Here is a 94,417-nt window from a genome sequence, read left to right as displayed (position 1 = left end):
GCGCTCGACGTACTTTTTGGCTACTACCATTGAGTTTCTTAATCACTGCCTGTAGCTGATGACGCTCTTCTGCTGTCAGGCGCACAATGTATTTTTTCTGCATGGGACTCCGGCTCGCTCCCTACAGATTACCTCAATACTCCCGTTAACCCTAATTCTTAGAGTTGACGCTGCACTAGGTTTCAAGAAGTCTTCACCACATCCCCCCTTAGCCCCCTATCCCCCCTTCGCCCCCTATCCCCCCTTCGCCCCCCTTTGAAAGGGGTGTTGGGGGGATGGTTGGGGGGATAGAGAGGGACTTGTCAGATTAGGCAAAACCAGTATTTGAGTCCTCGACTCCGCTCGGACTCAACGCTGAGCGGAGTCGAAGCGTTGAGATTCGGATTCCGTATGAAACTTTCCTCGTGACTCCCAAAACCTTATCGATTGTCAATTATCAATTATCAAACCTCTTCGTTGACTGGGAAGCGATCGAGCCGCTGGCTGGCATCTCGAGCTGTCATTCGCAGGACATCGCTGATGTGGGGAACGTGAGGGATCTGAGATAAGAAGTCGAGAGTTCGGCGCAAAATCCGGACGATATCTCCTTCATCTAAACTCGTGTTGTTACAGAGTTCCGTCCACTCCACCCCGTTAGCCCACTGCTCGACGAGGGCGATCGCGTCCCGTTCCAACCACACCGGATGCGCCACTTGATAGCGACGCTGTACTTGGAACAGTTGGCGGCGCACCCCGCGCAACTCTGCCAGCACCTCATTTACGTCGGCCGAAACGTCGTAATTCGTCCAAGTATCGGGGCGGGAAATCTCCGTCACCAACGCCGCGCAAGCTGTGGCGAACTGTTCGGGACTCAAGCCTTCAAACTCGCCACTCGAGAGGGCTAACCCCAACCATAGCTCGTTATCTCCGCGAATGGCAGCGGTCGATTCGCCCAATTTCGTCGGTTTGAGGGAATCTTCCTCCAAACAGCCGAATTCCAACAGAATATCGATTAAATCCAAAAACTCTTCCCAGTGACGGGCGAGATTGTAGCGAACTTTGTCCGTGCGATCGCTCAGTTTCCGTTGTAGCTTTTCGACGCGTTTAGCACGTTTGAGCAGCGTTCCCGGATTCCCAAACGCCTTTAACGGATGCTGTTGTACCTCCGCTTCGATTTCGGCCACGCGTTCTTCCCATTCCACGACCTCCGGGGTGATTTCTAGCGGCGGTAGAACCGGAACGCGATCGACGATCGCCCGAGTTTCCGCGTCGCCCTGGCGCGTCTGACCGGGTTTCAGCGGCATATCCGGCGGGGGATTGAGGCGATCGACCGCATCGATACGGGGAAACTCTCCGTGCAAACTCACCACATCTTTCGTCGTCACCACGTACCAGCGATCGTTTTGCCCCAAACAAATCAAATAGGGCGCTTTCCCCGGACTCGGGGCTTTCGTCACCAACACCGCCGGAAGCGGATCGGAAACCGGCACGTTTTTTCCCTTCAATTGCAGGATGCTACCGGCGACTGCAAACTGCAACGCCAACACCAGCGACTTATCTTGTACGTCGCTGGCTTGCTGTCGGAGGGTTTTGAGGATGCGCCGTTCCTCCCGCAACCGTTCTTGTAACTTTTCGTACTCTCGCAACAATTGCGGATCGATGTTTTGTAACTTCGTTTGAGCCGCAGCCAGTTCCGCTTCCAAATCCGCGATCGCCTGTTGTTGCGGCCGCAACGTCAACGACGCTAAATATTGTCCGAAACTCCGCTCGACCAATTCCTTCGCTTCGTCGATGGTGTGGGTTTGCAGCAGGTTCAACACCATGCCGTAAGTGGGCGTAAACTGACTCACGAGCGGGTCTGCCCCAGATGTTGCCAAATGCGCCGCTTCCACCGACCCCTCAAACGGCGTATCCAGGGTGACGACATAACCCTGTTCGTCCATCCCTCGCCGTCCGGCCCGTCCCGCCATTTGCAAAAATTCCGAAGCTGTCAGCAGACGGTGGCCGCGATCGGTGCGTTTGGACAAACTCGAAATCACCGTCGTTCGGGCGGGCATATTAATTCCCGCCGCCAAGGTTTCCGTGGCGAACACCACTTTAATCAATCCCCGTTGAAACAGTCCTTCGACTAACCCTTTCCAGGCCGGAAGAATACCGGCGTGGTGGGCGGCGATGCCCCGATAGAGAGGTTCGACTTGTCCGTCTCGGGCGGCTTCGGGATTGTGTCCGAGAAATTCATCGACGGTTAACTTGAGTTGTCGGGCTTCTTCGTCGTTGACGAGGTTGAGGCTGCCCATATCCGCCACCGCGCGATCGCACCCCCGACGGCTGAAAATAAAGTAAATTGCTGGCAACATATCCCGTTTTCGCAGTTGCGAGACCACGTAACTGATGGCCAAGCCGTTTTTACGGTTGCTGCGTCGCTGGTTGGGGTTGTTGCGTCGGGGTTTCAGTCGCGGGTTGAGACGTTTTCCCGCTTTATCGAGGAGGGGAAAGACCCCTTTGCGGTTACAAAAGAGAAACTGTAGCGGAACCGGCCGCGATTCCGAATAAATCAGTTCCGTCGGCCCGTGAACCGTGGAAATCCAATCGGTCAGTTGGTCGCTATTGGCGACGGTGGCGGACAACCCTACCAGTTGGATGTCCGGGGGACAGTAAATAATCGATTCTTCCCAAACTGTCCCCCGCTGGCGATCGTTCATATAGTGGCATTCGTCGAGAACCACCGTTTCGACGCCCTGGACTGACGTTCCCACTTCGCCGATAGGCGTCCCGTACAGCATATTTCGGAAAATTTCCGTCGTCATCACCAGTACTGGAGCGTCGCGGTTGAAGGATACGTCTCCCGTGAGAAGACCGACGTTTTCGACCCCGAACAGTTCTTGAAAGTCGCGCAGTTTCTGGTTTGACAGGGCTTTGAGGGGCGTGGTGTAGAAAACCCGACGCTCGCTAGCGAGGGCGCGATAGATGGCGTATTCACCGATGAGGGTTTTTCCCGACCCAGTCGGCGCACAGACGATCGCCGATTTCCCCGCATTTAAGGCATCGATGGCTTGGTGTTGGAAATCGTCGAGGGCGAAGGGAAACAGTGCGCTGAGGTCGAGTTCGGACATAGTTAAAGTTGAAGTTGGACGAACTGGGGGTGCAGGACAGTTGCGATACGGTCTTCATCTCATCTTAATTGACATATCGCCGTCCCAAGGAACAACACCATTTTTTCTTCTCGAGTGGCGCGATCGCCAAACAAAACCGTAGGGACGTTTTTGGCAACGTTCCTACGGTTTGTCAGAATAATGGCTGGTTGACGTGAAGTCCCTTTATCTCATCATCCATCCCTTCATCACCCCATCACCTCTCAAGAGGTTCCTTCGACACGATAGATGTTTTGCGTTGCCAAACGAGAGCAAATCGTCGAGGGTAACTCTCCAGGGGCGAGAACCCGGCGGGCTAACTTTCCTTTCAGGTTCGTCATCGGATCTCGACCGGAGGAAATCAAGAATTCGATATATTTAACGCGCTCCCAAGTGGCCAAGCGATCTAAAATCTCGGCTGTGGCTTTGACATAGGGATGGCTACAATCTTCGTACCAATCAGCTTTGGCAAGGTTGGGTTGGTCGAAGCCGATGTGAAACGTAATTGTCGGTTGTCCGAACAAGGCCACGGTCACGGGGCGGGTTTCTTCTTGCACGAGTAAGTGTTGGTCTCGGGCGAGTTCTCGCAGGTTTTCTAACAACTGCGATCGCCCATCGGCGGTTAAAGGATCTTCCTCGTTCAAGTGCATCGCCACAGTCGCCAGATACGTCTGCAACAGCATATGACCGAGTTTTTTCGCCTTCGTGGCCAAATAGACGGAGTTGTAATCGGTGGCTTCGATCAGTAAGGGAACGCGATCGACGACTTCGATACCGTAACCCCGCAACCCAGCAATTTTACGCGGATTGTTTGTCAGTAAGCGAATTTTACGCACGCCCAAATCGTTGAGCATTTGCGCCCCCACACCGTAGTTGCGTAAGTCGGGGGGAAATCCCAGTCGTTCGTTGGCTTCGACGGTGTCTAAGCCCATATCTTGCAGCGAATAGGCTTTGAGCTTGTTCAGCAAGCCGATCCCGCGACCCTCTTGACGCAGGTATAACACCACCCCTTCACCGTGTTGTTCGATGGTCTTCAGCGCCGCTTGTAACTGCATCCGACAATCGCACCGCAGCGATCCTAGGGCATCCCCGGTCAAGCATTCGGAGTGAACGCGCACCAATACCGGGCGATCGCCGAACGTCCCCGGATCGCCTTTGACGATCGCCACGTGTTCGGTATCGTCCATCGCGTTACGATAGGCGTAAATCTGAAAGTTCCCGAACTGAGAGGGTAACGCCGCAACGGTTTCTCGGGTCACGAACCGTTCGTTTTGCAGGCGATAGCTAATTAAATCAGCAATGCTAATCAGTTTGAGATCGTGTTTGTCCGCGTACTCGATGAGTTCGGGCAACCTCGCCATCGTCCCGTCGGGGTTTTGGATTTCGCAAATGACCCCGGCCGGATATAGCCCCGCCAAACGCGATAGATCGACGCCAGCTTCAGTATGTCCCGCCCGCTTGAGAACGCCACCTTTTTTCGCCCGTAGGGGAAAAATATGACCGGGACGGCGCAAATCTTCGGGTTTGGTATTCGGGTCGGTCGTCGCTAAAATCGTTCGCGCCCGATCTTCGGCAGAAATGCCCGTCGTGACGCCGAGGTGGGGGGAAGCGTCGATGCTGACGGTAAAGGCGGTTTGGTCGGCAGCGGTGTTGCGCGTCACCATCAACGGAAGATCGAGTTCGTCGAGACGCTCTCCCGTCATGGCCAGGCAGATTAACCCTCGGGCTTCGACTGCCATGAAGTTGATAGTCTCTGCGGTGACGAACTGCGCCGCACAGATGACGTCTCCTTCGTTTTCGCGATTTTCATCGTCCACGACGACGATGCATTTTCCCGCCCGTAAGTCGGCCAGGGCGGCTTCGATCGAGTCGAACTGAAACGAGCTGGATGCGTTGGGTTGAGACGATTCCACGGATGTATCGACTGTCCTACTTTGAAAACTGTAAACTTTTTTTAAGTCTCCTATAATTGTATCTTGTTTAGCGGACTTCTTCGGGGCGCAGGGAGCAGCGGAGCAAGGGAGAGGGGGAGAAACAGTCAACTCTCAACTGTCAGCCAATGGTGACAGGTTAAGGCTGTAAGTCAGTTTTGAAGGGGGTTTGAGAGTCAGGCTTAAAGAAAAACTCTTCGGGAGAACGTTGGCAGGACGGGAAAGCAGAGACATAATTACAGCAACCCTAAATCAGTTGTGTAACAAAGCTGAGACAAAAAGGGAATCGGGAATGGGGAACGGGGAATCAGATTTTTTCTGGTGTTTTAATTTTTGACGACCCATTTGGAACTGCTATAGGTTTCAAGAAGTCTTCACCACATCCTCTCTTAGCCCCCCTTGATACGGAATCCGAATTTCAAACACTGTTTTTTTCCAACCTGACAAACCCCTCTCTGTGTCCTCTGTGTCTCTGTGGTGAAGACTTCGGGTGCATCTCAAAAATGTCAATTTATCAGATCGGAGTCTCTATAGTGAATTGAGCTGTTGTTGGGTTTCACTATCGCTTCACCCCTAGACGGCAGCGTTGCCGAAGTCTAACCTACTCCAGACTTATATTTTGACAAAAGTGAGATGCACCCGAAGTCTTGGGAGCATCTCACTTTTCTTTAAACAAAACTGGCGTTTTTAAGACGTTTTTAAGACGTTTTTAAGACGTTTTTAAGACATTTTTAAAACAAGAAATACCGCTGCGCCATCGGTAAAATCTCAGCAGGTTCACAGGTGAGCAATTCTCCATCTGCCCGAACTTCGTAGGTTTCGGGATCGACTTCAACTTTCGGTAAGGCGTTGTTGAGTTTCAAATCCGCTTTTGTGATGTTGCGCGTGTTCGACACCGCCACCGCCGTTTTCTGCAATCCTAACTGTTGGGGAACTCCCGCATCGATCGCCCCCTGAGAGACAAAGGTGAGGGATGTCGCCGCGATCGCACCGCCGTAACTGGCGAACATCGGACGCATATGAATCGGTTGTGGGGTGGGAATGCTGGCGTTGGCGTCTCCCATTTGCGCCCAGGCGATCGCGCCTCCCTTCAACACTAACTCGGGTTTGACGCCGAAAAACGCCGGTTTCCACAAACACAAATCCGCCAGTTTCCCTTCTTCGACAGAACCGACAACGTGAGAAACCCCGTGAACGATCGCCGGATTGATGGTGTACTTGGCGACGTAGCGTTTCGCCCGTAAGTTGTCGTTGCGATCGCTGTCTCCCGACAACGCCCCACGCTGCACCTTCATTTTATGGGCAGTTTGCCAAGTGCGGAGGATCGTTTCTCCCACGCGCCCCATCGCTTGGGAATCCGAGGCGATGATGCTGAACGCCCCGAGATCGTGCAGAATATCCTCGGCGGCGATGGTTTCGCGACGGATGCGAGATTCCGCAAAGGCGACATCTTCGGGAATACTGCGATCGAGATGGTGACACACCATCAACATATCGAGGTGTTCTTCTAAGGTATTCGTCGTGTAGGGGCGAGTCGGGTTCGTGGAAGAGGGGAGAACGTTCGGATAACTGCACACTTTAATAATGTCTGGGGCGTGTCCGCCTCCCGCCCCTTCTGTGTGGTAGGTATGGATGGCGCGGTTTTTAAACGCTGCGATGGTATGTTCGACGAAACCGGCTTCGTTGAGGGTGTCGGTGTGAATCGCCACCTGTACGTCGTAGTCGTCGGCGACACTCAAACAAGTATCGATCGCGGCGGGTGTCGTTCCCCAGTCTTCATGAAGTTTCAAGCCGATCGCCCCGGCGAGAACCTGTTCGACTAAACCTTGGGGTTGCGAACTGTTTCCTTTCCCCAAAAAGCCCAAGTTCATGGGAAAGGCTTCCGCTGCTTGTAACATCCGATGAAGGTTCCACGCCCCAGGGGTGCAGGTGGTGGCGTTGGTTCCCGTTGCAGGCCCCGTTCCGCCTCCTATCATGGTGGTAATTCCCGATGCGATCGCCGTTTCGATTTGTTGGGGACAAATAAAGTGAATGTGGCTGTCGATTCCCCCTGCGGTGACGATCGATCCTTCGGCGGCGATCGCTTCGGTGGCAGGGCCGATAATAATATCGACGTTATCTTGAATGTAGGGATTTCCGGCTTTGCCAATTTTGCAAATTTTGCCGTCTTTAATGCCGATATCGGCTTTGACGATACCCCACCAATCGAGAATTAAAGCGTTGGTAATTACTACGTCCACCGCCCCGTCTTCTCGCGAAATTGGCGATTGTCCCATTCCGTCGCGAATCACCTTTCCACCACCGAATTTCACTTCGTCGCCGTAAGTCGTGAAATCACGTTCGACTTCGATGAGTAATTCGGTATCTGCCAACCGAACGCGATCGCCTACAGTCGGTCCGAAGGTTTCGGCATACGCCCGTCGATCCATTTGATAGCTCATATTTTTAAAGGTCAAAAATGCTGTGATGTTCGATTTGGGGTTGAGACGGCAAAATCCCCTATTGGTCAATGGCTGTGTGAGATCCCCGGCATCTTGGAGATGCCGGGGATCTGGAGAATTTGGAGTTCCTCCATATATCCTCATCTCCTCATCTCATCATCTCCCGCTGGGGGCGGTGCGTGACAATTTATAGGTCTCACGATCGACACCCTATATTTTAAGTCACGCACCCTACGGATCGACCTCCAATTTATCGATCGAATTTCTATTTTTTCTTCTTTTTGTCTTTGCCTTTTTTTGTCTTGTCTTTCTTTTTCGATTTCTCTTTTTTCTCCTCCTCTTCCACCTCCGGTTCTCCATCTAAGGAACCGTTCACCAAACCGTTAAACCCATAAATCTGACGACTTCCCACCACCGCCACCAGTTCCACGGTTTTCTCATCTCCCGGTTCGAAGCGAACCGCAGTTCCGGCGGGAATGTTCAATCGCATTCCTTTCGCCGCCTCGCGATCGAATTGTAAGGCTTCGTTCACTTCAAAAAAGTGAAAGTGCGACCCCACTTGAATCGGGCGATCGCCCGAATTTGCGACGGAAACTGTACTTTTTGGACGATCGGCGTTGAGTTCGATCGCACCTTCGGCGGGGAAAAGTTCTCCAGGTATCATAAATCTCAAAAATTCTCCATGTACCTAAGTTTGAAATTGCCAACATCCCAATCGACGATTATTCGATCGGATCGTGAACGGTGACGAGTTTCGTTCCATCGGGAAACGTGGCTTCGACTTGGACTTCTTTCACCATTTCTGAAATTCCATCCATCACGTCATCTCGCGATAATAGCGTTTTTCCATAACTCATCAACTCCGCTACCGAACGCCCTTCTCGAGCGCCTTCTAAAATGCCAGCCGTAATATAAGCTACCGCTTCGGGATAGTTAAGTTTTAAACCTTTTTCCTTGCGGCGTTCGGCTAAAAGTGCCGCCGTAAAAATTAAAAGTTTGTCTTTTTCTTGGGGAGATAGTTGCATAAAAAACCTCTAATTTGCTATAATAAAGTAGCCCATTTTAAATTTGCCAAAATCGAGATTTGACAGCGGAAGTTTGGCGATCGATCCCTCGAAACAGTTGCCAAAGTTCGAGGAAACCGTCGAGAACCGCTTGAGTCGATCGCCCGCAATAGCGACACACCAACCCACTCTCGAGACGAGTTAACCCTACATCTCCCTGAGTGTCTCGCGTTTGCCAGAGCGATCGCCCTTTTTTCAAAATCTCTTCAGAAACGGGTTTTCCGATAATGGCGAACGTCGCCACGACGGGAGACCCGTTTAAGCCGTTGGGAGAGTCTAGTAACGTCGAACCCCCTTCGAGACAAGATCGATCGATCCAAAGCGGCGTTCCGTTGCGCCAAATTTCCGTCTGAGATCGCCAACTTCCCGACTCGAACCGTTCCCCTCTGGCGGTTCTCCCAAACCGCAGGATTTCCCATCCCAGCCAAACCGCATTTTCCCCCAATTCTACGCGAGTCTCCTGACGAAACACCGCCCCATCGAACAGAATCGTTTCTCGCGGAAAATATTCTAGATAGGCGTTGTCTTCTAATTGGAAGTTCGCCGTTTGCGTCGCCGGGAGTCCGTTACTGCGATAGACTTTGCTGGCGGCGACAGTGGTTAAGTTGGCTTCCGCGTGGGGATGAAGGCGCACGTCTTGACTGAGAATATCGCCCCCGACGAGTCCCCCAGCAGTGTGGAGAATTACGCTGTGACAGATGGTGTCTCCCTCCGGGTGAAACGATCGCTGCACCTTATACGGGGCTTGACTGTAGGCGTCTTTAACGCGAGTGGTGCGATCGCGTTTAGCGTAAGTCAATTTGATTTTTCCATACCAAGAGTTCATAGGAGAGGGGGAGAAGGGGAGAGGGGGAGAAGGGGAGAGGGGGAGAAGGGGAGAAGGGGAGAGGGGGAGAAGGGGAGAGGGGGAGAAGGGGAGAGGGGGAAAACTATTAACTGTTCCCCGTTCCCTGTTCCCTGTTCCCTGTCTTCACTGATGACTGAAACACTGTTCACTGTAAGATGTGCGATCGCACGAATTCTTCGATGTCGTCGAGTCCCTGTTGAGTTTTGAGATTGGTAAAGACAAACGGGCGATCGCCGCGCATTTTTTTCGCATCTCGTTCCATCACCGACAAATCTGCACCGACAAATGGGGCGAGATCGATTTTATTAATGACCAATAAATCGGATTTCGTAATTCCCGGGCCGCCTTTGCGGGGGATTTTGTCTCCAGCGGAAACATCGATGACGTAAATCGTTAAATCCACCAATTCCGGACTGAACGTCGCGGCGAGATTGTCACCTCCGCTTTCGAGAAATACGAGATCGAGGGTTTTAAAGTGCTGTTCGAGTTGTTCGATCGCCGCTAAATTAATCGACGCATCTTCACGAATCGCCGTGTGAGGACAACCGCCAGTTTCTACGCCGAGAATGCGATCGCTCGTCAACGCCGCCGCCTTAACCAGAAATTGCGCGTCTTCCTGGGTGTAAATATCGTTGGTGACAACCGCCAGTTGCAGGGAATCCCGCATCCGCTTGCATAACGCTTCGACGAGAGCGGTTTTTCCCGAACCCACGGGTCCGGCGATTCCAACGCGAAAAGGTGACATAAGAGGGAACGGGGAACGGGGGAATAGGGAACGGGGAATAAGGAAGAGTTAAGAGGTCGTTTTCACAGGTTAGAATCTCATGAAATCCGAGATTGTATTGAATTTTGCAGAATTTCGATGGATTTTGTGGGGTTTAACTGCGAAACAGGCGACTGTAAAGGGTTTCGTGTTGCATACTGGCGAGGGTGAGTCCCCAGCTACAACTGGTGAGATCGTCGTCGTCGAGGGCGAGGATGCGATCGCTCTCCTCCGTTAGCGTCGGTTGCAGTTGGCGAGTTAACTGCTGTCCCGCCGTTTGTCCGAGAGGAACCAGTTTCACCGCCGCACCGATGAGGTTCGTCGCCCAACTATATAAGTATCCTAAAGCGGCGTCGTGAAGGGAAATTTCCCAGGCGGCGGCGGCGATACCGTAGGCGATCGCGAGGTTGCAGGGGCGATCGACTGCAACGGAATAAGGATGGAAATCTAGTGCGTTTGGGTCGTCTAAGTCGCACAACAGTCGCATGAGGGAATTTCCCATTTGCCAGCTTTGCTGTTGTAATTCGGCGGTTTCTCGCGTTGCACTCAGCCAACGGTTCCAATAGGCTAAATCCGCGAGACTTTCTTCTCGAACACTGCGATAGGCGCGAACCATGACGGCGGTTTCAATGCGAATCGTGCCGTGACGCAGTTCGGTTTCGAGCCATTGTCGCACGTCGTCAGCGCAAGTGAGAGTTTGCGTTTCGACGAGGGTTTCTAAGCCTTCTGAGTAGCTGTACGCTCCCAGGGGAAGCGTCGGACTGACCAGTTGCAGTAAGTTTAAGAGAGAAAACACTTGTTACAGCGAGCAGCGAACAGACAAGAGTGCGTCACGCACCATCGACTCATCATCTTCTCACCTCATCCCCTCATCTTGCTGTTGGTGGGCTTTGTAGAAGGTTTCGAGGCTGTGGCGATCGCCCACAAAACGCCAGTGCCAGGGTTCGTAAGCGATGTTTTGAGGGTTATCTTTGGGAAACGATAACTCGAAACTGTAATGTGCGGCGTTGTTTTGCAGCCACTCGAAGGCTTTGGTATTCTCGAATTCTGGCGAGACGTGGGTTGCCGGAACGTCACCGTCGCCGATGTCGATCGCATAGCCGGTGTGGTGTTCGCTATAGCCGGGGGGGGCGCTCACTTCAGCTCGTTCGCTGGCGATCTGTCCCCGTTGGGCTTTCACCTCGAAAAAGAGGTATTGTTGGTCTTCGACGGAACGAAAAGCGGAAATCGGTACGAGACGCACGCCGTCGGTTCTGGCGTCGGCTTCCATGTTTAAATAGGCTTCTGCCGCCGCGCGGCGGAGTTTGAGGCTCCCGTCGGCGAGAATGGGTTCGAGGTCGTCTGTGGGCGCTTCCTCGTAGGGGAGATGTCCGAGGAGGTTATCGTCTTCTGGAGTGGGTTCGGTGGTATCTGAGAATTGGGATTCGGCGGTTTCTTCGGATTGGGCGTTGGAGCGGGCAAAAAACGCTCGCTCGGATTGCCAGACAAACCAGAGTACTGTTCCGAGGGTGAGAACGCCAACGCCAGATAGTGCCATGAGACTTCCCATCGCCCAACCCATGCCTCCTTTTTTTGCTAATGGAGGGGCTGTGGCAGGGTTCGGGGCGTCTCGTAAGGCTTCTGGAATATCGTCGATCGCTGCCCTGGAGGTCGTCTGTAGGGATTTGCCAGACCGACTTGATTTCTTCAAAACCCCTCTCCTACATTCAGCAAGGACTCGGTTCCGCGTCAGGGAACTGGACTCTAGAGTAATGCAAATGAGGGTGAAATGACAGGTGTATTTCTGGGGCGGCTCTCGGTATCGACGACGCTGTTCTTGGCTTCTGTGGGACTTTCGAGCGATCCGCCGTTGAAGTTTAAGGGGTTGCAACAGCCCGAAGGGGTCAGGTTGTACGGAAATGGGGTGGATGTGGTTCAGGAAATCGACCTCAGTGCGGGCGTCTCGCTACAACTGTTCGACGATCGCGCGATCGCGCCTGGGGAAGCTAGCCAAGCTGACGATTACGGCAATTTCCCTCAGTACGATACGGGGGTTAGCGTTCGGGTACGGGCGCAACCGCTACGACAACACTGGCACAATTTAGTCGAAGATTGGGGCGATCGCGCGTTTTCGGTCTTCAACGGTCAGTTTTTTGGCTCCTCTCCGCTACAGTTGGCGTTTCCAGTCAAAGCCAACGGGACGATTTACAGTGGTGGCTATGCGGGTGAGGGAGAATATGCGGGGGAAAAGGTTCTATTGGCGATTTCTGGGGACGAAGCCCAGATTCTCCCGTTTCCAGAGGTTGGGTTTCCTGAAAATCCGCTGTTTTCGCCGGTTCCCGATTTGATTGTGGGATTGAACGAGTGGGCGGATAAGGGGATTAAACGCAACGTCGGGCGCACGTTTGTCGGGGTGGGCGATCGTGATGGAAATGGAACGAACGAAACGCTGTGGGTGTTGACTTCGCCGCGTTCGACTCAACTGCGGGCGTCGCGGGTGTTACAGGCGTTTGGGGCGTCGGCGGTGATGATGCTCGATGGTGGCGGTTCGACGCAGTTAATGGTTCGCGGGGTGGAATTCGTGCGATCGAGCGATAAGTCTCGGCGTGAGATTCCTCATGCGATCGGGGTGATTTTACCGGAACGTCAATCGGATTAAGCGACGAGTTATTGTTTTTAGACCTCGGTAGTGCAGAAAATTTTTCAAAATTAGGGATTGACAAAACAGACACAATATGAGCCTAGATTTGAGCCGGATCCCCGACATCTCATTGAGAAAGCCAGTCGGATTAAGCAACGAGTTGCGATTTTCCCAAGTTTCGAGCGTATTTAATTTTATTCTTCTTCAGAAGATAAGTTCGCTTCGGGAAAGGGGAATTCGTCAGCCAATCCGCGTTGGTGCAGTTGGTGAAGTGCTGCATCGATCGATTTCGTCATCCATTCAACAAATTCGGCGGAGATTTCGCCAGTTTCGGCGTGCGATCGCTTTAGAATTTTGCTGTCTGTCGATCGGGCATTTTCCAGTTGCACTAAACTATACTCTCCTCGAGATTCAATTGCAACGGTTGGCAGTTCTCGAACGAGACGAACGGCTCCAATTTGTCCGGTTATAATTTTTTTAAGCTGACGGTTGTTTTCTTCGAGAACCCATTGACTCTCCCATTGTGAAATGGGGACGCTTCCATATTTTTCGGGTAAGCCGATTCCATGAAAGGCGTAGGCTTTAAATCCGTCGGAAAATTCTAAAGCGGGTTCGCCGTCGCCGTGAAGTAACTGTTCTTCATCGAGGCGAACGGTGGTGGGGCGATCGCAAATGAGACAAGTGCGATCGATCGTAATTGTCCAGCCACATTGTTCGAGAAAATTTTGTAATGCGGCTTGTTTTTTAACGTCGCTGGGATAGTTTAATACGGAAGTTGCAAAGTCAAGCCAGATCGCTTGCTGACAGAGTTGCCATCCTATAAATACAGTCTTCTCACGATCGGCTTTTGACAACATGACTTGAAGTGAGGGACTCGATTGTAAGATTGCATCTCTCATGTTAGGGAATTGAAAACCAATTACTTGATATACAATCTTATCTCTCATCGCTTTCTTAATAGACCACAGCCAAAATAATTTATATATATTTAGCCTGTTTTTAGGGAGATGGCTATAGTCGAGCTGGTGATTTTTAAAATTGTCTATTGGGAAGTCTTCTGGATGTCCAATTTTCTGAGCTTTGCTCTCAAAAGTTTTCACCAAGAGAGAGTTATCTCCTAGGAAAACTTGCTTTGTGGCTTCTTCTAGAGTGACTGGATGTTCTTTAAAACTTTTTTTGACCGCTCGATCGAACGACTTGGCTGTTGCTTTAGACAGTTGCAACAATACTTTTTCAATAGGTTTTGGTTTGGTTCGGATTTTTTTATATAAAGCTCCAATTAATGCCTTAAACAATAAAATTAAAAAATTGGGTCTTCGATCTGAATCGATCGATTGTGAGGTCGATTCAGATCGTCCTTCAGTGCTTAAAGTAATTTCTAAATAATTTAAAATTTCTCGAGGACTCTGACAAAATACAATTTCCGGATCGGGCTGTTTCATTAACCGATATAATTCTTTAATCGAAGCTTCCGCTCGATCGCGATCGAGCGGTTCGGTGGATAAGTAAATGTTCTTCCACTTCTCTTGAAATTCGGGAATGCGAGCCGCTTGTTCGGAGGTTAACACTTCCATGATGCGTTTTGAAACTATTTTTTAGAGCTATTTTAACCGACTTCAAAAAATAGAGTAATATTCGTCATGTTTCGTAATATCTAGCAGGTCGTTTTTCCGTAAATTTACAGACGCGCCGAGTCCATCGTGTCGGGCAAATTCCACATCCGTCTCGCCGCTGCATTTCCGTAAAGATAGCGTTGTCCGAGAGACATTAACGGTTCTCCAGCATTTTGGGGTAAATTGCGATTTAACGGATCGGTGATGTCGTCGGGATTTCTCAGAAAATCGGTGACGAACACCACGGGGCGATCGCGATTCCAAAGTTCCTGTAACGCTGCGCGATCGATCTGATAGTCTGGCGGTTTCCCCGGAAACGCTGGCGGGATGCGATTGTCGCCGCCATCGGTGAGAACGAAGACGATGGGATAGGCTACACCCGGTTTTCCACGAACCCAACCGAGAGGAAGTTCTTGGGAATTCAAACTCTCTTGAAATCCCTCGGGAAACAGTTCGGAAATCGAGATTCCGTCGCGATCGCGGTAATAACTCATCGCCCCCGCCGCCCCCAATTCTCGAGACCCTTCAAACGTCCAAACGGTGGTCGAATCGAGTTGAGTCGTCGCCGTTTCGATGAGGGTTTTTGAAGAACGTTCGTCGGCGAATTTCACGAATCCCTGCGTTACCGCCCCGTAGGTAATTACCATTCCCAAGGCGATCGCCACAAAGCTACGATAGGGACGACGGTTTAACAGCAACCCACCGCCGAGAAGACAACCGCTTCCCATCGCCAGGGCGATAACCACGGCTTCGGAGACGATTTCGGGAAAATGCGGAGACAGCCATTTCGGAATTCCGACAGCGGCGACGCACAGCAACCCTCCCAACGCCGCGTAGGAAATTCCAGCAAATTTTTGACCCCATAAATCGCCCCGACGACGACTCTGCGTCCACCACAAAGCACAGAGTAACATCAACGGCGGAACGCTCGGTAAGCCGTAATACACCAATCGCGACGAAATTGGTAAAAACAAGACAATGGGCGCGGCGGCACCCATCGCTAAAATGGTTAGTGCGGTACTGTGCGATCGCCGAACTCGGGTGTTTTCCTGTTGCGTTTCTTGCCACAACATCGCGATCGCTTGGGGAATCGTCAACGCCCAGGGAATCCCCCACACCCAAGTCATGCCGATATATTCCAATCCTCCCACTTTCGAGACATCGTAATCGGGGGGATAGCGAGTGTCGGCGAGGCGTTGCAGGTTTTCGTTGAACGCAAAGTATTGTAGAAATCCCGGATTTGCCCGTTCGACTGCCAAACTCCAAGGCAAGACGACTAAGATTAAAATGAGGACGCCCCAAGGCAAGCCTAACGCCGAAAATACGCGAGTTGGCGATCGCGTGGCGACGACACCCAAAACAGCTAAGGCAGGAAACACCAGCATCGAGGGGCCTTTTGTTAAAACGATCGCCCCTAGCAACAGCCAAAAGGCAATGCGGTATTTTCGAGAGTCCGTCTCTCCCGTCAGTCGCCAGAGACAATAGTAAGACGCCAACAGCAGCGAACCGAGAAAAACGTCAATTAACAGTTGATGAACGAAGATAAACCAACCGCAGGCGGTGGCTAACATTAAAGCGGCAATCCGCCCCGTGGCAGGAGTTCCCAAGTCTCGCCCCCACTTCCAGGCGACGACAACCCCCAACCAACCGGCGATCGCTAACGGTAATCTGGCGGCAAATTCGTGGATTCCGAAGAGGCTGTAACTGGCTGCGATCGCCCAATACAAAAGCGGCGGTTTGTTTAAATAGGGTGAGCCGTTGAGTGTCGGAGTAATCCAATCCCCCCGTAACACCATTTCTCGGGCAACTCCGGCAAAATGTCCTTCGTGGGGTTCGTACAGTCCGTAACTCCCCAAGCCGATCGCGAGAATTGCCAAGGCTGCAATTAATATAACGCCGTCTCCCCAGGCTGCCAGTTGCTTTCGGAACACGTTTTCCCCAATGTATGCTGACGGATCGATTATCGACGATCAATGGCGAACTAGGCGATCGAGTGTTGCTGCCATGACATCGTGGGTTTGCCCGGAAACACTGAAAACAAGGGCTTCGCGATAGACGCGTTGGGCGGGGTGGTGGCTGGCATTGGATGCCCCGCTGGAGGCGGAAACGGCGGCGGTGGCACATCGAACGGCTAAATCGATCGCCCAGGCTCGCAGTTTGAGGCGATCGTCGTAAGATTTAATGGATTCGAGTTCGGCGTCGAAGATGGCGTGGCGACAGTCGCTGAGTTCGCGATCGAGGTTTTCCCAAGCTTGGCGGATAAAGGGTAAGGATTTCTTGGCGGCGACGTCAGCGAGGACATCTAAACCACCTCGGGCGCATCCGAGGGCGAAGAAGCTATGATGGAGTACGTTGGTTTTGCTGTTGGACTCCATCCAGTTGGGGGGTTTGACGAACAAAACCTCGTCTTGGCTGAGAAACCAGTTTTCCACGTTGGCGGTGACGGTATTCGTGGAAGTTAAGGCAGCCATCGCCATCGGTTCGCTAAATGCGATCGCCCCACCGTCGGGTTGTTGGCTGTTGGTTAAGGGCATCATCCCAAATAGGGAACTTCCATCGGGAAGCATCGCCCCCACGACGAAGGCTTCAAAGAAATTCCATCCTGTCACCCAGGGAACGAATCCGTTGAGACGATAGCCCCCTTCGACGGAAACTGCTGTTAGGGGAGGGTTTCTGCGACGACGCAGTTGGGAAAAGCCGACGCCTAGCAAGCGTTTTCCGCTGGCTAAGTTGGGAAGATAGGTTTGTTTTAGCGTCTCGTTGCGACTTTTGGCGAGCATGGCGGCGGCACTTTGATGTTGGGTTTGTAAAAATGCCAACGCCCCGGAATAGCGAGTGATGGTTTCTTGGAAACGGCGGAACGCTTCGGGATTGTCTGCACGTAACGAGAGTAAAGAGCGATCGCCTAAGCCTTGTAAGGCGTGACGCAAGGCGTCGGGATTGCGATCGATCTCGTTGGCGTTGGCTGCGACGTTCTCTCGTAAATAGGTTTCGGCGAGATCGAGGGGGGTTTGAATGGCGGTCATGTTATAAAGATTTATCGCAGTACGTTGAAGATTGCCGTTTATGGTAGCTTGTTCGCTTTAATGCAGCCACCGAAAATTTTTTATTTTTGTTTTAGTCACGATCGCCCGACGGGGGGAAATAAAAAGATATACCATCACGTCGATATTCTCAATCGGGCAGGTTTTGAAGCCTATGTCGTCCATTTTACAGACAAGTTTCGGATAACCTGGTTCAAAAACGAAACTCTCGTGGTGAATCGATCGCAGTTTCAACGGATTTACCAAGGCGATCGCGATATTTTGGTGTTACCGGAGGATTTAGGGAACAAGATTTTATCGTTTCCGGGGAAGAAGGTTATTTTCAATCAAAATATTTTCCACGGGTTTCGGGTTTTATCTCGTTCTAAAACGGCTCGAATTCCCTATTTGGATGAGAGTGTCATCGGTGCGATCGCCGTCTCGTCGCACAATCGAGAAATCTTGAGGTTGAGTTATCCGAACCTTCCGATATTTCGCGTTTACTGTGGAATCGATCGCGATACTTTTCAATTTTCTAAACTCTCGCAAAAACGCAAACAAATTGCAGCGAATCCCCATAAGAACGATCCCGAGATTTTGTCAGCGTATCAAATGCTGCGATCGCGCAGTCTACAAGGGTTGAATTCGCTTCAAAATTGGGATTGGGTTTGGATTGAGGAAAAATCCGAGATAGATGTGGCAAAGATTTTACGAGAGTCGGCGATTTTCGTATCTTTGAGTTTACAGGAAGGCTTTGGAATTTTACCGTTAGAGGCGATGGCGAGTGGCTGTCTCGTGGTGGCGTATGGCGTCGAACCGATGACGGAGTATTTACCGCCAGAGGTGCAACTTCCACCGGGAGATTTGAAGGGGATTGTCGATCGCATCGAAGCTTGGGGGGCGAGTTTTTCGGAAGATTCTCGAGATTTACAAAAATTGTGCGATCGCAGTTTGGAAATTGCGAAAACCTATTCACTTCAGCGAGAAGCTGACAGTGTGGTTTCGGCGTGGAAGTCACTTTTAAATCAAAAAGTTTGGTTTTGAGATAGTTTTTGCCTGTCCTATCTAAAATTTATTCGATCGCAGCTTGTGCCGTTTTGTAAATCGCTTGCATCATGTCCCAAAACGATCGATAGCGATAAGCACCTGGATATTTATTGCCAAAATCCCAAGCTTCCCATTCTCCTCGTTCGTCAATAACTTCAGGATTGAGGAGATAAACATAACCATCACAATCTGTACTAATTTGTAAGGCAGTTTTTAGATATTGACTGCGAAACTGGCAGCAATCTTGATGTTCCCCATACTGAAAGTAATCTTCATCACTCATTTCGTCATCGGCAGAATCTGTCCAAATGTCAACCCATTCGGCGTTTAGGTTATAAAACCAATCGATTTCTTCCGTATTCAAAAACTCGATAGGGATATCGGCGAGTATAGTTCGTCCATTACAAGATAATAGAAAATTTCGGTAACTGGGAGGTAAGGATTTTCCGAGACGACGTTCTAATCCTCGAATTTCTTCTTCCGTTGCACCTCGGCGACTGCGATTTTTATGGACGAGTTCTTCAGGAGACAAACCGAAAAAAACAGCGTACTCTTCCAATTGAAGTTTGGAAAGTAGCATATCTTGCCAAGTTTCTATTAGTTCTGTCCAATTAGATACTGAGGGAACGAATTGAGACATTGAATTCTCCGGTGTATCAGAGTAATTTCTGAAAACTTCTAAGAAATCTGAAACTTTTTTGTCTGAAATTCCAAGTTTATCTCGAAGCGCACCATCGAGAAAGGCTCTCATAACCGTCCGATAACTGATGAGTGTAAAAAATCCAAGACTAGAGGTTTCTCCATCGCTCTCCCACCACAAAGATAGCCAGTCGATGGCTTTAGCATTTTCTTCAAGCTGGAAATAAGTGTCGATCGCTATAATTTGAATGTCTTTAGATATGTAATCAGTGGGTGCTATGTTATGGATTTCACAAATTGTTTTATATTTTTCGATTAAGTCGATCGCTTCGTCAAAGTGATGTATCTTGCATAAAACCTGAATGGTTCGGTAAATATTTTTGAGAAGTTCGAGAATTTCAAATTGTTGAAATTTTCGTTCTCTAGGAGATAATACCTCTTGTAAATACTCAGGTGCGATCGCTTCAATTTTTCGTTGGAGTAAATCCCTGGGGATTAAAGGCAAAATATTTTGCGGCACTTGAATATCTACTCTGTATCGGTCGAGGAGAATTATTTGACGGCATTTTCCTTCTCGATCTCGAACGAACTCATCTAAACATTGCCGATCTAATCCCAGAGGTAGACAATCAACATCTAAGACGTAACATAGATTGGGAAATATAATATCTTTCAAGGAGGGCATGAGCAAACTCGACGGACTCAAACGCGGTTGTCCTTCTAGAAGACACGAAAACACTTCATACGCTGCTTTTCCGTATCCTGATGCGATAAAAATTAATCCGACATCGTAAGCGATCGCACTCGCTCGATCGGGAGGTGATGACTCTAACTCTTGAGTTAACTCAGACAAATATTTGCGGTATTCTTTTGAAGAAGACTTCATAAAGGTACTCAAAAATATATAAACTCTACGGTATTAAGTATACAGAAGTAAGATTTTTTTGCGTTTAGATTTTATTCAAGTGAAGATTTGAGATAAAATTTATACTTCAGTTTCAGTCATTCGATCGCTTTTACTAACTTCACTCTCGCCACAACGGATAACGGCTGTAAATTTAAAGCATTTTCTGCTTGTTTCGTCGCTCAATCCTCTCTTATACGGAATCCGAATCTCAACGCTTCGACTCCGCTCAGCGTTGAGTCCGAGCGGAGTCGAGGACTCAAACACTGGTTTTGTCTAACCTGACAAGTCCCTCTATCCCCCCAACTTCCCTTTCAAAGGGGGGCTAAGGGGAGATGTGGTGAAGACTTCTTGAAACCTAGCTTATCGGAAAAGGATGGAGTATGAGTCGCGATCGCGTAAATAATAACGTCATAAGCAAAGGTGCATCTCAATGGATGTAAAAACACGAAGCTCTGGGTAGATTGTGCGAACCTCCGTGGAACCCAACAGCCGCTCGATCCAATACGGAAGCACGTATCCGATGAATTTACGTCTTTGAGATGCACCCTCTTAATTTTGGCTTTGTAACGACTCTCTACGAAATCGCTTTTTCCAAACGGGCTTTATCCAAACCGCGAGCGTTCAACACCAGCCAAGACTGAATCAAATCCGGTCCTTGAACCGAACCCGTCAATCCCGCACGGAGAGACTTCATCACTAAGCCTTTTTTGACCTTCAGTTCCTTTGTGACTTGCTTGATAATGTCTTTCGCTGCATCTTCAGTCAGTTCCGAAGTTTCGGCGAGTTTGTCGCGAACCGCCGTCAAGACTTCCGGAACCTGTTCGATCGCCAGTTGCTGCTGCGCTTTTTCATCGTACTCCACAGACTGGACAAATAAGGCGCGGCTCATCTCCACAGCGTCCGGTAACACTGTTAAACTGGGGCCGATAACTTGGGCGATTTGCACCAACCAGGCGCGATCGCGCTCCGCGTCGAACTCAAATCCCGCCGCTTTCCAGTAGGGAATCAACTTTTCGAGGAGTTCGTCAACGGGGAGATCGTGCAGCACTTGACCGTTGAGCCAGTTTAACTTATCCCAGTCGAATCGCGCTCCGGCTTTATTGACGCGATCGAACCCGAATTTTTGCGCCGCCTCTCCTAAAGTAAAGCGTTCTTCATTGTCCGGGGGCGACCACCCCAACAAAGCCATATAGTTGGCTAACGCTTCGGCAGTATAACCCAGGTTGCGGAACTCTGAAACGGAGGTCGCACCGTCGCGTTTGGAGAGTTTTTGACCCTTTTGATTCAAAATTAGCGGCGTGTGGGCAAATTCCGGCGCAGTTTTCCCGAGAGCTTCGTACAGCAAAATCTGTTTGGCGGTGTTGGCGATGTGGTCTTCACCACGAATCACGTGGCTGATGTTCATGTCGATATCGTCCACCACCACGGCCAGGTTATATAACGGTTGACCGATTTCGCCGGGTTTGGCTGCGCGAGCGATCGCCATGTCACCGCCGAGGTCGCTTCCTTTCCAGGTTAGCGTTCCCCGAACCAGGTCGTTCCAAACAATTTGGCGATCGTCGTCGATTTTAAAACGAACGACCGCCGTGCGCCCTTCATCTTCAAAAGCTTTTTGCTGTTCTGGGGTCAGGCTGCGGTGTCGGTTGTCGTAGCGGGGGGCTTGTTTGGCCGCTTTCTGCGCTTCCCGCATGGCCTTGAGTTCTTCCGGAGTGCAGTAGCAGCGATAGGCCAAGCCGTTGTCGAGGAGGGTTTGGACGGCGTTTTTATACAAGTCCATCCGTTGGGATTGATACAGCGGCCCTTCGTCCCAATCTAAACCCAGCCAGCGCAAGCCGTCGAGGATGTTTTCAGTAAACTCGGGTTTCGATCGCTCCAAATCCGTGTCTTCGATTCGCAACACGAACTGACCCCCGTGATGCTTCGCAAAGAGCCAGTTGAAGACCGCCGTGCGTGCGGTGCCGATGTGTAGGTTCCCCGTCGGCGAGGGGGCGAGACGAACTCGAACAGACACAGTTAGTTATCTCCGAACTTCGCTATAACCTTTCGATCTTACGGGAATCTTTGTGTTTTGGGGAATCTCGATCGCGCGGAATTCTCGCTGTCGTGCGTTCCCAAACCAGAGAAAAGAGTTGACACTCCCACGAATTCTATTCGTGGGATTCTTGGCTCAACGATCTGGCTTACACATTTGCCTCGGAAGTCAAATGCCCAGAGGCCAATATCTCCCCAAGCGTTCGCCCCCATTTCAGAGAGCCTGTTTCGGTATGCCCTACCGTACAGTGGAGTGCCAAAAAATTGAGTCTCCGTGCTTGACGCTTGAAGTTTTTACCCACACGAGCTATTTTCCGCGCGGAACCGCCAAACTTCAGTTTTCAAGGTTCTCACCTTTCGATGCCAGGTTTTTTGTGAGGTTAGCTACCTGTACCTCAATCCGGATTTTAGCATCGAAGCTTAAAAGCTTCAACGCTACATCCCACGCTTAAAAGACGTGGGCTTTGCTCCCTCTTCTGTAAGATTTCAACCTTACCCCTGTTTCGCTTTTGAGATGTTAAAACGGGACTGACGGGGCTCGAACCCGCAACTTCCGCCGTGACAGGGCGGTGCTCTGACCAATTGAACTACAGTCCCCTATATCGGGAGCCTTGTGCAGAGAGGCGAGTTTGTTGCCCCCTGACTTCAGGCGCAATATCTATTATGCCTAGAGGATCGGGGTTTGTCAAACATTTTTTCAATTTTTTTTTTCGACACTGCAAAAAATTCTTCAAACCCTTACCTAAAAAGAGTTTTAAGGTTTCGGACTATAGGCGATCGCGAGCCTCTCGTCGTCGGCCATAATGAATGTAACGTTCCGAAACCCGTCATATCCGCAAGTTCCTTGGACGATCTGGCCTCTTTCGACCTCCCTACCCTCAAGCGATCGCTGCGACGTTTTTTTCGTCACCCTTGGGTCAACGCCGCAGCGATCGTACTGATTGTCGTCTCTGTCTCCCTCGTCCTGACAGAATTTTCGCTTTCTGAAGGCGCTCCTGAAATCGAATCCCTCTCTCGCATCAACCGCACCATCTCCATTATCTTCACCCTCGAACTGACGCTGCGGGCGTTTTGCGCTCACGCCAAACGTCAGTTTTTACGAGAATACTGGCTCGACGTTCTTGCGATCGTGCCGATTTTGCGGCCGTTTCGCATCGTGCGCGTGATGCGTCTGTTAGGGACGTTTCAAACCTCTCGCTGGTTCAACCCAGTGTATCGGTACGCTCAAGCCCTACCCGCGTTCCTCCGTCGGGGTGCGACGGAATATTTCCTCGTCTTCGGACTGCTGATGACCACAATTGTCTTTAGCAGTGCGGCGATGTTAGTCTTCGAGCGCGGTCGAAATCCCCAGATCGACAACCTCACCGATGCGTTTTGGTTTAGTCTGTATTCGGTATTTGCTGGGGAACCGATTCCTGGCCTCCCGATTTCTGTTGGGGGACGGTTCGTGTCGCTGTTCGTCCTGTTGATGGGAATGGTGACGTTTGCGATTTTGACGGGAACGGTATCGGCGTTTGTGATCGAACAGTTGAGGACGAAGCCGATGGCGATCGAATGGGAAGAATTCAGCGACCATATTATTATTTGCGGTTGGAATAAAAAAGCCGAAATTATCGTTCGAGAGTACCGCGCCGCCCGCCGCAACAAACGGTTGCCCATCGTGGCGATCGCCCAACTCGATAGAGATCCGCCGTTTTCCGATCCGACACTCAAAAACTGCGTTTATTTTATTTGCGATGATTTCACGAAAGTTTCGGTCTTAGAAAAAGCGGGAATCCGACGGGCGAAAACCTGTATTATTTTGTCAGATAAAACCTTGGGACGAACCGATCGCGACGCGGACGCTCGCACGATTTTAGCGGCGTTGACGGCTGAAAAGCTCAATCGTGCTGTTTACACCTGCGCCGAACTCATCAATCGAGAATACGGCTCCCATCTCGATATGGGCCACGTGAACGATTACGTCGTCAGCGAAGAACAAAGTGGCTTTTTACTCGCACAAGCTGCCCTCAGCCCCGGACTGTTGCGGTTGTTTTCTGAGTTGATGACTTACGAGCGCGGCAATCAGTTTTATGTATTTAATATTCCTGAAGAATGGGTCGGACAAACGTTTTTCGATCTGTTCGTGTACTTAAAGAAAACGCAAAACGCTATTTTAGTCGGCGTTCACGATCTCGATGGGGGATTTTTCGTCAATCCCGATCGCTATGTATTTAAAGAAAGCGATCGTGCGATTGCGATCGCTCGGGACGATCTTGAATTGTAACGTGTGGAGTTAATCGCCCGTCAAAAATCCATATTTGTCTAAAATTGCCTGACTCTCAGAACCCGCGACGAACTCGACAAACGATCGCGCTGCTTCGGGTTCCTCTGATTGACCGACGACGGCGATGGGATAGCGAATCGGTTCGCTGAAATCGGCGGGAATGGGAAACGCCACCCGCACGCGATCGCTAATCGCCGCATCCGTTTGATAGACGATCGCCGCATCGACGCTGTTTTGTTCGACATAAGCCAAGACTTGACGCACGTTTTCAGCAAACACTAGGGTTTGTGCGGTTTCGAGTTCCCCGTACAATTGCGCCGCTTCTAAGGCTTGTTTGGCATATCGTCCGGCGGGAACTGTATCGGGATTTCCCATAGCCAGGCGATCGATCTCGGGGGTTTTTAACTCGTCGAGGGATTTCAGCGAAACCTCGCTTTCTTGGGGAACCACAACGACGATGCGGTTGGCGGCGAATACCCGGCGCGTTTCGGGATCGACGAGTCCCTGACGTTCTAACTCGTCCATCGGTTTCTGCGCGGCACTGGCGAAGACATCCACGGGAGCCTGCTGTTCGATTTGACGCTGTAAAGTTCCCGAGGCGGCGAAATTGAGTCGAACGTCGATATTCGGATAGCGTTCCTCAAACTGCTCGGCTAGGTCTGTCATCGCATCCGTCAGAGATGCAGCGGCGGCGACAGTCAAGGTCGTCGTGTCAGAGGCGGTTTCTGGAGCTGTGGCGGAGGGAGACTCGATCGCACAAGCGGCTAGAGGTAACACCAGCAAAAGTAACGCGAGACGTACCATTTTTTTATATCTATACGAACAAAAAGTGATTAAGATATACATTAATTAACTGCCTCCTAGAAAACTGTGCCCGAGCCTACCGAAGGGCCAAAAATTTTAGAGCGATCGCGAAACCCAACAACAGCTCAATTTACTGTAGAGACTCCGATCTGATAAATTTACATTTTTGAGATGCACCTAACTGAGAAGCCTTGCAACAAAGCTTTCAATTGTTCCCTATAGCTGAGGAAGGTAGCCTTCACAGAGAACGCGCTCGTTGGGACGAGTCATTAAATAGTCCTGTATCCAATCACAGCTCGTTGTCATGAGGCGATCGAAGTCCCAAACCCAAAGCTTAACAGTCGTGTCTTGACTACCCGAGGCGATCGTCTTTCCATCGGGGCTGAAACTGACACGCCAAATCGGATTTTGATGTCCTTGTAAAGTGTGGAGCAGTTCGCCTGTTTCCGCTTGCCATAACTTGATGGTATTGTCAGTATGACCCGAAGCAACGATCTGACCGTTGGGGCTAAAACTGACACTCCAAACCTCACTGTAATGCCCTTCTAGGGTACGAATTTCTTTGCCAGTTTCAACGTTCCACAGCTTGATGGTTTTGTCATTGCTACCAGAAGCAAGAATCTTTCCGTTGGGACTGAAGCTAATACTAAAAACTGCGTCTTGATGCCCTTCTAAAGTGCGAATTTCTTTGCCAGTTTCAACGTTCCACAGCTTGATGGTTTTGTCATTGCTACCAGAAGCAAGAATCTTTCCGTTGGGGCTAAAGCTAATGCTAAAAACTGTGTCTTGATGTCCTTCTAAAGTGCGAATTTCTTCACCGGTTTCAACATTCCACAGCTTGATAGTTTTATCATCACTTCCAGAAGCAAGCATTTTTTTATTGTAATGAAAATCGAGGCTTGTAAGTCTATCTAGATGTCCTTCTAGAGTGATTATTTCTTCACTTGCTTCAACATCCCATAGTTTGATTGTATTGCGATCGCTCCCAAAAGCAAGGGTATTTCCATCAGGACTAAAATGGAGGGTATTTACAAAAGATTGATATCCTTCTAGAGTACGAATTTTTTCGCCGAACTCAACATTCCATAGCGCGATCGTATTGTCATTACCTCCAGAAGCAAGAGTTTTTCCATCGGGGGTAAAATCGAGGCTACTTACAAAAGATTGATGTTCTTCTAAAGTACGAACTTCTTCGCCGACTTCAAGATTCCATAGCTTGATAGTATTATCCTCACTCCCAGACGCAATTATCTGACCATCAGGACTGAAGCTTAGGCTATTAACCGAACTTTGATGTCCTTCTAAGGTAAAAATTTCTTCACTAGATTCAACATCCCATAACTTAATAGTATTGTCGCTACTGCCAGAAATTAAGGTCTTACCGGTCGGACTAAAATTAATACTAAAAACTTTATTTTTATGACCGTTAAAAGTACGAAGTTCTTCACCTGTTTCGATATTCCACAGCTTTATAGTCTTATCAAAACTGCCAGAAGCAAGTATCTTTTCATCTGGGCTAAAATCGAGGCTCTTAACTCGACTTTGATGTCCTTCTAAAGTACGAATTTCCTCGCCAGATTCAACATCCCATAGCTTGATGGTTTTGTCACTCCCGCTAGAAGCAAGGATCTTACCGTTCGGGCTAAAATTGATACTGTCAACCCAATTTTGATGTCCTTCTAAAGTACGAATTTCTTTTCCAGTCTCAACACTCCACAGTTTTACTGTGTTATCCCAACCACCAGAAGCGAGGATTTTTCCATCAGAACTAAAACTGATGCTCGATACTACATTTTGATGTCCGTCTAAAGTGCGAATTTCTTCGCCGGTTTCAACATCCCATAGCTTGATGGTATTGTCACTACTTCCAGAAGCAAGGATCTTTCCATCAGGACTGAAGTGTGTGCTAAAAACTTCGGCTTTATGCCTCTCTAGGGTGCGAATTTCTTCACCCGTTTCAACGTTCCATAGCTTGATGGTATTGTCCCCACTCCCAGAAGCAAGGATCTTTCCATTGGGGCTGAAATTGACGCTCGTAACGACAGATCGATGCCCTTCTAGAGTATTCTTCTCTCGAATTTCATTTTTTACCTGCTGTAACGTTCCCATGATGCGGGGTTGCAAAGCCTTCCATTCTGAGCTGTTCTCCCGAAATTGAGTGCGGAGTGCTTTGCTGGCTTCTAGAGTCGTTAATAATGCCTGAAATTGTTGCCCAGAAAGGTGTTCCTCGTTGGCAGTGGCTATTTTTAATCTCATTTCTGCCACGTTAATTAGGGTTCGGGCTTTAACGGCTGCAAAACCAGCCACTCCAGCAATCAATAGGCTTACTCCTCCCGCGATCCAGACGAGCCTCTTGGCTTTCGTAGTCGCGGACTTGAGAATTTGGATCGCTTGTTGATTCGCGTCCTCTACGGAACGGCTACTGGCAATATAGGATTGTTGCAACTCCGTGGGTTGGGGTTCCTTCGCGACACACTGGCTTAGCCACTGTTCCGCCTGTTCGAGGTCGTCGCCCCGCAATAACAAACTTTCCTTGCGTCCCTTTTCGTCCCACTCGATCGCCCTCACGAGCAGTCGCGTATGGGTATGAAGATGCTCGGTATCCGTATCCAAAATCCGCAGCAGTTCGGTAAAGTTGGCGGAAAAGTCGTCTTCGGACTGATGGAAGTCCAACCATTGCACCTTCGCCAGTTCGGGATGCAGAGTGGAGGGATCGATGGGTTGGTGCAGCAGCGTGACAAAGCGCTTGTTGAGTCTAGCTGCGTACTCCACCTCATCGGCACAGTAGGGGGATGTCACCGATCGCGGTGACAGGACAAACAAAAAGATATCGGCATTTTCGATCCCGCGATGGATCTCTTGCTGGAAATCTGCCGTCCCTGCGGCAATGCTCTCCTGGTCGAACCAGGTGCGCTTACCCTGAATCTGCAAGGCATCGTTGAGCTTGCGGGCAAATCCAGCATCGGCACGAGAATAGGAAATGAATACATCCAGCGAAATTCCTGGGGGTTGGCGTAAACTCTCTTCGATGAAGGCTTGCTGCAAGGGTAACGCCGAGTAAGCAGGGATTTGCTCGGTCAGCTTCAACCAGGCTTCTGCTTGTCGCAGATTGTAGCCACGCAACAACAGGGTGGGGTTACGATTTTGACGTTCCCACTTCAAGGCTTTCGTCAGTAGTCGCTTGTGGGTCGTGTGATACGCAGCATCTCGGCGCAACACCTGCAAAAGTGGGCTTTCAACCAGGCGTTCGTAAGGGTCGGACTCTCGCCGGTTGTCGGTCAGGTCAACGTACTGGGAGTTCTGGAGTGCTAAGGGAATCCGATCGCTGGGAATTGCTTCGATCGACACGGGAACGATCCGTTTGTTTAACGACAGCGCATATTCCAGTTCGTGCTGACAGTGAGGCGATCGCACGCTCGCACTCGACAACAAATACACGACATTGTCGGCTTCCTCAATGCCCCGATCGATCGCCTGCTGAAACTCGACGCCTGCGTGAATATCTGTCCGGTTCGTCCAAACGGTAAAGCCTTCTCGTCGCAAATAGCAACAGACTCGAGCGGCGGTCTCTCGATTTTCATCGGTATACGCCAGAAATACGTCGGTCATCGAGTTTTCGGAATTTTTGCGGCTCTCCGTGACGAACTCGCAATGGAGATCGGTCGGGATACAGGGGGGTTGAGAGTCTTTGAAGCGCACCTCGAGCCATGCTTGCGCCTCGAGCCGTTCTTCCCCAATCAGGAGGTAGGGCGATCGCTTCTGATGGCGTTCCCATTCCAGAGCTTTAACCAGCAGTACGGTATGTTGATGCACGTAGTCGTGGTGGCGATCGAGGATATCCAGCAATCCGGTAAAGGCGGCTTCAAAATCGTCTTGCTCTTCTCGTCCGTAGATCCAATTAATCTTGCGGAGCGTTGGGTGCATATTTTGGAAATGGTCGTGCAGTCCTTTTGCTTGATAATCTGCCCATTCCTCTTCTGTGCCATTGGGATTTCGCTGCTGCCACGTTTCATAGCTAATTTTCTCGACGTGCAGCCAGGGAACGATGCGTTTTTGATGTTTCAGGGCTAATTCCAGTTCCAGACCGCAGTACGGTGAATTAATGGAGTGGGGTGAAATGACAAACAGGAAATTATCAGCTCGCTCGATGCCATCGTCAATCTGCTTCTGGTAATCCACGCCTAAAGGAATGTCGTCAAAGTCAAACCAAACCCTAAAACCGCGATCGATTAAATAGCGATTGAGCCGAGATGCAAACTCCAAGCTGTCTCGGCGACCGTAAGAGATGAAAATATCCTGAAATCCTTGCATAGTCTTGACTTTAGATGAGAACTGCTTTGCTCGTACAATACTTAGTCTAACTGTCGGAACTAAGTAGCTCCACCTAAATAAGCGTATAATAGATACAGCCCTATAAGAGCTGAAAAAATCATGCCAGCGCCCTTGCAAGTCAAACTCTCAGAAAGTGAAGATATAACTTTAGAACATCACCTCTGACACCTCTTTTTGTCGGGTGCATCTCACTTTTGTAAAAATATGAGTTTGAGGTAGATTGGACTTCGGCTTCGCTCAGTTCATGGATGGAGCGATCGCAAAATCTAAACAATAGCTCGATTCAGTGCAGAGACTCCAATCTTATAAATTTACATTTTTGAGATGCCCCCTTTTTGTCTACCCCTTTTTCTCAAATCCCCTCCCTCTCTCCCTTTCATGAGTTTTCTGCACCACTAAGGCTCTTATCCTAGGCGATCGCGGGGGAATGTTGGGCGTTGGCGAAGTAGGTTAGAAAAGAGGGCGATCGAATTTAGAGGTTGCTAACTCGATCTAGAAAACGTTTTAAGGCGCCATCTGCCTGTTCTTCGCCCAATTGTGGAATTGATTCTTTATAGTACTTCCAATCTTGATAGAGTCTGGATTTCGGACTATCCCACATTTCTTTCCAAAGAATGCGAGAGTCCGTGAGTAATATACTGCCTTGTTTGATGCCTAAAAGTTTGAGATCGAGGCAGGCGAAGACTTTTTCAGTTTTTCCCAATCCACCCATGTCGGCGATTTCATCAATGAGGCGATCGAGGGGAATATTAGGAGCGATCGAAACATCTTTAAAATCGCTCAAATGATGTTCGATTTGTGAAAGGACTGGATGCGATATTTCCTCGGAAATGGTATACATTTTCGCTTCTAGGAGTTTGATAATGCGAACGGGATTATCTTTTGTTTTTTTCAAAAGTTGCCAAATTGCTAAACCCGCACCACCTGCAATTAATGCAGCCCCACCTGTCATGACTCCAAGTCCCCCGAGAGCTGCCATTGTCGCACTGTAAGCGGCAGCACCCGATAACGTACCGATCGCTGTTCCGGTACCGGCGACACCAAAGGTACTGACTAACGTCCAAGCTGTACCGACAGTTGCAGCACTGGTCAGAGTTCCACCCACCGCCGCAATGCCTAAGTTCACTTTATCTCGGCTGTCCATATTCGACATCGCCGCGATCGATACAAAGGCAGCGGCACCCATCAATGCAGCCCCCCCAGTAGCAACCGTTAAACCTCCCAGCATTCCTAATCCACCGGCGGCCACTGAACCGCCACCTAATGCGGCGAGAGTGGCGTTGGTTGCAGCAGCACCTTGAAGCGAGGCAATGGTAACGCCGGTTCCAGCTTTGACACCTACACTACTCATTACTGTTGTGGTAGTCGAGCCAATTTTAGAGGCGCGTTCGACAGCTTTACGTAATTTGTTAACCGCCTCCGAAGCATCTACTGAAGATTCTATATTTTCGATTTCTTCCTTATCGCCAGACTGAGTCGCACGCATATGAGCCACTAGATAAATCACTTTGTACTCTGTGGGTAAATCAGACTGAAAAACGATTGTATCGAGAATTTCTAAGGCTTGTTTATCTTTAGGGTTTGTTTTTTTGAATTCTCGATCGCCTTCTCGAATTTGACTGTAAACGCTTTTCAGTTGCTCGAGAGTGTCTTGACTGTCACAGGCACTATACAACAAACCCATGATTGCCGAATCGACTGCTAGGGCTTTGGATTTGGTACTCGTTACTGCATACAGTTCTTTAAGAGACTGATGTAGTGTAGAAGAGCGAACGATAACATCGAGTTGATTGAGTCGCTCGAATTCGTAAATCGGTTCTCCAGATTTTAAAAACTGAAAAACAGCTTGCAAAACCTTACGATCGATCTCGTTTAAGTTTGACGCTTCTAGTGCCATATCAATGCAATCTTGAATTGCACAAATTCGACTATTTTCACTGGCAATTTGATAACGGTTTTTTGTTAATTCTTTCGATCTAGAAGATTCCACCATAACATCTAAAATGTTAAGAGCGTCCCAATCGGATACTGACTGTCCTTCTTTTAGATTAAAGTAAACTTCTCGACATCGCCTTTTAGTATTTAATTGAATCGGAGCGTTATTAATTATTTTATGAATTTTGTCATCTATATTAAATTTTTCTGCTTGAAGTATATGCAATACTAATAAAATAGTGCGCCCGTTAAATTCATGGTTTTTTAGTTTTAATTGCGTTCCATTTTGGGCATTTTTTGGAATTTGAGCATCAATAGAGTGACCCGATTTCAAAATTACTTGAATCGAACCGCCATTTTGGGCAATGGAATAAGGAACAAACACGTTATATAGTTCTACTGTGTTTGATTCGATCGAGTTTCTAATTGACAAGCGGAGTCTTTTCTGTACTTCAGAGGCTTTATAATCTTTTTTAACTTGTTTATCTACCTCTTGTTTTGAGAAAACATCTATTTTTAAATTATTGTGAGCTTTTTTATATGAAACAATATTTATACTATTTACCACCCTTGTTTGTAATACATTTAATGCTTGGCACAATTCACAAATAATTGCGATCGCTTCGGGATCGCCTTGTTTGGCGCGTTCTTGTAAATCTTGATTCATTTTGACTTAATTTCGCTCGGTAACGAACTAGCGATAACAATCCTAACTTTGAAGATAGCAAATTTTTGGGCGCGATCGCCCAAATAGCAATAAACTTATGTAAAAATTCTGTAAAAAATTGCGATCGACTCTATCAGATCGTAAATATTTATAAAGCCTATTCCGTAGAATTACATAAATATCTGTGTTTCTACAGATTAGCTGTTGGGTTTCCTATCAACACGTCAACCCAAACTACTGCTGAAAAATATCCGAGATTGCCGTACTGAATCCCGGTAACAATGGTGAAGACAACGTATCATCTACAAACAGCGTTTCAACTCGCGAAAGCTGAGCTTCCGAACGCCGATAAACCTCTAACAGTTGGCGTTGCCAACTAACAATCCAATATTCCCGAACGCCATACAACGAATAGAGTTTTTGCTTAACTTCCTTATCTCGCCGTTCGTTCAGTTCGCCGGGAGAAAGAACTTCTACAATTAACTCAGGCGCAACGATTAAGTGTCCGGCGTCATCAATTCCATTTTTCAAGCTTTCTTTACGAATCCAAGCCACATCTGGAATTACGGCATCTTGGGGCGAAAAAATAACGCCTGGTGCTTGAAATGCACTTCCTAAACCTGTTTGTTCCGACCAAATTTCTAAGCGAACGTGTAGTTTTCCGGCGACGCTTTGGTGGCGAAGGTGAGGCGCACGAGTCACGAACAGTTCTCCGTTAACGATTTCGTACCGTTTCCAACCGCCATCGTCTGGCATGGCGTCGAGGTCTCGTGTAGTCCAGTGCAGGGAGTTGAAAACCATCTGTTTTACTGGCGAACTTATTTTTGAGTATAGCAGTTTTTTGAAATTTCAGTGTCGCACAAAATATATTTTCTAAATTAAGATTTAAAAAACAATTTTAGCTTAAAATTTATGCTCAAAACAAAAAACAATTTAGATTTTTACGAATTAAAGAAATTAAATCTCGCACAAAACTCAAAACCCTCTGTGTCCTCTGTGTCTCTGTGGTGAACCCCGTATCAAAAACCGTTAATCTCAACCCCTACCAGCTAGCTACAACTATAAAACCAGAATTGCGTAAATTGTTTACAATACAAACAGAACCCAGATATCGATGTCGGAATGACCGCCACCCCCCATCGAACCCCCCTCGTCCAAACTCCCGATCGCCTCGAACGCCGCTTACAGGAAATTCCCACCGAAGCAGGCGTTTACCTCATGCGCGATGAAGCCGATCGCATCCTCTATATCGGAAAGTCCAAAAAACTGCGATCGCGGGTGCGATCGTACTTCCGCGACTCCCAACAACTGAGCGATCGCATCGCCATGATGGTACGTCAGGTGTACGATATCGAATTCATCGTCACCGACACAGAAGCTGAAGCTTTGGCGTTAGAAGCCAACCTCATCAAACAACACCAACCCCACTTTAACGTTCTCCTCAAAGACGACAAAAAATATCCCTATCTCTGCATCACGTGGTCAGAAGATTACCCCCGAATTTTCATCACCCGAAAACGTCGCATCGCCAACGCTAAAGATCGCTATTACGGTCCTTACGTGGATACGCGATTGTTGCGATCTACTCTAAAAACTGTCAAACGTATCTTTCCCCTGCGTCAACGTCCCAAACCCCTGTTTAAAGACCGTCCTTGTTTAAATTACGACATCGGACGCTGTCCCGGTGTTTGTCAAGAAAAAATTTCCCCAGAAGACTATCGTAAAATCGTGCAGAAAGTGGCGATGGTGTTCCAAGGACGAACCGGAGAACTTCTCGAAACCTTGACGCAACAAATGAACCACGCCGCCGAACAGTTGGACTTTGAAAAAGCCGCCGCATTGCGCGATCGCATCCTCGGGTTACAATCTCTCGGAGCAGACCAAAAAGTTGCACTTCCCGACGATCGCATTTCCCGAGACGCCGTCGCTGTCAGCATTGGAGAGCGTCACGCCTGTATTCAACTGTTTCAAATTCGGGCCGGAAAACTCGTCGGACGGTTGGGATTTGTTTCGACACCAGGAGAACCCGGTGCGATTTTACAACGGGTATTAGAAGAACACTATCAGGCGATCGAACCCGTCGCCGTTCCCTCCGAAATCCTGGTTCGTCACGAACTCCCCGAAACCGAACTTCTCGAAACCTGGTTGACACAACGACGAGGACGAAAAGTCACCCTTCAAGTGGTTCAACGCCAGCAAAAAGCCGAACTCTTGGCGATGGTGGAACGCAACGCCGCTTACGAACTGGCGAGAATGCAGCGACAAGACAGCCGCAACGCCGAAGCCATGCAGGATTTAGCGGAAATTCTCGATCTTCCCGAACTTCCGCGACGGTTAGAGTGTTACGACATTTCCCACGTTCAGGGTTCCGATGCGGTGGCGTCGCGGGTGGTGTTTCTCGAGGGACTCCCCGCAAAGCAGCATTATCGCCGCTATAAAATCCGCAACCCAGAGGTGACAGCGGGACATTCCGACGATTTCGCGAGTTTGGCGGAGGTGATTCGCCGCCGCTTTCGCAATTACGCCAAACTTCCCTCCCAGGAGATTTCGTCGCAGGAAGATTACCCGGATGTTGTCGTCATCGATGGCGGAAAAGGTCAACTGTCGTCGGTGGTAGAAGCGTTGCGGGAGTTGGGGATTTTAGACGAGATTTGCGTGGTGAGTTTGGCGAAACAGCGAGAGGAAATCTTCGTTCCGGGGGATTCGCAGCCGTTGGAGACGGAGGCGGAACAGCCGGGGGTGCAGTTGTTGCGGCGGTTGCGAGACGAGGCGCATCGGTTTGCGGTGACGTTCCACCGACAGCAGCGAACGGAACGAATGCGGCGATCGCGTCTCGACGAAATTCCGGGGTTGGGGTTTCAACGTCAGAAAGCGTTATTGGCTCATTTTCATGCGATCGAATATTTAATGCAAGCCACGCCGGAACAGTTGGCGGAAGTCCCCGGAATTGGAATTCGCTTAGCGCAACAAATTTACGAGTATTTCCATCCATGAAAACATGGCTTTTTGTGGCGATCGCTCTCGAATTGGCGATCGTCGCGATTTACCTGATAAGTTTAAACGTTGCGGGAACGCCGTATCCTCCTTTCGATATGAACGGGTACATGACGATTCCCTCCTGGTTGCAGGCGATACAACTGTTCGCCATTTCGGTTATCGCCGTGGTGTTGCTGGTGTCGCGGGTGTCGCCGCCACCGTCAAAGGGGTTTTTGGTGGCGATCGCAGTTTTTCTCGGTTACGCGGCGATCGATGAGGTGTTCAAAGTTCATTTGAAACTTCACCGCTATCTTCCTCTCCAGTCTGATGAATGGTTCGGGATTTATATCGGCTTGTTGGTGTCGCTGCTACTGTTGGGTTCGTGGGATTTTTGGCGGTTGTGGCGACAGTTTCCTCGGGAAACTGCCATCGCAGCGGTGGGATTGGGGGTGTTTGTTTTAGGGGGGTTTTTATCGTATTGGGTGTTTCAGCCGTTCGGTTGGCTCGACGCGGAACCGTTTCGGATTGCGTTTGAGGAGTTTTTGGAGTTATTGGGGGAAAATTTGGTAGTGTTTGGGAGTTTGCAGTTTTCGATTAAAAAATTGAATTTTTAAAGTTCGTCACACCAGACACAGAAAACCCGGAGGATTGAACGGTTAGAGCGATCGAATCGCGTCTAGGAGTTCTTGGGGAGAATCGACGGCGAAATCGGGGTCGAACTTTGATAAGGCTTCGCGAGAATTGAATCCCCAACTGACGGCGATCGATTTAATTCCCACGTTTTTCGCCGACTCGATATCGCGGGTTTCGTCGCCGATATAAACGATGCGATCGCGATCGAGGTTTTCTCGGCGTATGGTTTTGCGAAACAGCCGTTCTTTTCCGAAAATGGTCAATCCAGAATAGACGAAATCGAAGTACTGTTCGAGTCCGTTGGCGTTTAAAAATTTGCGAACGTTTTTTTGAGAGTTTGAGGTTAAAATTCCCAGTTGAAACCCGGCGAGCTTTAATTCAATTAAAGAATGTTCTATGTTTTCAATGGGTTTAAGGCGATCGATGCGTTCGCTCAGCAGCCGTTGCGCTCTGAAAATCACCCAAGGAAGCTGAAAATAGGAAATTCCCGATTGCTTCAAAATTTGACGAGAGCTGAGAGTTTTATAATGTTCGACGACTTCAGGACTCGCCTCGGGATAGCCAAAGGTTTGAGCGAGATCGTTGATAATTTCGACGATGGTTTCTAAGGTATCTGCGATCGTTCCGTCAAAGTCAAAAATAACGGACTCGATCGAGGTTCGATCGAGATCGGGAGTGGGGATCGCGGTTTCCATCGAGATCGGGATCGATTGACTGGTCATCGTTTTCGTATCGAATTACACTTTGATTTTAGCGAATCTTGCGATCGCCTTTCTCTCGTATCGCCGACCGTTAAAAAGAATAGCGATCGCAGAAATTTGTAATTGAGATCGAACGCTGAGTATTTTGACCTAGAAGCTTGTCCGAACGAGGAATTCGACTCAGCAAGGCTTTCCTTTAGCCCTGTGGCAGTGGTATTGTAAAAATAAGTTTTTTTTCAAAACGGGCGATGGAGCTCGCCCCAACCGCCTGTAAACCGCCGCAAACGGCAGAGTTTAAGGCTGATGGCTCCTACACTTCCAGGTCGAACTGGAGGGTAGGAGTTAGTTTAACGTGCGTTCCGAACCTCCAGACGACGAAATTCGACTCAACGTCTCAAGGAGAACGGAATGTTAGCCAGTGCTTTGTGGATTCTCGCGATGGGGTTTTTCGGCGGTCAAATCGCCCGTCGCCTCGGACTTCCGCCCCTCGTCGGCACCATTATTATCGGAATTCTCGTCGGACCTCAAATCGGAAACGTTCTGAGTCCACAGGTTCTCGCCTCCGCCGACGATTTGCGAACCGTCGCCGTGACCATCGTACTGATGAAAGCGGGATTGGGACTCGATCGCGACAAACTCGCCCGTCAAGGTTCCGTCGCGTTGCGCTTGGGATTTCTCCCCGCCGCCGCTGAAGCCCTCGTCGTCGCCGTCGCCGCCACGCTGCTGTTTGGATTCGACGTTCCCACGGGGCTGATTCTCGGCTGTATCATCGGCGCAGAATCCCCCGCCGTCATCGTTCCGGGGATGTTGCGCCTCAAAAGTCTCGGGTGGGGCGTCGAAAAAGGGATTCCCGACGCGATTTTAACGGGAAGCGCCCTCTCAGATGTCTTGCTGTTGTTGGTGTTCAGCCTGTTACTGGGATTCCTCGAACAACAAACGCAAACCGGGTTGACGCTGGGGGCGATTTCCCTGTCTCCCGTGCAACTTCTCCCCTTACAAGTCCTTCTCAAAATCGTATTAGGCGTGTTTTTCGGCTATCTCGCCGCCCGCTTGTTGGTGTCGCTTCTCGTCAAACAAAATTGGACGCAAACCGCCGTTCAAGATGTCGCGATCGCCGCCTGTCTCGCGTTATTTTTAACCATTGCAGACAAAGCCGTTCCCGTCTATTCCGGCTATTTGGCGGTGATGTCGATGGGGTTTTTCCTCATCGAACTCGACACCCCCTTGGCGAGACGGTTGCGAGGGGGATTCGACGCCCTCTGGACGATCGCCGAAATCGTTTTGTTCGTGTTGTTGGGGGCGACGTTGCAGCTTGAGGTGTTAGAGGCGGTGTTGTTACCGGGGTTGTTGCTGTTAGCGGTAGGGTTACTCGTGGGGCGATCGATCGGTTGGTGGCTGTCTACCCTGGGAAGCGACTGGAATCGCAAAGAACGATTGTTTCTGTTACCGGGAAATATGGCGAAAGCGACCGTTCAAGCCGCGATCGGCGCGATTCCCCTGGCGCGAGGCATTGAAGGGGGCGATGTTATCCTAGCCTTAGCCGCCCTCTCGATTTTGGTAACGGCTCCCGTGGGGGCTTGGGCGACGCAAACCTTTGCGCCGACGCTGTTAGAACGAGGAACCGTCGATCCCACAAAAGTCGCCACCATCGGACGCCCGGTGTTTTTAGCAGCGATCGATACCTCGGAAATGGCACCTCGGGTCTTGGCGAAAGCGGCGGATTTAGCCCGTCGCAGCGACGGCGAAGTGCTAGTGTTGCACGTGAGCGATCGCCCCGAAGAAGAAGACTTACACTATTTGCGATCGCAGATTCGACGACTCCTGGCTGACATTCGCCACGACTTCCTCGTCTTACCCGGCGTCATTCCCGAAACTATCACCACTGTCGCGCGATCGCGCCGCGTCACCGATATCGTCATCGCAAAACAGGGACATCACGCCTGGGAAACGGTTTTAGTCGGTTCCGTCTCGCAAACCGTGTTAGAAACCAGTGCGGTTCCCGTGGTACTCGTCAACGGCGAAACCGACTAATTGTCTCTTGCAATTTCAACGACGGCGGGAAAACCAGCCAAAAAGGTTGATATCTCCCTGCATTTTCTCGAATTCCTGACGGTGGCGTTCGGCGGTTTCGTAGTACCACTGACAATACGCCTCGAAATCCCGCCGATATCCAACTTCTCGATGAAACTCGCGGGTGACATGGTGCGTCTCGATGCGATCGTCGAGTTGCGGTGGGGGAACGAAGACAATGCGGTTAATTCCGTCAGACATAGGAGTTCTCAGTATTTCAGAAAACAGGGCGATCCCTTTTAAGCGATTGTAAGCAATCGATCGGTCTCGTCAATTCCAAGCCGTTGTCCGCCGCGTCCTCTTCCAAATCCCCGATAATAAAGAAAACGCAACCGTAACAAAACGTAAAGCATGGCAAGAGACTTACGGGGATTCCTCAACCTACTCGAAGAACGCGGACAACTGCGCCGCATCGACGCTTTAGTCGATTCTGACTTAGAAATCGCCGAAATTTCCAACCGGATGTTGCAAGCCGGAGGCCCCGCCCTCCTGTTCGAGAACGTTAAAGGCGCAGACTTTCCCGTCGCCGTGAACCTGTTGGGAACCGAACAGCGGGTGTGCTGGGCGATGAACATGGAAAAACCCCAGGAACTCGAAGAACTCGGCAAAAAACTGGGGATGTTACAACAACCCAAACCCCCGAAAAAGATATCTCAAGCCATCGAATTCGGAAAACTCCTCTTCGACGTGGTGAAAGCCAAGCCGGGGCGAGATTTCTTTCCCCCCTGTCAACAAGTCGTCGTGGAAGGGGACGACCTCGATCTCAACAAAATCCCCATGATTCGCCCCTATTGCGGCGATGCAGGGAAAATTATCACCTTGGGATTGGTCATTACCAAAGACTGCGAAACCGGAACCCCCAACGTGGGCGTGTATCGGTTGCAGTTGCAATCGAACAATACCATGACGGTACATTGGCTCTCAGTTCGCGGCGGGGCGCGACATCTGCGGAAAGCCGCCGAACGGGGTCGAAAACTAGAAATTGCGATCGCCCTCGGCGTCGATCCCTTGATTCTCATGGCGGCGGCGACGCCGATTCCCGTAGACTTATCAGAATGGCTGTTCGCCGGACTTTACGGCGGTTCCGGGGTTCCCCTGACGAAATGCAAAACCCTGGATTTAGAAGTTCCCGCCGCATCTGAATTCGTCCTCGAAGGAACGATTACCCCCGGCGAAATGCTTCCCGACGGACCCTTTGGCGACCACATGGGCTATTACGGCGGTGTAGAAGACTCGCCCCTGATTCGCTTCCACTGCATGACGCACCGCAAAGATCCCGTCTATCTCACCACCTTTAGCGGTCGTCCGCCGAAAGAAGAAGCCATGATGGCGATCGCCCTCAACCGCATTTACACGCCGATTTTACGGCAGCAGGTGTCCGAAATCGTAGATTTCTTCCTACCGATGGACGCCCTGAGTTACAAAGCGGCGATTATCTCCATCGACAAAGCCTATCCCGGTCAAGCCCGCCGCGCCGCCTTAGCCTTTTGGAGTGCCTTACCGCAGTTTACCTATACGAAATTCGTCATCGTCGTAGACAAAGATATTAACATCCGCGATCCCCGTCAGGTCGTGTGGGCGATTTCCTCAAAAGTCGATCCCAGTCGCGATGTCTTTATCCTCCCAAACACCCCTTTCGACACCTTAGATTTCGCCAGCGAAAAACTGGGGTTGGGCGGACGCATGGGAATCGACGCCACGACGAAAGTTCCCCCCGAAACCGAACACGAATGGGGAGAACCGTTAGAATCCGATCCCGACGTCGCGAAAATGGTCGATAGCCGCTGGGCGGAATACGGCTTAGCCGATCTCGATTTAAGCGATGTCGATCCCAACAAGTTCGGTTACGAAGTCAATTAACCCGAACCGTAGGGTGCTGTGACGCGGGCGCCAAAATGCCGCCCCCCACCGTAAAATGACATTCCCGCGTCACGCACCGCCCCCACCGGGAAGTGATGAGATAATGAAGAGATGGAGAAAGGAACCGTAGGGTGCCGTGACGCGGGCGCAAAAATGCCGCCCTCCACCGTAAAATGACATTCCCGCGTCACGCACCGCCTGTTTACCAATGCGGTTCGCCAAATAACACCATCGAACAATTGAGTTGCTTGAGGAGTTTTTCGGCGACGTCGCTCACCGCCAATCCCCCCGCCGTTCGGCGACGACGGGAACACAAGACCACCATTTCCGTCGATCGCGCCGCTTCGACGATCGCCTGAGCGATATCGTCGTGAACGATGGACTTCATCTCCGCTTTCACCTGGACTTCAGTTTGAGAAAACACCGCCATCAGCGACGACTCGAAAGCCTCGATTTGTTCGGGAGTCGTGAGGCGATCGCACACGTGCAGCAACGTCAACTCCGCATCGTTGGAAGCGGCGAACAACTGGGCGAACCGCATCGCCTCCACCACTTGCGGGGCGAGACTTTTCACCGGAACGAGAATGCGATGGATGTTTAACGGATCGTCTAACAAACGCATCACTCCCACCGGACAGTGAGACGACCAAAACACGCTATCGATGACGTTTCCGAACAACCGCGCCCGAATCCCGATGTTTTCGTTCCACCCCATGACGATCGCGCTGGCGTTCTGTTCGCGGGCGGTTCGACTGATCCCGTGAGCGACGTCGCTATCGATGCGGATGCGGGGGGTCGCCTCGACCTCGAACTCTTGACTGACATCTAACGCCCGTTGCAACAGCCGTTCTCCCCGCGCGATCGCCGCATCTAACTCCGGTTCGTCCATGTGGGCGTGGGCCGGCGCAATCGACAGCGGCACGATCGATCCCCCCCGTTGACGGGCGATAATCGCCGCCATTTCGATCAAATAGCGTTCGGTGAGGGGATTCGCCACCGGAACCAACACCGTAAACGGCTTTTCCGACTGGAAAAACGGAATCGAGGGGGAGGTTTCCGGTTCCGGCGGTTTCGCTGTAGCAGGAGACAGGGGAAGTTTCCGGGCGAAGTGGGACGTCGCCACCGGCCCCACCACCGACGTCACCAGCATCAACACCACGACGCTGTTAAACACCGACTCGGGCAACAATCCCGCCTGATTCCCGGCTAAGGCCAAGGCCGCCGCCAACGTCGCCGCCACCTGGGGAATCGACAGCGACCACATGGTCATCGTCGCCGGCCAACTGTACCGATAGAGCAGTTTCGACGCCATTGCCGCGAGAAACTTACTCACCAGCAGCGTCGCCACGATCGCCACCATCAAACCGAAATTGCTGGTAAAGCTTTCGAGAAACGCCGAAACATCCAGCAGTAACCCCATTCCCACGAAGAAAAACGGGATAAACAGGGTACTACCGACGAATTCCACTTTGTCTTCTACCGGCCCCCGTCCGACCACATCGTTGACGGCCAAACCCGCTAAAAACGCCCCGACGATTTTATCGACGTTAATCAGTTGAGATCCCACCGCCGCCACGAACACCGCCAACAACACGAACAAAAACTGGTTGCTTTCCTCGTTTCCGGTGCGGCGGAAGTATTCTTTCCCCGCCCAGTCCAAGCCGACCAGTACCGCAACGGCGTACAGTCCCAAGGCGACCAATTGCACCACCAAACTGGTGGCCGAAAACTCCCCGGCGTGAATCGAGACGCAAATCGCCAAAACGAGTAAGGCAGCAATGTCGGTGAAAATCGTCGCACCGATCGTCACGGTAATGGCTTCGTTGCCACCGACCCCCAATCGGGTTACGATCGGATAGCCTAGCAGGGTATGAGAAGCCATTAAAGACCCGATGAGAATCGCAGCGTTCGGGCCGAAACCGAAGATCGTCGCCACGGCCGTACCCATCAACAGGGGAACGGCAAAGGTGGCGAGGCCGAACCCGAGCGATCGATCCTTTTTCTTACGAAATTCCGCCAGATCGATTTCTAAACCGGCCACGAACATCAGATAAATCTTACCGATGTCCGTAAACAGCATCATAGAGTCTGCTTCGGGATCGAGAAATCCCAACCCGTCGGGTCCGAGAACCACCCCGGCCGCGATCAATCCCACGAGTCCTGGGAGGCGCAATCGCTCGAACAAGGGGGGTACCGTCAGCACGACTAACAGCAAAATCGTAAAGGGAACGATCGGCGTGTCTGGAAGCAGTTGTTGCAGGTGTTCCATAAATTTCGAGCGCGTAATGGAGAAGCCAAGTCGGACGATCGCGCCATTTGCCTTTCGGTCGATCGCTTCGTTCAGTTTTTTTTATTCTTGTAATTTAAATCTTTAAATCACAAGTTTAGCTAATAGCTTATACTGTAAAATAGCATATTTTTTTGTATACAAAAACACGCGATCAAAATGCCTGATATCGTAGACATTGCCGTAGGTGCGGGGTCGTTTGAAACCCTCGTCACCGCTGTTAAAACCGCCGACTTAGTGGACGTGCTGAAAAGTCCCGGCCCTTTTACCGTCTTCGCTCCCACCGACGACGCCTTTGCCAAACTCCCCCCCGGAACGATTCAAACCCTCGTTCAAAATCCTCCGCAATTGGCACGAATCCTTAAATATCACGTCGTTGCCGGGAAGTATACTCGTACCGATCTCGAAAACGTTTCCTCCCTCGATTCCGTCGAAGGTGCGCCCATTTCTATCGACTGTTCGGACAGCTTTGAAGTAAAAAACGCAACCGTTGTCAGCGCCGATATCGAAGCCGATAACGGCGTGATTCACGTCATCGACAACGTAATTTTGATGGGATAGTCGGATCGGTTCCCATCTCCCTTAAAATGAGAGGGGTGTCCGTCAGCTTCGGAGGTTCATGTCCGCACCGATCGCGCAACCGACATCCCTCGAGTTTGCCCTCAAACAACATTTCGGCTACGATCGCTTTCGCCCCGGCCAGCAACAGATCGTCGAAACCGCCCTTCAAAACCGCGATCTGCTGGTGATTATGCCCACCGGCGGCGGAAAATCCCTCTGTTACCAACTCCCGGCGTTGCTGCGTCCCGGCGTAACGGTGGTGGTATCGCCGCTGATCGCCCTCATGCAAGACCAAGTTCAAGCCTTGCAAAACAACGGCATCGGGGCGACCTTTCTCAACAGTACCGTCAGCGGCATCGAAATTCGCGATCGCGCCCGATCGGTTCTCAGCGGAGACGTCAAACTTCTCTACGTTGCCCCCGAACGGCTGTTGAGCGATAATTTCCTGCAATTTCTCGAGACTGCGCGATCGCAAATCGGACTGGCTGGATTCGCCATCGACGAAGCCCACTGCGTCTCGGAATGGGGTCACGACTTCCGCCCGGAATACCGCCAACTCTCCCAACTGCGACACCGCTACCCGGACGTTCCCGTAATGGCGTTAACCGCCACCGCCACCGATCGCGTCCGTCAAGACATCATGCAACAACTGGCGTTGAACCAACCCCACATCCACGTCGCCAGTTTCCACCGCCCCAACCTCTACTACGAAGTTCGCCCCAAAACCCGCAACACCTACTCGGAAATTCTGCAAGTCGTCCGACAGGGAGGTTCGGGAATCGTCTACTGTCTCAGTCGCCGCCAAGTGGACAAACTGGCGTCTCAACTCCAAGACGACGGGATTGCTGCCTTACCTTACCACGCCGGAATGAGCGATCGCGATCGCGCGGAAAACCAAACCCGTTTCATCCGCGACGACGTGCAAGTTATCGTCGCCACGATCGCCTTTGGAATGGGAATCGACAAACCCGACGTTCGCTTCGTCATCCACCACGATCTCCCCAAAACCCTCGAAAGTTACTATCAAGAAACTGGACGGGCGGGACGGGACGGCGAACCCTCTCGCTGTATCCTATTTTTTAGTTACGGCGACGTGGGAAAAGTCGAGTGGATTATTCACCAAAAACCCGACGCCCAAGAACAGCGCATCGCCAAACAACAATTGCGCCAAGTCATCGATTACGCCGAAAGTACCGAATGTCGCAAAGCCATTCAACTGCGATATTTCGGCGAAGAACTCGATCGCCAATGCCAACAGTGCGATAACTGTCGCCAGCCCAAACCCGTCGAAGACTGGACGATCGAGGCGATGAAATTCCTCTCTTGCGTCGCCCGCTGTCGCGAACGGTTCGGCGTTACTCACATCATCGACGTGTTGCGCGGTTCCCGCAAACCCAAACTTCAGAAATACGGACACCACCAACTTTCGACTTATGGAATCGGCAAAGATCGCACCGCCGAAGAATGGAAATTACTGGCGCGATCGCTCAAACAACGGGGATTTGTGGACGAAACCGACGACGGTTATCCAGTGTTGAAACTCAATCCCCTCAGTTGGGAAATTATGCGGCGACAGCGCAAAGTCGAAATCGCCGTTCCGCGCAAAGTCTCGGTGACGGAAACCGACAACCGCAGTCAAGGGGCGATCGATGCAGAAATGCTGTTGTTCGAGTTGCGATCGCTTCGCAAACAAATCGCCGACGAGCGATCGGTTGCACCTTACACCATTTTTGCAGATTCCACGTTGCAACTGATGGCGCGACAGCAGCCCCAAACCTTGAAGGCTTTTTCAAGACTCTCTGGTGTCGGGAAATACAAACTCGAAGAATATGGCGATCGCTTTGTGGGTCTCATTCGCGAATACTTGCGAAAACAGAGTTCGGTGTCGATGCGATCGTCCGTCAAAGCTTCGGCGACATCTTATCACCAATATTCCGATACCCGCAGCCATACTCTAGCCCTGTTTCAACAAGGAATGGCGTTAGAAGACATTGCCTTAGAGCGCAATCTTTCCCCAAAAACCGTTCTTTCCCATCTCGAAGTTTTAATTCGCACTGGAGAAGACATCGATCTCGATCGCCTCGTTTCTCCAGAACGTCAACAAGTCATTCGCAGTGCCGTTCGCACCTTAAATTCTGAAACACTCAAGCCAATTTACGAATATTTAGGTGGCGGAGAATACAGTTACGAAGAAATTCGCCTCGTGAAAGCTAAAATGGATGTTTTAAATGAATAAAACAAGGCTAAATATTCAGCCCAAAAAATAAATTCAAAAAAAATATGGTACGTGCAATTCCCGCCAGTCAAGTGACACTTCGCACGCTGAAACAAAAATTTGCACTTCAGCAAACGTCAGATCCAGAATTTTTTCCCGAATGGTTAGAAACTCACCCAAATCTAATCGAACTCGAACAGCAGTATCTCGATCGCGTCAAGGACAACTTTTTAGCGTTAAGGGAAGATCCGCCGAGGCTGGAAAACAGCATCAAAATGGTAGTCCTCGCCCCCTTACTCGATTTAGCCGGATTTTATCGCAAGCCGTTTCGCCTCGAAACCGAACCGAGTATCACCTTGGAAATGGAAGACGAAGGAACGGTTGTTCGAGGACGAATTGACGTTTTAGTGCAAAAAAACCGCCTGTGGTTGCTGGTTATCGAATCCAAACGCAGCGATTTTTCCGTCACTCGCGCCGTTCCCCAAGCACTCGCCTATATGCTGTCAAATCCTCACGGAAATCGCCCTAGCTTCGGCGCGATCGTCAACGGAAACGAATTTTTGTTTCTCAAAGCCCTTCGCCAACCCGTGGCGCAATACGCCAACTCGCGACTGTTTTCGCTAGTGAACCCCGGAAACGAACTCTATGCCGTATTGCAAATCCTAAAGCAGTTGGGACGCGCCGTCGTGACGACAGAAAACAACTAGATCGGCAAACAAACCGGTAACGCAACGAAAACCGAATCTCGTATTACCCTTAAAACAAAGAAGATCTAAAGGGAAATCGATGCAGGTTACAGTTTGGCCGGGTAAACCCTATCCGTTGGGCGCACATTGGGACGGTCATGGGACAAACTTTGCCATTTACAGCGAAAACGCCACCCAAGTCGAACTCTGCTTGTTCGATCGCGACGGTCTCGAAACCCGCGTTCCGTTAACAGAAATTGAGAGTTACGTTTGGCACGGCTACTTACCAGAAATCGAACCGGGTCAACGCTACGGATTCCGAGTTCACGGGCCTTTCGACCCCGAACGGGGATATCGGTTCGATCCCAACAAACTCCTCATCGATCCCTACGCCAAAGCCCTCGATGGCGAAATTCAGTACGACGAGGCAATTTTCAGCTATCTCTTGGACGACCCCAACGAAGATCTATCGTTTTGCGATCGCGACGATACCGAGTTCGTCCCCAAAGCGATCGTTGTAGACGAGTCCTTCGACTGGGACGGCGATCGCCTCCTCGACATTCCCGAACACGAAACCGTCATCTACGAGATGCACGTCAAAGGCTTTACCAAAAAAAGTGGGTTTAAAGCCCCGTCCTTCTAGGACGGTTAACTTATGTTAAAAACAAGGTTATCCAAAATAAAGTCCAGTAAAATAAAACCATGATAGTAAGAGAAGCCAAGTTGTTGAATGGGTCTAAGGCACAATATAAAGCCTTAGATGAAGCCATAAGAACTGCTCAGTTTATCAGAAACAAAGCAGTAAGGTTATGGCGAGATGAGTCTAAAGTAGATAAGGCTCGTCTCTCTCTGCTATGCAAAGAATTGGCGCGTGAGTTTCCTTTTGCCAAAAAGTTAAACTCAATGGCACGTCAGGCATCATCAGAGAGAGCTTGGAATTCTATCTCTAGCTTCTATCGTCGCTGTAGAGAAGGAGCCAAACAGAAAGGTTATCCTCAGTTTAAAAAGCATTCTCGTTCAGTTGAGTATAAAACTTCAGGCTGGAAACTTTCAGAGGACTGTTTAGCTATTAATTTCACCGATGGCTTTAAGGCGGGTAAGTTTTCTGTGTTTTGCGATCGTGAGACCAGAGAGGACTTGTTCAGACTCAAAATTAATCGGGTGAGAGTGATTAGGCGAGCTGATGGTTATTATGCTCAATTCTGTTTTGATGCCACTCGAAAAGAAATAGGAAACTATACCGGAAATGCGATCGGCATTGACTTAGGCTTAAAGTATTTCTACAAAGACCAAAACGACAATGCGACAACCTATCCCAAGTATTTGAGACGGGCTGAAAAACGAATTAAGAAACTACAGCGACGGCTATCCAGAAAGTTTGTTAAGGGTAAAAAGCCTCAATCAAACAACTACCAAAAAGCTAGGATTAGACTGGGCAAGGCTCATTTGAAGGTTCAACGCCAACGTAAAGACTGGGCAGTTAAGTTAGCTCGGTGCGTAGTAGCATCTAACGATGTTGTGGTATACGAAGACCTGAAGATACAAAACCTGGTCAAGAATCATCATTTGGCAAAGTCTATTTCTGACGCTTCGTGGTATCAATTCACTCAATGGCTAGACTATTTTGGGAAAGTTTGGGATAAAACAGTGATAGCTGTTGCACCGAATTATACATCTCAAGATTGTTTTAACTGTGGTCATCGAGTGAAGAAATCACTCAGTACTAGAACTCATCAATGTCCTCAATGCAAGATAGAAATTTGTCGTGATACGAATGCGGCATTAAATATCTTGAAGAAAGGGATGAACGTTCTAGGTATTGAGTGGAATCACAGTACCCAAGGGCATTGGGAAACTGCTGGGGAACCAGGAACGCTTGAGGAGACTACCACCCCTGCTGTCGATAGGCAACTTGAAACAGTAAGTGGTGTCGATGAATCAAGAATCACTTTGTGAGAATCCCCGTGCGTTCACGCCGGGGAGTATGTCAAACAGGAGATTCGTCGGTGTCGGTCTCCGCGCGATCGATCCTGTTGTTGCAACGGGAGTGAAACGCTGCTGCAACTGCCATTTGGGACATGAGGACGAGGCGATCGCCCTGAAGATTTTACATGACGTCTTGCCAGCGGCGAACTTGTTGTAACAGTCGTGCCACTTCGATCGCCTCCCAGATTTCGCCCTCTTCGACGAGTACGTCTAAGGCGGTTTCTAAGGTCGCGATCGCCTCTTCAAACTGCTGAAGCCGAGCTAAGGCTCTTCCCAACCCCTTCAACGCTCGAACGTAATCTTCGTTGACCTCGAGGGCGCGTTCGTAGAGCGATACGGCTTCTTCTAAACGGCCTTGACTGGCGCGGAGATCGCCCAACGCGTTGTAGGCTAGAGCGTGGTCTTCGTTGAGGCGGATCGCTTCTTGGTATTCTTCGGCCGCTTCTTCGTAGCGATATTGGGCAAACAGCGCGTTCCCGAGTTTATAGCGAACGAGGGAGTCTTGAGGGTAGCGATCGCGCAGTTCGCGGAAAATGACTTCAGCGGCTTCGTAGTCGCGATCGCGAAACAAGTCGTTTCCTTCGCGAAACAGTTCCCGGCGATCGAGGTTTTCCGCTTGCTGACTCGGAGGGAAGGGCAGAGAATCCACCATCTGCGCGATCGCCATCTGCGGTGTCAACGTGGCGAGGGCGACAACCCCTCCCAACAGGGTCGATCGAACGGCGTTAAACTGACGGTACGACGTATTCAAAGTCAGGCGATCGAAAAACGACACGAGGCGACACCCTCTCCCAATCTAAAACGTTTAAAAAAACCATAACAGAAACTCGAGCTTCTACGATCGCCTGACTTTGCAGCCATGTTACCCACCGACTTACTCAGCTACCGACACACCGGCGAAACCCTCACTCCCAAACGCCTTCCCCTCGACGATCGCCATTTACAACTGGCGCAGGCGGCGATCGATCTTTTTCAACGCTGCCTCAACGATACCCAAGGAGAACTCACGCGCCGCCTGAAAGAGTGGGAAGGCGACAGTCCCGATTATCGCCTGCGACGGGGGCTGGCGCACCTTCTCAAAAGCAAATGTTGCACCTTCGAGATCGTCAGTCCCCTCGATCCTCCCCAACTGCGACAGCGGGTATTTGCCCTTTCAGCACAAACTGTCCCCAGTCGCCAGTCTGCCGTCACCACCCTCGATCGCCTCGCCACAGAACTCAGCCGCGAACTCGAATCTGACGTCACCCTCGAGGCTATTCGGCGGGGACTCTACGCCGACTTACAAGAAAACCGCATCCTCACCGAATTCGATCCCTTCACCCCCGAAAACCTCCTGCACTATTACAACCTCTCGCAAGTTCAGGGGATTTTCTACCGCGCCAGCGACGTGATTATTAATGCCCATCGCAACGTCCCCGGTCAGTATAAGTTGCTCTTTCGTTACCTCAAACTCTTCAGTTTGATGTTTTACATCGAAGGAGACGCCGACTGCGGCTTTACCATCACCATCGACGGCCCGACGAGTTTGTTCAAACCCAGTACCCGCTACGGCTTAGCCATTGCCAAACTGATTCCGGCGTTACTCCACGTCACTCGTTGGAGTCTCAAAGCCACCTTACACACCCGCAATCCCCAAACAAAAACGACCCGCATCGGTCGCTTCACGTTAAATTCCGATTGTGGTCTCGTCAGTCACTATCCAGCGGGCAAACCTTACGATTCGATGCTCGAACAGTCCTTCGCCGAACGCTGGGAAACCTTAGATACCCCTTGGCAGCTCGAACGGGAAGTGGATTTAATTCCCATTCCCGGCAGCGTCATGGTTCCCGACTTCCGCCTCGTCCATCCAGACGGACGGGATGTCTTGCTCGAAATTGTCGGGTACTGGCGACCGGAGTATTTAAAAAAGAAATTTTCGCAAGTACGACAAGCGCTCGATCGCCGCTTAGTTTTAGCTGTGTCGGAGCGGTTGAACCTCGAAAAAGCTGGGGTTCGCATCGACGACATTCCGGTGAAAGTGGTTTGGTTCAAAGAAAAACTGCAACCCCAAGCCGTTCTCGCCGCCCTCGACGACAGTTAGACGCGCAGTTTGCGAATCATCTCTCGCAATACGTCGGTTTTCGTTTTACCCCGCTGGATACAGTAATGTTCTAACCGTTCGAGTTCGCCCGTCGGCAGGCGGATGGTTAGAACTTTATCAGAAGGGGGTTTCGTTCGAGCCATAGGGAACGATCGATCGGTTTCGTGTATTGAACGGGCTAAGATAAACCGATACTTCGATCCGGCCTCACGTCGAGTCTGTATGGGGCTGCCGGCTCCTAGCGTCTCGTCCTGACGGAGCAGTTCGGCGTGTTGAGTTCTACACAACCGTCGAGAACGAGCGGCGACGTGCGCGCACCCAAGGGACAAGTCGTCGTTTCGAGAAGGATACAAAAGTTCGGTTTTCTCGATAATCCTAGGCTCGAGGCACTCGAGCCTATAGTACATTGTACTTATAATCGTTCGTTTGCAAACGTTTTCGCCAAAAAAATCTATAAAACGGGGAACAGTCACCAGTCACCAGTGAAGACAGCAAACAGATAACTGTTTCTCCCCCCTCTCCCCTTCTCCCCCTCTCCCCCTCTCCCCCTCTCCCTTTCTCATCTTCTCCCCATCGCTGCTAAGCTAGAAGGGATAGCTACTTTACACGAATCGGGCAATGAGCGACCAGAATCCTTACGAACAACTTGGCGTTACAGAAGGTGCCTCGTTCGAGGAAATTCAAGCTGCTCGCGATCGTCAAATCGAACAACACAACAACGACCGCAAACAGATCGAACAGATTGAAATTGCCTACGATGCCGTTTTGATGGATCGGCTGCGGTTGCGCCAACAAGGTAAAATCAAAGTCCCCGAGGGGATTCGTTTTCCCGAGCGATCGATGCCGGCGCCGCCTCAAACTGCCACACCCACAGCATCGAATCGAATGCCCGACTGGTTGCAAAGTTCCATCGACACTCCCAGTCAAAGCGACATTCTCTGGCCGGCAGGCGTGTTCGTCCTGTTGAGCGTTCTCAGTGCGGTCAGCGCGGAATACGCCCCCATCGCCCTCGCGTTCGGGGCAGGTGCGAGCTTGTATTTTCTCAACCGTAAAGAGAAACGATTCGGACGGGCGATCTTATTTACGTTAGTCGCGACGATCGTGGGAATTCTTATCGGCGGACAGTTGGCGGCATGGCTCGGCGCGCAGGTGGCTGCTGAAACTTTTGCCGCTTGGGTGACGTTCTTCTTGTTGTGGTTGGTGTCGAGCTTTTTGCGGTAAGACTCGTTTTCCGACTCGAGTTAACTGACGACTTGGGTTGCCCGTTCGACGACGAGATCGACGGCTTCGGTTAAGTCTTCGACGATGCGATCGGGGCGATAGGGGTTCAGTCGTTGTCGATCGCGGATGCCTGAGAGGACGCCGATAAATTTAACGCTGTAGGTACGGGCGGCGATCGCGTCGGCTTCGGTATCGCCCACCATCCACTGTTCGCCCGCTGGGGGAAGCTCCATCAACGCCTGTCGCATCAAGCGGGGTTTATCTTGGGTGTCGAGGCTTTTGGCTTCGTCGTTGCCGATGCAGTAGCGACGATGGGGGGGAAAGAAGCGATCGAGTCCGCACCGATAGAGGGCTTCTTCGAGTTCTCTCTGGCGGCGCATCGTCATCAGGACGAGATCGAGTCCCGATCGCTGCGCCCGTTCTAAGGCGTCGATCGCGCCGGGAATCAGGCGATCGTGGTGGAGATAGGGGGAACTGTGAACGGTTTGGCTGCGAAGTCGGGCGAACTGTCGGGCGCGATCGCGGTCGAGTCCAGAAATGACACCGATTTCGCGTTCGGGAACGCACGATCGCTTCAACTGCCAAAATTCGGATTTCGAGAGGCGTTTGACGGGGCGATCGCGGGGGCGCAACTGTTCGAGACAGTCTTGGTACACGCAATAATACCGATCGGACACGTCGACGATCGGCCCGTCGAAATCGGTGATGAGTCTGAGCATGGGGGGCGTGGAGTCGTGAGGTTTGCAGCTCTGGGTTAAGTTTTATCACATTTGGCTCGTGACGCTCGGTAAGAGCCGGACACTGTAGCGATCGCCGTTTGGTAGTGCCGTACTCTAATGATGCTGGTTAGTCACAATCCCTTTCGTGGTAAGGATTCAAAAACCACGGTAGCATTACTCCTCATCACAACCAGAGTCCCTGATAGTTATGATGCCAGCGATTCGTAATATTACTTAGAGTCTTTAAAGATGGCGCTACATTCTGTATCATCCTTATACAAATTACCATGAGTGAAATGGCGAAAAAGGGCAGCTTCGACAGAAATTGTTGTAGATCTTCATAAAATTTACTTATCTACTTAATCTCAACAAATTCTGTTAGATCGCAGGCTAAATTTCGGCAATATCGAGCGATCGGGACTCCAGCATCATTCAAACGCAACAAAACTGCAATTTAGACCTTTCTTTTTCCGGTTGAAATTTTTGACATCGTTTAGACTGACTAAATAGCGTTTGCAAGCAAACGCCCCTCTCCGAGTCAGGTCAGGGACTCTGTCGATTTTTTCCAAAAGCTCATGGCGCGTTTGACTTTAAGAAAAATTACAAGTAAACCCGAGGTGCGATCGCTGCTCGATCGCCTAGCTGAAACGTTACCCCAACCGTTTCAAATTGTCGATACTTACCAAAATATCTTACTCGAAACGGGTAAAACCATATCTCCCATTCGACATAATATTGAAATCTCGGATACCGTCTTAGGATGGGTTTTCGGGGATGATAACAGTCGTATTGTCGCCGATCTCTTAGTGTTTTCACTTCAACGAGAACTTGAAAAAAAATCACTAGCTCGCGAACTTTTAGAACGATATCAAGAACTCGACCTGTTTTATGAAATAGCCACGAAAATTACAGCAAGCCTCGACCTCAAAACCATTGCCAAGCTCGTCTTACAAGAAATTCAAGCCTCGATGCCTTTAACGAGTGGCTCGATTTGGCTGCTCGATAGCGCTTTACCCCACTCCCGCGAACCCGACGGTGCCACTGAAAGTCTGGACGAGGCTCGCCACCTCCACCTGCTCTTCCAAAGTGGCACGATCCTGCCCTGGGGAAACTCCCTCGCACTCGACGAGAGCATTCTCGGCGACATCGTCCGTCAAAGACGCAGTGAAATCGTCAACGATGTAATCCTCGATCCCAGAGCCAAAGCGGGCGATCGCCAACTGGGGTCTCTGCTCTGCGTTCCCCTCGTAGTGCGCGAAAGTATCACGCACTGCTACCGCGAACGCACCATCGGCGTTCTAGCCGTCTCCCACTACCCCGCCCTGACCTATAGCGCCGAACATCTCAAACTGCTGACCCTGTTCGCCGTCCAAACCGCGATCGCCATCGAAAAAGCCCTGCTCTACAATCGCAGCTGCGACGCCGCCGATCGCGCCCAACAGCAAGCCCAACAACTTCAAGCAGCGCTCCAAGAACTCCAACAAGCCCAAACTCACCTCGTCCAGAGCGAAAAAATGTCGAGTTTGGGGCAGATGGTGGCTGGCGTCGCCCACGAAATTAACAACCCCGTCAACTTCATCAACGGCAACCTCAGTCACGCCTGCGATTACATCCAAGACCTCCTCGGCCTCATCCTCCTCTATCGCCAACGCTACCCCAACGCCGACGAAGACATCGAAGACTTTCTCGACGAAATCGACCTCGATTTTCTCAACCACGACCTGCCCAAACTGCTGTCTTCGATGCAAGTGGGTATCGATCGCATTCGCGCGATCGTTCAGTCCTTAAGAAACTTCTCCCGCATCGATCGCGACAGTACCCAACCCACCGACCTGCACGAAGGTCTCGACAGTACCCTCCTCATCCTCAACCACCGCATTAAAGCCAAAGGCGGCCGTCCCGAAGTCAAAATCGAGCGACATTACGGCGATCTGCCCCTCGTCGATTGCTTTGCCGGACAGCTCAACCAAGTCTTCGTCAACATTATCGCCAACGCCATCGACGCAATGGAAGAAGCGGGAATTCCCCAACCCACGATCTCGCTCGGTACAGAATTTCGCGACGACCGTTGGGCAGTGATTCAGATCGCAGACAACGGCCCGGGCATGGACGAAGATGTAGCCAAACAAATTTACGACCCATTCTTTACCACCAAAGCTCTCGGTAAAGGAACCGGTCTCGGGTTAGCCATCAGCCGTCAAGTCGTCGTCGACAAACACGGCGGGCGGCTCGACTGTCGCTCCCAACCCGGCAAAGGGACGCAGTTCGAGATTTGGCTCCCGCTAGCACCGGAATTCAGAGAAACCTTACCCTCACTAGCAGCTTCCGGCGATCCCGACGAGGTAGAAGCCTCGATCGCGTCGTCGCGATCGGTCGATCCGGCCGCGATCGTGCGCTTTCAAGATCGCAACCCGACGCGTTACCAACACCTCGTCGAGCGCCTCGCTCGCTACAATCCCGAAATTCAGCATTTTTCTCCCGAGCGGATTTACCAAATGCTGATGTCGATGCCGATATTAATCAAGCTCTATCTCGCATCTCTCAAACTCGACGAGCGATCTCAGAGCGATCGCTCCGGTTCCTCTCACGTTGAAGCCGATGTCCGATCTCGCGAACCCTAACCCCCAATTCCGCGACGACCGCGATCGCGAAATCGCCGAACTGCGATCGCGCTTGTCCGCTCTCGAACACTCCTTTCTCAGCCGACAAACTGCCCTCTCGAACGTCATCGCCAACATTCGCGCCACCCTCGACCTCGAGGAAATCTTTCGGACGACGACCCGTGAAGTCCGACAACTCCTCGATGCCGATCGCGTGGGAATCTTTCGCTGGTTTTCCGAAAGCGGCAACCAAGACGGCGAATTCATCGCCGAAGATGTCGCCTCCGGTTACGATTCGGCCTTAGCAGCCCGAGTGCGCGATTACTGTTTCGGTGGAGAGTTCGCCCGAGACTACGTCCGCGGCCGCGTCCAAGCCGTCACCGACATTTACGACGCTGGATTGAGCGACTGCCACGTCGACATTTTGTCGCGGTTTCAAGTACGGGCGAATCTGGTGGTTCCCCTCAATAAAAACGACGAACTCTGGGGCTTGTTGTGCGTCCACCAATGCCGCGCGCCCCGAGCCTGGAGCGAGTCAGACGTGGAGTTCGCCCGTCAAATCGCCCTACATCTCGACGTGGCCATCCAACAAGCCGAAATGCTCGATCGCCTGCGCCAACAAAACCAGCAGCAAATCGAGCGTATCGCCACCAACGTTCCCGGCGTCATTTACCAGTTCCGCCTCGATGCCGACGGGTCGATCTCGTTTCCCTATTTTTCCGCTGGCAACGATGCCTTTGCCGAACTGTCTCCCCGCGACATCGAACGAAGCGCCGCTCACCTCATCGATCGCATCCATCCCGACGATCGCCGACAATTTGACGAGTCCGTGGTGCGATCGGCACGAACCCTCGCCCTCTGGGAGTGGGAAGGACGCATGACCATGCCGTCAGGAGCCGTGCGCTGGATGGAAGCGCGGGCCCGCCCCGAACGACAAGAGGACGGAACCGTCGTCTGGTACGGTTGGTTTAACGACTGCACCGAACAAAAGGCGATCGAAGAAGAACGACAACTGCTGGTGTCTCTCGTCGAAAACAGCTCGGACATTATCGGAGTGGCCGGCTTAAACGGCTTCGCACGCTATGTCAACGCCGCCGGACGCCAGACCTTGGGAATTTCCCCCGACGAGGACGTTACGAGCCGTCGCCTGTCAGAGTTTTTCCCCGCCGAAACGTTTCAATACATCGAGCAGCAGGTGTTGCCCGTCGCCTTTGAAACCGGTCGCTGGCGCGGCGAAGTTCAATTTCGGCACTTTCAAACTGACGAACCGATTCCCGTCGATTACAACCTGTTTACGATTACTCATCCGAAAACCGGTCAGTGTATGGGTTTAGCCACGGCGACGCGGGATATGAGCGAGTACAAACGGGTCGAGCGGGAACTGCAAGCCTCGAAGGAGTTCTTGCAACTGGTCATCGACAGCATTCCTCAACTGGTGGTGTGGAAAAATCGCGACGCCGTGTTTCTCGGCGGCAACCGACGGGTAGCCGACCAGGCCGGGCTCGATTCGGTCGCAGCGCTGATCGGCAAAACCGATCGCGATATGCCCTGGCAGGAGGCGGCTGAGGGATACGTCACCTGCGATCGCCGCGTCATGGACACTAACACGCCCGAATATCACACGATCTCGCTGCTGCCCCAGCCCGATGGAACGGTGCGATATTTGGATACGAACCGCATCCCGTTGCGGGACGAGGCGGGACAGGCCATCGGTGTCGTCGTCACCGCAGAAGACGTAACCGAGCGACAACAGGCAGAAGAGACACTTCAACGGACTCTGGCCGACCTCAGTGCCATTATCGACAACCTCGCCGACGGCCTGCTCGTCACCGATACCGCCGGACGCATTACGCGCTTCAATCCGAAGTTACGCTCGATGTTCGAGGTGGCTGAAGGGAATTTAATCGATCGCACCTGTGCCGAATGCGGGTTGTTGGAAGTGGCAACCCTCGTCGATCGCGTTCAGAAAACTCCCTCGGAACAGGTGTTGACCGCAGAACTTCCCCTCTCGGAAAATCGCACCGGTCAGGCGTTGGCGAAAAACGTTTTTAAAGAGACGTCTGAAGACGATAATTTCTGGAGCGGTTCGGTGATTTTGATTCGAGATGTGACCCTCGAGAAAGAAGTCGATCGCATGAAAACTGACTTTATCTCGACGGTGTCTCACGAGTTGCGAACGCCGCTGACGTCGGTGTTGGGGTTTGCCTCGATCGTACAGGAAAAACTCGAAGAGTCCGTGTTTCCGCTGGTGTTGGAGGGCGATCGCAAGGTTCAAAAACACGTGCGGCGCGTCCGGCAAAATTTAGACATCATTATCTCGGAAGCCGAGCGACTGACCGTGTTGATCAACGACGTGTTGGATATCGCCAAAATGGAAGCCGGGAAGGTGGAGTGGAACATGACGCTCCTCTCTGCTGAAGAGTTGCTCGATCGCGCTTTGGCTGCAACCTCGGCGTTAATCGACGGGAAGAATATCGAGATCCGACGCGAAGTCGAACCGGATTTACCGGAAATCTACGGCGATCGCGATCGATTGATTCAAGTGGTCATCAACTTACTCTCGAATGCCGTGAAGTTTACCGACGAAGGGACGATTACCTGTCGCGTCGAACATCGCGACAATTATCTCTGTCTCAGCGTACAGGATACGGGAATCGGTATCGCCCCTGAAGATATCGATAAAGTGTTTGATAAGTTCAAGCAAGTCGGCGAAACCCTCACCGACAAACCGAAAGGAACGGGGTTGGGGTTGCCTATTTGCCAGCAAATTCTCGAACACCACGGCGGTCGGATTTGGGCAGAAAGTCAGTTCGGCGAAGGTAGCACGTTTTCGTTTACCCTACCGATCGGCGATCCGTCAGAACGCCTGTTGCTTGAAGGCCGGCCGAACATCGACATTGCGCCGTTGATGCAGCAGTTACAGGAACATACGGCGACAGGTGGCCAGACGAACGCGGCGCGATCGCAGAAAACGATTTTGGTGGTGGACGACGACGAACACGTGCGGGAGTTGTTGCGCCAGTCCCTCGAGGCTCAAGGTTATCAGGTGAAGCAGGCCAAAGACGGCGTGGAAGCGATCGCCCAAGTGAAGCGATCGCGCCCCGATCTCATCGTTCTCGACGTGATGATGCCCTATATCGACGGGTTCGACGTGGCGGCGGTGTTGAAGAACGAGCCGCAAACGATGAAGATTCCCATTTTAGTGTTGTCGATTATTGAAGATCGCGAGCGGGGGGTTCGCGTGGGGGTCGATCGCTATTTAACCAAACCCATCGATCGCCAAGGGCTGTTGCGAGAAGTGGGGTCGTTGCTGTCTCAGGGATCGTCGAAGAAAAAGGTGTTGGTGGTCGATCGCGATGCCTCTGCGTTGAAAGTTCTCTCAGAAGTGTTGGCGGCTCAAGGGTATAGCGTCGCCGAAGCCTCGACCGATCTCGAGTGCATTGAAAAGGCTCTTTCGCTCAAACCCGATATTATTGCGATCGATTCTGATTTCTTTCAGCAACACGATATCGTTAAAACATTGCGGTTCGAGAAAGGGTTAGAAAACGTTTTGTTCGTGTTACTCGGCGATCGACAAGAATCTCGTTAAGGGGAGAAGTTTTAATGGAGCGGAAAGTGTTAATTGTTGATGACGAGCCAAATATTCGGATTTTACTCGAACAGGCTTTAGAAGATCTCGAAGATGAAGGGGTCGAGTTGATTACAGCTCAAAACGGCATGGAAGCCTTGGATATCATAGAGAAAGAAAAGCCTCAACTCGTATTTTTGGATGTCATGATGCCGAAAAAGAACGGGTTTGAAGTGTGCCAAACGGTCAAGCAAAACCGAGATCTCAAGGAGGTTTATATTATTATGTTGACGGCAAAAGGGCAGGAATTTGATAAAAATAAAGGCATGGAATCGGGAGCAGATCTGTATATGACAAAACCGTTTCGACCGAAAGAGGTGTTAAAAAAATCCATCGACGTACTGGGTTTAGAGTTAGATTGAAGGGTGGTCGAGTTCGCTGAGGGGTGCATCTCAGTTTTGCAAAAACATGAGAATTGGAGTCTGAAATCCTTATTCTCTCGTATAGATTTACATTGTTGAGATGCACCCGACGATTAAGAAGTATATTGAGGCACAAGGAACGGTTTAATACGGAGCTTAAAAGCTCCGACGCGTTCGTCCCACGCTTAAAAGACGTGGGCTTTGCTCCCTTCCCTATAATCAGAAGGTTGACGTTCTCCCCCGCCTGAAAGGCAGGGGGATTCATCGTTCTATGAGTTTCCATTAGCTGACAGGATCTCTCCAACCAACCAAGAGGGAATCTCTCCCGATGCGTGAATTCGGGTGCGCCCCACCCTACTCAAGCCCAATTTAAGGATGTTTATCGCCGCATTTGTATCACGGTCGGCGACGAAGCCACAATGGGGACAAACATGGGTTCTTGTCGATAAAGACTTATGTACCTTTTTCCCACAACTCGAACAGTTTTGACTCGTGTTGTGGGGCGGTACGGCAATCGCTATTTTCCCGTATTTGTCCGCAAAGTAGTCTAGCCACCGACGAAACAGCGTCCATCCCGCATCACTAATCGATTTCGCTAGATGGCGATTCTTGACTAACCCTGCAACATTTAAGTCTTCGTAGGCCACCAAATCGTTAGATTGGATTAAGCGGAGCGCCACTCTCTTGGCGTTCTCTTCTCGCTGCCGACTTACTCTTAAATGCTTGCGGGCATATCGCTGTCTAGCTTTTTGATAGTTATGAGATTGGGATTTTCCTTTACGGAACTTTTTAGATTTTTGGCGGTTGAGTCGTTTGAGTTGCTTTTCGGCTTTCCGGTCGCCGTTCCGCAGGACGCAGGTTCCTGCGGCTGCGGCGACTTCGTAAAATTGAGGAATCGGCTCGGTATTTCCTTGGCTGTCTGCTAGAAAATACTTTAATCCCACATCGATTCCTACCGTTTTCTGGGAGGGGGTTAAAGGTTTGGATACCGTCAGTCTCGGATCGAGCTTAATGCAGAACTGAACGTAATAGCCATCGGCTCTTTTGAGAATTCTGACTCGCTTAATCTGTTCGGGGTGATAATAATTTAAATCTCTCGAACCGATTAAACGTAAATGTCCGATACCTTTTTTGTCGGTAAAGACAATGTGCTTGCGATCTTCTGACAGCTTCCATCCCGAGATTTTGTACTCGACCGAACGGGTATTTCGCTTGAATCGAGGATAACCCCTCCTACCTTTAACCTTACTTTTACAGTTTTCGTAAAAACGAGTAATGGCTCTCAGGGTTCGCTCGACCGCCGTCTGGCAAGCATGAGAGTTCAGTTCTTCAACTTCTCTTGGTGCGCGTTCCCTAGCGCCGTACGACGGCGCGGGGTCGCACCGCAAACTTAAACTCTTTTCTGAGTCGCGTGTTGTACCGAAATAGCTCAGCTTTCCCCACGCCTCGATTGTCCATCCAGTAACGCAGGACTTTGTTGCGAACGAACTGAGCCGTCCGAATTGCCTCGTCGATGGCTTGAACTTGGTGAGACTTGGGATTAACTTTGTATTCGAGGACAAACACAACTTGATACTCATTAGCGCAGTATCATTTTACCGTAGCTAGGCTGAAGCCGCCACATCTCTCACCCCGCCCTTGAAGGACGGGGCTTGTTGGCGTCCCGGTCAATGACATCCTCCCCGACCCGCTTCGCTGAGGTCGGGGATTCCCAAACCGTTCGGCGGACGAGACGCGAAGCCCCCGTCATAATCTTTGATTTGACGTGGGGTAGCTCACAGCACTTCCCGTCCCAAATAGGGTTGTAATACCTCGGGAACGCGAATCGTGTTGTCCGGTAGCTGGTAGTTTTCCAACACCGCCGCCATCGTGCGACCGATCGCCAATCCCGAACCGTTGAGGGTGTGGGCGTATTGGGTTCCCTTTTTCCCTTTTTCCTTAAAGCGAACGTTACCCCGTCTCGCTTGGAAATCTCCAAAATTCGAGCAACTGGAAATTTCGCGATAGGTTCCCGAGGCGGGCAACCATACCTCTAAGTCGTAGCACTTGTTCGCGCCGAAGCCTAAATCTCCCGTGCAGAGTTCGATGACGCGATAGGGCAGTTTCAACGCCTGTAAAATCGCCTCGGCATCCCGTACCAACGATTGATGTTCGTCTTCCGAGGTTGCTGGGCGCACCACTTTCACCAATTCCACCTTGTTGAACTGGTGCAGTCGAATCAGTCCTCGAGTGTCTTTCCCGTAGCTTCCCGCCTCGCGACGGAAACAGGGAGTATAGGCGCAGTGATAAATCGGTAACTCGTCGGAGGTGAGAATTTCGTCGCGATAGAGGTTGGTGAGGGGAACTTCTGCCGTCGGCGTCAGCCAGAGATCGTCAGAGTCGCATTTGAAGCTTTCTTCGGCGAATTTGGGCAGTTGTCCCGTGGCTTGTAACGAGGCGCTGTTGATGAGGAAGGGAGGGATAACTTCCGTGTATCCGGCGGCGATTTGTCGGTCTAGCATGAAGCTAATCAACGCTCGTTCCAAGGCTGCGCCCGCCCCGAGGAGGGCGACGAAGCGACTTTGGGCGACTTTTACGGCGCGATCGACCGCCAGAATCCCCATCTTTTCAGCGATGTCCCAGTGGGGCAGAATTTTCTCGTTTTGGGGTTTGTGTTCGTCTCCCCAACGGCGAATTTCCACGTTTTCCGTTTCGTCTTTTCCGATTGGCGTGGAATCGCTGGGAAGGTTGGGAAGGTTCAGCAACAGCGTTTCGAGTTGGGCTTTGAGTTCCTTCTCTTGGGGTTCGAGATCGCTCAGTTGGGTTTTAACCTGGTTTCCTTCGGCTTTGAGACTTTGAATCTCTTCGCCTTTGGGATCGCTTCCCGATTTGATTTTTTGCCCGATCGCTTTCCCGATTTCGTTGCTGCGGGCTTGCAGTTGCGATCGCTGCGTTTCTAAGTCCCGTTGTTGGCGATCGAGTTCGACGATCTCCGTAATATCGTAGCCGTCCCCGCGCAGGGCGAGTTTATCTCGGACGGCTTCAGGGTTGTCTCGGATGAGTTTGATGTCTAGCACGATTCGCGAAGAGGTAAGTAAAGTCGTGAACTGCCGATAAAGCGTCGAGGAGCGATCGGTTCGCGGTCGTCCGTTGTCGGTCGCGACACGACGATCCGCCCTCTAAACTATCAGGTTTTGCCCTCCCTCTGCATCTGTGCGATCGCGTGAATTTGTAAAGTTCGCGCGATCGCGCGTCGGAAATGAGAAAGCCCATCGGTATCCTAGTATTACTTACTGCTCGAGAGTTTTTGAAGATACGCCATGAAACAGCTCCTCCAATCGATCGAACTCGGTCAACGCTACCTCCGGGGTATGGGGTTGGCGATATTGGCTGCGATCGCCGTGTTTGCGATCGCCACACCTGCCTCCGCTACGGGGGTTTACGATATGCCCTTCCTGTCTCCGGGCGATCCCACCTGGGTTATCGATGACGGCAACGCCATCAGCCGCATTAACGAAAGCCAACTCAGCAAAGCCTTCGACAAACTTCGCCAAGACACCGAAACCGAAGTGCGCGCCGTGACAATTCGCCATTTAGATTACGGCGAAACCATCGAAAGTTTCACAAACGCCCTCTTCGAGAAATGGTTTCCCACCCCAGAAGCCCAGGCGAATCAAGTATTACTCGCCCTCGACGTGGTGACGAACAACGCCGCGATTCGCGTGGGAGAGGCGGCGGCAGAAACCCTCAACCCAGAAATTGCTGAAAGTGTCGCCCAAGAAACGCTGTTGTATCCACTCATCGAAGGGGACAAATATAACGAGGCGTTCTTGGACGCCAAAGATCGTTTAGTTGCCGTATTGTCCGGCGAACCCGACCCCGGTGCGCCCGATTTAAACAACACCGTTCGAGTCGAAGGAACCTTCGCCACGGCAGAAGAAACCGAAGCCCAAAAAAGCAATTCGACCACCGTTGTTGTCGTGTTGTTGATTGCGGCGACGGTTATTCCGATGGTCACCTATTTCGTTTTATATCAGTAAAAAATTCGATTTTAACGATTTAAAAAATCTGTCAAACCCCAGCTTGTTGACTAACAAACTGGGGTTTTTGCTGCGATAATTTTTTTCGGTTCTCTCCCTAAATTTCTCTCCCAGAGAGAAAGAGGAAGAGGGGTGCATCCCAGTTTTGCAATAAAAACCCCACCCATCCTCCCCTTGCTAAGGGGAGGAGCCGAAGGTGGAGGGGTAATTCTACAAAATTGAGATGTACCCGAGGAAGAGTACATCTCAATAGATGTAAAAACACGAAGCTCTGGGTAGGGTGGACTTCGGCAACGCTGCCGTCCGCGGGTGGACCGGAGTGGAACCCAACAGCCGCTCGGAAAGCGTCAGCGGTACGTAGCACGATCGAGTAGGTCAGCTCGTATCCGATGAATTTACATTTTTGACATTTTTGAGATGCACCCGATTAGACCGCGAGGAAACAATCTTACAGCGTCAGAGATTGCGGGTTGTTTTCGATGAGGTCTGCCAAATCTTTCAAGAACGCCGCCGCGTCTGCACCGTAAATAATGCGGTGGTCGCAGGTAATGTTCACTTGCATTTGACGTTTGACACCCATCATGCCGTCGTCCGTGGCCACAACCTGGGGACGAGAGGCACCGATCGCGAGAATCGATCCTTGTCCGGGGGGTAAAATCGCATCGAAGCGATCGACCCCGAACATTCCCAAATTGGACAGGGTAAAGGTTCCCGTGCTGTACTCTTCCGGTTGCAGTTGTTTCGATCGCGATCGCGCCACGAGATCCTTCCACGACCGAGACAGCGAGTAAATATCCATTTGGTCGGCATCGCGCATCACCGGCGTAATCAAGCCGCCTCCGGGCATGGCCACCGCCACCGCCACGTTAATGTTGCTGTTGTACTGAACGCCCTGTTCGGTGTAGCTGGCGTAAAGTAACGGGTGTTTCTGCAACGTCACCGCCACGGCTTTCGCCAGTAGCCCCGTCATCGTCACACCTTTGGACTTAATTTGCTTGTACAGGGCATCTAAATTGTCCGTGGTGATGGTATAACCCACGTGGAACGTCGGCACTTGCAAACTCGCCGTCATGTTCCGCACCACTGCCCCTTGCAGCGTATTGAACGGAACCACCTGACCCAAGGGGGCGCTAGTGGCAGCCGGAGCCGTTGTCGTGGGGGCTTGCGCCGGAACCGAGGGAACTGCCGACGGAGCGGGAGCTGAGGGCATCGGTGCAACTGCCGTTGCAGTTGGTTGGACGGGTTGTCCGGCCGCTGCTTGCACGTCTTCCGCCACGATACGACCGTAAGGACCGCTCCCGTGCAACCCGTTCAAATCGACTTTCAGCTCTTTGGCTAACTTCCGGGCGCGAGGAGAGGCGACAATGCGTCCGCCATTTTGTCCGCTAGCCGCCGCTTGAGACGCGCCGTTTTGTGCCGTCGCTGCGGCTGGAGTCGGTTGGGGGGTTGACGGCGTTTCCGAAGCGGCCGCCGTCTGGGGTTGCCCTTGTTGCTGTTGCTGGGCTTTTTGCTTGGCTTCTTCGATTTCCGCTTCCGTTTCGGCTAACAGGGCGATGGTTCCGCCGACGGGGGCGACTTCGCCTTCTCCGACAACGATGGTCGCCAGAATCCCTTCGTAGAAGGACTCCACATCCATGTCAGCTTTGTCCGACTCGACGACAACCACCGTTTCGCCTTTTTCCACCTTGTCCCCTGGGGATTTCGTCCAAGAGACGATTTTGCCTTCAGTCATGGTGGAACTTAGGGCAGGCATGAAGATTTCGTGGATCATAAGGGGACTTCCCGCGCTCTACACTTGAGGAAAACTACCGTTTGCAAATACCCAAACATACCATGTCGCGGACGTGAGAGGAGAGAGGGAGAGGGGGAGAAAGGGAGAGGGGGAAAGGGGGAGAGAGGGAGAGAGGGAGAGGGGGAGAGGGGGAGAGAGGGAGAGAGGGAGAGAGGGAGAGAGGGAGAGGGGGAGAGAGGGAGAGAGGGAGAGAGGGAGAGGGGGAGAAACTGTTACCTGTCAACTGTTTTAACTGGTGACTGGTGACTGGTGACTGAAACACTGTTCACTGTTCACTGTTCACTGTTCACTGTAAAAGGGGGGGAAATCAGTTGACAGTTTCTCCCTTTTTTTCTCCTTGTCTCCCTTGTCCTTCTTTTCTCCCTTTTACAGTTCGCCGCGAACTTCGATAATTTCTCCGTCTTTAATTACAATTTCAGTTTGTAATTTTTGGATTAAATTATCGCCCTGACCGGCATAAAACAGACTTTCAATTTGTCCTTGGTTGACCTCACGATCGAGTTCGACGGTTTCGACTTGTTGCAGTTGCTGTAACACTTGATTTTTTTGTTCGAGCAACTGGCTCTTACGCTGGTTGACTTGAATTTGAATGTTGTCGATTTGTTGCTGCACTTGCGGTCCGGGCGGTTGAAGCCCTTGCGTTTTTAGTTCTGTGACAGCTTTCTGCGCTTGCATTTCGAGCTGCTGAAGCTGGCTGTCGAAGCGATCGATCTGCTTTTGCAGTTGCTCTTGGGCTTCTTCTTTCCATCGAGGCGTCACGATCGCTTTAATCGTAACGTTCCGTTTCAGGAGTAGTTTCGAGTTGTCGAGTTCCATGAATCTTTAAAAGCTGTCGTATACAAAAGGTCGAAAGTCCGTTCGAGACCGGCAGACTCGCTTACTCGAACATCTTGTCAATCGTATCGCGGTAGCGTTCCCGAACGACAGGCCGTTTGATTTTTAGCGTTTGCGTCATCGAACCGTTTTCGATCGAGAACGGCTCGAGAATCAAGCAAAACGGCCCGATGCGATCGTCGGTGCGGTAGCCGGGGCGGTTCTTCACCTCCCGGTTGAGTTCCCCGCGAAACAGTTTCTTCACGCGATCGCCCTCGATATCCACAGGAGGCGTCGCCTCCGCGTTAACGGATATCCCCTGTTCCGTCGCCCACTGCGTCAACGCTTCCCAGTTGGGAACGATTAACGCGCCGAGTTGTTTGCGATCCTGTCCCACCAACATAATTTGGTCGATGTAAGCACTCCGCACGCAGGCGTCTTCAATCGGTTGCGGTTCGATGTTCTCCCCGTTGCTTAAAACGATGGTATCCTTGGCGCGTCCGGTCAGCACCAAGTATTTACCGGGTAACAAACGCCCCAAATCGCCCGTATCGAACCAACCTTGAGGATCGATCGCCTTTTGGGTGGCTTCCGGGTTGCGGTAATACCCTTTCATAATTTGCGGACCGCGCGCCAACACCAAACCCGTTTCGCCTTCGGGTAAAACTTCCCGCGTTTCAGGATTGACGATGCAGATTTCCGTGTCGATGACCGGGAGACCAGAAGAACCCTGTAAGTTTTCCCACGCCCGCCGCACGGTCAATACAGGTGAAGTTTCGGTTAAGCCGTAGCCGACGAGGAGGTTAATACCGATAACCTCGAAAAAGGTATCGATATGGCGGGCTAACGACCCGCCGCCGCTGATGAGATATTTGACGTGACCTCCCGTCGCCGCACGAACCTTAGAATACACCAATTTACTGCCGAGGCGATGGAGGGGAGATAGGGCGGCTTTTTTGGCTTTGGCTTTAAGGCGTTGGAGTTTTGACGGGGGCGTGGCGTCCAAACTCAAGCCTTGGCTGCGATGTTTCGCTTCGATGTAGCGTTCGCTGATATCGATGAAGAAGTTCGCGAGTTTTTGTTTTTTCGGCGGCTGTTGGCGGAAGGTTTTTTGCACGCCTTCGTAAATCGATTCCCACAGTCGCGGAACGCCTACCATCACGTGAGGTTTGTGCTGTTTGAGATCCTGTTTGAAGTGGCGAATGCTCGTGTAGATTAGCGTGCAACCTTGAGAGAGGAGGTAATATTCACAAGTGCGTTCGTAGGCGTGCCAACTGGGGAGGATGCTGAGGGCGCGATCGCCGGGTTCGGGGGGAAACACGCTGCGAAAGGCGTTAATTTGATGCAAGAAATTGCCGTGGGTTAGCATTGCACCTTTCGGTCGCCCTGTGGTTCCCGAGGTATAAATGAGGGTGGCGAGAGTCTCGCGCGTGACGGCGGGAGATCGAAAGTCTCCCGAAGCCCCAATTTCCATCAGTTGGGTGAAGTTTAGGACTCGAAACGGCATTTCTTCAGGTGGCGTTTCGTCCGAGAGCAATATCACCCAGGTTAAGGTATCGTTCAATTTGAGGCTGTCGTCAGTGGCCGATCGCAGTTTATCGAGAGTCGCTAAATCTTCGACGACGAGTCCCGAACTTTGGCTGTGTTGGAAAATGTAGAGGAGTTCGTCGCGATCGGCTTGGCTCGATCGCACCACGTTCGCCGCACCCGCTGCAATAATTCCTTGGTCGGCGACGAGCCAACGGGGGCTATTTTCGGCAAATAAAGCCACGCGAGGCGGTTCGTCAGCCAATTGTATCCCCAAGCTTTGCAATCCGGTTGCAAATTGGCGAATTTGCTGCCAGAGTTTGTGGTAACTGAGGCGGAGGTCGTCGTAGTGGTGTGGGTCGTGTAAGGCGGTGAGTTGGCCGAATCGGTCGGCTGCGATCGCCCAAACTTCTGACAGTGCGTTAATTTGCGTGTAATCACTGCCTTTGTTGAAGTTGACCCGTTCGCGATCGGTCAGTTCTCGGTGAGAGACAACGGCTCGATTCATGATAGATGAGAATGATTGCGAATTTCTTTCAACTTTAATATCTGCGCGGATTTACGGAAACTCTGGAGCGGGTGTGACAGCGGTGAGATCGATCGCCTCAGTGGTGCAGAAAACTTTTCGAGATCGGGGGATTGACAAAATACATAAAATATGTATTAGGATTCAAGTCAGATCCCCGGCATCCATTTACCGATCTGGGATTTTGCGGTCAACCCTTTAATACGGTGATATCTTTTCTAACAAGGGTTTCAGGACTTTTCTGCACCATTAAGGATCGATCGCCGTTATGGGGAGGGGGAGGGAGCGATCGAGAAATATAAGATTTGATGATATTATTGTTTGGCGATAGTTTGAATGTTCTCAATACGCTATAAAACTGCTCTAGGTTTTGGCAGGATTTATCAAATATAATATAAATTTATTTTATCGAACGTAGATACAAAATGGTTATTTTAGAGTGGAAATACCCAACAAACCATCAAGATCGGACGAACATTCTACACAGAATAGAATTCAGAAATCTGAAAAGAATTTTTTATTGAATTCCCATTTTTGAGTTTTTAAAATATTTTTATACATCGATCGAGACATATTACGTAAACTCAGCTACATTTTGTAAAGCAAACCTAGAAGCCTTCCAAAAAAGAGAATGTAGAGAGTAAAAAACTCTCCACATTCTCCAAACTCAACCTGAAATCGAAGCCTAAACCTCGAAGGGTTGCTTGCCGCTGAACTTCAGTTTAGCGGGTTCGGGATTCTTACCGATGTTGCGATCGACCTTGTTATTGAAGGGACGGCCTTCATTAACTTTTTCAGGGAACACACCATCTTTCGGATGGAGATATTCCATTTCACCGTTGGGGTAAATCCGATAGATTTTAAAATCTTCGATTTTAGGCTTGAACTTCGTCCGCAGTTGCGTACCCAAAGCCAGGCACTGCTCCTTGCGAGCCAAGTACAGCAAGTTTTCCCCTTCGTTCATGATCGCCGCACCACCGGTGGGCATTTCAAAAACTTGTTCTTTAGAACTGGTCCAGGTGATGGCGTATTTTTCTTCGACGTCCGCTTTGGTCAGCAAACCGCCCGTGCTACCACCGAAAATCGGAGTTTTTCCAGTGAGTTCTTCTGCCATAGTTTATCGAACGAGATTTAAGAGTTCGATCGGCATCCTATCACCGACTTCCGCAAGGGCGATCGATATCGTCAACAAATGTAACAGTTTTCACGATCGCCCCCTCACGATCTCCGACGCTTCGAGGACGCCGAAACCCCTTTGGATTGTCCGGGGGAGCGGTGTGAGTTGCGCCCGTCTTCGAGGATAGGAATTGTAAAGTGGAATCGACTGCCGCGATCCTTGCCTTCCGACTCCGCCCACACCTGGCCGCCCCAGCGTTGGATGGCTTGGCGACAGATTGCCAGTCCCAACCCCGTGCCGCCAGTGGTGCGGCGCAGGGCCCCTTCTTCCTGGTAAAACCGCTCGAAGATGGCTTCGACGCGATCGGGTTCGATACCTCGTCCCGTGTCGGCTACCGTCACTTTAACGGTACGATAACCGCTCGGGTGGGCGCGAACGGTTATCGTACCGTCATCGGGCGTAAACTTACAGGCGTTATCGAGGAGTTTGCTGAGAACCTGTACCAGCCATTCCCCGTCAGCTTGCACCAAGGGTAACTCCTCCGGTACGTCGATAACGAGTTCGGGTAAGCGATCGCGATCGTAACGGGTGTGAACGCTACTGAGAGACAAATCCACACATTCCCGTAACGAGAGCGGTTCTAAATGCCACTCGACGCGTCCGCTTTCAAAGCGAGACAGGGTCAAAAAGTCCTGTACTAATTCTCGCAGGCGATCGGCATCGGCCAGGGCGGTATTGAGCATCACTTGCCGCAGTTCTGGCGCCATATCCGGTTCGCTGGCCAGACTTTCGAGACAAATTTGAATCGTCGAGAGGGGCGTTCGCAGTTCGTGTCCCGTAATGGCAATTAAATTGCTGCGCGTCCGTTCTAAGGCTTCGAGTTGCTGGTTGAGGTCTTCGAGGTGAGCGTAGGTTTCCGCTTGAATCAACGCCGTCCCGATTTGCGTGGCGATGGTGTTGACCAAAGCCAATTCGTCTTCGCCCCAGGCGTGGGGACAACCGCGACAATGGTGTAACTCGATAATTCCGAGGAGACGGTCGCGATATAGCACGGGCATCATCAACCAGGCGCCGATTTCCCAGCGTTCGACGAGTTCGGCAAAGGTCGATCGCACCTCTGGGTGTTTTCCTTCTGCGGTACTGATGCGAAAGGCTTCTGAGTCGCCGAGGCCAGAAGACCCCGTCTCGCTAGACCGAGTGAGGAGTTGCGAAATCGTGCGGACGAGAGCGTTGCTCGCCTCGCTGGTATCGTCCACATACGCGCCCGTTTTACGGGTGGCGACTTCCCGAAACAAGGGGTTATCTCGTAACTGCCAGGTTTCGCCCACCAGGGAGGATACCTCGGGACGAGCGTATTCGTGGGCGATGGTGGTGGTGACGTCGTTGTCTTTACAGCGGTAGATCGAGCAACGGCAGACATCGAGTGCTTGTCCTAACTCGCCGACCGCCACTTCTAAGATTTCGTTGGGATCGAGGGATTCGCGAATGGCTGAGGTGATGGAGTTGACGAGGCGTTCTTTTTCCTCCTGGGCGGAGATGGAACGGTAGGCTTTGAGCAGTTTGTACTGTCCGGCTTGCAAGTAGGCGATCAGCCGTTCGGCAAACGGTCCGGGGTTGATGCTGGGTGGGTTGTCCGTTAAAACTAGGCGATCGCGCTGGGATTTCGCAGGCACGGTTTCGGGAGACGGTTCGAGGCCCTGGCTGTCGATGCCATAGGTTTCCCGTGCGTCGGCGACTTTTTCAGCCAGTTCGGGGCGGTAGACGAGGATGCGATCGAGCAGGCGATCGGCTGCGAACAGACTGGCGTCGCGATCGAAAGTCCAAATTCCTTCAAACCGTCGAGCCGGATCGAGATCGAGAACCGTTTTTTTCAACCAACTGGTTTCGCCGTCGGGGATATGTCGTTCTTGGCAGACGAGACAGGTTCCGTAATTCCGAGTTAAGACGACCAGGTTCCATTCTTGGCTGAGGGGTTCGCCAGGATCGAAGGCGATGGTTTCGTATTCGAGGGAGCGATTGGCAAATTCGCTCTCTGGGGCGGCGAGAACGTAAACTTGTGGTGTCGCTCGGGCAATTTTGAGGTATCGTTTGGCTTCGATGCGGTAAAATCGCTCTCGTTGAAAACTGGCCACCACCAAGGGGCGATCGTCGCTCGCCAACACTTGGTCTTCCATGGCGTGAGACAGCGCGATCAGCGAAGACTTGAAATACACCTGCGATCGCAGGTTCGGGAGGGCTTGCAGCAAATCTTCCAATATGGAAGTCGTTACGCTCATCGATGTTTGTAACCGCTTGCGCTAGGCGTCGTGAAAAGTTTGGAACCCAGTTCGACGAAAAACGCCAGACTCACCGACGATGGCTCCAGATAGGCGAGCTTATATCTACATTACCCGAAACTGCCGTCGCTGCGCCTTCACCTCTGGCAGTCGAGGACGCGATAAGTCTGCGATCGCCCTGCATTACCCCGCTTTGACACTCCCCAGCTATCACGGCGTGGGGATTCTTCCTTCAACGATCCAACTTGCTCTGACAGGTTGGCACCAGCCAAAGTCGCGGTCAAATCTACCAAGATTCGTCGCAGCGCTCCAACCATAGCCAATAGGCTTGGTTGGTGGTGAAGCGGCGGTGAGTTGATGTGCGTCCCCTGAACAATGCGAGAGCGAGAGAAGGGGATAGCGCCGAAACGAGCCATCAAATATAATTGATAAGGTGGTAACACGCTGAAAACATACGGATAGCTCATCCAGTAGGCAGCCCAGAAGTAACGGTTAAGACACTGGCAACACGGACATCTCACGGTGGCGAACTCGGTTCGCCACCCGTGTCCTCCTGTATAGAGCATAAAGCCCAAAACCCAAAATCAGATCCGTCCGGCTTGGGGGCACCAAGTGGACGTAAAACAAAAAGCCTGTGGAATCGTTCTGGCGGGGACTTGAAGTTATCTGAGTTCAAGTCTAGTCAAGAGGTTGAGAAGCAGGAAATCCTTGGTGTGAACCAGGGAATCTCCCTGCATACCCGATAGGGTTGCTGGGAGAGGATGTCAACCTCCTATGCGCCGAGAACCTCAAAAACTGGTACGCGATCGCATCCCCGAAATCGTTCGCCGATCGGGACGACGCTGCGGTGTCGAACGTCTCGACATCGCGGACTACCGCCAAGCCTTGCGGGACAAACTCGTCGAGGAAGCCATCGAAGCCGCTGAAGCTAGGGACGACGCCGAATTAATTCGGGAACTGGCGGATTTGTCGGAAGCGATCGACGCCTTACTGGAAACCTACGAGATCGATCGCGCCACGGTTTCAGCCAAACAGCAACAACGCCGCGACGAACGAGGGGGATTTCGCCAACGGCTGAAGTTGCTGTGGACGGAGGATGATGAGGAGACGGAGCTTAGTGGTACAGAAAAGTCCTGAAACCCTTGTTAGAAAAGAGATCGCCGTATTAACAGGGTTGGCCGCAAAATCCCAGATCGGTAAATGGTTGCCGGAGATCCCCGGCATCTCCAAGATGCCGGGGATCTGGCTCGAGTCTCAATACAGGTTTTATGTGTTTTGTCAATCCTAGATCTCGAAAAGTTTTCTGCACCACTTAGGGAGACGGAGAGATGAGGAGGCTTTTTGACAGTCACCAGTCGCCAGTGAAGGCAGCGGACTGTTAACAGTGTCTTCCGTGTTCTCGTCCGATCGATTAACGGAAATTTAATTCGATCGAAACTTCGCCACAGAGATACGGCGGTAACGTCCAACCTAACAGCACCTGTTCGACCGCGTGTTTGATGTCCGGTAGTCGCTGCAAGTCGCAAGAATGAAGGATGCTGTCAACGGTCGATCGCCGACATACTGCCGTCCGCACTCGACCGTCGCGCACGATCAAACCGAAAATCAGTTGGAACGCGCCTAATTTCGGCAAATACTGGAGGGCGTGCAAACTCTGTTCGAGCTTGGCGAGGGCGCGATGGTTTTCTAAGGTATTGAGTTCGAATCCGGCGATACGACCGACTTCGATTTCTAATCCGAGGTTCGACATGGCAGTCTTTAAAGAGATGACGTTTGGCAAACCCATCGATGTCGCCGCCGGATGCGAGATACTACCTCGGCCGCGAAAATCGGCGACCCAATCGTCTGTAAACCCAGAAGCGTGGCAGCGCGATCGCTCTCGACTGACGTTCGAGTACGGGGTGATGCGGGAACGGATGACTCGAGGCGTCGAATCTCCTCGCCCAGCCAGCGGAGTTTGTTTCGCAGATGAAGACGACACCGAACGTCCGAAATCTCGTTCTCGATAACTCGTTCCGTCGGGAAGTAGAGTGGGAACGGTGGCGCAGACGCTGGGGGACAAGTCTACAACTTGCGATCGCTCTGGACCGACCGCGACAAACGCTGTATACGGCGACAGCAATTGGTACTCTAACGCCGTTTGGATCATTTCTCGGACGATCGTGTGGTGTGTCACCTCGAAGGTTTGGTTCGAGAGGGACTTCAAACAAGCGCGTCCCCATAACTGAGCGATGGCGGGATTGCTGTTTTCCGTAAACTCGACGAGCAGCGTCTCTTCGTATCGCGTTCCGTCGGCTTGTCGTCCCGAAATCGTCAGGCGTCCCGAACCGCGATTGTCCGTCTGTCCGAACAACACGAGCGGTTCGGTGGCGAACAAGTCCGGTAAGGGATTGGGATACACGGTCGGGGGGTTTCCCGCACCGTCCCACGCGATCTCGATGTCGGTCAACACGGGACAGTTAGCGCGAGTGAAAAATCGCCGTGCGGCCTCGTCGATGGGTGCGTCGTGACTTGACATACTCCCCAGCCCTTGTGGCGTGGGGATTCTCCAGACCTCACGGTTCTAGATTCCTGGTTCGGTGACAACCCTTACTGCCAACCGTTGCCGATCGACAGCAGCGGGGTTTGTCTCCCCAGGCGTTTCCTGCGAAACGCAGGCAGTTTCCGAATGCCCTTCGGTACTGATTCCTAACATTTCCAACCCTCGATTGAGGATGTTGATAGCCGCGTTGGTATCCCGGCACAGTTTCGCCCCACAAACGCATTCGTGAGTGCGAGTGCTGAGAGATTTTTTAACCCGGCGACCGCACTGGTAGCAATCTTGACTGGTGAATGCCGGATTAACTGCTACCACTGCCTTACCCCAAACCTTCCCGTAGTAGTCGAGAAAATCAGAGAACTGACTCCAAGCTGCATCGGAAATCGACTTAGCCAGATGGTGGTTTCGCACCAAATTTCGCACCGGCAAATCTTCATACGCCACGACCTCGTGAGATGCCACAAGCGCCCGAGCGAGTTTTATCGCCCAGTCTTTGCGCTGGCGTTGAACTTTGAGGTGCGCTCTACCTAACTGTTTCCTGTTTTTGTGAGAGTTGGCAGATTGTTTTTTGCCCTTACGGTGTTTGCGACTCAGGCGACGCTGCAATCGCTTTAACCGTCGCTCCGATTTTCGGAGATACTGGGGATAGGCAACGGCATTATCGTTCTGGTCTTTGACGAAATACGTCAGTCCCAAATCGATGCCGAGGACGTTTCCGGTGTAGTTTCCCAGTTCTTGACGTTCGATATCGAGACAGAATTGAGCGTAGTAGCCATCGGCACGACGAACCACTCGCACTCGGTTGATTTGGCTGCGGAGAATATCTTCTCGTGCCGCACTGTTACAGTAGAGAGAGAAGGTTCCGGCAGCGAAGCCATCGGTGAAAGTGAGAGTTTTCGCATCGTCCGAGAGTTTCCAACCGGAGGTTTTGTATTCCACCGAGCGGCTGTGTTTTTTGAACTTGGGATAGCCGACGGGTTTAACCCCTTCCCGGCCGTTTTTATAGAAGCGGTTGACGGCTTGCCAAGCGCGAGCGGCGTGGGCTTGTCGCGCCATACTGTTGAGTTTTTTGGCGAAGGGAAATTCCTTGGCTAAATCTTTACACAGGGCTTGCATTTGGGCGCGAGTACAGCCACGAGTGTCCATCCACAGCCGCAAGCATTTGTTCCTGACGAACTGTCCGGTACGGATGGCTTCGTCGAGGGCTTGATACTGCTGGGCACTGCCGTCTTTGAGTTTGGCTTCTCGGACTAACATACTCATATTGTAGTACAGTTGTGACTTGATGAAAGTCGCCCTAGAAGGCTTGCCCTGAGCCAAGTCGAAGGGGCGAGGCTTTAGACCCAGATTTTTGGTAACGTTCGGCGATCGCCGGTTTTGAGAGCAGTGGTCAGGCAGGTCGTACGCTGGAAATTTGCAAGTTTGGACGGTCGGTCGTAGAGGTCACTTGACGGATCGATCGCGGCACGATGAGTAAGGTAATGCCGTCGCGACCGATGATATTCACGGATTGTCCCGGTCGAACGAGAGTCTGAGGGCGTAGGGTATAAAACCGGGCTGGCCAGTAGGTTCCTTTGAAAAATACACGTCCGGCCGTCTCGGGAGAAACGGAATTTGTGACCGTCGCAGACAACGGGCAAGGGAACATTTGATAAGGGGTGGATTCGAACAGTGCCACGATCTTTTCTCCTAACAAAAAACGGCAAGTCGTTCGATCTGGGCTGAATTTTAGGTCGTGTTTTTAATCCAATTTTCAAAAGATTGAAAAGCGTACGTTCTGGATGAGAACGTCTAGCTTGAAATTGCAATCTCGCTCGAGAAGACAACTCGAACAACGTCTAACAAACATAAAAAAACATTAATTTTTTTGCGATCGCGAGACGTTTTTGAAATCGCTTCGTAGAATAAAAGCGTGGATCGTTTGGGTGAATCTCTGGTGTTGTACGTCGATCTTATGCAAGCGTTCGAGAAATGACTATGAACTCTCGTGAAAGTTCGTTCGGGTCCGATCGCAGCGCGATCGATTCCTACGAGTTCGCCCTAACACGACCCATTGCCGCCACCGATTCTCACGACCATCGATCTGAGATTTTTAAGTCCGAGTCTCAGTACTTCACACCTGTGAATTCAGAGATCGAGTCCGACAACCCATCTTCCGATAGGGGTGCGATCGCCGATATGAACGTTCTGGAATTCCTACAGGCCGACGCCCGACTCACCCAACGACAGCGAGAAGTGTTACTGGAATTTCTCCCTGGCGATAAAGACGATGGTGCGATCGCCAGCGATCTTTACGTCACCGAGCAGACAGTTCGCAAACACCTCTCGGACATCTGCAAAACCTTTAGTTGGGAAACTGCCGAGGGGGAAGAAAAAGCCGTACGTCGCGCTCAATTGGTATCTCTGTATGCCAAATATCGCCCCGAGCTGTTTTCTGGCGTTCCCTTTTCGCCGACCTCTCGTCAGAAAATCGTCCTAAGTTACCACCAAAGCGATCCTCTCGAATCGGAAATCGCGTTGGCGTTGTATCGAGCCTTCAGCGAACGAGAGTACGAAGTGCTGTTGGCCGATGCCAACCTGCGAATGACGGCCACTGGACGCCGACAAATTCAAACGGGATTGTCTCAATGCGATCGCTTGGTGTTGCTGTTGTCCCAATCTCCCGGCGTTCAATCTTCAGCCTCGAGCGAAATGGTTACAGAAGAAGTCAACTTAGCTCGACATATTTTCGCTCGCCGAGCGTCGCCCAAACCCACCCTCGTCGCTGCGTACCTCAACTGTCCCCCCAGTTTGCTCGGACACAAATTGCGCGGCTATCTCGAAGAGGCGCGATCGCTCGTTTGGACATCGCCCAAAGACACGGACGCCTTAGTGCGCCAACTCCTCGACGACTTCCCAAATGACGGGCAACTCCCCGTCGTCGATCCCTCAAACGAAGCTGCGTCGCTCTCAGAGGCTGCCGTTCCCGTCTATCCCCCCAAAATCGACGCCGAACCCCAGCTTCCTCGGGGTCAAGTGGAACTGGCGTCTGCGTTTTACGTCGAGCGTCCCGGTATTGAAGATCGCTGTTACGAAGAAATCGTCAAACCCGGTGCGTTAATTCGCGTCAAAGCCCCGCGACAAATGGGTAAAACCTCGTTAATGGCGCGAATTCTCCACGAAGCGAGCCGTCACGACTACGAAACCGTTCAGCTAACGTTCCAGTTTGCCGAATGCGATATCTTTTCGAGCCTCGATCGCTTTCTGCGGTGGTTTTGTGCGATCGTCACCCTGCGGCTGAAACTTCCCTTAGAGATCGATCGCTATTGGCAAGGCAGCGAAATTCTCGGCAGTAAAATCGTCTGTACCCGCTATTTTGAAGACTATCTTTTACAAGAGATCGATCGCCCCCTGGTTCTCGGACTCGACGAAGTCGATATCCTCTTCGACTATCCCCAACTCACCACCGATTTCTTTGGCTTGCTGCGAGCGTGGCACGAAGAATCGAAAAACAATCCCCTCTGGCAGCGACTGCGACTGGTTATCGTCCACTCGACAGAAGCCTACGTTCCGATGCCTGTCAACCAATCGCCCTTTAACGTGGGACTTCCCGTCGCCTTACCCGAATTTACCCCGGATATGGTGGCCGGTTTAGCCAATCGCCACGGGTTGCGCTGGGGGGAGAACGACATCGAGCGACTCATGCACTGCATCGGCGGACATCCCTATCTCGTGCGATTGGGCTTGTATTACATTGCCCGAGGCGAATTGAATTTATCGCAACTGCTCGAGATCGCTCCCACGGATTCGGGTATTTACGGCGATCATTTACGGCGACATTTATGGGTATTAGAACAACACCCCGATCTCGCTGCTGCGTTTCAATCCGTCGTGCGATCGGAAACTCCCGTGGAACTCGACTCCATGCAAGGATTCAAACTGTACAGTATGGGGTTAGCCAATCTCCTAGGAAATAACGTCACGCTCCGTTACAACCTCTATCGAGAGTATTTTCAATCTCGCCTTTAGGGGAGAGGGGGAGAAGGGGAGAAACTATCAAACATCAACTACGGCAGTCCCAAATGAGTCGTCAAAAATTAAAACACCAGAAAAAATATGATTCCCTGTTCCCCGTTCCCCGTTCCCGATTCCCTTTTTGTCCCAATTTTTTACACAACTGATTTAGGATTGCTATATCATCGTGAACTACGACTATCAAGTAGGTGGATGTCTGCCAGAAAACGCTCCGACTTACGTGGTTCGTCAAGCCGATACCGATCTGTTTGAAGGCATTACGCGGGGCGAGTTTTGCTACGTTTTTAATTCGCGACAAATGGGAAAATCTTCGTTGCGAGTCCGAACGATGCAAAAACTGAAAGACCGGGGATTTGTCTGTGGCGTCGTCGATTTGCTGCAAGTGGGAAGTTCCTGTATGTCTTGCAAGCAGTGGTATGCGGCGATCGCCTACGAACTGGCTCGGCGGTTCGATCTGCTCTCGAAAATCAATTTGTTCGAGTGGTGGAGCGATCGCCCGTTTTTGCGCCACGATGAAAAATTAGCGGTATTTGTTCGCGAAATCCTCCTCAAACAAGCGCACGGACAACTTGCGATCTTTGTAGACGAAATCGATAGCGTTTTGAGTTTGGGATTCAAAGTTGATGAGTTTTTTGGTTTTATTCGCTCTTGTTACGAATTGCGTCAAATGTATCCGGCTTACCATCGTTTGACATGGGTTTTACTGGGCGTTGCCACCCCGAACGAATTGGTATGCGATCGTGCAAAAAATCCTTTCGATTTCGGTCGCGAAATTTATTTGTCTGGATTTCGGCCTTACGAATGCGATGTTTTAGTCGAAGGGTTGACACCTCACGCAGAACATCCCAAACGCCTACTGTACGAGATTTTACGATGGACGGGGGGGCAGCCGTTTTTAACGCAAAAACTCTGTCAGTACGTGGCAAGATCGACGGATATCGTGCGATCGGGTGCGGAAACAAACGCGATCGAAAACCTGGTTCGTACACAAATTTTAGAAAATTGGGAGATGTACGACGAACCGCCTCACTTACGAGCAATTCGCGATCGCATTTTAGCCAGTCCTCGACGCCAAAAACTATTAGAAAGCTACTGTCAAATCCTCAAATTTGGTGAAATTCCCATCGATCGCTCTACCGAACAAATGGAATTGCGACTGGCGGGATTAGCGATTAAAGCCAACATTGGCTTTAAATTTGCCCAGCCAGTTTTAAAGGTTTATAATCGTCTCTATTGGACAGTGTTTAATCGAAGTTGGCTCACCAAACAAATCGATATTGGCAAGATTCCCGAACCGGTTTTTCAGAGAGACGATCGACAAAAGCTGTTCGATCTCGTGTTACAGGGATCTCTTCGTACTCAGTCCCCTTCTAAATTTATTGAATGGTTCGATCGCGCGTTCGTTCGAGGCGACGAAACAGTCGATCGAGAGGTCTCAGAAATTCTTCGTCATCTCGTCACGAGGGAAACGTGTGACGAGTTTGCAAAACTCCTTCACCGATGCTGTTACATTGTGATTAATTCTTGGCAAATTCGTCCCGCTTATAAAACTTATATTCCTGATTTTCTGGCTGTTTTTAATTCCATCAATTTAGAGGGCGATCGTGTTGGTTTATCTTTTTGTGTCGATAGATTGCGACAGTTTATTTTTTATTTTACTCGAACGCATGAATATCTCGCACTTCAATTTTTGTTTAAAAATGTGAGACAACCCAAAAAAACACGCATAAAATCATCTTATATTGCCGACAAAATAGGTCGATATAATTTTTTAGGATCTTATTTTGAATCTACAATTCAAGGATCGAGCGACAATCGAAAAAAAGTCGAAGAGATTATTCGGACGCGTCAATGGCGGTTTGCTAATAAGTTATATCGCTATTCTAAATACTTGCATCACGGGCGATCCGAGCGTCAGTTTTTAGAACTCTCTGTAGATTCTCAAGATACAATACTGCAAAGCCAATATAAAAATCCTACGCTTTTAAACGATATTGCTTTAGTTCGAGCGTTTCATGAATTTCAGTCAGGACAAGTTCGTGCGAAAGACTTTTTTACATCGTCATCAATTTTTGAAACCTATCGAGATTTTAAACAGTCTTTATTTCAATATTTAACAGCCGATCTGTATATTGATTCCCCTGAATTTAAAAAACGTTTTCTAAACGAGTTAGAAGATTATATTTTAAAAATTCACTGTGAAGCAGATCGACGAAAACCCAATAATATTTTAGTAATGCAAACTTGCCAAATGACTCTCGACTACTTATTGGCAGATCCCGAAAATAAACGTCATATTTATCTATCCAATTTTTTGGCGAACCTCGGTTCTTTACCGTTAATGGTTATGTTAGTGAAGACTATTTTAATTTCAACTCCCACGAAATCCGATCTCGAATATCGCATTTTTCGGTTAGTCGAACGGTATCAAACCGATCCGTTCGATCCCGAACATTGGCTCGTTGAGTCTCTAGAAAATTTAAATGTTGGCTTTACAGTAGGGTTTACACCGCTGGAATTTCCTGAATTTTGAAATTCGGTGTTTGTCATACGGAATCCGAATCTCAACGCTTCGACTTCGCTCGCTTCGACTTCGCTCGCTTCGACTTCGCTCGCTTCGACTTCGCTCGCTTCGACTTCGCTCAGCGTTGAGTCCGAGCGGAGTCGAGGACTCAAACACTGGTTTTTCCCAACCTAACAAGTCTCTCTATCTCCCCTTATCACTCCTTCCAAAGGGGGGTTGGGGGGATGTGGTGAAGACTTCTTGAAACCTAGCTTATCGGAAACGGATTCCGTATCAGTTCGCTCGTCTGAGTCCATTTTAATAAATGTAAATCTCGCCAATCTATAGCAGTCTCAAATGAATCTTCAAAAATTAAAATACCAGAAAAAAATAGGGTTCCCTGTTTTCTGTTTTTTCTGTTTCCGATCCCCTTTTTGTTCCAATTTTGTTACACAACTGATTGAGGGATGCTATAGTTTTGAATCGGCGTTTTTACAGGATGAAAGTTTTTGATATAATTTACAGCCAAGAGTCTGAAATCGTAAAATCTCTTTTCAGTGTTTGCATACAGGCATTTACCCTTCATGGTCGGATTGAAATATCTCAATTTTTCTAAAATATCGTCATTGTTTCGAGTATTATTATATAGATCGCGAAGCGATCGAAGCAAAGCAGGGTTTATGCTTTGAGGAAAACGAGCTGCTCGTTCCACCCCCTGCTTTTTATAACTTTGTCAGCAAACCCTCTGTACGAAATCTGGAGCGATCGATTTGTGGCTAAGCTTTCTACGGAACTCCACCGTTACTTTTTTTCAGAAGAGCGTCTCGATCGCGTGAAGCTATCAGACGTTATCGAAATTGCTGGAGAGCGGAGTTTTGGCTTTCTGTTCGTGTTGTTGTCCCTGCCGTCAGCGTTGCCGATTCCCGCACCGGGGTATTCGATTCCCTTTGGCATCGTGATGTTGTGGTTGGCGTTGCAGCTTGTCGCCGGACGAGAACGCCCCTATTTCGTGCAACACTGGCTCGATCGCGACATTTCACTCTCGACGGTGCAGGGCGTTTTGAAAAAAGGGCTGCCCTGGTTGCAGCGCGTTGAAGTGTTGTCTCGTCCTCGTTTGAGCTACGTTTGCACGAGTGTCGTCGGGCGAGTCGTTCTCGGACTGGCCATCGCCCTGATGTCGGTTTCAATGATGGTTCCCATCCCCGGCACGAACACGCTGCCAGCGATGGGAATTTTCATTACGGGATTCGGTTTGCTCGAGGACGATGGCGCGATTAGTTTGATGGGTTTGGTGGTGTGCGCGATGGGCGCGACCCTGACCACCCTGATTGTAATTTTCGGCTACGAAGCCGTCAAAACTGGCATCGATATGCTCAGAGATGCGATTTGATGCCCGTCCTCTGCCAGTTGGATGCTATTCGACAAACAACGCCCGAGCTGTGAGGGATTTTTTCGCTTCCTGTAGCGGTGCGGGGGAGGCATCGGGATGAGGGAGCGAAGAGGGTAAGCTATCGACCTCGAAGGTGGTCGGTGCGGGAGAGCGAGCGATTTGAGGGGTGCGAGACGAGAAGTTGGTCGGCAACCCCGATACGGCAGCGAGAAAGAGGGCTGCGATCGCCGTTCCTCCCCACGCCCACCGCTGCTGTCGGTCTTGGCGCAGGCGAGCGAACACCCGTTCGGCCGTGACCTCGGGTACGGTTTCGCTGGGCGGAACGGGTAGTTGCTGGAGTCCGAAACTGGTTCGTTCGAGACGGTGATACAGTTCCCGAGCGCGATCGTCGGCGGCCAAGAGCGTCTCGACTTGCTGGCGTTCGCTTTCGCTGACTTCTCCGTCGAAATAGCAACTGAGAAGCACGAACAGGTCTTCGTCTCGGTCTACACGAGCGGACGGCTCGAATCGGTTGCGTTCGTCGTAATCCTTGCGGGTCATAGTTGCGTCACCACCTGGCTGTCGGTTGCGGACAGCGACCTCTCTCCATCAAATTATACTTGCGTATTTTTACAGACGAAAGCCACTGAAAAAAGTTTCTGAGGAACGATTCGATCGCAGCGATCGCCGTTCGTCGTTCCATGAGTTTAATCGAAGGCGATCGATCTTCAAAGCGGAATTCAATTGTTAAGACGAGAACCTAAAAACAAGGGAGGTTAACTGTCGATATAGTGTTGTAACTGAGCTTGTAAACGATGTCTAGCTCGGGCGATGCGAGATTTCACCGTTCCCAAAGACACACCTGTAATTTCCGCAATTTCCTCGTAAGCCATCCCTTCGATTTCTCGCAACACGATCGTCGTGCGGAAAACTTCCGGCAAGTCGGCGATGGCGACGCGCAGGCGATCGTAAAATTCGTCGGTAGTTAAAGCGTCGTCCGGGCCGGGATCTTCGGTGGCGATTTCCCATTCTCGCTCTCCGTCGTCTGTGGTAAACGGCGCGTCGAGAGACAGGGGTTGGCGTACCCGCTTGCGTTTGCGTAACTCGTCGTAAAACAAGTTGGTGGCAATACGGCTGAGCCATCCTTTAAATTTGATGGGATCTTGCAAGCGGCGGATATTGCGGTAGACCCGAATCCAAACCTCTTGTGCTAAGTCCGAGCGGTCTTGCCAGTCTGGGGCTAAGTGATATAACACCCGATCGACGTAGGATTGATACCGATGTAACAGTTCGGTGAAGGCTGCGCGATCGGGACGCGCTCCGGCTTGGCAACGGCGCACCAAATCGATGTTAGACAATTGGGCGGGAGAAGGCACGGGAGTTTGAGGAACGGTCGCCGAGGCCGTAGACCAGGATAATGAAATAGAATGTGTCATGGGCATATTTAAGGCGATCGGAGCTACCAAGAACCTTTGACGTCGAACTGATTCTAAGAGTTCCCGCCAACGGGCGATCGCCGCGTAGACAGATTGACAAACTGTCCCATTTTTGTCGTCATCTACCTTTGTTCTATCCTAGCCTTCAACGTTTGACTCGATCCCTGTCGGTCAGCCGTTTTCGGGACGACTTGCGAGAACCACTATGATTTGTATTGTGACGTTTTGTAACGATAGCGGGCGTATCGAGAGCGCAAACGCTGACGCCAAGGCGTTGTTTGGGTATGACGGCCGGGACATCCGACACGATTCGATCGAAACTCTATTTCCTCACTGGCCGGCTGACACGACCTGTTTCGATTCCCCGATCGATTTAGAAGGGCGGTGTGCGGACGGCTCCGTCGTTCCCTGTCGCGTCGAAATCCTGAGATCGAATACCACATCTACGGCAATTTGTCAACCTCTTCGAGAGAATTTCGACGTGCGAGAGCGGTTTGTGCAGTACGCTCCCACCGCCGTCGCCATGTTCGACCGACAAATGAACTACCTGTTAGCCAGCCAGCAATGGGCGAGCGAGTACGGTCTCGACCTCGACGACCTGCCAGGGAGATCGCACTACGATGTCTTTCCCCTATTTCAGACCGATCCCGAATCCCGCGATCGCTGGCAGCGTCGCCAAAACGCCTGTTTGTCCGGTCGTGTCGAACGGGGAGACGACGAACCCTTTCCCCAAGCCGACGGCAACCTCGCCTGGTATCAGTGGGAAATGCGGCCGTGGCGAACCGCAACCGGCGCGATCGGCGGCGCGATCTTGTGGACGAACAACATCACCCAAACCAAACAAATCCAAGACGAACTCTACTGCGCTAAAGAAGCCGCCGAAGCCGCCAACCGCTCCAAAAGCACCTTCTTGGCCAACATGAGCCACGAACTGCGAACGCCCCTCAACGCCATTATCGGCTACAGCGAAATGCTCGGCGAAGACGCCCAAGACGAAGGGTACGACGACATCGCCGCCGACCTCAACAAAATCCGCGCGGCCGGACAACATCTCCTCTCGCTCATCAACGACATCCTCGACATCTCCAAAATCGAAGCCGGGCGTATGGATCTGTATATCGAATCGTTCGATATTTCCAGTTTGCTGGCTGAAGTACAAGCCACCACCGTTCCCGCCATCGAAAACAATAACAACCAATTCCAATTAAGCGGCGAGGGCGATCTCGGTGCCATGTGTGCCGACTTAACCAAAGTGCGTCAAATTCTGATCAACCTCCTCAGCAACGCCGCTAAATTCACCCACGACGGAACTGTCACCCTCAGCGCCTATCGCAACACCGACAGCAACGGACGCGGTTGGGTCGTCTTTGAAGTCGCCGACACCGGCATCGGCATGAACGACGAGCAAATCGAGAACGTCTTCACCGCCTTCAGCCAAGCCGATGCCTCCACCACCCGCAAATACGGCGGAACAGGTTTGGGTCTGGCCATCACCCGGCACTTTTGCCAAATGATGGGAGGCGACGTCACCGCAGACAGCACCCCCGAGCGGGGATCGACCTTCACCGTTTACCTACCCGCCGAACCCCTCGACAGTATCGACGAACCCACCAGCGATCCGAGTGCGACAGCGACGCCGACCCCGATCGCCCAACCCTCGGGTTTAGTCCTCGCCATCGACGACGATCCCAACACCCTCGACCTCATTTCCCGACGGCTGAGTAAAGAAGGATTTCACGTCGAAACCGCCTGTAGCGGCGTCGAAGGCTTGAAACGGGCGCGAGAACTCAAACCCGATGCGATCGTTCTCGACGTTCTCATGGAAGACATGAGCGGCTGGGCTGTTTTGGCCGCCCTCAAAGCCGATGCCGAACTGGCCGACATTCCTGCCATCGTCGCCACCATCGTCGATGAAAAAAACCTCGGCTTTACCTTGGGAGCGTCCGACTACCTGCTCAAACCGCTCGATAACCAGCGGCTGGCGCGGCTCCTCGACAAATACCGACAGCGACGCATTCTCGGCAGTATTCCGGGGGAAAATCGCATCCTCGTCGTCGAAGACGACGAGATGACCCGCGAGATGATGCGACGCACCCTCGAAAAATTCGGCTGGAACGTCGTCGAAGCCTGTGACGGTCGGGCTGCTCTCGATGCCGTCGCGGCCGAGCCACCCAACCTGATTCTCCTCGATCTGATGATGCCGAACATGGACGGCTTTCAGTTTTTGACGGAGTTTCGCCGAACTGGAAACTGGCGATCGATTCCCGTGGTCGTCGTTACGGCGATGGAACTGACGGCAGCGGACTATCAGCGTCTCGATGGGTCGGTCGCGCACATTCTCGAAAAAGGGGCGTCCACCCGCGACGAACTCCTCCACGAAGTTCGCGATCGCCTTTTTGCCAGTCTCGCCCCCCGAGCAGACAGAGGCGACCTCGAAATGGGACAATAAAAATCGACGGGAGAATCGTTCGAGACTCGATCTTGTGGGTCGGTCGTTTCCCGAGACACCCTCGATCGAAAAAGCCCGAATCCCAAGGTTCGATCTCAAAACTCACGGCGTCCCGGCTATCTTTCTGGGGTGTTTCAGACCCCTCGCTGCTGCTGTATCCTGTTGCCTATGGCTAAAATTTTGCTGGTCGAAGATAACGAAATGAATCGGGATATGCTGTCGCGGCGTCTCAAACGCAAAGGTCACGTGGTCGTCGTGGCCACTGATGGAGCCCAAGGGGTAGAGATGTCTCTCAGCGAAGCCCCCGATCTAATTTTGATGGATATGGGTCTTCCCGTGATGGACGGTTGGGAAGCCACCTCGACCATTAAAGCCAAACCGGAAACGAAAAAGATTCCCGTCATTGCCTTAACCGCCCATGCCATCGCGGGCGATCGCGAAAAATGCCTCGCTGCCGGGTGCGACGACTACGATACCAAACCTGTAGAATTTCCGCGTTTGCTCTCGAAAATCGAAGCGTTACTCTCGTAGCGACTTCAGAGGCGAGATGCTTTTGCGAGACCCCCTCCAAGATCCATGACCGATTCTACAACCTCGAACCGCGTCGCTCGATTTGCTGGAATGGGTGCGATCGCCGGATGCGGGTTCGTCGCCCTCGCCGGTAGTCTCGACCTCCTAGCAACACCGCTTCCCCTCGACGATCTCACGTTTTGGGGCGTTCTGGCCGCGTTCGCCCGACGCCACAGTCAAAATCCCGTGTTGTGGGTCGTCGATAGCCTGCCGTTCGTGTTCGGTTGGCTGATGTGGCAGTGGGGACGACAGGCGAGTGTTCGAGCCACCTGGCAAGCTCGCCAACGTCGAACCCTCGAAAAACACAATCGAGCGCTAGTGGAACTGGCCCGAAACCAACAGTTCGAGACGGGGAACGTCGCGGCAACCCTCCGAGGGATCGCAGCGACCGCCGCCCGCACCTCGCAAGTGGCTCGGGTCAGCTTGTGGCAGTATGAAGACGATCGCACCCGGCTCGCGTGCTTGGAAGCCTACGATCGCGATCGCGACGACCACAGCTCTGGAACAGTTCTGGCGGCGAGCCGATATCCCGATTATTTCCAAGCCCTCGAAACCGAACGCTACCTCGCCGTCTCCGATGCGATCGGCGATCCGCGCACGCAACGCCTGGCCGAAACGTATTTTATCCCCAACGCGATCGCTGCCGTTTTAGGTGCGCCCGTGCGCCTCGGGGGAAAAACCATCGGTCTCGTCATGCTCGAACACGCCGAGACGCCGCGAACTTGGACGACCGAAGAACAAACCTTCGCCGCCTCCATCGCCGATTTTGTCGCCTTGGCCGTGCAAACGGGCGATCGCACGTCTGCCGAAGTCGCCCGCTGGGAAAGTGAAGAACGCTTTCGCTGGCTCTCCGAAGCTACCTTTGAGGGTATCGTCATCCACGCCGACGACACCATTATCGACACCAACCAAGCTCTCAGCACCCTCTTCGGCTACCGCGACGACGAATTTCTCGGCATGAACCCGCTGGAGTTGTTCGCACCTCCCTGTCGGGATCTCGCCATCGCTCCCCTGCGATCGGGATCGGATAAAACCCTCGAACTCGTGGGACAGCGAAAAGACGGCTCGACGTTTCCCATCGAAATTCAAGGTCGCCTCCTCCCCTATTACGGCAATAAAGTCCGCGTGACGGCCGTGCGGGATATCACCGAGCGACAAAACGCCGAACGCGCCTTGCGACAAAGCGAAGCTCGCTATCGCGCGATTTCCGAACTGGCCTCCGATTACATCTACGCCGCCGACGTGACCCCCGACGGCAACCCCATCGTACAGTGGGCGACGCAATCGTTCGATCGCATTACCGGTTACAGTCGCGCTGAAGTCGAAGCTATGGGGGGATGGTCGGCTGTCGTTCACCCCGACGATCGCGATCGCGTCCACCACCGTTTCACTCAAAACCGCGTGGCAGACTGGGAAGGCGTTCTCGAATACCGCATCGTCACCCGCGACGGCGAAACCCGTTGGCTGCGAGATTACGCCCGTCCCAACTGGCAAGAATCGGAGGGCGACACAGTTCGTTTGCTCGGTGCGGTGCAAGATATCACCTTGTCCAAAACGGCCGAAGCCGAACTCTACCGCGCCAAGGAAGCCGCCGAAACCGCCAACCGATCCAAAAGCGCCTTTCTGGCCAATATCAGCCACGAACTGCGAACGCCCCTCAACGCCATTATCGGTTACAGCGAAATTCTCCAAGAAGAGGCTGAAGAAGAGGGAAACACCACCGCCGTCGAAGATCTTCAGAAAATCCGTACTGCGGGAAACTTCCTGCTGGCGCTAATTAACGACATCCTCGACATCTCGAAAATCGAGGCGGGGAAAATGCAGCTTTACATCGAAGCCTTCGATCTCTGTGCCTTAATCGAGGAAGTTCGCGTTACCCTCGAGCCGATAATGGAGAAAAACGGCAATACGTTTACCCTCGAGTGCGACGAGAATCTAGGAGAAATCGAAGCCGACATTACGAAATTGCGCCAAGTGTTGCTCAACCTCCTCAGCAACGCCGCCAAATTCACGGAAAACGGCAACGTCCGCCTGACCGTCCGGCGTTACCGCGATGGCTTAGAGGGAGAGGTCGGGGAAGATGTCGACAGCGAAAGTGCGACGCACCGCTTCGGCGATCGCGTTGTCTTCAAAGTCACCGACACGGGAATCGGCATGACTCCCGAACAAGTGGCGCATCTCTTTGAAGCCTTTACTCAAGGAGATGCCTCCACCACCCGAAAATACGGCGGAACGGGACTCGGACTGACCATTAGCAAACGCTACTGTCAGATGATGGGGGGCGACATCGCCGTTAACAGTCAAGTCGATGTGGGGTCTGAGTTTACCATCGTCCTACCCCGCGTGTTGCCGCGATCGACGACGACTGGATGAGGGGACGAGGAGCAGTGTTTCAGTCGCCAGTCACCCGTCACCCGTCACCCGTGATGAGGAGATGAGGCGATGAGGAGACACGGTTACCCGTTAACTGTCCTCACTCTTCACTCTTCCCTCTTCCCTCTGCACTGAAGAAGCTCTCCTGTTCACAGAGCGAGACGCTTCAGATTGCGATAGAATCGGGTACGATTGCCCGACTGGGTCAACTGAATCCCGTGCGTGTAGAGACCGATTCGGTGCGTCTTGACGGCAACGCTCGCGACTCCGTTGCGATCGCGCGGCATTTGTTGGTTCCTTCCGACTTCACGGGAGTCCATTGAGGAATGCGTTAATGAGATCGCTCGAAAACGCCAGCGTCCTGGTTGTAGACGATAACGAAGCCAACCGCGATTTACTCCGACGGCGGCTGAAGCGACAAGGCTATCGAGTCACCGTCGCCGAAGACGGATTTCGCGCCTTGGAACTGATGCGAGAGCAACCGTTCGATTTGGTGTTGCTCGATATCATGATGCCGCGAATGAACGGCTATCAAGTTCTCGAACAGGTGAAAGCCGATTCAGACCTTCGCGATATTCCCGTTCTCGTCATTTCTGCTCTCGACGATCTCGACAGCGTGGTTAAGTGTATCGAACTTGGGGCGGAGGATTATCTTCCAAAACCCTTCAATCCGATTTTGCTCAAAGCGCGAATTGGAGCCTGTCTCGAAAAAAAGCGCTTACACGACCAGGAGAAGGCATATCTCGAACAGCTACGGGTCGAACAGGAGAAGTCGGAACGTCTGCTGCTGAATATTTTGCCCCAAGCGATCGCCGAACGCCTCAAGCAAAACCCTCGGACGATCGCGGATAGTTTTGCGGACGTCAGCGTGTTGTTCGCCGATATCGTCGGTTTTACAAAACTCTGGTCGCGCATTTCTCCGACGCAACTCGTCGAACTCCTCAACGAGATTTTTTCGGGATTCGACGAACTAGCCGAAAAGAACGGCTTGGAAAAAATTAAAACCATCGGCGATGCTTATATGGTCGTCGGCGGACTCCCGATTCCGCGAGCGGATCACGCCGAAGCGATCGCGCAGATGGCTTTGGATATGCAGCGACAGATGGCGCAGTTCAATCAAGGCGATCGCGAACCGTTCAGCATTCGCATCGGGATCAGTACCGGCCCGGTAGTGGCGGGAGTGATCGGAACGAACAAGTTTATTTACGATCTTTGGGGAGATACCGTCAACACCGCCAGCCGTATGGAGTCTCACGGGATCGCGAACACGATTCAGGTGACAGAAGCGACCTACGAACGGCTCAAAGATCGTTTTATTTTCGAGCGTCGCGGTGTTATCGAGGTGAAGGGAAAGGGTAAAATGACCACTTACTTACTCGTCGATCGCAAAGAAAATTGTTAAAAACAACCGTGTTGGGGATGGTCAGAGGTTGGAGAAAGGGGCTGTTGGGGGGCGCGTTCGCAAGTCTCGTTGCGCTGGTTCCCGAAGCTGAGGCTCAGGTCAGTACGTCTTGGGTCGAACCCTGTGTTGAGAATTTGGTGGAGGCGGAGATTCTCGAAGACGTTCCCGATCGCCTCAACGTTCCCATGACTCGCGCCGAATTCGCACGCACCCTCGATCGCACCCTCGAACGAACGTTTCCCGAGATCGAAACGCCGAGGGAGACTCGGTTTACGGACGTGGCGACGAACTCGCCGGAGTTCGAGGCGATCGCAAGGTTGGAACGGCGGGGATTTTGGGAAAGTTTTCTCGATTTAGTCTTCGGCAGCGATCGTAAACTGGCACGATGGGAAATGTGGGTCGCGCTGACGGACGGCTTGGACTATCGAGCGGCGCAAACCCCGCGATCGCTCCTCGATCGCACCTATCGCGACGCGATTTTGGTTCCCCCGGACATTGAAGCGGCGATCGCCGCCGCTACGGAACGCCAAATTGTCGTCGTCTCCCCGTCGGGTGAAGACGCGCACTGGTTGTATCCCTATCGCCTCGCAACTCGCGCTGACGTCGCGGCGACGATGTGTCTGATTCTCGCCAAAGATGGCTTTCCGAACTCTATTCCCGAGGAATATGCAGTCCGCGTCACCGTTCCCGAAATTCGCGGCGTGTGGCTGACGAACGTAGACAGCGAGGTCTTGTTTTCTCGGCGCGAACTCCGTCAGGCGATCGATCGCTTACACCGCCTCAATTTCAACACGCTCTATCCCACGGTTTGGAACTGGGGATATACCCTCTATCCCAGCGCCGTCGCCGAACCGGTTATCGGACGCGCCGTCGATCCCGAGCCGGGACTGCAACGGTACGATATGTTAGCCGAGGCGATCGAGTACGGACACCGTAAAGGCTTGCGGGTGATTCCCTGGTTCGAGTTCGGCTTTCAAGCGCCGTCTTACTCGGAACTGGCGCGGCGCAACCCCGACTGGCTGACGCAGCGTTCCGACGGAAGCCAAACCATCATGGAAGGGGAACACGAGCGAGTTTGGCTCAATCCCTTTCATCCCGAGGTGCAGCAGTTTATCCTCGATTTATTGGTTGAAATCGCCAGTAACTACGACATCGACGGAATTCAACTCGACGATCACCTCGGACTTCCCGTCGAGTTCGGTTACGATGCCTACACGGTCGAACTCTACCGCAGCGAACACGACGGTGCCGCTCCTCCCGAAGATTATACCGATCCTGATTGGATACGCTGGCGAGCTGATAAAATCACTGAGTTTGTCGGTCGCGCTTTTCGCGCTGTGAAAGCCGTCAACCCCGACGCCGTATTTTCAGTTTCCCCCAACCCGCAACACTTCGCCTATTCTCGATATTTACAAGATTGGGAAAGTTGGGAACGTATCGGATATATTGAAGAGTTAGTTTTGCAAGTTTATCGAGACGACATCGATGTGTTTGCAATGGAGCTGCAACGACCGGAGGTAGAAGCGGCAAGACACCACATTCCCGTCGGTATCGCGATTTTGACCGGTTTGAAAAACCGTCCGATCGAACTCGATCTGATTCGACAAAAGGTTAGAAAAACTAGAGAGTTAGGTTTTTCGGGAATGTCGTTTTTCTTTTACGAAAGTTTGTGGAATTGGGCAGAAGACCCCCCAGAAGTTCGAGAGGGAGGATTCGCCGAACTCTTTCCTGAAGCGGTGGTTGCGCCAGATGTCATTGACTGAAGACAGTCACCAGTCACCCGTGATGAGGAGATGATGGGATAATGGGATGATACTCTATCCTTTTCCGATAAGCTGGATTTCAAGAAATCTTCACCACATCCCCCCTTAGCCCCCTATCCCCCCTTCGCCCCCCTTTGAAAGGGGGGTTGGGGGGATGGTTGGAGAGATAGAGGGGCTTGTCTGACTGGGGCAAACCCGTGTTTGAGTCCGAGCGAAGTCGAAGCGAGCGAAGTCGAAGCGTTGAGATTCGGATTCCGCATCATCCGGTCGTCCCATTGCCTTCTGTATTTGAGTTTTGCCAGAGAAACTGAAGCAGTCTCTTTTCGTCGAACTGCTTGACCAATTGCGACACGCGATCGGCAAACGGTTCGAGTTCGGGTTGCGATCGCGCTAGCGCTCGGGCGTGTTTGTCGGCTTTTCGTAAGGCTCCCCGTCGAATGGAGTGTACTAAACCGGCGAGTTCTTCTTCAGGGGGAAAGACCAAATCGCGATCGTCTGGGGACTCCTGAATGTCGTTCGAGCGGCTGTTATCTTCGTAAGTCTCGGATACCTCTTTTTCGGCATACTGCCACTCTAACTTCATCAGATATCCTAATTTGTCGATCGCCTCCTCTGCCCGAATCGGTTTGGCAATGAAATCGTCGGCCCCCGCTTCAAAGCTCGAGTAATGGTCTTGTTCTAACACGCTGGCCGACCATGCGAGAATTTTGACCCCTTGTAACTGCGGCGTTTGTCGAACGCGCCGAATTAACTCGAAGCCGTCGAGGGCGGGCATTACTAAATCGGTGACGATCGCGTCGGGAACTAACTTTTGTATTTTCGCGAACCCTTCTTCTCCATCCTCCGCTTCGTGGACTTCGAAACCGAGAGGCGTTAACAGATTCATCAGCACCGCGCGATTTTCCCATTTATCGTCGATGACGAGAATCGATCGCTTGCGCCCTCGATAGCCGACGATCTTTCCCTTCTCGTCTTTGGCTGAGTTCGTCCCCCAATCTCGCGCGATCGGGAACTCGAGATCGAACCAAAACCGACTACCTTCACCCAGAACGCTCGAGACGTGGATTTGACTGCCCATCAAGGCTGTAATTTTTTGGCTGATGGTCAGCCCCAACCCCGTTCCTTGGGACATCTGATTGGCTTCCCCAACTTGCTCGAACGGTTGAAAGATCGTTTCGACCTGTTCGGGACTCATGCCGATTCCAGTATCTTCGACGAGAAACCGAATCGTAACGGCGTCCCTCTCAGGCGATCGCAACGTCGCGTCCCGTACCGTTCCCACTCGAAAGCGCACGCTTCCTCGCTTAGTGTACTTCACGGCGTTGCCCAACAGGTTGATGAGAACTTGACGCAGCCGCTTTTCGTCTCCACAGACCGCTTCGGGCAGTTCGGAGGTGGCTTGATAGTCGAAGTGTAAACCTTTCTGGCGGGCTTTGATTTGACAGATTTCCGCAACGCCTACGAGAAACGAGGGAAAATGAAAATCGATGGGATACAGTTCCATTTTCCGAGCTTCGATTTTTGAGAGATCGAGAACGTCGTTAATCAACATCAGCAAGTGAGAGCCACACTGATGGATAATTTCGATTCCCTGACGCTGCTGGTTGAGGTCTTGAGTGCGCTGGAGGATTTGCGCGTAACCCAAAATCCCGTTGAGGGGCGTTCGCAGTTCGTGGCTCATGTTGGCGAGAAATTCGCTTTTGGCATGGTTCGCCACTTCCGCAGCATCTTTGGCGGCTTGGAGTTCGAGGGTACGGTCTTCGACGCGTCGCTCTAAGTCGGCGTTGGCGGCTTCGAGTCGGGAAAAAGACTGCGTGAGAGCGGCTGCCATGTGGTTAAAAGACTCGGCGAGAATTTCGAGTTCGCCAATGCCGCGCACGTTAACCCGGCGATCGAGATTTCCCGAGGCAATTTCGCGACTGGTATCGCTCAAGCGGCGGATGGGACGGACGATCGCCCAGCGAATGGCAACGATGCCAACAGCGGCAGCAATCCCGACGATGCCCAGTGCGCCTTGGAGGAGGGTTTCTACGACAGCACTGTAGTTGGTCAGCACTTCGGAGATCGGTTTGACAACGACCAGTTTCCAGTAGGTATTGGGAACGCCGAAAACATAGGCTGAGGCAGATTCGCCGAGCAACCAGTCTTCTTCAACCTCAAACTGTCGTAATAACTGACCGCGATCGAAGCCGACTTTTTGGGGATCGACGATCGCCGCTGCAATGAGGTTGGCTTCCTTGGGCTCGATGGGGGTACGCACCTCTTCGAGACCGTCGAGAATGGTTTGGCGGCGCTCGGTCCAACGATCGGCACCGGCGACAACGTCGCGATTGGTGGCAGCTAACGCATCGCGATAGGGGGCAAATTCGGGATGCTGTCGGGAGACCTCGAAAACATCGAGCAGTTTGAGGGAGGGGTCGTGACTGTCATGGTCGTGGTCTTCGGGGACTTCGTGTTGGGGGAGCGTGATAAGGTGGTTGTCGCGATCGACGAGGATAATGTATCCGCCTATCTCCTCTTGCAGCGAGTTCACGAACGCCTGTAGTCCTTTGAGTTCGAGATCGATCGTCGCAGCCCCCCAAAATTTACCGTCTCTGCGAATGGCGACGGTACAAGTGACCATCGGTTCTCGGGAGTAGGGATCGACGTAAACGCGACTCCAAAAACACTGACTGGGTTCGAGATATTGGGCGACTATGTACCATTCTTCTTGGTGGTAAGTAGCCCCAGAGAAAAAAAGGAATGTGTGTAAAGGATTATTTCAGACCTCGAAGGTTGACATACTTAACAGAATGTCCGTGGCTGTATCCGCCTATCTCCTCTTGCAGCGAGTTCACGAACGCCTGTAGTCCTTTGAGTTCGAGATCGATCGTCGCAGCCCCCCAAAATTTACCGTCTCTGCGAATGGCGACGGTACAAGTGACCATCGGTTCTCGGGAGTAGGGATCGACGTAAACGCGACTCCAAAAACACTGACTGGGTTCGAGATATTGGGCGACTATGTACCATTCTTCTTGGTGGTAAGTAGCCCCAGAGAAAAAAAGGAATGTGTGTAAAGGATTATTTCAGACCTCGAAGGTTGACATACTTAACAGAATGTCCGTGGCGCTCTCCTCGGGCTTCGAGTCCCTCGGTCCTGAGAGGGTGACAACATAGCTAGACCCCCTGCCTCACAAGGGATAGAGCCTCTAGCCCTCGTTAAAAATGGAGAGATTTGTGAGGCTTCAACGCCATGAGCGCCAACATCCAATCTCTCCAGAGCAGCAGGGATTGACTCCAAGCATAACCGGATAATCCGAGGGAA

The 94,417-nt window shown here is 51.5% G+C and carries 66 protein-coding genes, 1 tRNA gene, 3 pseudogenes and 1 riboswitch; of the genes and pseudogenes, 29 read left to right on the top strand and 41 right to left on the bottom strand.

Features of this window, described 5'->3' with window-relative positions; translation table 11 throughout:
* Positions 1-443 precede the first annotated feature (443 nt).
* The 9 genes from GEI7105_RS0120370 to GEI7105_RS0120330 form a co-directional block, all read right to left on the bottom strand.
* Complete coding sequence (locus GEI7105_RS0120370) at positions 444-3,092, bottom strand: DEAD/DEAH box helicase (RefSeq protein WP_017662264.1); 2,649 nt, start codon at positions 3,090-3,092, stop codon at positions 444-446.
* Between the two features lie 242 nt (positions 3,093-3,334).
* On the bottom strand, positions 3,335-5,023 hold the full coding sequence (gene ribBA, locus GEI7105_RS0120365) for a bifunctional 3,4-dihydroxy-2-butanone-4-phosphate synthase/GTP cyclohydrolase II (protein ID WP_017662263.1): 1,689 nt from the start codon (positions 5,021-5,023) through the stop codon (positions 3,335-3,337).
* A gap of 749 nt (positions 5,024-5,772) precedes the next feature.
* On the bottom strand, positions 5,773-7,482 hold the full coding sequence (ureC, locus tag GEI7105_RS0120360; RefSeq protein ID WP_017662262.1) for an urease subunit alpha: 1,710 nt from the start codon (positions 7,480-7,482) through the stop codon (positions 5,773-5,775).
* A 265-nt stretch (positions 7,483-7,747) separates the two neighbouring features.
* Entirely contained in the window at positions 7,748-8,146 is a 399-nt protein-coding gene (locus tag GEI7105_RS0120355) for an urease subunit beta (RefSeq protein WP_017662261.1), read from the bottom strand.
* Positions 8,147-8,204: 58 nt separating this feature from the next.
* Positions 8,205-8,507: an urease subunit gamma gene (ureA, locus tag GEI7105_RS0120350; RefSeq protein ID WP_017662260.1), complete on the bottom strand. Its 303-nt coding sequence runs from the start codon at positions 8,505-8,507 to the stop codon at positions 8,205-8,207.
* Positions 8,508-8,544: 37 nt separating this feature from the next.
* Positions 8,545-9,345, bottom strand: a complete 801-nt coding sequence (locus tag GEI7105_RS31590) for an urease accessory protein UreD (RefSeq protein WP_342662848.1) — start codon at positions 9,343-9,345, stop codon at positions 8,545-8,547.
* 193 nt (positions 9,346-9,538) lie between these two features.
* Positions 9,539-10,138: an urease accessory protein UreG gene (gene ureG / locus GEI7105_RS0120340; protein WP_017662258.1), complete on the bottom strand. Its 600-nt coding sequence runs from the start codon at positions 10,136-10,138 to the stop codon at positions 9,539-9,541.
* 133 nt (positions 10,139-10,271) lie between these two features.
* Positions 10,272-10,952 (bottom strand): urease accessory protein UreF, encoded by a 681-nt coding sequence (locus GEI7105_RS0120335; RefSeq protein ID WP_017662257.1) that lies wholly within the window; start codon positions 10,950-10,952, stop codon positions 10,272-10,274.
* 60 nt (positions 10,953-11,012) lie between these two features.
* Positions 11,013-11,846: a M15 family metallopeptidase gene (locus tag GEI7105_RS0120330; protein ID WP_026097818.1), complete on the bottom strand. Its 834-nt coding sequence runs from the start codon at positions 11,844-11,846 to the stop codon at positions 11,013-11,015.
* A 78-nt stretch (positions 11,847-11,924) separates the two neighbouring features.
* On the opposite strand from GEI7105_RS0120330, the gene GEI7105_RS0120325 reads away from it, so the two are divergent.
* Positions 11,925-12,794, top strand: coding sequence for a phosphodiester glycosidase family protein (locus GEI7105_RS0120325; RefSeq protein ID WP_017662254.1), 870 nt, complete (start codon positions 11,925-11,927; stop codon positions 12,792-12,794).
* Positions 12,795-12,970: 176 nt separating this feature from the next.
* On the opposite strand, the gene GEI7105_RS37640 is transcribed toward GEI7105_RS0120325, so the two are convergent.
* From GEI7105_RS37640 to GEI7105_RS0120310, 3 genes are all read right to left on the bottom strand, one after another.
* Positions 12,971-13,675: a DUF6745 domain-containing protein gene (locus tag GEI7105_RS37640; protein WP_144053961.1), complete on the bottom strand. Its 705-nt coding sequence runs from the start codon at positions 13,673-13,675 to the stop codon at positions 12,971-12,973.
* Between the two features lie 779 nt (positions 13,676-14,454).
* A complete protein-coding gene (locus tag GEI7105_RS0120315) occupies positions 14,455-16,320 on the bottom strand; it encodes an ArnT family glycosyltransferase (protein ID WP_017662252.1) in 1,866 nt (621 codons plus the stop codon).
* A 39-nt stretch (positions 16,321-16,359) separates the two neighbouring features.
* Positions 16,360-17,415: an acyl-CoA dehydrogenase family protein gene (locus tag GEI7105_RS0120310; RefSeq protein WP_017662251.1), complete on the bottom strand. Its 1,056-nt coding sequence runs from the start codon at positions 17,413-17,415 to the stop codon at positions 16,360-16,362.
* Positions 17,416-17,439: 24 nt separating this feature from the next.
* On the opposite strand from GEI7105_RS0120310, the gene GEI7105_RS0120305 reads away from it, so the two are divergent.
* Positions 17,440-18,456: a glycosyltransferase gene (locus GEI7105_RS0120305; protein WP_144053960.1), complete on the top strand. Its 1,017-nt coding sequence runs from the start codon at positions 17,440-17,442 to the stop codon at positions 18,454-18,456.
* Positions 18,457-18,484: 28 nt separating this feature from the next.
* Here GEI7105_RS0120305 and GEI7105_RS36220 read toward each other — a convergent pair whose 3' ends face one another.
* The 3 genes from GEI7105_RS36220 to GEI7105_RS0120290 all read right to left on the bottom strand — a co-directional run bounded on the left by GEI7105_RS36220 (position 18,485) and on the right by GEI7105_RS0120290 (position 22,633).
* Positions 18,485-19,984 carry an SMI1/KNR4 family protein gene (locus GEI7105_RS36220; protein WP_017662249.1) on the bottom strand — a complete coding sequence of 500 codons (1,500 nt, stop codon included), beginning with the start codon at positions 19,982-19,984 and terminating at the stop codon, positions 18,485-18,487.
* Positions 19,985-20,579: 595 nt separating this feature from the next.
* Positions 20,580-22,016: a glutamate--tRNA ligase gene (gltX, locus tag GEI7105_RS0120295; protein WP_017662248.1), complete on the bottom strand. Its 1,437-nt coding sequence runs from the start codon at positions 22,014-22,016 to the stop codon at positions 20,580-20,582.
* Between the two features lie 543 nt (positions 22,017-22,559).
* Positions 22,560-22,633, bottom strand: a tRNA-Asp gene (locus tag GEI7105_RS0120290).
* A 247-nt stretch (positions 22,634-22,880) separates the two neighbouring features.
* Here GEI7105_RS0120290 and GEI7105_RS0120285 point away from each other — a divergent pair.
* Complete coding sequence (locus GEI7105_RS0120285; RefSeq protein ID WP_017662247.1) at positions 22,881-24,302, top strand: ion transporter; 1,422 nt, start codon at positions 22,881-22,883, stop codon at positions 24,300-24,302.
* A 9-nt stretch (positions 24,303-24,311) separates the two neighbouring features.
* Here GEI7105_RS0120285 and modA read toward each other — a convergent pair whose 3' ends face one another.
* From modA to GEI7105_RS0120265, 4 genes are all read right to left on the bottom strand, one after another.
* Positions 24,312-25,106, bottom strand: a complete 795-nt coding sequence (gene modA, locus GEI7105_RS0120280) for a molybdate ABC transporter substrate-binding protein (RefSeq protein WP_017662246.1) — start codon at positions 25,104-25,106, stop codon at positions 24,312-24,314.
* Positions 25,107-25,322: 216 nt separating this feature from the next.
* Positions 25,323-29,417, bottom strand: a complete 4,095-nt coding sequence (locus tag GEI7105_RS0120275) for a TIR domain-containing protein (RefSeq protein ID WP_017662245.1) — start codon at positions 29,415-29,417, stop codon at positions 25,323-25,325.
* A 493-nt stretch (positions 29,418-29,910) separates the two neighbouring features.
* Positions 29,911-32,040 (bottom strand): hypothetical protein, encoded by a 2,130-nt coding sequence (locus GEI7105_RS0120270; RefSeq protein WP_144053957.1) that lies wholly within the window; start codon positions 32,038-32,040, stop codon positions 29,911-29,913.
* A gap of 234 nt (positions 32,041-32,274) precedes the next feature.
* Positions 32,275-32,841, bottom strand: coding sequence for a Uma2 family endonuclease (locus tag GEI7105_RS0120265; protein ID WP_017662243.1), 567 nt, complete (start codon positions 32,839-32,841; stop codon positions 32,275-32,277).
* Positions 32,842-33,162: 321 nt separating this feature from the next.
* Here GEI7105_RS0120265 and uvrC point away from each other — a divergent pair, with 321 nt between their 5' ends.
* Together uvrC and GEI7105_RS0120255 are read left to right on the top strand one after the other, a co-directional pair.
* Complete coding sequence (uvrC, locus tag GEI7105_RS0120260) at positions 33,163-35,034, top strand: excinuclease ABC subunit UvrC (protein WP_017662242.1); 1,872 nt, start codon at positions 33,163-33,165, stop codon at positions 35,032-35,034.
* Positions 35,031-35,630, top strand: a complete 600-nt coding sequence (locus GEI7105_RS0120255; RefSeq protein ID WP_017662241.1) for a DUF8692 domain-containing protein — start codon at positions 35,031-35,033, stop codon at positions 35,628-35,630. Before uvrC ends, GEI7105_RS0120255 begins: the two co-directional genes overlap by 4 nt.
* Before the next feature lie 42 nt (positions 35,631-35,672).
* Here the strand turns inward: GEI7105_RS0120255 and GEI7105_RS0120250 are convergent, their stop codons facing one another.
* Positions 35,673-36,371, bottom strand: coding sequence for an HAD-IA family hydrolase (locus tag GEI7105_RS0120250; protein WP_017662240.1), 699 nt, complete (start codon positions 36,369-36,371; stop codon positions 35,673-35,675).
* Positions 36,372-36,585: 214 nt separating this feature from the next.
* Positions 36,586-36,670, top strand: a riboswitch (Fluoride riboswitch).
* An 88-nt stretch (positions 36,671-36,758) separates the two neighbouring features.
* On the opposite strand from GEI7105_RS0120250, the gene GEI7105_RS0120245 reads away from it, so the two are divergent.
* Positions 36,759-38,381 (top strand): cation:proton antiporter domain-containing protein, encoded by a 1,623-nt coding sequence (locus GEI7105_RS0120245; protein WP_017662239.1) that lies wholly within the window; start codon positions 36,759-36,761, stop codon positions 38,379-38,381.
* A gap of 15 nt (positions 38,382-38,396) precedes the next feature.
* On the opposite strand, the gene GEI7105_RS0120240 is transcribed toward GEI7105_RS0120245, so the two are convergent.
* Positions 38,397-38,621 (bottom strand): hypothetical protein, encoded by a 225-nt coding sequence (locus GEI7105_RS0120240; protein ID WP_017662238.1) that lies wholly within the window; start codon positions 38,619-38,621, stop codon positions 38,397-38,399.
* Between the two features lie 150 nt (positions 38,622-38,771).
* Here GEI7105_RS0120240 and GEI7105_RS0120235 point away from each other — a divergent pair, with 150 nt between their 5' ends.
* Positions 38,772-40,280: a UbiD family decarboxylase gene (locus tag GEI7105_RS0120235; protein WP_017662237.1), complete on the top strand. Its 1,509-nt coding sequence runs from the start codon at positions 38,772-38,774 to the stop codon at positions 40,278-40,280.
* Between the two features lie 69 nt (positions 40,281-40,349).
* Here the strand turns inward: GEI7105_RS0120235 and GEI7105_RS38680 are convergent, their stop codons facing one another.
* Together GEI7105_RS38680 and GEI7105_RS0120230 are read right to left on the bottom strand one after the other, a co-directional pair.
* The gene (locus GEI7105_RS38680) at positions 40,350-40,502 is read right to left on the bottom strand and encodes a hypothetical protein (RefSeq protein WP_158413237.1); all 153 of its coding nucleotides are present in this window, start codon (positions 40,500-40,502) and stop codon (positions 40,350-40,352) included.
* The gene (locus GEI7105_RS0120230; RefSeq protein WP_017662236.1) at positions 40,483-42,549 is read right to left on the bottom strand and encodes a cation:proton antiporter domain-containing protein; all 2,067 of its coding nucleotides are present in this window, start codon (positions 42,547-42,549) and stop codon (positions 40,483-40,485) included. The genes GEI7105_RS38680 and GEI7105_RS0120230 overlap by 20 nt, the downstream gene beginning before the upstream one ends.
* A 177-nt stretch (positions 42,550-42,726) precedes the next feature.
* Between GEI7105_RS0120230 and GEI7105_RS0120225 the strand changes: the two genes are divergently transcribed.
* From GEI7105_RS0120225 to GEI7105_RS38675, 6 genes are all read left to right on the top strand, one after another.
* Positions 42,727-43,128 carry a CO2 hydration-associated protein CupS gene (locus GEI7105_RS0120225; protein WP_017662235.1) on the top strand — a complete coding sequence of 134 codons (402 nt, stop codon included), beginning with the start codon at positions 42,727-42,729 and terminating at the stop codon, positions 43,126-43,128.
* A gap of 58 nt (positions 43,129-43,186) precedes the next feature.
* A complete protein-coding gene (gene recQ / locus GEI7105_RS0120220; RefSeq protein WP_017662234.1) occupies positions 43,187-45,364 on the top strand; it encodes a DNA helicase RecQ in 2,178 nt (725 codons plus the stop codon).
* Between the two features lie 44 nt (positions 45,365-45,408).
* The gene (locus tag GEI7105_RS0120215) at positions 45,409-46,050 is read left to right on the top strand and encodes a type I restriction endonuclease (protein ID WP_017662233.1); all 642 of its coding nucleotides are present in this window, start codon (positions 45,409-45,411) and stop codon (positions 46,048-46,050) included.
* Positions 46,051-46,129: 79 nt separating this feature from the next.
* The gene (locus tag GEI7105_RS0120210; RefSeq protein WP_017662232.1) at positions 46,130-46,672 is read left to right on the top strand and encodes a hypothetical protein; all 543 of its coding nucleotides are present in this window, start codon (positions 46,130-46,132) and stop codon (positions 46,670-46,672) included.
* Positions 46,673-46,731: 59 nt separating this feature from the next.
* Positions 46,732-47,985 carry an RNA-guided endonuclease InsQ/TnpB family protein gene (locus tag GEI7105_RS0120205; RefSeq protein ID WP_017662231.1) on the top strand — a complete coding sequence of 418 codons (1,254 nt, stop codon included), beginning with the start codon at positions 46,732-46,734 and terminating at the stop codon, positions 47,983-47,985.
* 28 nt (positions 47,986-48,013) lie between these two features.
* Positions 48,014-48,172, top strand: a complete 159-nt coding sequence (locus GEI7105_RS38675; RefSeq protein WP_158413236.1) for a hypothetical protein — start codon at positions 48,014-48,016, stop codon at positions 48,170-48,172.
* Here the strand turns inward: GEI7105_RS38675 and GEI7105_RS33730 are convergent.
* The gene (locus GEI7105_RS33730; RefSeq protein ID WP_017662230.1) at positions 48,137-48,790 is read right to left on the bottom strand and encodes a tetratricopeptide repeat protein; all 654 of its coding nucleotides are present in this window, start codon (positions 48,788-48,790) and stop codon (positions 48,137-48,139) included. The genes GEI7105_RS38675 and GEI7105_RS33730 overlap by 36 nt on opposite strands.
* An 84-nt stretch (positions 48,791-48,874) precedes the next feature.
* Here GEI7105_RS33730 and GEI7105_RS0120190 point away from each other — a divergent pair, with 84 nt between their 5' ends.
* Positions 48,875-50,095: a DUF790 family protein gene (locus tag GEI7105_RS0120190; RefSeq protein ID WP_017662229.1), complete on the top strand. Its 1,221-nt coding sequence runs from the start codon at positions 48,875-48,877 to the stop codon at positions 50,093-50,095.
* Here GEI7105_RS0120190 and GEI7105_RS36215 read toward each other — a convergent pair.
* Positions 50,092-50,238, bottom strand: coding sequence for a ribbon-helix-helix protein, CopG family (locus GEI7105_RS36215; RefSeq protein WP_017662228.1), 147 nt, complete (start codon positions 50,236-50,238; stop codon positions 50,092-50,094). The two genes, GEI7105_RS0120190 and GEI7105_RS36215, sit on opposite strands and share 4 nt — an antisense overlap.
* Positions 50,239-50,713: 475 nt before the next feature.
* On the opposite strand from GEI7105_RS36215, the gene GEI7105_RS0120180 reads away from it, so the two are divergent.
* Complete coding sequence (locus GEI7105_RS0120180; RefSeq protein WP_017662227.1) at positions 50,714-51,316, top strand: CPP1-like family protein; 603 nt, start codon at positions 50,714-50,716, stop codon at positions 51,314-51,316.
* A gap of 20 nt (positions 51,317-51,336) precedes the next feature.
* Here GEI7105_RS0120180 and GEI7105_RS0120175 read toward each other — a convergent pair whose 3' ends face one another.
* Positions 51,337-52,035: an HAD family hydrolase gene (locus GEI7105_RS0120175; RefSeq protein ID WP_017662226.1), complete on the bottom strand. Its 699-nt coding sequence runs from the start codon at positions 52,033-52,035 to the stop codon at positions 51,337-51,339.
* 575 nt (positions 52,036-52,610) lie between these two features.
* Here GEI7105_RS0120175 and GEI7105_RS31575 point away from each other — a divergent pair.
* The 3 genes from GEI7105_RS31575 to GEI7105_RS0120160 are packed head-to-tail and all read left to right on the top strand — an operon-like array spanning position 52,611 to position 58,625.
* A complete protein-coding gene (locus tag GEI7105_RS31575) occupies positions 52,611-54,656 on the top strand; it encodes an ATP-binding protein (RefSeq protein ID WP_017662225.1) in 2,046 nt (681 codons plus the stop codon).
* Complete coding sequence (locus GEI7105_RS33725; RefSeq protein WP_017662224.1) at positions 54,634-58,224, top strand: PAS domain-containing protein; 3,591 nt, start codon at positions 54,634-54,636, stop codon at positions 58,222-58,224. Before GEI7105_RS31575 ends, GEI7105_RS33725 begins: the two co-directional genes overlap by 23 nt.
* Before the next feature lie 14 nt (positions 58,225-58,238).
* Entirely contained in the window at positions 58,239-58,625 is a 387-nt protein-coding gene (locus GEI7105_RS0120160; protein WP_017662223.1) for a response regulator, read from the top strand.
* Positions 58,626-58,894: 269 nt separating this feature from the next.
* Here GEI7105_RS0120160 and GEI7105_RS31565 read toward each other — a convergent pair.
* Both GEI7105_RS31565 and serS read right to left on the bottom strand, forming a co-directional pair.
* Positions 58,895-60,191: pseudogene (locus GEI7105_RS31565) on the bottom strand (RNA-guided endonuclease InsQ/TnpB family protein).
* 209 nt (positions 60,192-60,400) lie between these two features.
* The gene (gene serS, locus GEI7105_RS0120150; protein ID WP_017662222.1) at positions 60,401-61,681 is read right to left on the bottom strand and encodes a serine--tRNA ligase; all 1,281 of its coding nucleotides are present in this window, start codon (positions 61,679-61,681) and stop codon (positions 60,401-60,403) included.
* A 243-nt stretch (positions 61,682-61,924) separates the two neighbouring features.
* Between serS and psb32 the strand changes: the two genes are divergently transcribed.
* Entirely contained in the window at positions 61,925-62,644 is a 720-nt protein-coding gene (gene psb32 / locus GEI7105_RS0120145) for a photosystem II repair protein Psb32 (RefSeq protein WP_017662221.1), read from the top strand.
* Positions 62,645-63,092: 448 nt separating this feature from the next.
* Here psb32 and GEI7105_RS0120140 read toward each other — a convergent pair whose 3' ends face one another.
* From GEI7105_RS0120140 to GEI7105_RS0120115, 5 genes are all read right to left on the bottom strand, one after another.
* Positions 63,093-64,415 carry a dihydrolipoamide acetyltransferase family protein gene (locus GEI7105_RS0120140; RefSeq protein WP_026097814.1) on the bottom strand — a complete coding sequence of 441 codons (1,323 nt, stop codon included), beginning with the start codon at positions 64,413-64,415 and terminating at the stop codon, positions 63,093-63,095.
* A 387-nt stretch (positions 64,416-64,802) separates the two neighbouring features.
* The gene (locus GEI7105_RS0120130) at positions 64,803-65,252 is read right to left on the bottom strand and encodes a YlqD family protein (protein WP_017662218.1); all 450 of its coding nucleotides are present in this window, start codon (positions 65,250-65,252) and stop codon (positions 64,803-64,805) included.
* A 61-nt stretch (positions 65,253-65,313) separates the two neighbouring features.
* The gene (locus GEI7105_RS0120125; RefSeq protein WP_017662217.1) at positions 65,314-67,284 is read right to left on the bottom strand and encodes an AMP-dependent synthetase/ligase; all 1,971 of its coding nucleotides are present in this window, start codon (positions 67,282-67,284) and stop codon (positions 65,314-65,316) included.
* A gap of 703 nt (positions 67,285-67,987) precedes the next feature.
* Positions 67,988-68,416, bottom strand: a complete 429-nt coding sequence (locus tag GEI7105_RS0120120; protein WP_017662216.1) for a photosystem I reaction center subunit II PsaD — start codon at positions 68,414-68,416, stop codon at positions 67,988-67,990.
* Between the two features lie 104 nt (positions 68,417-68,520).
* Entirely contained in the window at positions 68,521-70,695 is a 2,175-nt protein-coding gene (locus GEI7105_RS0120115) for a DICT sensory domain-containing protein (RefSeq protein WP_026097813.1), read from the bottom strand.
* Positions 70,696-71,469: 774 nt separating this feature from the next.
* On the opposite strand from GEI7105_RS0120115, the gene GEI7105_RS0120110 reads away from it, so the two are divergent.
* Complete coding sequence (locus GEI7105_RS0120110; RefSeq protein ID WP_017658516.1) at positions 71,470-71,832, top strand: nucleoside triphosphate pyrophosphohydrolase; 363 nt, start codon at positions 71,470-71,472, stop codon at positions 71,830-71,832.
* 274 nt (positions 71,833-72,106) lie between these two features.
* On the opposite strand, the gene GEI7105_RS0120105 is transcribed toward GEI7105_RS0120110, so the two are convergent.
* From GEI7105_RS0120105 to GEI7105_RS0120095, 3 genes are all read right to left on the bottom strand, one after another.
* Entirely contained in the window at positions 72,107-73,213 is a 1,107-nt protein-coding gene (locus GEI7105_RS0120105; RefSeq protein WP_017658517.1) for a hypothetical protein, read from the bottom strand.
* A 45-nt stretch (positions 73,214-73,258) separates the two neighbouring features.
* Positions 73,259-74,491, bottom strand: coding sequence for an RNA-guided endonuclease InsQ/TnpB family protein (locus tag GEI7105_RS0120100; RefSeq protein ID WP_017658518.1), 1,233 nt, complete (start codon positions 74,489-74,491; stop codon positions 73,259-73,261).
* A gap of 133 nt (positions 74,492-74,624) precedes the next feature.
* Entirely contained in the window at positions 74,625-74,912 is a 288-nt protein-coding gene (locus GEI7105_RS0120095; RefSeq protein WP_144053607.1) for an NfeD family protein, read from the bottom strand.
* Positions 74,913-75,211: 299 nt separating this feature from the next.
* Here GEI7105_RS0120095 and GEI7105_RS0120090 point away from each other — a divergent pair, with 299 nt between their 5' ends.
* From GEI7105_RS0120090 to GEI7105_RS0120075, 4 genes are all read left to right on the top strand, one after another.
* On the top strand, positions 75,212-77,242 hold the full coding sequence (locus GEI7105_RS0120090) for an AAA-like domain-containing protein (RefSeq protein WP_017658520.1): 2,031 nt from the start codon (positions 75,212-75,214) through the stop codon (positions 77,240-77,242).
* 172 nt (positions 77,243-77,414) lie between these two features.
* Positions 77,415-79,781: a Sll1247 family protein gene (locus GEI7105_RS33720; RefSeq protein WP_017658521.1), complete on the top strand. Its 2,367-nt coding sequence runs from the start codon at positions 77,415-77,417 to the stop codon at positions 79,779-79,781.
* Entirely contained in the window at positions 79,778-79,900 is a 123-nt protein-coding gene (locus tag GEI7105_RS40560; protein WP_017658522.1) for a hypothetical protein, read from the top strand. Before GEI7105_RS33720 ends, GEI7105_RS40560 begins: the two co-directional genes overlap by 4 nt.
* 623 nt (positions 79,901-80,523) lie before the next feature.
* Positions 80,524-81,141: an exopolysaccharide biosynthesis protein gene (locus tag GEI7105_RS0120075; protein WP_017658523.1), complete on the top strand. Its 618-nt coding sequence runs from the start codon at positions 80,524-80,526 to the stop codon at positions 81,139-81,141.
* A 24-nt stretch (positions 81,142-81,165) separates the two neighbouring features.
* Here the strand turns inward: GEI7105_RS0120075 and GEI7105_RS31555 are convergent, their stop codons facing one another.
* Positions 81,166-81,681: an anti-sigma factor family protein gene (locus GEI7105_RS31555; protein ID WP_017658524.1), complete on the bottom strand. Its 516-nt coding sequence runs from the start codon at positions 81,679-81,681 to the stop codon at positions 81,166-81,168.
* Positions 81,682-81,896: 215 nt separating this feature from the next.
* Complete coding sequence (locus GEI7105_RS0120065; protein ID WP_017662214.1) at positions 81,897-82,556, bottom strand: sigma-70 family RNA polymerase sigma factor; 660 nt, start codon at positions 82,554-82,556, stop codon at positions 81,897-81,899.
* Between the two features lie 205 nt (positions 82,557-82,761).
* Between GEI7105_RS0120065 and GEI7105_RS31550 the strand changes: the two genes are divergently transcribed.
* From GEI7105_RS31550 to GEI7105_RS0120035, 5 genes are all read left to right on the top strand, one after another.
* Positions 82,762-85,005, top strand: coding sequence for a response regulator (locus GEI7105_RS31550; protein ID WP_017658526.1), 2,244 nt, complete (start codon positions 82,762-82,764; stop codon positions 85,003-85,005).
* A gap of 168 nt (positions 85,006-85,173) precedes the next feature.
* The gene (locus tag GEI7105_RS0120055) at positions 85,174-85,536 is read left to right on the top strand and encodes a response regulator (RefSeq protein ID WP_017658527.1); all 363 of its coding nucleotides are present in this window, start codon (positions 85,174-85,176) and stop codon (positions 85,534-85,536) included.
* A 45-nt stretch (positions 85,537-85,581) separates the two neighbouring features.
* Entirely contained in the window at positions 85,582-87,948 is a 2,367-nt protein-coding gene (locus tag GEI7105_RS31545; RefSeq protein WP_017658528.1) for a PAS domain S-box protein, read from the top strand.
* A gap of 334 nt (positions 87,949-88,282) precedes the next feature.
* A complete protein-coding gene (locus tag GEI7105_RS0120040; RefSeq protein WP_017658530.1) occupies positions 88,283-89,350 on the top strand; it encodes an adenylate/guanylate cyclase domain-containing protein in 1,068 nt (355 codons plus the stop codon).
* Positions 89,344-91,113 (top strand): glycoside hydrolase family 10-like protein, encoded by a 1,770-nt coding sequence (locus GEI7105_RS0120035; RefSeq protein WP_017658531.1) that lies wholly within the window; start codon positions 89,344-89,346, stop codon positions 91,111-91,113. Before GEI7105_RS0120040 ends, GEI7105_RS0120035 begins: the two co-directional genes overlap by 7 nt.
* A 259-nt stretch (positions 91,114-91,372) precedes the next feature.
* Here the strand turns inward: GEI7105_RS0120035 and GEI7105_RS40555 are convergent, their stop codons facing one another.
* The 3 genes and pseudogenes from GEI7105_RS40555 to GEI7105_RS38665 form a co-directional block, all read right to left on the bottom strand.
* Positions 91,373-93,169, bottom strand: coding sequence for an ATP-binding protein (locus GEI7105_RS40555; protein ID WP_342662860.1), 1,797 nt, complete (start codon positions 93,167-93,169; stop codon positions 91,373-91,375).
* A 495-nt stretch (positions 93,170-93,664) separates the two neighbouring features.
* A pseudogene (locus GEI7105_RS41340) lies at positions 93,665-93,820 on the bottom strand (PDC sensor domain-containing protein); the annotation flags it as partial.
* 49 nt (positions 93,821-93,869) lie between these two features.
* A pseudogene (locus tag GEI7105_RS38665) lies at positions 93,870-94,124 on the bottom strand (cache domain-containing protein); the annotation flags it as partial.
* Between the last annotated feature and the right edge of the window lie 293 nt (positions 94,125-94,417).

Origin of the sequence: Baaleninema simplex PCC 7105 (assembly GCF_000332355.1) — a bacterium.
GTDB lineage: Bacteria > Cyanobacteriota > Cyanobacteriia > Cyanobacteriales > Geitlerinemataceae > Baaleninema > Baaleninema simplex.
This window is presented reverse-complemented; position numbering and strand designations above follow the sequence as displayed.

Coding starts and splice junctions, on each gene's coding strand:
- GEI7105_RS0120250 (WP_017662240.1), bottom strand. CDS start 36,371: ATGACCAGTCAATCGATCCCGATCTCGATGGAAACCGCGATCCCCACT.
- ureA (WP_017662260.1), bottom strand. CDS start 8,507: ATGCAACTATCTCCCCAAGAAAAAGACAAACTTTTAATTTTTACGGCG.
- ureG (WP_017662258.1), bottom strand. CDS start 10,138: ATGTCACCTTTTCGCGTTGGAATCGCCGGACCCGTGGGTTCGGGAAAA.
- GEI7105_RS0120205 (WP_017662231.1), top strand. CDS start 46,732: ATGATAGTAAGAGAAGCCAAGTTGTTGAATGGGTCTAAGGCACAATAT.
- GEI7105_RS36215 (WP_017662228.1), bottom strand. CDS start 50,238: ATGGCTCGAACGAAACCCCCTTCTGATAAAGTTCTAACCATCCGCCTG.
- GEI7105_RS37640 (WP_144053961.1), bottom strand. CDS start 13,675: ATGAGAGATGCAATCTTACAATCGAGTCCCTCACTTCAAGTCATGTTG.
- GEI7105_RS0120125 (WP_017662217.1), bottom strand. CDS start 67,284: ATGAATCGAGCCGTTGTCTCTCACCGAGAACTGACCGATCGCGAACGG.
- GEI7105_RS0120240 (WP_017662238.1), bottom strand. CDS start 38,621: ATGTCTGACGGAATTAACCGCATTGTCTTCGTTCCCCCACCGCAACTC.
- GEI7105_RS0120055 (WP_017658527.1), top strand. CDS start 85,174: ATGGCTAAAATTTTGCTGGTCGAAGATAACGAAATGAATCGGGATATG.
- GEI7105_RS0120275 (WP_017662245.1), bottom strand. CDS start 29,417: ATGCAAGGATTTCAGGATATTTTCATCTCTTACGGTCGCCGAGACAGC.
- GEI7105_RS36220 (WP_017662249.1), bottom strand. CDS start 19,984: ATGAAGTCTTCTTCAAAAGAATACCGCAAATATTTGTCTGAGTTAACT.
- GEI7105_RS0120180 (WP_017662227.1), top strand. CDS start 50,714: ATGAGCGACCAGAATCCTTACGAACAACTTGGCGTTACAGAAGGTGCC.
- GEI7105_RS0120100 (WP_017658518.1), bottom strand. CDS start 74,491: ATGTTAGTCCGAGAAGCCAAACTCAAAGACGGCAGTGCCCAGCAGTAT.
- GEI7105_RS0120270 (WP_144053957.1), bottom strand. CDS start 32,040: ATGAATCAAGATTTACAAGAACGCGCCAAACAAGGCGATCCCGAAGCG.
- GEI7105_RS38675 (WP_158413236.1), top strand. CDS start 48,014: ATGTCAAACAGGAGATTCGTCGGTGTCGGTCTCCGCGCGATCGATCCT.
- GEI7105_RS0120040 (WP_017658530.1), top strand. CDS start 88,283: ATGAGATCGCTCGAAAACGCCAGCGTCCTGGTTGTAGACGATAACGAA.
- GEI7105_RS0120255 (WP_017662241.1), top strand. CDS start 35,031: ATGAAAACATGGCTTTTTGTGGCGATCGCTCTCGAATTGGCGATCGTC.
- recQ (WP_017662234.1), top strand. CDS start 43,187: ATGTCCGCACCGATCGCGCAACCGACATCCCTCGAGTTTGCCCTCAAA.
- GEI7105_RS0120140 (WP_026097814.1), bottom strand. CDS start 64,415: ATGATCCACGAAATCTTCATGCCTGCCCTAAGTTCCACCATGACTGAA.
- GEI7105_RS0120105 (WP_017658517.1), bottom strand. CDS start 73,213: ATGTCAAGTCACGACGCACCCATCGACGAGGCCGCACGGCGATTTTTC.
- GEI7105_RS0120245 (WP_017662239.1), top strand. CDS start 36,759: ATGTTAGCCAGTGCTTTGTGGATTCTCGCGATGGGGTTTTTCGGCGGT.
- psb32 (WP_017662221.1), top strand. CDS start 61,925: ATGAAACAGCTCCTCCAATCGATCGAACTCGGTCAACGCTACCTCCGG.
- GEI7105_RS0120230 (WP_017662236.1), bottom strand. CDS start 42,549: ATGGAACACCTGCAACAACTGCTTCCAGACACGCCGATCGTTCCCTTT.
- GEI7105_RS31555 (WP_017658524.1), bottom strand. CDS start 81,681: ATGACCCGCAAGGATTACGACGAACGCAACCGATTCGAGCCGTCCGCT.
- GEI7105_RS0120210 (WP_017662232.1), top strand. CDS start 46,130: ATGCAGGTTACAGTTTGGCCGGGTAAACCCTATCCGTTGGGCGCACAT.
- uvrC (WP_017662242.1), top strand. CDS start 33,163: ATGACCGCCACCCCCCATCGAACCCCCCTCGTCCAAACTCCCGATCGC.
- GEI7105_RS0120130 (WP_017662218.1), bottom strand. CDS start 65,252: ATGGAACTCGACAACTCGAAACTACTCCTGAAACGGAACGTTACGATT.
- GEI7105_RS31550 (WP_017658526.1), top strand. CDS start 82,762: ATGATTTGTATTGTGACGTTTTGTAACGATAGCGGGCGTATCGAGAGC.
- GEI7105_RS31545 (WP_017658528.1), top strand. CDS start 85,582: ATGACCGATTCTACAACCTCGAACCGCGTCGCTCGATTTGCTGGAATG.
- GEI7105_RS0120110 (WP_017658516.1), top strand. CDS start 71,470: ATGCGCCGAGAACCTCAAAAACTGGTACGCGATCGCATCCCCGAAATC.
- GEI7105_RS31575 (WP_017662225.1), top strand. CDS start 52,611: ATGGCGCGTTTGACTTTAAGAAAAATTACAAGTAAACCCGAGGTGCGA.
- GEI7105_RS0120115 (WP_026097813.1), bottom strand. CDS start 70,695: ATGAGCGTAACGACTTCCATATTGGAAGATTTGCTGCAAGCCCTCCCG.
- GEI7105_RS33725 (WP_017662224.1), top strand. CDS start 54,634: ATGTCCGATCTCGCGAACCCTAACCCCCAATTCCGCGACGACCGCGAT.
- GEI7105_RS0120370 (WP_017662264.1), bottom strand. CDS start 3,092: ATGTCCGAACTCGACCTCAGCGCACTGTTTCCCTTCGCCCTCGACGAT.
- GEI7105_RS0120325 (WP_017662254.1), top strand. CDS start 11,925: ATGACAGGTGTATTTCTGGGGCGGCTCTCGGTATCGACGACGCTGTTC.
- modA (WP_017662246.1), bottom strand. CDS start 25,106: ATGGTACGTCTCGCGTTACTTTTGCTGGTGTTACCTCTAGCCGCTTGT.
- GEI7105_RS0120120 (WP_017662216.1), bottom strand. CDS start 68,416: ATGGCAGAAGAACTCACTGGAAAAACTCCGATTTTCGGTGGTAGCACG.
- GEI7105_RS0120310 (WP_017662251.1), bottom strand. CDS start 17,415: ATGACCGCCATTCAAACCCCCCTCGATCTCGCCGAAACCTATTTACGA.
- GEI7105_RS0120355 (WP_017662261.1), bottom strand. CDS start 8,146: ATGATACCTGGAGAACTTTTCCCCGCCGAAGGTGCGATCGAACTCAAC.
- GEI7105_RS0120160 (WP_017662223.1), top strand. CDS start 58,239: ATGGAGCGGAAAGTGTTAATTGTTGATGACGAGCCAAATATTCGGATT.
- GEI7105_RS0120175 (WP_017662226.1), bottom strand. CDS start 52,035: ATGCTCAGACTCATCACCGATTTCGACGGGCCGATCGTCGACGTGTCC.
- GEI7105_RS0120215 (WP_017662233.1), top strand. CDS start 45,409: ATGGTACGTGCAATTCCCGCCAGTCAAGTGACACTTCGCACGCTGAAA.
- GEI7105_RS0120190 (WP_017662229.1), top strand. CDS start 48,875: ATGTTACCCACCGACTTACTCAGCTACCGACACACCGGCGAAACCCTC.
- GEI7105_RS0120265 (WP_017662243.1), bottom strand. CDS start 32,841: ATGGTTTTCAACTCCCTGCACTGGACTACACGAGACCTCGACGCCATG.
- ureC (WP_017662262.1), bottom strand. CDS start 7,482: ATGAGCTATCAAATGGATCGACGGGCGTATGCCGAAACCTTCGGACCG.
- GEI7105_RS0120065 (WP_017662214.1), bottom strand. CDS start 82,556: ATGACACATTCTATTTCATTATCCTGGTCTACGGCCTCGGCGACCGTT.
- GEI7105_RS0120225 (WP_017662235.1), top strand. CDS start 42,727: ATGCCTGATATCGTAGACATTGCCGTAGGTGCGGGGTCGTTTGAAACC.
- GEI7105_RS0120235 (WP_017662237.1), top strand. CDS start 38,772: ATGGCAAGAGACTTACGGGGATTCCTCAACCTACTCGAAGAACGCGGA.
- GEI7105_RS0120090 (WP_017658520.1), top strand. CDS start 75,212: ATGAACTCTCGTGAAAGTTCGTTCGGGTCCGATCGCAGCGCGATCGAT.